Annotated in this window: 105 protein-coding genes, 3 tRNA genes and 1 riboswitch (2 of these 109 only partly in view); of the genes, 42 read left to right on the top strand and 66 right to left on the bottom strand. The window is 69.9% G+C overall.

Annotated features, from left to right (window positions below; translation table 11 throughout):
• Positions 1-548, top strand: the 3' portion of a protein-coding gene (locus ABZT04_RS14335; RefSeq protein ID WP_356056495.1) for an NAD(P)H-binding protein. 85 nt of this gene lie to the left of the window's left edge; 548 of the gene's 633 nt are visible here — the last part of the coding sequence; its start codon lies beyond the left edge, outside the window; the stop codon is at positions 546-548.
• Positions 549-574: 26 nt separating this feature from the next.
• Here the strand turns inward: ABZT04_RS14335 and ABZT04_RS14330 are convergent, their stop codons facing one another.
• The 3 genes from ABZT04_RS14330 to ABZT04_RS14320 form a co-directional block, all read right to left on the bottom strand.
• The gene (locus tag ABZT04_RS14330) at positions 575-1,636 is read right to left on the bottom strand and encodes a UDP-N-acetylmuramate dehydrogenase (protein ID WP_356056494.1); all 1,062 of its coding nucleotides are present in this window, start codon (positions 1,634-1,636) and stop codon (positions 575-577) included.
• A gap of 241 nt (positions 1,637-1,877) precedes the next feature.
• The gene (locus ABZT04_RS14325) at positions 1,878-3,341 is read right to left on the bottom strand and encodes an MFS transporter (protein WP_356056493.1); all 1,464 of its coding nucleotides are present in this window, start codon (positions 3,339-3,341) and stop codon (positions 1,878-1,880) included.
• Positions 3,342-3,443: 102 nt separating this feature from the next.
• On the bottom strand, positions 3,444-4,016 hold the full coding sequence (locus tag ABZT04_RS14320) for a TetR/AcrR family transcriptional regulator (RefSeq protein WP_356056492.1): 573 nt from the start codon (positions 4,014-4,016) through the stop codon (positions 3,444-3,446).
• 83 nt (positions 4,017-4,099) lie between these two features.
• Between ABZT04_RS14320 and ABZT04_RS14315 the strand changes: the two genes are divergently transcribed.
• Complete coding sequence (locus ABZT04_RS14315; protein WP_356056490.1) at positions 4,100-4,360, top strand: hypothetical protein; 261 nt, start codon at positions 4,100-4,102, stop codon at positions 4,358-4,360.
• Between the two features lie 64 nt (positions 4,361-4,424).
• On the opposite strand, the gene ABZT04_RS14310 is transcribed toward ABZT04_RS14315, so the two are convergent.
• The 5 genes from ABZT04_RS14310 to ABZT04_RS14290 all read right to left on the bottom strand — a co-directional run bounded on the left by ABZT04_RS14310 (position 4,425) and on the right by ABZT04_RS14290 (position 5,848).
• Complete coding sequence (locus ABZT04_RS14310) at positions 4,425-4,853, bottom strand: MaoC family dehydratase (RefSeq protein WP_356056489.1); 429 nt, start codon at positions 4,851-4,853, stop codon at positions 4,425-4,427.
• A 1-nt stretch (position 4,854) separates the two neighbouring features.
• Entirely contained in the window at positions 4,855-5,307 is a 453-nt protein-coding gene (locus tag ABZT04_RS14305; protein ID WP_356056487.1) for a MaoC family dehydratase N-terminal domain-containing protein, read from the bottom strand.
• 96 nt (positions 5,308-5,403) lie between these two features.
• A complete protein-coding gene (gene rpmG, locus ABZT04_RS14300) occupies positions 5,404-5,568 on the bottom strand; it encodes a 50S ribosomal protein L33 (RefSeq protein WP_003948671.1) in 165 nt (54 codons plus the stop codon).
• A gap of 88 nt (positions 5,569-5,656) precedes the next feature.
• Positions 5,657-5,729 (bottom strand) — tRNA-Met (locus tag ABZT04_RS14295).
• Between the two features lie 46 nt (positions 5,730-5,775).
• Positions 5,776-5,848, bottom strand: a tRNA-Thr gene (locus tag ABZT04_RS14290).
• 266 nt (positions 5,849-6,114) lie between these two features.
• Between ABZT04_RS14290 and ABZT04_RS14285 the strand changes: the two genes are divergently transcribed.
• Both ABZT04_RS14285 and ABZT04_RS14280 read left to right on the top strand, forming a co-directional pair.
• A complete protein-coding gene (locus ABZT04_RS14285) occupies positions 6,115-7,374 on the top strand; it encodes an amidohydrolase family protein (RefSeq protein WP_356056485.1) in 1,260 nt (419 codons plus the stop codon).
• A 143-nt stretch (positions 7,375-7,517) separates the two neighbouring features.
• Positions 7,518-8,174 carry an NAD(P)H-binding protein gene (locus ABZT04_RS14280; RefSeq protein WP_356056483.1) on the top strand — a complete coding sequence of 219 codons (657 nt, stop codon included), beginning with the start codon at positions 7,518-7,520 and terminating at the stop codon, positions 8,172-8,174.
• Positions 8,175-8,203: 29 nt separating this feature from the next.
• On the opposite strand, the gene ABZT04_RS14275 is transcribed toward ABZT04_RS14280, so the two are convergent.
• From ABZT04_RS14275 to ABZT04_RS14265, 3 genes are all read right to left on the bottom strand, one after another.
• Entirely contained in the window at positions 8,204-8,416 is a 213-nt protein-coding gene (locus ABZT04_RS14275; protein WP_356056482.1) for a hypothetical protein, read from the bottom strand.
• Between the two features lie 45 nt (positions 8,417-8,461).
• Complete coding sequence (locus tag ABZT04_RS14270; RefSeq protein ID WP_356056481.1) at positions 8,462-9,283, bottom strand: polysaccharide lyase family 7 protein; 822 nt, start codon at positions 9,281-9,283, stop codon at positions 8,462-8,464.
• A 227-nt stretch (positions 9,284-9,510) separates the two neighbouring features.
• A tRNA-Tyr gene (locus tag ABZT04_RS14265) sits at positions 9,511-9,592 on the bottom strand.
• Between the two features lie 233 nt (positions 9,593-9,825).
• Here ABZT04_RS14265 and ABZT04_RS14260 point away from each other — a divergent pair.
• Complete coding sequence (locus tag ABZT04_RS14260) at positions 9,826-10,314, top strand: YajQ family cyclic di-GMP-binding protein (RefSeq protein ID WP_043682730.1); 489 nt, start codon at positions 9,826-9,828, stop codon at positions 10,312-10,314.
• 96 nt (positions 10,315-10,410) lie between these two features.
• Here ABZT04_RS14260 and ABZT04_RS14255 read toward each other — a convergent pair whose 3' ends face one another.
• From ABZT04_RS14255 to ABZT04_RS14190, 14 genes are all read right to left on the bottom strand, one after another.
• Positions 10,411-10,677: a GlsB/YeaQ/YmgE family stress response membrane protein gene (locus tag ABZT04_RS14255; protein WP_019061143.1), complete on the bottom strand. Its 267-nt coding sequence runs from the start codon at positions 10,675-10,677 to the stop codon at positions 10,411-10,413.
• Positions 10,678-11,040: 363 nt separating this feature from the next.
• The gene (locus ABZT04_RS14250; RefSeq protein ID WP_356056480.1) at positions 11,041-12,198 is read right to left on the bottom strand and encodes a barstar family protein; all 1,158 of its coding nucleotides are present in this window, start codon (positions 12,196-12,198) and stop codon (positions 11,041-11,043) included.
• Positions 12,199-12,210: 12 nt separating this feature from the next.
• Entirely contained in the window at positions 12,211-12,603 is a 393-nt protein-coding gene (locus tag ABZT04_RS14245) for a YccF domain-containing protein (protein WP_356056479.1), read from the bottom strand.
• On the bottom strand, positions 12,600-13,463 hold the full coding sequence (htpX, locus tag ABZT04_RS14240; RefSeq protein WP_356056478.1) for a zinc metalloprotease HtpX: 864 nt from the start codon (positions 13,461-13,463) through the stop codon (positions 12,600-12,602). The genes ABZT04_RS14245 and htpX overlap by 4 nt, the downstream gene beginning before the upstream one ends.
• 190 nt (positions 13,464-13,653) lie before the next feature.
• Positions 13,654-15,177 (bottom strand): NADH-quinone oxidoreductase subunit N, encoded by a 1,524-nt coding sequence (locus ABZT04_RS14235; protein WP_356056477.1) that lies wholly within the window; start codon positions 15,175-15,177, stop codon positions 13,654-13,656.
• Positions 15,174-16,748 (bottom strand): NADH-quinone oxidoreductase subunit M, encoded by a 1,575-nt coding sequence (locus tag ABZT04_RS14230; protein WP_356056476.1) that lies wholly within the window; start codon positions 16,746-16,748, stop codon positions 15,174-15,176. Before ABZT04_RS14230 ends, ABZT04_RS14235 begins: the two co-directional genes overlap by 4 nt.
• A gap of 6 nt (positions 16,749-16,754) precedes the next feature.
• Positions 16,755-18,749, bottom strand: a complete 1,995-nt coding sequence (locus tag ABZT04_RS14225; RefSeq protein ID WP_356056473.1) for an NADH-quinone oxidoreductase subunit L — start codon at positions 18,747-18,749, stop codon at positions 16,755-16,757.
• On the bottom strand, positions 18,746-19,180 hold the full coding sequence (gene nuoK, locus ABZT04_RS14220) for an NADH-quinone oxidoreductase subunit NuoK (RefSeq protein ID WP_356056471.1): 435 nt from the start codon (positions 19,178-19,180) through the stop codon (positions 18,746-18,748). Before nuoK (ABZT04_RS14220) ends, ABZT04_RS14225 begins: the two co-directional genes overlap by 4 nt.
• Positions 19,180-19,884, bottom strand: coding sequence for an NADH-quinone oxidoreductase subunit J (locus ABZT04_RS14215; protein ID WP_356056469.1), 705 nt, complete (start codon positions 19,882-19,884; stop codon positions 19,180-19,182). The genes nuoK (ABZT04_RS14220) and ABZT04_RS14215 overlap by 1 nt, the downstream gene beginning before the upstream one ends.
• Entirely contained in the window at positions 19,881-20,492 is a 612-nt protein-coding gene (locus ABZT04_RS14210) for an NADH-quinone oxidoreductase subunit I (protein ID WP_356056467.1), read from the bottom strand. Before ABZT04_RS14210 ends, ABZT04_RS14215 begins: the two co-directional genes overlap by 4 nt.
• Positions 20,489-21,460, bottom strand: a complete 972-nt coding sequence (locus tag ABZT04_RS14205; RefSeq protein WP_355904966.1) for a complex I subunit 1 family protein — start codon at positions 21,458-21,460, stop codon at positions 20,489-20,491. Before ABZT04_RS14205 ends, ABZT04_RS14210 begins: the two co-directional genes overlap by 4 nt.
• Positions 21,457-22,656 carry an NADH-quinone oxidoreductase subunit C gene (locus tag ABZT04_RS14200; RefSeq protein WP_356056466.1) on the bottom strand — a complete coding sequence of 400 codons (1,200 nt, stop codon included), beginning with the start codon at positions 22,654-22,656 and terminating at the stop codon, positions 21,457-21,459. Before ABZT04_RS14200 ends, ABZT04_RS14205 begins: the two co-directional genes overlap by 4 nt.
• Positions 22,653-23,321, bottom strand: coding sequence for an NADH-quinone oxidoreductase subunit B family protein (locus ABZT04_RS14195; protein WP_356056465.1), 669 nt, complete (start codon positions 23,319-23,321; stop codon positions 22,653-22,655). The genes ABZT04_RS14200 and ABZT04_RS14195 overlap by 4 nt, the downstream gene beginning before the upstream one ends.
• Entirely contained in the window at positions 23,312-23,707 is a 396-nt protein-coding gene (locus ABZT04_RS14190) for an NADH-quinone oxidoreductase subunit A (RefSeq protein WP_356056464.1), read from the bottom strand. The genes ABZT04_RS14195 and ABZT04_RS14190 overlap by 10 nt, the downstream gene beginning before the upstream one ends.
• A 317-nt stretch (positions 23,708-24,024) precedes the next feature.
• Here ABZT04_RS14190 and ABZT04_RS14185 point away from each other — a divergent pair, with 317 nt between their 5' ends.
• The 5 genes from ABZT04_RS14185 (at position 24,025) to ABZT04_RS14165 (ending at position 31,522) form a co-directional block, all read left to right on the top strand.
• Entirely contained in the window at positions 24,025-25,245 is a 1,221-nt protein-coding gene (locus ABZT04_RS14185; RefSeq protein ID WP_356056463.1) for a sensor domain-containing protein, read from the top strand.
• Positions 25,246-25,854: 609 nt separating this feature from the next.
• Positions 25,855-27,198, top strand: a complete 1,344-nt coding sequence (locus tag ABZT04_RS14180) for a sensor domain-containing protein (protein WP_356056461.1) — start codon at positions 25,855-25,857, stop codon at positions 27,196-27,198.
• 332 nt (positions 27,199-27,530) lie between these two features.
• A complete protein-coding gene (locus ABZT04_RS14175; protein ID WP_356056559.1) occupies positions 27,531-28,190 on the top strand; it encodes a response regulator transcription factor in 660 nt (219 codons plus the stop codon).
• Positions 28,191-28,512: 322 nt separating this feature from the next.
• A complete protein-coding gene (locus ABZT04_RS14170; protein WP_356056460.1) occupies positions 28,513-30,450 on the top strand; it encodes a 2-oxoacid:acceptor oxidoreductase subunit alpha in 1,938 nt (645 codons plus the stop codon).
• The gene (locus ABZT04_RS14165) at positions 30,443-31,522 is read left to right on the top strand and encodes a 2-oxoacid:ferredoxin oxidoreductase subunit beta (protein ID WP_356056459.1); all 1,080 of its coding nucleotides are present in this window, start codon (positions 30,443-30,445) and stop codon (positions 31,520-31,522) included. Before ABZT04_RS14170 ends, ABZT04_RS14165 begins: the two co-directional genes overlap by 8 nt.
• Before the next feature lie 65 nt (positions 31,523-31,587).
• Here the strand turns inward: ABZT04_RS14165 and ABZT04_RS14160 are convergent, their stop codons facing one another.
• From ABZT04_RS14160 to ABZT04_RS14150, 3 genes are all read right to left on the bottom strand, one after another.
• Positions 31,588-31,776 carry a hypothetical protein gene (locus tag ABZT04_RS14160; protein WP_356056458.1) on the bottom strand — a complete coding sequence of 63 codons (189 nt, stop codon included), beginning with the start codon at positions 31,774-31,776 and terminating at the stop codon, positions 31,588-31,590.
• Between the two features lie 231 nt (positions 31,777-32,007).
• Positions 32,008-32,433 carry a DUF6082 family protein gene (locus tag ABZT04_RS14155; RefSeq protein WP_356056457.1) on the bottom strand — a complete coding sequence of 142 codons (426 nt, stop codon included), beginning with the start codon at positions 32,431-32,433 and terminating at the stop codon, positions 32,008-32,010.
• Positions 32,434-32,794: 361 nt separating this feature from the next.
• Positions 32,795-33,202, bottom strand: a complete 408-nt coding sequence (locus ABZT04_RS14150; RefSeq protein WP_356056456.1) for a helix-turn-helix domain-containing protein — start codon at positions 33,200-33,202, stop codon at positions 32,795-32,797.
• 89 nt (positions 33,203-33,291) lie between these two features.
• On the opposite strand from ABZT04_RS14150, the gene ABZT04_RS14145 reads away from it, so the two are divergent.
• From ABZT04_RS14145 to ABZT04_RS14125, 5 genes are all read left to right on the top strand, one after another.
• Positions 33,292-34,146 (top strand): NAD(P)H-binding protein, encoded by an 855-nt coding sequence (locus ABZT04_RS14145; RefSeq protein WP_356056455.1) that lies wholly within the window; start codon positions 33,292-33,294, stop codon positions 34,144-34,146.
• A gap of 140 nt (positions 34,147-34,286) precedes the next feature.
• The gene (gene rarD / locus ABZT04_RS14140) at positions 34,287-35,264 is read left to right on the top strand and encodes an EamA family transporter RarD (protein WP_356056454.1); all 978 of its coding nucleotides are present in this window, start codon (positions 34,287-34,289) and stop codon (positions 35,262-35,264) included.
• Positions 35,265-35,633: 369 nt separating this feature from the next.
• The gene (locus tag ABZT04_RS14135; RefSeq protein WP_356056453.1) at positions 35,634-36,374 is read left to right on the top strand and encodes a DUF3800 domain-containing protein; all 741 of its coding nucleotides are present in this window, start codon (positions 35,634-35,636) and stop codon (positions 36,372-36,374) included.
• Positions 36,375-36,545: 171 nt separating this feature from the next.
• On the top strand, positions 36,546-38,795 hold the full coding sequence (locus ABZT04_RS14130) for a hypothetical protein (RefSeq protein WP_356056452.1): 2,250 nt from the start codon (positions 36,546-36,548) through the stop codon (positions 38,793-38,795).
• A gap of 49 nt (positions 38,796-38,844) precedes the next feature.
• The gene (locus ABZT04_RS14125) at positions 38,845-39,342 is read left to right on the top strand and encodes a VOC family protein (protein ID WP_356056451.1); all 498 of its coding nucleotides are present in this window, start codon (positions 38,845-38,847) and stop codon (positions 39,340-39,342) included.
• 10 nt (positions 39,343-39,352) lie between these two features.
• On the opposite strand, the gene ABZT04_RS14120 is transcribed toward ABZT04_RS14125, so the two are convergent.
• A complete protein-coding gene (locus tag ABZT04_RS14120; protein ID WP_356056450.1) occupies positions 39,353-40,012 on the bottom strand; it encodes a hypothetical protein in 660 nt (219 codons plus the stop codon).
• Between the two features lie 1,790 nt (positions 40,013-41,802).
• Here ABZT04_RS14120 and ABZT04_RS14115 point away from each other — a divergent pair.
• Together ABZT04_RS14115 and ABZT04_RS14110 are read left to right on the top strand one after the other, a co-directional pair.
• A complete protein-coding gene (locus ABZT04_RS14115) occupies positions 41,803-42,312 on the top strand; it encodes a hypothetical protein (protein WP_356056449.1) in 510 nt (169 codons plus the stop codon).
• A gap of 109 nt (positions 42,313-42,421) precedes the next feature.
• Positions 42,422-43,012, top strand: coding sequence for an NAD(P)H-dependent oxidoreductase (locus ABZT04_RS14110; RefSeq protein WP_356056448.1), 591 nt, complete (start codon positions 42,422-42,424; stop codon positions 43,010-43,012).
• On the opposite strand, the gene ABZT04_RS14105 is transcribed toward ABZT04_RS14110, so the two are convergent.
• From ABZT04_RS14105 to ABZT04_RS14095, 3 genes are all read right to left on the bottom strand, one after another.
• Positions 43,002-43,877 (bottom strand): ABC transporter permease, encoded by an 876-nt coding sequence (locus ABZT04_RS14105; RefSeq protein WP_356056447.1) that lies wholly within the window; start codon positions 43,875-43,877, stop codon positions 43,002-43,004. The two genes, ABZT04_RS14110 and ABZT04_RS14105, sit on opposite strands and share 11 nt — an antisense overlap.
• Positions 43,864-44,847 (bottom strand): ABC transporter ATP-binding protein, encoded by a 984-nt coding sequence (locus tag ABZT04_RS14100; protein WP_356056446.1) that lies wholly within the window; start codon positions 44,845-44,847, stop codon positions 43,864-43,866. Before ABZT04_RS14100 ends, ABZT04_RS14105 begins: the two co-directional genes overlap by 14 nt.
• A gap of 79 nt (positions 44,848-44,926) precedes the next feature.
• Entirely contained in the window at positions 44,927-46,126 is a 1,200-nt protein-coding gene (locus ABZT04_RS14095) for a sigma-E factor regulatory protein RseB domain-containing protein (RefSeq protein ID WP_356056445.1), read from the bottom strand.
• A 298-nt stretch (positions 46,127-46,424) separates the two neighbouring features.
• Between ABZT04_RS14095 and ABZT04_RS14090 the strand changes: the two genes are divergently transcribed.
• Positions 46,425-46,943 carry a hypothetical protein gene (locus ABZT04_RS14090; RefSeq protein ID WP_356056444.1) on the top strand — a complete coding sequence of 173 codons (519 nt, stop codon included), beginning with the start codon at positions 46,425-46,427 and terminating at the stop codon, positions 46,941-46,943.
• Positions 46,944-46,949: 6 nt separating this feature from the next.
• Here the strand turns inward: ABZT04_RS14090 and ABZT04_RS14085 are convergent, their stop codons facing one another.
• Positions 46,950-47,960, bottom strand: coding sequence for a polyprenyl synthetase family protein (locus ABZT04_RS14085; protein WP_356056443.1), 1,011 nt, complete (start codon positions 47,958-47,960; stop codon positions 46,950-46,952).
• Between the two features lie 209 nt (positions 47,961-48,169).
• On the opposite strand from ABZT04_RS14085, the gene ABZT04_RS14080 reads away from it, so the two are divergent.
• From ABZT04_RS14080 to ABZT04_RS14070, 3 genes are all read left to right on the top strand, one after another.
• On the top strand, positions 48,170-49,672 hold the full coding sequence (locus ABZT04_RS14080) for a peptide MFS transporter (RefSeq protein ID WP_356056442.1): 1,503 nt from the start codon (positions 48,170-48,172) through the stop codon (positions 49,670-49,672).
• Between the two features lie 15 nt (positions 49,673-49,687).
• A complete protein-coding gene (locus ABZT04_RS14075) occupies positions 49,688-51,682 on the top strand; it encodes a CocE/NonD family hydrolase (protein WP_356056441.1) in 1,995 nt (664 codons plus the stop codon).
• A 231-nt stretch (positions 51,683-51,913) separates the two neighbouring features.
• Positions 51,914-52,117, top strand: a riboswitch (cyclic di-AMP (ydaO/yuaA leader).
• 3 nt (positions 52,118-52,120) lie between these two features.
• On the top strand, positions 52,121-52,588 hold the full coding sequence (locus tag ABZT04_RS14070) for a transglycosylase SLT domain-containing protein (RefSeq protein WP_356056440.1): 468 nt from the start codon (positions 52,121-52,123) through the stop codon (positions 52,586-52,588).
• Here ABZT04_RS14070 and ABZT04_RS14065 read toward each other — a convergent pair.
• The 5 genes from ABZT04_RS14065 to ABZT04_RS14045 all read right to left on the bottom strand — a co-directional run bounded on the left by ABZT04_RS14065 (position 52,585) and on the right by ABZT04_RS14045 (position 57,790).
• Positions 52,585-53,403: an HAD family hydrolase gene (locus tag ABZT04_RS14065; RefSeq protein WP_356056439.1), complete on the bottom strand. Its 819-nt coding sequence runs from the start codon at positions 53,401-53,403 to the stop codon at positions 52,585-52,587. The genes ABZT04_RS14070 and ABZT04_RS14065 overlap by 4 nt on opposite strands.
• Before the next feature lie 106 nt (positions 53,404-53,509).
• Positions 53,510-54,538 (bottom strand): LacI family DNA-binding transcriptional regulator, encoded by a 1,029-nt coding sequence (locus tag ABZT04_RS14060; RefSeq protein WP_356056438.1) that lies wholly within the window; start codon positions 54,536-54,538, stop codon positions 53,510-53,512.
• A 56-nt stretch (positions 54,539-54,594) separates the two neighbouring features.
• On the bottom strand, positions 54,595-55,476 hold the full coding sequence (locus ABZT04_RS14055) for a carbohydrate ABC transporter permease (RefSeq protein ID WP_356056437.1): 882 nt from the start codon (positions 55,474-55,476) through the stop codon (positions 54,595-54,597).
• Positions 55,473-56,459, bottom strand: a complete 987-nt coding sequence (locus tag ABZT04_RS14050) for a sugar ABC transporter permease (RefSeq protein ID WP_356056436.1) — start codon at positions 56,457-56,459, stop codon at positions 55,473-55,475. The genes ABZT04_RS14055 and ABZT04_RS14050 overlap by 4 nt, the downstream gene beginning before the upstream one ends.
• A complete protein-coding gene (locus ABZT04_RS14045; protein WP_356056435.1) occupies positions 56,456-57,790 on the bottom strand; it encodes an extracellular solute-binding protein in 1,335 nt (444 codons plus the stop codon). Before ABZT04_RS14045 ends, ABZT04_RS14050 begins: the two co-directional genes overlap by 4 nt.
• A 199-nt stretch (positions 57,791-57,989) precedes the next feature.
• Between ABZT04_RS14045 and ABZT04_RS14040 the strand changes: the two genes are divergently transcribed.
• Together ABZT04_RS14040 and ABZT04_RS14035 are read left to right on the top strand one after the other, a co-directional pair.
• On the top strand, positions 57,990-59,996 hold the full coding sequence (locus ABZT04_RS14040; RefSeq protein WP_356056434.1) for a beta-galactosidase: 2,007 nt from the start codon (positions 57,990-57,992) through the stop codon (positions 59,994-59,996).
• Positions 59,997-60,069: 73 nt separating this feature from the next.
• Positions 60,070-61,212, top strand: a complete 1,143-nt coding sequence (locus tag ABZT04_RS14035; protein WP_356056433.1) for a glycosyl hydrolase 53 family protein — start codon at positions 60,070-60,072, stop codon at positions 61,210-61,212.
• A gap of 181 nt (positions 61,213-61,393) precedes the next feature.
• Here ABZT04_RS14035 and ABZT04_RS14030 read toward each other — a convergent pair whose 3' ends face one another.
• Complete coding sequence (locus ABZT04_RS14030) at positions 61,394-62,302, bottom strand: aldo/keto reductase (RefSeq protein WP_356056432.1); 909 nt, start codon at positions 62,300-62,302, stop codon at positions 61,394-61,396.
• Between the two features lie 73 nt (positions 62,303-62,375).
• Between ABZT04_RS14030 and ABZT04_RS14025 the strand changes: the two genes are divergently transcribed.
• From ABZT04_RS14025 to ABZT04_RS14015, 3 genes are all read left to right on the top strand, one after another.
• Positions 62,376-63,362, top strand: a complete 987-nt coding sequence (locus tag ABZT04_RS14025) for a DUF5937 family protein (protein WP_356056431.1) — start codon at positions 62,376-62,378, stop codon at positions 63,360-63,362.
• Positions 63,363-63,534: 172 nt separating this feature from the next.
• Positions 63,535-64,269: a hypothetical protein gene (locus ABZT04_RS14020; RefSeq protein WP_356056430.1), complete on the top strand. Its 735-nt coding sequence runs from the start codon at positions 63,535-63,537 to the stop codon at positions 64,267-64,269.
• Positions 64,270-64,272: 3 nt separating this feature from the next.
• A complete protein-coding gene (locus ABZT04_RS14015; protein ID WP_356056429.1) occupies positions 64,273-64,944 on the top strand; it encodes a formylglycine-generating enzyme family protein in 672 nt (223 codons plus the stop codon).
• Positions 64,945-64,960: 16 nt separating this feature from the next.
• Here ABZT04_RS14015 and ABZT04_RS14010 read toward each other — a convergent pair whose 3' ends face one another.
• Entirely contained in the window at positions 64,961-66,163 is a 1,203-nt protein-coding gene (locus ABZT04_RS14010) for an NAD(P)-binding domain-containing protein (protein WP_356056428.1), read from the bottom strand.
• A gap of 27 nt (positions 66,164-66,190) precedes the next feature.
• Positions 66,191-67,474, bottom strand: coding sequence for an ATP-grasp domain-containing protein (locus ABZT04_RS14005; protein ID WP_356056426.1), 1,284 nt, complete (start codon positions 67,472-67,474; stop codon positions 66,191-66,193).
• Positions 67,475-67,712: 238 nt separating this feature from the next.
• On the opposite strand from ABZT04_RS14005, the gene fahA reads away from it, so the two are divergent.
• The 8 genes from fahA to ABZT04_RS13965 all read left to right on the top strand — a co-directional run bounded on the left by fahA (position 67,713) and on the right by ABZT04_RS13965 (position 77,521).
• Complete coding sequence (gene fahA / locus ABZT04_RS14000; RefSeq protein ID WP_356056425.1) at positions 67,713-68,927, top strand: fumarylacetoacetase; 1,215 nt, start codon at positions 67,713-67,715, stop codon at positions 68,925-68,927.
• Between the two features lie 165 nt (positions 68,928-69,092).
• Complete coding sequence (locus ABZT04_RS13995) at positions 69,093-70,031, top strand: M56 family metallopeptidase (protein WP_356056424.1); 939 nt, start codon at positions 69,093-69,095, stop codon at positions 70,029-70,031.
• A 393-nt stretch (positions 70,032-70,424) separates the two neighbouring features.
• Complete coding sequence (locus tag ABZT04_RS13990; RefSeq protein ID WP_356056423.1) at positions 70,425-71,213, top strand: GntR family transcriptional regulator; 789 nt, start codon at positions 70,425-70,427, stop codon at positions 71,211-71,213.
• Positions 71,214-71,249: 36 nt separating this feature from the next.
• A complete protein-coding gene (locus ABZT04_RS13985; protein ID WP_010986276.1) occupies positions 71,250-71,477 on the top strand; it encodes a ferredoxin family protein in 228 nt (75 codons plus the stop codon).
• A gap of 15 nt (positions 71,478-71,492) precedes the next feature.
• A complete protein-coding gene (locus ABZT04_RS13980; protein ID WP_356056422.1) occupies positions 71,493-72,839 on the top strand; it encodes an ABC transporter substrate-binding protein in 1,347 nt (448 codons plus the stop codon).
• Complete coding sequence (locus tag ABZT04_RS13975) at positions 72,836-73,687, top strand: ABC transporter permease (RefSeq protein WP_356056421.1); 852 nt, start codon at positions 72,836-72,838, stop codon at positions 73,685-73,687. Before ABZT04_RS13980 ends, ABZT04_RS13975 begins: the two co-directional genes overlap by 4 nt.
• The gene (locus ABZT04_RS13970; protein ID WP_356056420.1) at positions 73,671-74,621 is read left to right on the top strand and encodes an ABC transporter ATP-binding protein; all 951 of its coding nucleotides are present in this window, start codon (positions 73,671-73,673) and stop codon (positions 74,619-74,621) included. Before ABZT04_RS13975 ends, ABZT04_RS13970 begins: the two co-directional genes overlap by 17 nt.
• An 11-nt stretch (positions 74,622-74,632) precedes the next feature.
• Complete coding sequence (locus ABZT04_RS13965) at positions 74,633-77,521, top strand: fumarate reductase/succinate dehydrogenase flavoprotein subunit (protein WP_356056419.1); 2,889 nt, start codon at positions 74,633-74,635, stop codon at positions 77,519-77,521.
• Between the two features lie 23 nt (positions 77,522-77,544).
• Here the strand turns inward: ABZT04_RS13965 and recQ are convergent, their stop codons facing one another.
• A complete protein-coding gene (gene recQ / locus ABZT04_RS13960) occupies positions 77,545-79,557 on the bottom strand; it encodes a DNA helicase RecQ (protein ID WP_356056418.1) in 2,013 nt (670 codons plus the stop codon).
• A 267-nt stretch (positions 79,558-79,824) separates the two neighbouring features.
• Here recQ and ABZT04_RS13955 point away from each other — a divergent pair, with 267 nt between their 5' ends.
• Entirely contained in the window at positions 79,825-80,367 is a 543-nt protein-coding gene (locus tag ABZT04_RS13955) for a hypothetical protein (RefSeq protein ID WP_356056417.1), read from the top strand.
• A gap of 59 nt (positions 80,368-80,426) precedes the next feature.
• On the opposite strand, the gene nuoN is transcribed toward ABZT04_RS13955, so the two are convergent.
• Genes nuoN through ABZT04_RS13885 form a run of 14 tightly spaced genes read right to left on the bottom strand, consistent with a single transcriptional unit; the run spans position 80,427 to position 96,416 of the window.
• The gene (gene nuoN / locus ABZT04_RS13950) at positions 80,427-82,085 is read right to left on the bottom strand and encodes an NADH-quinone oxidoreductase subunit NuoN (RefSeq protein ID WP_356056416.1); all 1,659 of its coding nucleotides are present in this window, start codon (positions 82,083-82,085) and stop codon (positions 80,427-80,429) included.
• Positions 82,082-83,653: an NADH-quinone oxidoreductase subunit M gene (locus tag ABZT04_RS13945; RefSeq protein WP_356056415.1), complete on the bottom strand. Its 1,572-nt coding sequence runs from the start codon at positions 83,651-83,653 to the stop codon at positions 82,082-82,084. The genes nuoN and ABZT04_RS13945 overlap by 4 nt, the downstream gene beginning before the upstream one ends.
• A 5-nt stretch (positions 83,654-83,658) precedes the next feature.
• The gene (nuoL, locus tag ABZT04_RS13940) at positions 83,659-85,605 is read right to left on the bottom strand and encodes an NADH-quinone oxidoreductase subunit L (RefSeq protein ID WP_356056414.1); all 1,947 of its coding nucleotides are present in this window, start codon (positions 85,603-85,605) and stop codon (positions 83,659-83,661) included.
• Between the two features lie 14 nt (positions 85,606-85,619).
• Positions 85,620-85,919: an NADH-quinone oxidoreductase subunit NuoK gene (gene nuoK / locus ABZT04_RS13935; RefSeq protein WP_019074282.1), complete on the bottom strand. Its 300-nt coding sequence runs from the start codon at positions 85,917-85,919 to the stop codon at positions 85,620-85,622.
• Complete coding sequence (locus ABZT04_RS13930) at positions 85,916-86,761, bottom strand: NADH-quinone oxidoreductase subunit J (RefSeq protein ID WP_356056413.1); 846 nt, start codon at positions 86,759-86,761, stop codon at positions 85,916-85,918. Before ABZT04_RS13930 ends, nuoK (ABZT04_RS13935) begins: the two co-directional genes overlap by 4 nt.
• Positions 86,758-87,369, bottom strand: coding sequence for an NADH-quinone oxidoreductase subunit NuoI (gene nuoI / locus ABZT04_RS13925; RefSeq protein WP_356056412.1), 612 nt, complete (start codon positions 87,367-87,369; stop codon positions 86,758-86,760). The genes ABZT04_RS13930 and nuoI overlap by 4 nt, the downstream gene beginning before the upstream one ends.
• Entirely contained in the window at positions 87,362-88,732 is a 1,371-nt protein-coding gene (gene nuoH, locus ABZT04_RS13920) for an NADH-quinone oxidoreductase subunit NuoH (protein WP_356056411.1), read from the bottom strand. Before nuoH ends, nuoI begins: the two co-directional genes overlap by 8 nt.
• Positions 88,729-91,233, bottom strand: coding sequence for an NADH-quinone oxidoreductase subunit G (locus ABZT04_RS13915; RefSeq protein WP_356056410.1), 2,505 nt, complete (start codon positions 91,231-91,233; stop codon positions 88,729-88,731). Before ABZT04_RS13915 ends, nuoH begins: the two co-directional genes overlap by 4 nt.
• The gene (gene nuoF / locus ABZT04_RS13910) at positions 91,230-92,579 is read right to left on the bottom strand and encodes an NADH-quinone oxidoreductase subunit NuoF (protein WP_356056409.1); all 1,350 of its coding nucleotides are present in this window, start codon (positions 92,577-92,579) and stop codon (positions 91,230-91,232) included. Before nuoF ends, ABZT04_RS13915 begins: the two co-directional genes overlap by 4 nt.
• Positions 92,576-93,424 (bottom strand): NADH-quinone oxidoreductase subunit NuoE, encoded by an 849-nt coding sequence (nuoE, locus tag ABZT04_RS13905; protein WP_356056408.1) that lies wholly within the window; start codon positions 93,422-93,424, stop codon positions 92,576-92,578. The genes nuoF and nuoE overlap by 4 nt, the downstream gene beginning before the upstream one ends.
• Complete coding sequence (locus ABZT04_RS13900) at positions 93,421-94,752, bottom strand: NADH-quinone oxidoreductase subunit D (RefSeq protein ID WP_356056407.1); 1,332 nt, start codon at positions 94,750-94,752, stop codon at positions 93,421-93,423. Before ABZT04_RS13900 ends, nuoE begins: the two co-directional genes overlap by 4 nt.
• Positions 94,749-95,492, bottom strand: coding sequence for an NADH-quinone oxidoreductase subunit C (locus ABZT04_RS13895; protein ID WP_356056406.1), 744 nt, complete (start codon positions 95,490-95,492; stop codon positions 94,749-94,751). The genes ABZT04_RS13900 and ABZT04_RS13895 overlap by 4 nt, the downstream gene beginning before the upstream one ends.
• Positions 95,489-96,043 (bottom strand): NADH-quinone oxidoreductase subunit B, encoded by a 555-nt coding sequence (locus tag ABZT04_RS13890; RefSeq protein ID WP_007383964.1) that lies wholly within the window; start codon positions 96,041-96,043, stop codon positions 95,489-95,491. Before ABZT04_RS13890 ends, ABZT04_RS13895 begins: the two co-directional genes overlap by 4 nt.
• A 13-nt stretch (positions 96,044-96,056) precedes the next feature.
• Complete coding sequence (locus ABZT04_RS13885; RefSeq protein ID WP_007383963.1) at positions 96,057-96,416, bottom strand: NADH-quinone oxidoreductase subunit A; 360 nt, start codon at positions 96,414-96,416, stop codon at positions 96,057-96,059.
• A 757-nt stretch (positions 96,417-97,173) separates the two neighbouring features.
• Between ABZT04_RS13885 and ABZT04_RS13880 the strand changes: the two genes are divergently transcribed.
• Both ABZT04_RS13880 and def read left to right on the top strand, forming a co-directional pair.
• Complete coding sequence (locus tag ABZT04_RS13880) at positions 97,174-97,989, top strand: NlpC/P60 family protein (RefSeq protein WP_356056405.1); 816 nt, start codon at positions 97,174-97,176, stop codon at positions 97,987-97,989.
• A 165-nt stretch (positions 97,990-98,154) separates the two neighbouring features.
• Complete coding sequence (gene def, locus ABZT04_RS13875) at positions 98,155-98,784, top strand: peptide deformylase (protein WP_356056404.1); 630 nt, start codon at positions 98,155-98,157, stop codon at positions 98,782-98,784.
• A gap of 268 nt (positions 98,785-99,052) precedes the next feature.
• Here the strand turns inward: def and ABZT04_RS13870 are convergent, their stop codons facing one another.
• Positions 99,053-100,336: a geranylgeranyl reductase family protein gene (locus tag ABZT04_RS13870; RefSeq protein WP_356056403.1), complete on the bottom strand. Its 1,284-nt coding sequence runs from the start codon at positions 100,334-100,336 to the stop codon at positions 99,053-99,055.
• 98 nt (positions 100,337-100,434) lie between these two features.
• On the opposite strand from ABZT04_RS13870, the gene ABZT04_RS13865 reads away from it, so the two are divergent.
• A complete protein-coding gene (locus tag ABZT04_RS13865) occupies positions 100,435-100,941 on the top strand; it encodes a GNAT family N-acetyltransferase (RefSeq protein WP_356056402.1) in 507 nt (168 codons plus the stop codon).
• Between the two features lie 129 nt (positions 100,942-101,070).
• Positions 101,071-101,385, top strand: a complete 315-nt coding sequence (locus ABZT04_RS13860; protein WP_356056401.1) for a PASTA domain-containing protein — start codon at positions 101,071-101,073, stop codon at positions 101,383-101,385.
• Here the strand turns inward: ABZT04_RS13860 and ABZT04_RS13855 are convergent.
• From ABZT04_RS13855 to ABZT04_RS13840, 4 genes are all read right to left on the bottom strand, one after another.
• Positions 101,382-102,086 (bottom strand): demethylmenaquinone methyltransferase, encoded by a 705-nt coding sequence (locus ABZT04_RS13855; protein WP_356056400.1) that lies wholly within the window; start codon positions 102,084-102,086, stop codon positions 101,382-101,384. The genes ABZT04_RS13860 and ABZT04_RS13855 overlap by 4 nt on opposite strands.
• A gap of 73 nt (positions 102,087-102,159) precedes the next feature.
• Positions 102,160-103,503, bottom strand: a complete 1,344-nt coding sequence (locus tag ABZT04_RS13850; protein ID WP_356056399.1) for an acyltransferase — start codon at positions 103,501-103,503, stop codon at positions 102,160-102,162.
• Positions 103,503-105,893: a bifunctional polysaccharide deacetylase/glycosyltransferase family 2 protein gene (locus ABZT04_RS13845; RefSeq protein ID WP_356056398.1), complete on the bottom strand. Its 2,391-nt coding sequence runs from the start codon at positions 105,891-105,893 to the stop codon at positions 103,503-103,505. Before ABZT04_RS13845 ends, ABZT04_RS13850 begins: the two co-directional genes overlap by 1 nt.
• 19 nt (positions 105,894-105,912) lie before the next feature.
• A complete protein-coding gene (locus ABZT04_RS13840; RefSeq protein ID WP_356056397.1) occupies positions 105,913-106,305 on the bottom strand; it encodes a hypothetical protein in 393 nt (130 codons plus the stop codon).
• A gap of 317 nt (positions 106,306-106,622) precedes the next feature.
• On the opposite strand from ABZT04_RS13840, the gene ABZT04_RS13835 reads away from it, so the two are divergent.
• Entirely contained in the window at positions 106,623-107,660 is a 1,038-nt protein-coding gene (locus tag ABZT04_RS13835; RefSeq protein ID WP_356056396.1) for a chitinase, read from the top strand.
• 15 nt (positions 107,661-107,675) lie between these two features.
• On the opposite strand, the gene ABZT04_RS13830 is transcribed toward ABZT04_RS13835, so the two are convergent.
• From ABZT04_RS13830 to ABZT04_RS13810, 5 genes are all read right to left on the bottom strand, one after another.
• On the bottom strand, positions 107,676-108,083 hold the full coding sequence (locus ABZT04_RS13830; protein WP_356056395.1) for a hypothetical protein: 408 nt from the start codon (positions 108,081-108,083) through the stop codon (positions 107,676-107,678).
• 7 nt (positions 108,084-108,090) lie between these two features.
• Positions 108,091-109,290, bottom strand: coding sequence for a cyclic dehypoxanthinyl futalosine synthase (gene mqnC, locus ABZT04_RS13825; RefSeq protein WP_356056394.1), 1,200 nt, complete (start codon positions 109,288-109,290; stop codon positions 108,091-108,093).
• 72 nt (positions 109,291-109,362) lie between these two features.
• Positions 109,363-109,941 carry a hypothetical protein gene (locus ABZT04_RS13820; RefSeq protein ID WP_356056392.1) on the bottom strand — a complete coding sequence of 193 codons (579 nt, stop codon included), beginning with the start codon at positions 109,939-109,941 and terminating at the stop codon, positions 109,363-109,365.
• 7 nt (positions 109,942-109,948) lie between these two features.
• The gene (locus ABZT04_RS13815) at positions 109,949-111,658 is read right to left on the bottom strand and encodes a serine/threonine-protein kinase (RefSeq protein ID WP_356056390.1); all 1,710 of its coding nucleotides are present in this window, start codon (positions 111,656-111,658) and stop codon (positions 109,949-109,951) included.
• A 58-nt stretch (positions 111,659-111,716) separates the two neighbouring features.
• Complete coding sequence (locus ABZT04_RS13810) at positions 111,717-112,565, bottom strand: menaquinone biosynthesis protein (RefSeq protein ID WP_356056389.1); 849 nt, start codon at positions 112,563-112,565, stop codon at positions 111,717-111,719.
• Positions 112,566-112,851: 286 nt separating this feature from the next.
• On the opposite strand from ABZT04_RS13810, the gene ABZT04_RS13805 reads away from it, so the two are divergent.
• Both ABZT04_RS13805 and ABZT04_RS13800 read left to right on the top strand, forming a co-directional pair.
• Positions 112,852-113,055, top strand: coding sequence for a cold-shock protein (locus ABZT04_RS13805; RefSeq protein ID WP_003992177.1), 204 nt, complete (start codon positions 112,852-112,854; stop codon positions 113,053-113,055).
• Between the two features lie 151 nt (positions 113,056-113,206).
• Positions 113,207-113,274, top strand: partial view of a class I SAM-dependent methyltransferase gene (locus ABZT04_RS13800; protein WP_356056388.1) — the start only. It continues 517 nt past the right edge of the window; the window shows 68 of its 585 coding nt (coding positions 1-68); the start codon lies at positions 113,207-113,209; the stop codon falls past the right edge of the window.

Here is a 113,274-nt window from a genome sequence, read left to right as displayed (position 1 = left end):
CGGTCGTCCGGGATCCGGGGCGGCTGGCCATGGGAGGCGAGCGCCTGGAGGTGTTCCGCGCGGACCTCACCGACCCGGGGACGCTGCGCCCCGCCGTCGCGGGCCGGGACGCGGTCCTGTCCGGGCTCGGCCCCCGCAGTCGCAAGGACGCGGGGGTCGCGACCCGGCTCACGCGGACGGTGCTGGCCGCCATGGAGTCGGAAGACGTACGCCGGGTACTGGTGGTGAGCGCGGGCCCGGTCGGCCCGGAGCCGGAGGGTGCCGGGCGCCTCGACCGCACCGCGCGCGGGTTGATCTCGGCGCTCCTGAAGGACGTGTATGCCGACCTGCGCGAGATGGAGGCGGAACTGGCCCGCAGCACGACCGACTGGACCTCGGTCCGCCCACCGCGCCTGCTCAACAAGCCGCTGACCGGCACCTACCGCACGGTCGTGGGCGGCTTCCCGAGCAAGGGCCGTTTCATCGCCCGCGCCGATGTGGCACACGCGATGCTGGCGATGATCGACGACGCGGGGACGGTGAAGCAGGGGGTGGGGGTGGCCTACTAGGCCTGTCCGGCCTCAGCAGTCGGCGCTCAGCCGTCGAGGCTGACGCCGACCGTCACGGGTTCGTTGACGAGGGTGACGCCGAAGGTTTCGTGGACGCCGGCGACCACTTCGCGCGCCAGGGCGAGCAGGTCCGCCGTGGTCGCCTCGCCGCGGTTGGTGAGGGCGAGGGTGTGCTTGGTGGAGATTCGGGCCGGCCCGCTGCCGTACCCCTTGGTGAAGCCCGCCTTGTCGATCAGCCAGGCGGCGGAGGTCTTAGTGTGGCCGTCCCCCGCCGGATACGCGGGCGGCTCCACGCCCTCCCCGAGACGCTCCCGCACGCGCGCGTGGAACGCGGTGAACTGGGCGTCGGTGAGGATCGGGTTGGTGAAGAAGGAACCGGCCGACCAGGTGTCATGGTCCTCGGGATCCAGCACCATGCCCTTGCCGGCGCGCAGCGCGAGGACGGTCTCACGGGCCCGCGCGAGCGGCACCCGGTCACCGGGCTCGACACCGAGGACACGGGCCGTCTCGGCGTACTTGACCGGCGCCGACAGCCCGTCCGCGTCCTCCAGTTCGAAGCGGACGCGCAGCACGACATAGCGCTCGGGGTCGGCCTTGAAGCGGCTGTGCCGGTAAGAGAAGGCGCACTCCTCGTTCGTGAGGGTGACCGTCTCGCGGCTACGGCGGTCGTACGCGGTGACGTCCGTGATGGTGGCGGAGACCTCCTGGCCGTACGCCCCCACGTTCTGGATCGGGGTCGCGCCCGCCGATCCGGGGATCCCGGCGAGGCACTCGATCCCGGCGAGTCCGGCCTCCACGGTGCGGGCGACGGCGTCGGTCCACACCTCACCGGCCGCCAACTCCAGCCGTGTGCCGTCGAGCACGAACCCGCGCGTGGCGATACGCAGGGCGGTCCCCTCGAACCCCTTGTCCCCGATGACCAGGTTCGACCCACCCCCGATGAGCAACAACGGCGTCCCGGCGTCATCGGCCTCCCGGACAGCGTCGATCACCTCGGCATCGGTAACAGCGGTGATCAACCGAGCCGCGGGCCCACCCAACCGGAAGGTGGTCAGCGGGGCGAGGGGAGCGTCATGGAGTTCCAGCACGGGGCCAAGAGTACGAGACGGGACTGACAATGCCGGGGGGCGGTGGGGTGGGGGCTTGTGTGGCCTGCAGTGCGGGTGGGGTCGCATGGCCAGGAACGGTGCAGGTGGGGGGACGGAGCGACTCGGGCGTGCCGTCGCGGAGCGCACACCCCCGTAGAAACTCTCAACACCGGCCCCGCACACACGCGTGAGGCCCCACCAACATTGGCGGGACCCCACGCACGCGTACCGGATGTTCGGCTCACCGTCCGGCGGACTCCAACACCGACGCGGACTCGGACCCCGCAGCCGACTCAGAACCCGCGGACACCGCCTCAAGCTGCGCCGCGCGCCGCCGCGTCGGTATCAGCAGGGTCGCGACCCCGGCGAGGGCAACCACCGCCGCGCCGGTGACGAGCGCGGGCTTCAGGCCGTCGACGAAGGTCTGTGCGGTCTGGTAGCCGCCCTGGGACGAGAAGATGGATGCCATGACGGCGATGCCGAGCGCGCCGCCGACCTCGCGGAGCGCGTTGTTGGCGCCGGAGGCGATGCCCTGCTCCTGCGGGCGGACGCTGGACATCACCAGGTGCGAAGCCGGCGCGAAGAACAGGGCCATGCCGATGCCGCTGAGAATCAGGCCGGGCAGTTGGACGCCGTAGGACGCGTCGGTGGTGACGACGTAGGACATGTAGCCGAGGCCCGCGGCCTGGAGGAAGAGGCCCGCGGCGACGACCGGGCGGCCGCCGATGCGGTCGGACAGGATGCCGGCGACGGGGGCGACGAGCATCGGCATACCGGTCCAGGGCAGCATCCTGAGGCCCGCCTCGGTGGGCGAGTAGCCGAGGACGCCCTGCATGTACTGGCTGAGCAGGAAGATCGACCCGAACATCCCGAGGAACATCAACAGGCTCGCGGCGTTGATCCCTGAGAAGGCGCGGGAGCGGAACAGCCGCATGGGGAGCATGGGGTTCTTGGCGTTGACGCTGTAGACGATGAAGCCGACCAGCAGCGCGCCGCCCGCGAACAGTCCGGTGAGGACGAGTGAGCTGGTCCACCCGTCGGCGGGCCCGCGGACCAGGCCGTAGACGATGCCGAAGAGACCGCCGCTGGCGAGCAGCGTGCCGGGGAAGTCGAGCGGGGCGCCGGTGCCGTGGGACTCGGAGAGGCGCAGGCGGGCGAGCGGGAGCAGGGCGAGGCCGAGCGGGACGTTCAACCAGAAGATCCAGTGCCAGGACACGTGTTCGGTGAGACTGCCACCGATGAGCGGTCCGGAGGCCACGGCGAGTCCGTTCACGGCGCCCCAGATGCCGAACGCCATCCCGCGCTTGGCCGCGGGGACGGCCGCCGTCAGCAGGGTCAGTGTCAGCGGCATCATGATCGCCGCGCCGACACCCTGCACCGCGCGGGCGGCGATCAGGGACTCGATCCCGGTCGCCATGGCCGCGGCGGCGGAGGCGCCGGAGAAGATGGTGATGCCGATGAGGAAGAGCCGGCGGCGGCCGAACCGGTCGCCGAGCGCCGCGCCGAACATCAGCAGGACGGCGAAGGTGAGCGTGTAGGCGCTCACGGTCCACTCCAGGTCGCCGAGCGCGCCTCCGAGGTCCTTGCGGATGGACGGCAGGGCGGTGGTGACGACGAGGTTGTCCAGGGCCGCCATGAATCCCGCGACGCTGGTGATGACGAGGGCCCAGACCATTCCCCCGCGACGTGCGGTCTGCTGTGACATCGCTCCCCCAATGGGTGAGATCGCTACCGATGATTAGTTATCGATGACTAACTTCGATGGTCATGAAAAGACGCGGAATCTGCCCTTCCTTAACCGCTACCGCTACGACTTCTCCAGCCGCCCGGTGACCCGGGCCGACGGATACAGCCCCTCCCAGACCCGGTGCTGAGGCGGAAAACCCATGGCCGAAAGGGTGTTGATCAGCATTCCGTACGCCAGGAAGGTCGTGGTCTCGTCCACGTCCGCCCCCAGCGGCACATGTACGACATCCCAGAGCTTCATCCAGCCCCTGCGCACGGCCTCACCGAACTCGCGGTCACCCTCCGCCTCGGCGGCGGCCACCGCGATGTACGTCTGCATCTGCATCTGGAGCTTCTCGGGATGCTCCGTGATGAGCCGCACATAACCGTCGGCCATGGCATGCAGGGCCTCTTCGCCCTCCAGCCCCTTGGACGACTCCTCCAGGACCTGGCACACGTCCTCGACGCACCGGAGCGCGGCCGCCGCGAAGATCGCCTTCTTGCCGGGGAAGAGCCGGAAGAGATACGGCTGCGAGACACCGACCCGCTTGGCGATCGCCTCGGTGGAGGTCCCGTAGTACCCCCGCTGCGCGAACTCGGCGATCGCCGCGTGGACGACGCTCTCGCGCCTCTCCTCTGCGCTCATCCTGACCATGCGGCAAAGTTAGTACTCAATCACTAACCAAGTCAAGGGATGGCCTGGCGGAGTTCGCGGACGGCGGCCGGAATACTGCTCCGGTGCTGCTGACCTGGATCGCTGACATCCGGGACGAACCCCTGACACTGAACCCGGCCGCCCATGCATCGGAGTTGGCCACCAACACCTGGGCCCGGGGCCCGGAGCCGGACAACAGGCCGGCCCCTTCCGTCGCCACCGTGGTGACCGCCTTCGAGCACACGGCCGAAGCCCTCCGGTCCCGGGTCCGCGAACTGGGGTTCCCGGGAGTCGCGACGTCCAGGCGGGCCGACTCCGGTGCTGCTGACCTGGGTCGCACGTAAGGGGCACCCGCAATGGCAGACGCCCCTTACCTCGACCCATCCCGACCGGCCGGTGGCCGACCGTTCACGCCAGCCGTACCACCGCGCGTGACATCCCCAGGACCTTCTGCCCGGCGCTCATCGCCACCAGGTCCACGCGGACCGTGTTGTCGTCGAGCTTGGCCGCCACCTTGGCGCTGACCTCGAGGGTCGCGCCCTGGTCGTCGTTCGGGACGACGACGGGCTTGGTGAAACGGACGCCGTACTCGACGACCGCTCCCGGGTCGCCGGCCCAGTCGGTGACCACGCGGATCGCCTCGGCCATGGTGAACATGCCGTGCGCGATGACGTCCGGGAGTCCGACCTCCTTGGCGAACTTCTCGTTCCAGTGGATCGGGTTGAAGTCCCCGGAGGCGCCCGCGTACTGGACGAGGGTGGCACGGGTCACGGAGAAGGTCTGGGCCGGCAGCTCGGTGCCGACCTCGATGTCGTCGTAGGCGATCTTCGCGGTCATGTCAGCTCTCCTCCGCCGCACGGGCCACGAGCTTGGTCCAGGCGGTCACGACGTGCTCGCCCGCCTCGTCGTGGACCTCGCCTCGGATGTCCAGGATGTCGTTGCCCGCCATGGACTTGATCGCCTCGATCGTGGAGGTGACGGTGAGGCGGTCACCGGCGCGCACGGGGCGGACGTAGCGGAACTTCTGGTCGCCGTGCACGACCCGGCTGTAGTCGAGGCCGAGCTGCGGGTCCTGGATGACCTGGCCGGCCGCCTTGAACGTGATGGAGAAGACGAAGGTGGGCGGGGCGATCACCTCGGGGTGACCGAGCGCCTTGGCGGCCTCGGGGTCCGTGTATGCCGGGTTGGCGTCCCCCACCGCCTCCGCGAACTCACGGATCTTCTCCCGGCCCACCTCGTAGGGGTCGGTGGGCGGGTAGGACCGCCCCACGAAGGACTGGTCGAGCGCCATGACTCGGCACCTCCTGATGTTCCGCATGTCTCTGCTGACCAAACGACACGAGGCCGCCCCCCAACGTGCGGGGGCGGCCTCGTGTACGAGCCTGATTTATCGCGTTTCGCGGTGCGCGGTGTGCGCATTGCAACGCGGGCAGTGCTTCTTCATCTCCAGTCGGTCCGGGTTGTTACGCCGGTTCTTCTTGGTGATGTAGTTCCGCTCCTTGCACTCCACGCAGGCCAGCGTGATCTTCGGGCGGACGTCGGTGGCAGCCACAGGAGTGCTCCTTGACGAACGGATGGGACGATTAACGCATAGAAGAGTAACCGATCGAAGGACCGACCCCGCAATCGGCTACTGTCAGTAGCGGTGACCGGACTTGAACCGGTGACACAGCGATTATGAGCCGCTTGCTCTACCGACTGAGCTACACCGCTGTGATGCGATCCGTTCCCACCTCGCGGCGGGAACTTCTCACACCAGAGCCCCAATACGGAATCGAACCGTAGACCTTCTCCTTACCATGGAGACGCTCTACCGACTGAGCTATTGGGGCGAGCGATGAAGACATTACACGCTCGGTCGCCGTTCACCCAAATCCGTTTCGCGGCACCGCTCCAGCCACTTCCGCGGCCCTCACAGCGGCCTCTGGAGCCCCTCCCGTACGGCGGACCACACCGGTACGACTATTGCGCTCCTCCCCTCCGCGAGCGGATCACCGTCCTAGGCTCGACGCACTCTGCGTGATCTTGCGCCCCTTTGCGCAGCCCCAGTACCGAGCCCCGAAGCCGAGCCCGCGAAGCCCTGAGCCCCTGGAGCGCGATGCCCGACAGCCAGCCCCAGCCGTCCCACTCGTCATCGGGTTCGTCGGGACCGGCCGATCCGGCAGCGCTCCTGTTGTGCGGGGCCAGGCTGACCGACGGCAGGACGGTGGACGTACGGCTGGGCGGCGGGCGCATCGAGGCGGTGGGCACGGCCGGCAGCCTGGCGGCGGACGCCACGCGCGCGTGCGGCGCGCGCGTGGACCTCGGCGGCTACCTCCTCCTCCCGGCCCCGGCCGAGCCGCACACGCACAGTGACACCGCCCTGTCGGCCGAGAACGGCGGACCGGTCTGCTACGACCCCGAGGAGGTCCAGCGTCGCGCCACGGAGGCCGCGCTGCTGCAACTCGGGCACGGGGCCACGGCACAGCGGGCACACGTGCGCGTGGGGGACATCCAGGGCCTGGGCGCGCTGGCCGCCGTACTGCAGGCGCGGCGGGCGTTGCGCGGGCTGGCGGAGTTGACGGCGGTGGCGACGCCCCGGTTGCTGACCGGGGTGGCGGGGGCGGACGGGCTCGCGATGCTGCGGGACGCGCTGAAAATGGGTGCCTCCGTAGTGGGCGGTTGTCCAGATTTGGACCCCGATCCGACGGGGTACGTGGAGGCGGTCCTGGAGGTGGCGTCCGAGCACGGCTGTCCGGTCGACCTGCACACGGACGCCGCCGACCCGGCCCGGCTCGCGCGGCTGGCGGCGGTCGCGGGCGGCATGCGCCCCGGGGTGACGCTCGGTCCGTGCGGCGGCCTGGGGCGGCTGCCGGTGGACACGGTCACGCGGATCGCGGACCAACTGGCGTCGGCAGGCGTGACGGTGGTGTGCCTGCCGCAGGGCGGCTGCGGCGGCGTCGACCGCCGGGGCACGGCTCCCGTACGGCTGCTGCGGTCCGCCGGCGTGCGGGTGGCGGCGGGCAGCGGCGCCCTGCGTGACGTGTCCAACCCCGTGGGCCGAGGGGACCCGTTGGAGGCGGCCTACCTGCTGGCCTCGCGCCACGGGGTGCGGCCCGAGGACGCGTACGACACGGTGAGTTCCTCGGCACGCGCGGCGCTCGGCCTGCCCGAGGTACGGGTCGAGGCGGGATTTCCGGCCGAACTGCTCGCGGTGCGCGGCGACCGCCTCGCGGGCGCGCTGTCGCTGGCGTACAGCCGGATCGTGGTGCACCGGGGGCGCGTGGTGGCACGGACCAGCGCGGTGCGGGAGTACTGCAACTCGGCGGCGGGCGTGGAGTTGGGTCTGCCCCGGCAGGGACGGGGCGAGTTGTCGTGAGCCGCCACCGCCGCGCCGAGGCGTACGCCTGAGGCGCCAGGGTCCGTGTTCGCGCGCCCGGCGCGTGGGCCATGGGTGTGCGCCGCTGGGACGCGGCTGAAGTCATGCGGCGCGTGCGGCCGTCCAGGCGTACGGTCGAAGGCATGCGCATTGTCATCGCTGGAGGTCATGGTCAGATCGCGCTGCGGCTGGAGCGCCTGCTCGCCGCGCGCGGTGACGAGGTCGCGGGCATCATCCGCAACGCCGGACAGAGTGACGATCTACGGTCGGCAGGCGCCGAACCGCTTGTGCTCGACCTGGAGTCGGCCTCGGTCGAGGAGGTCGCGGCCCTGCTGCGGGGTGCGGACGCGGCGGTCTTCGCGGCGGGCGCGGGCCCGGGCAGCGGTACGGCCCGCAAGGACACGGTGGACCGGGGTTCGGCGGTGCTGTTCGCCGACGCGGCGGTCCTGGCCGGCGTACGACGTCATGTCGTCGTGTCCTCGATGGGCGCGGATCCCGCGCACCCCGGGGACGGCGTGTTCGACGTGTACCTGCGGGCCAAGGGCGAGGCCGACGCGTATGTACGCGGCCTGGACGCCCTGGACTGGACGATTCTGCGCCCCGGTTCGCTCACGAACGACGAGGGCACCGGCCTGGTCCGGCTGGAGGCCCACACCGGCCCCGGGTCGATCCCGCGCGACGATGTGGCCGCCGTGCTCGCGGAGTTGGTGGAGACCCCGGCCACGGCCGGCCTGACACTGGAACTGGTCCGCGGACACGCGCCCGTGTCGGTGGCGGTGAAGTCGGTGGCGGGGAACTGAGGCTCCCCGCCGGGCAGTTGACCCGCCGCCTAGAACAGCGGCATCTGGCCGGGAAACTCCGGTACCGCATACCCGTCCAACGCGGGCTGCGCCGCCCCGAGTTCCGCCTGCCGGCGGGACCCGGGGCAGGACACGAGTTCGCCGCTCTCGCGCGCGCCGGGCGGGTCGTGCCGCGCGAACCGCCCGGCCACGACGGCGATCTCACGACGGCACTCGGGGCAGCTCCTGCGACGTGACCACATGGACTCAGTCTGCCCGCCGCGGGCCGCACCGGCTGTCGGGGCTCGCTAGCTGTGGGAGACGGTGAGGCCGTAGAAGGCGACCCGGGCGCCCTTGGTGGTGCTGTCGGAGGACGACTGGTTGTACGAACCGGCCTTGAAGTACTGCTTGTAGGCGTTGAACGACGAGGGGATCGCGTAGTGCGTGGTGCTCCCGTTGACCGTCAGGTTGATGGTGTTTCCGCCCGAGACGCCGATCGTGTAGCTCCATGTCTTGCCGACCGGCACATTGCCCACGGTGTGCAGTGTCTGCCCTCCTGAGGGCGAGTTCTCCGTGCCGAGGACGATGTCGCCGCTCGACCGGTAGTACAGCTCCAGCAGCGGCTTGGTGGACGTGCCTCCCGTGCCGAGGTGGATCTGGCCGACGCAGACGTTCGACGTGACGGACACGACCCGCAGCGTCGCCTTCATCGTGTGCGTGCCGCTGAGCGACCAGTCGGCGGCGCTGCCGCTGCGGTTCATCTCGCGCAGTTCGGAACGGGCGTAGTTCGAGTTCGGTGTGGTGACGCCCTTCTCGGGCGCCCAGAAGGTCATCGCGCCGTCGCGGGTGTCCGTGTAGAAGTACGCGTCCTGGAACCCGTTGGCCCCCTGGAGCCGGGCCGACGAGATCGTCGTGGGCGAGCCGGGGGAACCCACCGGCTCCTGGAGCTGCCACACCGACAGATCGAAGTTCCCACCGGGTGCGACGGACGGATCCGCGAGGGGTGAGGCGACGGCGCGGGTGATGTGGGCAGCGCCCGTACTGCCCGACGCGGCGGGGGCCGCGAGGGCCAGCCCGCCGGTGACGGCGGTGACGGTGGCCAGGGAGGTGAGCAGCGTACGCATGCGCATGGGGGGTGCCTTCCTGTCTGCTCGGTGGACTCGGTTGGCGCACGCCCATGTGTTCACGTAGATGAACTTCGCGTTTCAACATGAACGCGGTGCCGCGACAGTAGGGCTGTGGCACGAGCACGTCAAGACTGGGGGACGGGCGGGGGAAGGCCGCGACAGAACACCTCAGGAACGCCGAAAGGGTCTGTGATCAGCATTGCTGCTGATCACAGACCCTTTCGATCACGTGGCGGCGCCAGGGTTCGAACCTGGGTAGGCTAAGCCGGCAGATTTACAGTCTGCTCCCTTTGGCCGCTCGGGCACACCGCCGGGGTTGCTGCCTCTCGAACCGCTTTTCGGCGGTGCTCCGTGGCAACGACGTAAACGATACCCGATGCACAGGGGTGCTTCGCCACCCGATAGATCGGCGCTCGGAGGGGAGGGGGTGGCTAGGCTTATGCGGATGCGGCCCGGGCCTACACCGGGCTCGGCGGCTGCCCCCACGTACGCCGATACGCAGTGACACGCATCGATACGCACCCCGATACAAGGAGCCACAGGACATGGCCGACTCCAGTTTCGACATCGTCTCGAAGGTCGAGCGGCAGGAGGTCGACAACGCCCTCAACCAGGCCGCCAAGGAGATCTCGCAGCGCTACGACTTCAAGGGCGTGGGTGCCTCGATCTCGTGGTCCGCCGAGAAGATCCTCATGGAGGCGAACTCCGAGGAGCGGGTCAAGGCGATCCTCGACGTCTTCCAGTCCAAGCTGATCAAGCGCGGCATCTCGCTGAAGGCGCTGGACGCCGGTGAGCCTCAGCTCTCCGGCAAGGAGTACAAGATCTTCGCGTCGATCGAGGAGGGCATCTCCCAGGACAACGCGAAGAAGGTGGCGAAGATCATTCGCGACGAGGGCCCCAAGGGCGTCAAGGCCCAGGTGCAGGGCGACGAGCTGCGGGTCAGCTCGAAGAGCCGCGACGACCTTCAGGCCGTGCAGGCGCTGCTCAAGGGCAAGGACTTCGACTTCGCGCTGCAGTTCGTGAACTACCGGTAGAACCGCGCTTCGCGCGTCCGCCACGCGCTGGTACGAGGAAGGGTGGGCACCCGCCGGTGCCCACCCTTCTCGCCTGCTGGCTGCGGCACGGGGCGCTCAGTTGCGCGAATTGCCGAACAGGATGCGGTAGGCGATCAGGAGAACGAGCGCGCCGCCTATCGCCGAGGCCCAGGTGGCACCGTCGTAGAAGTTCTTGGCGACCGGGTGGTCCAGCCAACGGGCCGATATCCAGCCGCCGATGAAGGCGCCGGCGACGCCGATGATCGTCGTACCGATGAAGCCACCGGGGTCGCGACCCGGCAGCAGAAACTTGGCGATGGCTCCGGCCAACAGTCCCAGGATGATCCAGCTAATGATGCCCATGCCGTGAACCTGCCCTTTCACGCTGTGCTTGCACTGAACCGGAGCTGTGAATTCCGCCCGGACAGGCTGTGTTCGCGAGTCCTTGCGCAGGACCCGTTGCTGCATGTTCCGCCGTGTCGATGAACAGGACGTCACGGACGCGTGTGGTGGTTGCAGGCATCGGCGGCGGGGTGCCGAGCAAGGGGCAACAGGCCGTACTCCGGGCCGCATCCGCCGTCTCCTCTCGTTCTCCTCTCGTTCTCGGTCATGGATTCATGGTGCAACGCGCCACTGACAGTCGGGCCGGCCTGTGGACAACCCGACGGTTGTGGAAAACCTGGCAGGCCTACGATCCGGCGGTGGGCGTCGCGCGGTGACGGGCGGTCAGGCCAGGCGGACGTCTACGTGCCTCTCCGTGAGGAACGCGAGGAGTTCGTCGAACGTCGGCGGGCACCGGCCGGCGTGCGGGGTGCCGTCGAGGTGGGTGCGGGCGACGGCTGTGGTGTGCCAGACGAGGGTGACGGGCGTGGTGGCTCCCCAGCGGCCGCGCAGGCAGTCGTTGAGGGCGTCCAGGTCCCGGCCGAAGTATCCGGCGGGGCCGTTCACCGCCTCGCCGAGAGCGCAGAAGAAGCCCGGCAGGTCGGTGATGTGGCTGCCGTCGAGGTGGTAGGTGGTGCCCGGCGGACGGTCCGGGTTTCCGTGGCTGTGGCGCGCCAGGGCCGTGTCCAACCAGTGTCGGCGGCCGTCGATGTCGCAGCCGGCCCAGCGGCCGGGCTCGGCGGGGCGGCCTTCGTCCCACAGGTCCCCCACCTCGCGGGCCGCGAGCGGCGGCCGTTCCGACCACGGGTCGAGGGCCAGGTCAACCAGGCCGGGGCCGCGTGCGGACGGGATCCAGGCCCGTAACTCGCCCTCGGTGGCGGGTGGGAGGGGCCGGCAGGACGAGTCGACGCGGACCACCAGGGCGTGGCCGAGATCCTCTTCCCCGACGTCCAGGGCCGCCCGCAGCGCACCGCGCGGGGAGCAGCCCAGCAGGCGGACAGGAGGCTCCAGCGGTTCGGGCCCGTCCTCCTGGACGTGGGCCAAGACCCGGCAGCCGCCCCATGGTTCGCCGTCCGCGCCCAGGAGCCGGTAGCCCGGGGACAGAGGTGGGCGCTGCGGCTGGCCGTAGAGGTTGTCGTCCGACGGGCGTCCCTCCACGGTGACGTCCCTCAACGACAGGTCATGTGCACAAGGGCGGTCGCCGACGACGCGTACGTCCTCCAGCCACCACTCCCCCTCTCCCCCGCCGCCCTTGTCGAGGGGCTCTAGGGCGAGACGTCCGAGCGGTGCCGAACCGTCGGCACGCGCGCGTGCGAGGGCCGCGCGCAGTTCGCCCTCGGGCGCGCAGCCGAGCAGTTCGTACCTCTCCGGCGTGGGTGGGGGCGGGTCGGCGAAGAGGTCGGTGGCGTCCTCACACAGGGCCCAGGTCCGCTCGTGGCCGTACTCGCCGATGGGCTCGGTCCCTTCGTCGTACGACAGCAGGACGTACTTCGGCGCCCCCACCCCCGTCCGCCGTCAGCGGGCGGCGAACGGCTGGTCCGTGGGCACGATTTCGCGGCCCAGGGGGAACAGCGAGACCGGGATCAGCTTGAAGTTGGCGATGCCGAACGGGATACCGATGATCGTGACGCACATGACGATGCCGGTGACGATGTGCGCGAGGGCCAGCCACCAGCCCGCGAGGATCAGCCACAGGATGTTGCCGATGAAGGAGGGGGCGCCCGCGTCACGGCGCTCGACCGTCGTGTACCCGAAGGGCCACAGGGCATAGACGCCGATACGGAAGGCGGCGATACCGAACGGGATGCCGATGATCGTGATGCACAGCAGCGCACCGGCGAACAGGTACCCGAGGAACAGCCAGAAGCCGCTCAGGACGAGCCAAATGACGTTCAGGATGGTTTTCACTGGGGACGACCTGCCATCTTTTCGAGCCGGGCGATGCGCTCCGCCATGGGCGGATGTGTCGAGAACATCTTGGAGAGTCCCTGTCCCGGACGGAAGGGGTTCGCGATCATCATGTGGCTCGCGGTCTCGATGCGGGGCTCCGGGGGCAGCGGGAGCTGCTTGGTGCCCGCGTCGAGCTTGCGCAGCGCGCTCGCGAGCGCGAGGGGGTCACCGGTGAGCTGGGCGCCGGACGCGTCGGCCTCGTACTCCCTGGAGCGGCTGATGGCCAACTGGATGAGGCTGGCGGCGAGAGGCCCCAGGATCATGATCATCAGCATGCCCAGGATGCCGGGCCCGTCGTCGTCGTTCGAGCGGCCGATCGGAATCAGCCAGGCGAAGTTGACCAGAAACATGATCACCGAGGCTAGGGCACCGGCGACCGACGAGATCAGGATGTCGCGGTTGTAGACATGGCTGAGTTCATGGCCGATGACTCCGCGCAGCTCGCGCTCGTCCAGGATGCGCATGATGCCCTCCGTGCAGCACACGGCGGCGTTGCGCGGATTGCGGCCCGTCGCGAAGGCGTTGGGGGCCTCCGTGGGCGAGATGTACAGGCGCGGCATGGGCTGGCGGGCCTGGGTGGAGAGCTCGCGGACCATCCGGTACAGGGCGGGGGCCTCGAACTCGCTCACCGGGCGGGCACGCATCGCGCGTAGCGCCAGTTTGTCGCTGTTCCAGTACGCGTACGCGTTCGTGCCCAGCGCGATCACGACCGCTACGACGAGCCCCACGCGGCCGAAGAAGCTGCCGATGACGATGATGAGTGCGGACAGTCCCCCGAGGAGAACTGCGGTCCTGAGCCCGTTGTGCCGGCGGTGCACGGTACGCCCTCCAAATCGTGCGGCGGGGGAACCCTTTGCTTGCTGATCTCTGATGCCCACCGGTGTCGTGGTGTCACGTCCAGTGGACCCTTCCGTACTGGTCAACGCCAGGCGGGGGGCTCTAGTTCCCTTGTGCGTGCGGCGGCGGGCGTGGGCCGTCCGGGTGAGGACGGTGGTATGTGCCGGTGGCTCAGAAGAGTCCAGTGGCGGCGAAGCGCAGGACCAACTGGGGTGCTCCGGAGAGGGCGATTCCGAGGGCTCCGGTGAGGGCGATCGCGGCGGTGAGGGGTGCGGGGACGCGGTGCCTGCCGTACTCGCCCTCAGGAGCGCGGAACAGCAGGGCTGTCCACTGGAGGTAGTAGAAGAGCGCGATCACCACGTTGACGGCCATGACGACGGCCAGCCAGCCCAGGCCCGCGTCGACGGCCGCCGAGAACACGGTGACCTTCGCGAAGAGACCGATGACACCCGGTGGCAGTCCGGCGAGGCACAGCAGGAAGAAGGCCAGGAGCAGGGCGGCCACGGGGTTCGACGCGTACAGGCCGCGGTAGTCGCTGATGCGGTTGAGGACTCTGCTACGGCCCACCAGCGCGGCCACCGCGAAGGCGCCGAGGTTCACGGCCGCGTACATGAGGGCGTAGGCGACGGTGGAACCGATCGACTTCTGGGCGTCGTCGCCGTACGCGGCGGCGGCGATCGGCACCAGGAGGTAGCCGGCCTGGCCGACGGAGGACCAGGCGAGCAGCCGTACCGCGCTGTACGCGCGCGTGGCCTGTTGGCGCAGGGCGCCCAGGTTGCCGACCGTCATGGTGAGGGCGGCCAGCGCGGCGAGCGCCGGGCCCCATACGTCGGCGTACGAGGGGAAGGCGACGACGGTGACGAGGATCAGGCCGGAGAAGCCGACCGCCTTGCCGACGACCGACAAGTAGGCGGCGATCGGGAGGGGCGCTCCCACGTAGGTGTCGGGTACCCAGAAGTGGAAGGGGACGGCGGCCGTCTTGAAGGCGAAGCCGACGAGGGTGAGGACGACGCCGGTCTGGGCGAGGGTGTGGAACTGGCCGTCGACGTGCTGGATGCGGTCGGCGATCCGGGTGAGGTACAGGGTGCCCGTGGTGGCGTACACGAAGCTGACGCCCATCAGGCTGACCGCGGTCGCGGTGACCGAGGACAGGAAGAACTTCAGGGCCGCTTCGGCGGACTTCTTGTCGCCGTGCCGGATGCCGACAAGGGCGAACGCGGGCAGGGAGGCGACCTCCAGGGCGACGATCAGGGTAGCGAGGTCGCGGGAGGCGGGCAGGAGGGCGGCGCCCGCGGCGGAGGACAACAGCAGGAACCAGTACTCCCCTTCGGGGAGTCCCCTGTTGGCGTCCTTCAGGGCGGTGACCGACAGGAGGGCCGCGAGGAGCGCGCCGCCGAGGACCAGGAGCTGGATGACCAGGGTGAAGCGATCCGCCGTATAGCTGCAGGCCGTCGCGTCGCCGGTCAGGCAGAAGGTGGCGCGGTCGCCGTCCAGGAGGGGCAGCAGCATCAGGGCGGAGGCGGCCAGGCCCGCGACCGACACCCAGCCCAGGAGCGCCTTTTTGGCGTCCTGGAGGAACAGGTCGGCGACGAGGACCACCAGGCCGACGACCGCCGTGATGGTGGGCGGTGCGATCGCGAGCCAGTCGACGGACTGGACCGCCGACTCCGCCAGGGGCTGGGCCAGGGGGCTCATCGGGTGCCTCCCGCGAGGAGTTGCTGCACGGCAGGGTCGGTCAGGCCAAGGAGCGCCTTCGGCCACAGGCCGGCGGCGACGGTGAGGACGACGAGCGGGGTCCAGGCCGCGAACTCGTACGTCTGCACGTCAGCGAGTTTTGGCGCTTCCTGCGCGACGGCGCCCATGCAGACGCGGCGGACCACGGCGAGCATGTAGGCGGCGGTCAGGAGGGTGCCGAAGGCCGCGATGGCCATGAAGGAGAGGAAGGCCGGGTGGCTGAGGTCGGCGGCGGGCTTGAACGCGCCGAACAGCGCCAGCATCTCGCCCCAGAATCCGGCGAGTCCGGGAAGTCCGAGCGAGGCGACGGCGGCGAACGCGAGCAGCCCGCCGAGGCGTGGGGCCTTGCCGTAGAGGGCCGCCCCGGTCTCCTCGGCCAGGGTGTCCAGGTCGGTCGTGCCCGTGCGGTCCTTGAGGGCGCCGACGAGGAAGAAGAGCAGGCCGGTGATGAGGCCGTGGGCGATGTTGGCGAACAGCGCGCCGTTCACGCCGGTCGGGGTCATCGTCGAGATGCCGAGCAGGACGAAGCCCATGTGGCCGACGGAGGAGTAGGCGATGAGGCGCTTGAGGTCGCCCTTCGCGCCCCGTTTGGCGAGGGCGAGGCAGGCCAGGGAGCCGTAGATGATCCCGACGACGGCGAAGGCGGCGAGATAGGGCGCGAAGGTGCGCATGCCGTCCGGCGCGACCGGCAGCAGGATGCGGACGAACCCGTACGTGCCCATCTTCAGCAGCACACCGGCCAGCAGGACCGAGCCGACGGTCGGCGCGGCGGTGTGGGCGTCGGGCAGCCAACTGTGCAGCGGCCACATCGGCGTCTTGACCGCGAGCCCGATCCCGATCGCCAGAACCGCGATGACCTGCACGGATGTGGTCAGCGACCGGCCGTTGTCAGTGGCGAGTGACACCATGTCGAATGTGCCCGCCTTGATTCCGATCAGGAGCAGGCCGAGCAGCATGACGACGGAGCCGAGCAGCGTGAAGAGGATGAACTTCCAGGCGGCCTGGGTCCGTTGGGCACCGCCCCAGCGGGCGATGAGGAAGTACATCGGGATGAGGACCGTCTCGAAGGCGAGGAAGAAGAGGATCAGGTCGAGGACGGCGAAGGTGGCGAGGGTGCCGGACTCCATGACGAGCAGCAGGGCGACGAAGGCCTTCGGAGACGGGCCCGCAGGCATTTTGAAGTAGGAGTAGAGCGCGCAGAGAAAGGTCAGCAGCGCGGTCAGGACCAGGAGGGGGAGGGAGATGCCGTCGATGCCGAGGTGGATGCGCACGTCAAGTGCGGGGATCCAACTGATGTCGGTCGTGGCCTGCATCTTCGACGGATGGTCGTGGTCGAAGCCGAGCGCGAGGACGATCGCGGCGATGAGGACCACGCCGGTCACGGTGACGCCGTGCCGCAGTACGGCCTGTTCGGGTGACTTCCCCTTCAGCCCGGGCGGGGCGGGCAGCAGGGCGGCGACGGCGCCGAGGAGCGGGCCGACGACGACGAACGCCAGAAGGACCTGCATCACGGACTCGTTGATATCGATCACGCCTGCTCACGCTCCCGTGGCGACGAGGAGGACGGCGACCGTCAGGACGACGGTGCCGGCGAGCAGCGCGCTCACATAGGTCTGCACATTGCCGGTCTGGGCGCGCCTGACGGCGGCTCCGAGGAGCCGGGGCAGGGTGCCCGCGCCGCGTACATAGGTGTCGACGACCTCGCGGTCGAGGAAGCGGACGAGACTTGCCGCCGCCGTCACCGGGCGGACGAACAGGGCCGCGTACACGGCGTCCAGATGGAAGCCGGTGGCCGCGTGGCGGTGCAGCGGGCCGAGCAGGAGGCGGCCCGGGTCCGCCGGGTCGGGTGCCGATGCGACGTCTCCGTAGGCGGGCGCGTGGCTTGCGATGGCCTCGGCCTCGACGAGTCCGGCGTCGCCCTCCGGGTGGGCCGCGACCGCACCCAGCGGTGCGCGGGCCGCTAGCGCGGTGGTCTGCCGCCAGGCGCCGTAGGTGACGATGCCGCCGACCAGGGCGACGCCGGTGCCCAGCACCGAGGTGGCGAGCGTCGGGGTGAGGTCGCGGCCGTCGAACCAGTCGGGGAGCACGCGGTAGGCGAGTCCGCCGAGGGCGAGGGACGGGACGGCGAGCACCCACAGCACGGCGTTCATCGCCACGGGCTGTCTGCCGTGGTCGGGGGCCTCGGCGCCCCGGCCGTGGAAGGCGAGCAGCCACAGGCGCATCGCGTAGGCGGCGGTGAGCAGGGCCGTGAGCAGGCCGGCGACGAGGACGATCCAGCCCGCGGCGCCGGGGATGTGCCCGCCGTGCTCGGTGGCGACGTGTTCGGCGGCGCCGAGGACGGACTCCTTGGAGAAGAAGCCGCTGAAGGGCGGGATCGCGGCGAGCGCGAGGAGCGCCACGGTCATCGTCCAGAAGGCGTCGGGGACGCGGGCGCGGAGGTTGCTCATACGGGACATGGCAGCCAGTGAGTTGGTGCCGGAGGCGTGGATGATCACGCCGGCCGCGAGGAAGAGCAGCGCCTTGAAGGCGCCGTGGGACAGGAGGTGGAAGACGGCGGCACCGCGGTCGCCGACGGCGAGAGCGCCGGTCATGTAGCCGAGTTGACCGATCGTCGAGTAGGCGAGGACGCGCTTGATGTCGTCCTGGGCGAGCGCGACGAGGCCCGAACCGGCCATCGTCACGGCGGCCATGACGGCGAGGACGACCATCGCGGCCGAGGAGGCCTCGAAGACCGGAAGGAGACGGGCGACGAAGTAGACACCGGCGGCGACCATCGTCGCGGCGTGGATCAGCGCGGAGACGGGGGTGGGGCCGGCCATCGCGTCGGGGAGCCAGGTGTGCAGCGGGAACTGCGCCGACTTGCCCGCCACCCCGGCCAGGAGCAGCAGCGCGATCAGCGTCGGGTGGTGCAGCCCGCCGCTCGCGACGGTGCCGAGGACCTTGGTGACGCGGAAGGACCCGGCGTCGGTGGCGAGCGCGAACAGGCCGATCAGGAAGGGGACATCGCCGAGTTTGGTGACGAGGAAGGCCTTGATGGAGGCGGCGCGGGCCTCCGGGGTCTCCCAGTAGTGGCCGACCAGGAAGTAGGAGCAGATGCCCATGACCTCCCAGCCGACCAGCAGCACGATCAGGTCGCCGGAGTAGACGACGAGGAGCATCGCGGAGGTGAAGAGGGAGACGAGGGCGGCATACGAGGGGTAGCGCGGGTCGTCGCGCAGGTAGCCCGTCGAGTAGATCTGCACACAGGTGGCGACGAAGCCGACCAGGACGGCCACGAGGGCGGCGAACCCGTCGATGTGCAGGGCGAGTTCGACGGGAACCGAGCCGGTGGGCGTGAGTTCGGTGGCGGAGTCGAGGGCCGCGTCACCGCCCTGGCGTACGGCGACCACGGCGGCCAGCGCAAGCGCGGCGAGCGTCGGCAGGACGGCGAGCGGGCGGATGAACCCGGGGGCGGTGCGGCCCAGGAGCAGGCCTGCCGCGGCGCCCAGGAGCGGAAGGAGGGGGACGAGGACGGCGAGGGTGGTCGTGGTCACGCGGTGGCCTCAGCCTTCTCGGCCGCGGGGGGCTCGGTGCCGTCGTTGTCGGAGCCGTCGGGGGCGTCGGGGGCGTCGGGGGCGTCGGTCCCGCCGGGACCGTCGGATTCGTGGCCCTCGGCGGTGTCGCGGAGCTTGTCGACGTCGGAGGTGCCGCGGCCCCGGTAGACGGCGAGGACGATCGCCAGGCCGATGCCGATCTCGGCGGCGGCGATGGCGATGGTGAACAGGGTCACGGCCTGTCCGGAGTGGAGCTTGTCGTCGGCGGCCCTGCTGAGCCAGACGTCGAAGGCGACCAGGTTCAGGTTGACGGCGTTGAGCATCAGCTCGACCGACATCAGCACGAGGATCGCGTTGCGGCGGGCGAGGACACCGTAGAGGCCCGTGCAGAAGAGGAGGGCGGCGAGCACGGCGGGATAGACGAGGTGCATCAGTGGGCTCCTTCCCGCTCGGTCGGATCGTTGCCTTGATTCGGGCCTTTTCGCCCGATCGTGTGATTACGGGAATCTGGTACGGATGGGGAACTACCGGTCGCGGCCCGGGAGTTCACAGGGGGAGAGCTCGACTCCGCCTTCGCTTTGCGGGACAGGACGATCGCGCCGACCAGGGCCGCGAGGAGAAGGACGGAGAGGGCCTCGAAGGGAAGGACCCAGTTCTGGAACAGGCTCGCGCCGGTCACCGCGGTCGAGCCGGCGGCCGGACCGTCCAGGTCCATCCAGGTCGCGCGGAAGGCGTCGACGACGACCCACACCAGGGCCGCCGCGGCGGCGACGGCCACGGCGAGGGCGACCCACCGGTTGCCCGAGTCGGCGTCCGGGGAGCGGCCGATGGGGGCCTTGGTGAGCATCAGACCGAAGAGAAGGAGGACGACGACGGAACCGACATAGATGAGGACCTGCACCCAGGCGATGAACTCGGCGGTGAGCAGGAGGTATTCGACGGCGAGACCCCCGAGGGTCACCACCAGCCACAGGGCGGCGTGCACCAACTGCCTGGTGGTGACGGTGACAAGAGCGGCGCCGAAGGTGACCAGGCCGACGAGGAGGAAGGCGATCTCCACGCCGGTCGGTGAGAGAAAGCCGTGAGTGTGGGCGGCGGCGACGATCGCCGCGGCGGTGGAGGCGGCGAGGGTCACGACTGTCCCTCCGGCGGCTCGGTGGGCTCGGGCTCGGCGGTTTCGGACTCGGGCTGTCCGACCTCCGCGGCCTGCGCGGCGGCCTGAGTCGCGGCCAGCTTCTCGGCGGCCTTGCGGGCGGCGGCGATCTCCTTGGGTTCCTCGGCGCCGGGGTCGAGGGCGGGTGGGGCCGGGACGGTCCACATCCACTCGCGGAGCTTGTCCCGTTCGTGGGTGAGTTCGCGGATGTCGGTCTCGGCGTACTCGAACTCCGGGGACCAGAAGAGGGCGTCGAAAGGACAGACCTCGATGCAGATACCGCAGTACATGCAGAGGGAGAAGTCGATGGCGAAGCGGTCGAGGACGTTGCGGCTGCGCTCGCGGCCACCGGGGGCCGCCGCCGGGACCGTCTCCTTGTGGGAGTCGATGTAGATGCACCAGTCGGGGCACTCGCGGGCGCAGAGCATGCAGACCGTGCAGTTCTCCTCGAACAGGCCGATGACTCCGCGGGTGCGGGGCGGGAGGTCGGGCTGGGTGTCCGGGTACTGCTCGGTGACGGTCTTCTTCGTCATCGTGCGCAGGGTGACGGCCAGGCCCTTGGCCAGGCCGGAGCCGGGGAACGGGGTCACTGGAGGAACACCACCTTCACGATGCCGGTCAGGGCGATCTGAGCGAGGGAGAGGGGGACGAGGAGGGTCCAGGAGAGCTTCTGGAGCTGGTCCTCGCGGAGGCGGGGATAGGTGACGCGGAGCCAGATGACGACGAAGGCGAGGAGCGCGGTCTTCAGCAGGGTCCACACCCAGCCGAGGCCGTCCGCACCCCACGGGCCGTGCCAGCCGCCCAGGAAGAGGACGGTGGTCAGGCCGCACAGGACGACGATTCCGGCGTACTCGGCGAGGAGGAAGAGAGCGAAGCGTAGACCGGTGTACTCGGTGTAGGCACCGAAGATGATCTCGGAGTCGGCGACGGGCATGTCGAAGGGTGGGCGCTGGAGTTCGGCCAGGCCGGCCACGAAGAACACGATCGCGCCGACGATCTGCCAGGGCAGCCACCACCAGTGGAAGGCGTCGAGGATGCCGGGGAGGGAGACCGTGCCGGCCGCCATCGCCACGGAGGCGGCGGTGAGCAGCATGGGGAGTTCGTAGGCGAGGAGTTGCGCGGCGGTGCGGAGGCCGCCGAGGAGGGAGAACTTGTTGGCGGAGGCCCAGCCGGCCATGAGGGAGCCGAGGACGCCCACGCCCATCACCGCGAGGACGAAGAAGATGCCCGCGTCCAGGACCTGGCCGACGGCGCCCTCGCTCGGGCCGATCGGGATGGCGAGGAGGACGAGCAGGTACGGGAGGAGGGCGACGGCGGGGGCGAGTTGGAAGATACGGCGGTCCGCGCCCGCCGGGACGATGTCTTCCTTCTGCGCGAACTTCACGCCGTCCGCGACGAGTTGGGCCCAGCCGTGGAAGCCACCGGCGTACATCGGGCCGAGGCGGCCCTGCATGTGGGCCATCACCTTGTGCTCGGTCTGGCCGACGATCAGGGGGAAGGTGAGGAAGACGACGAAGACGATCAGGAGTCGCAGGGCGACGTCGAGCGCGTCGTTCACTGCGAGCCTCCTGCGGGGGTGTCGGGGGTTGGGTCTTCGGGGGCCGGGTCTTCGCGGGCCGGTTTCTCGGGGGTTGAGTCGGCTTCGGATGACTCTCCGCCGGCCGGCCTCGTGGTGGAGTCCGGCTCCGGCTGAGGCGCCGGCTCGGACGCGGGCTCGTCGAAGGCCGGGCGGGCGTGGTGCCACGGTGCGTCCGCGCTGCGGGGCGGGGTGGGGGGCTGGGCCGGGGTGCCCTCCGGTGCTGGTGCCGGTGCCGGCGCGGACGCCGGGTCTGCTGGGGGTGCTGGTTCCGCGGCGGGCCCTGGTGCCGGGGTCGGTGCCTGTGCCGACACCGGTGCCTGTGCCAGTGCCGGTGGCTGTTGCGAAGCTGAACCCTCGCTCGCGCTGCGTGACCGGCGCGGCCTCGCGGGGGCGCCCTCGGTCGGCGGCACTTCACTGCCGGTCTGCGGCTGCGGCTGCGGCGCTTCGCCCCCGGCCGGTGGCGTCTGGCTCGCCGAGCCCTCCGATGCCGTGCGGGCGCGTCGTACCGGACGGTCCCCTGCGGCCGCTCGGGCCGGGCGGTCCCCTTCGACAGCTCGGGGTGGACGGCCGCCCGCCGCTCGGGTCGGGCGGGTCGGGGCCGGGGGGAGTTGGCCCTTCAGGGGGCCCCATTCGTTCGGGTCGGGGACGCCGGGTGGGAGCATCTGGCGGCGCTTGGGGCCGCCGTGGTCGGACTCGCCGGGTTCCTTGGCGCCGGGCCAGGCCTTGGCCACGCGGGCCGCCAGGACGAAGTCCTTGCGGAGGGGGTGGCCTTCGAAGGTCTCCGGGAGGAGGAGGTGGTCCAGTGCCGGGTGGCCCTCGAAGTCGACGCCGAACATTTCGTGTGTCTCGCGTTCGTGCCAGGCGGCGCCCGCGTAGACGTCCACGGCGGTGGGGAGTGCCGGGTTCTCGTGCGGGACTGTCGTCCGGACGAGGAGACGGCGTACCGGTGACAGCGCCACGACGTGGGCCGAGACGCGGAAGCCGGTGCCCGGTTCGTCGACCGCGCTCAGCCAGTCGAAGTAGGTGCAGCCGAGGTCGTCGCGGGCGGTGCGCAGGGCGGAGAGCCAGGTGGTGGGCGGTACGTCGACGGTGAGGAGTTCGTACGACTCCTCGGCCGTGGCCTCGGGGCCGAAGAGTTCCTCGGTGGGCGCGGGCAGCCAGCCGACGGCGGTCATCGGGCGTCCCCCGGATCCGAGTCCGAGTCCGTGGCTGTCTCGCCGGGCGTCGGTGTCGGCGCCGACACCGGTGCCGGTGCCGTCACCAGTCCGCTCTGCAGGGCCGCCGTAGAGGGACGCGCCCCCGTGGCCCCACCCGCGGCCCCGTACCCGTACCGCTCCCCCAGCGACTCGCGGGCGATCTTCTCCTGGAGTTTGAGGATGCCCTGGAGGAGGGCTTCGGGGCGGGGCGGGCAGCCGGGGACGTAGACGTCGACCGGGATGATCTGGTCGACGCCCTTGGTGACGGAGTAGGAGTCCCAGTAGGGGCCGCCGCAGTTGCTGCACGCGCCGAAGGAGATGACGTACTTCGGTTCGGGCATCTGCTCGTAGAGGCGTTTCACGGCGGGGGCCATCTTGTCCGTGACCGTGCCGGAGACGACCATCAGGTCGGCCTGGCGCGGGCCGGGCGCGAAGGGGATCACGCCGAGGCGGATGAAGTCGTGGCGGGCCATGGACGCGGCGATGAACTCGATGGCGCAGCAGGCGAGGCCGAAGTTGAAGACCCAGAGCGAGTAGCGGCGGCCCCAGTTGAGGACCACCTTCATCGGCTCGGGGGCGAGGCGGGCGAGGGTGCCCAGTCGTTTCGGCTCCGGCAGCAGCACGGGCTCGGGGTTCACGTCCATGTCAGGACGCCCTTCTTGTATGCGTACAGCAGGCCCACGGCGAGGAAGCCGAGGAAGATGAACATCTCGACGAGGGTCGTCGCGCCGTAGCCCGGCGCGGCGAAGACCGTGGCCCAGGGGAAGAGGAAGATCGAGTCGACGGCGAAGATGACGTAGAGGAACGCGTAGACGTAGTAGCGGACCTGGGTGTGGGCCCAGCCCTCGCCGACGGGGTCGACGCCGCACTCGTAGGTGAGGAGTTTTTCGGGGGTGGGGACGACCGGGCGCAGCAGGCGGCCGGCGCCGAAGGCAACGGCGACGAAGAGGACGCCGACGACGGCGAGCAGCCCCACGACGGAGTAGGACCGGAAGTAGTCAGCCGCGACGACCACGGTCGGTTCCCGCAAGCTCTCTCCGAGGCTCTCCGGCAAGGTCCCGTGCAACGTCTCCCGCAAGTCGGCCCCTCCTCTTCCGCACGGGTTCCCACGGCCCCGCTCCCGATGCCCGGTGCCCCGGTGACCCGTGTGAACTCTGTGTTCGACGATCCGTACGCACGGGAGTCTAGGCCCTGTTAAAGGGACCGTAAGCAGCCCGTCACGGCTTGAGATCCGCTCGGAATGATGGGAGGGAACGATGGGGCGGAGGCGGGGGTGGGGTTTTCCCCAGGAGACCGGGGCGGCATACCTCATGGCGCCGGGGCGCGCCGCGCGGCACGCTGGCCCATATGACCGTACGCATCCCCTACGCCGACCCGGCGGCCTTCGGCGGCGACAAGCTCGACGAGCCGTTGCCGCCGGCCCGCTTCGCCTACGACAGACACACCTGGAAGGAGATCGCGCATCTCCTGGCGAATCTGCCGATGGCGGTGTTCGGGTTCGTCTATGTGGTGACGGTGCTGTTCACCAGTGCCGCGCTGACGATCACCGTGGTCGGGTTTCCGCTGCTCGCGCTGGGGCTGATGGGTGCGCGGCTGATGGGGAAGTTCGAGCGGGGCCGGGCCCGGCGGCTGCTCGGGGTGCGGATCGAGGAGCCGAGCCCGTTGCCGTTGCGCAAGGGGGGCGGGTTGCTGCAGCGGGTGTGGATGGCGCTGAAGGATCCGGTGGGGTGGCGGACGGTGCTGTACGACGGGATGCGGTTGCCGTGGGGCATCGTCACCTTCACGATCACGCTGACCTCGTTGTTCGTGCTGTGGCCGGTGCTGCCGTTCATCGCGCGGGGGCTGGCGAACGCGGACCGGGCGATGGTGCGGGGTCTCCTCTCTCCGTCCGACGAGTTGGAGCGCCGTATCGCCGAGCTGGAGTCGGACCGGGGTGTCGTGGTCGACACAGCGGCGGCGGACCTGCGGCGCATCGAGCGGGACCTGCACGACGGGGCGCAGGCCCGACTGGTCAATCTGGCCATGGGCCTGGGCCTGGCCAAGGAGAAGCTGCTGGAGGGCCAGGCCGACGAGCATGTCGCCGCGATGGTCGACGAGGCGCACGGCGAGGTGAAGCTCGCGCTCCAGGAACTGCGCGACCTGGCGCGCGGTATTCATCCCGCCGTCCTCACGGACCGGGGTCTCGACGCGGCGCTCTCCTCCGTCGCCTCGCGCTGCACGGTCCCGGTGAAGGTGACGGCCGACCTGGGGGCGCGCCCGGCGGCGGCCATCGAGGGCATCGCGTACTTCACCGTCTCCGAGCTGCTGCAGAACATCAGCAAGCACAGCGGCGCCCGTTCCGCGTCGGTGGACGTGTGGCGGGCGGATGACCGGCTGCTCATCCAGGTATGGGACGACGGCCGCGGCGGCGCCCGCCTCGACGGCGGCACCGGCATGCGCGGCCTGGCCGACCGACTCGGCGCGGTGGACGGCCTGTTCGTCCTCGACTCCCCACCGGGCGGCCCTACGACGATCACGGCGGAGCTGCCTTGGCGGGAACGCGCGGCCGGTGCGGGTGGCCGGCAGTAGCGCAACCTCCCGAACACGCGTACCGGAAGGCGGCCTCACCGGCCAACTCGCCGCAGTAGATGGCCCGTTCGTCTCCGACCGCCGAACGGGCGGCCCTCAGCCGGGTACCGGGGGGGAGCTGCCTTGGCACGAACGCGCCTCCGATCCAGGCGGCTCGCAGTAGCGCAACCTCCCGACCACCCACACCGGAGACGCGGCCTCGCCGACCAACTCGCCACCGTGGACCACCCGTTCGTCTCCAACCACCAGGCGGGCACGGGGTGGGGAACTGCCCTGGCGAGAACGCGCTGCCGATCGGGGCGGCTCGCGGTAGCGCAACCTCCCGACCACCCACACCCGGGAAGCCCACCCCGCCCGCAACTCGCCATCGTGGAGGCCCTGTTCGTCCCTGCCCCCGCGCCCGGCGGCCCCACAACAGCCACCAACGAACCGCCCCGGCGCGACCGAACCATGCCCACCCGCGCAGCCAGAGGTGCAGCCAGAGGTAGGGAAAACCCCCCTTCAAGGACGCCGACGGACTCCATGGCTCCGGGACGTGGGACCGAGCAGTGTGGAGGTACGACAGCAACGCTGCGGGAGCAGGCGGACGATCAGGACAGGAAGACGCTGATGGCCACGGAGTACGGGCACGGGTACCGATCGCACGGGACGGTCGCCGGCGAGGAGCGGGCGCGGCGTCGGCTGCCGGCCGGGCTGCGCGCGCCGTTGGAGGGGCGTAGCTGGCGTGAGTTCGGCTATGTGCTGCTGAGCCTGCCGATCAGCGTCCTGCTCTTCACCTACGCGGTGACGATGGTGGCGCTCGGCGCGGGCCTGCTGATCACGTTCCTCGGAGTTCCGGTCCTGGCCGGTGCCCTGGCCGGCTGCCGCGGCTTCGGCGCGCTGGAGCGGGCGCGGGCCCGGCGGCTGCTCGACCTCGACGTCGCCGCCCCCGAGCCGCTGCGGATGAAGAAGAGCGGCCCGATGGCCTGGATGGGCGCCGTCCTCAAGTCCGGCGCGTCCTGGCGCCACCTGCTCTACGCGGTGCTCCACTTCCCCTGGGCGGTCTTCTCCTTCGTCGTCGCCCTCAACTTCTGGGCCTACGGCTGGGCGCTGCTGACGTATCCACTGTGGTTCTGGCTCTTCCCGATGTACGGCGGCCAGGGCGGCCTTCAGTTGTACGGCGACGGGCAGCACCGGATCTACCTCGACAACCCGTTCGAGATCACGGTCACCGCGCTGGTGGGACTGCTCTTCACGCTGGCCACGCCGTGGATCGTGCGGGCGCTCACGATGGTCGACCGGCTGATGGTGCACGGGCTGCTCGGGCCGTCGTCGCTGGCCACACGGGTCGTGGAGCTGGAGTCCGACCGGGGTGTCGTGGTCGACACAGCCGCGGCCGACCTGCGGCGCATCGAACGGGACCTGCACGACGGGGCGCAGGCCCGGCTGGTGGCGCTGGCCATGGATCTGGGGCTGGCGAAGGAGAAGCTCACGGAGGACCCAGAGGCCGCCGCGCGCATGGTGGGCGAGGCCCACGGCGAGGTGAAGACGGCCTTGCAGGAGCTGCGGGATCTGGCGCGCGGGATCCATCCGGCTGTGCTGACGGACCGGGGGCTGGACGCCGCCCTGTCCTCCGTCGCCTCGCGCTGCACGGTCCCGGTGCAGGTGGACGTGGACCTGCCGTCGCGGCCGGCCGCCGCCATCGAGGGGATCGCGTACTTCACCGTCTCCGAGCTGCTGCAGAACATCAGCAAGCACGCGAAGGCCACGTGGGCGGCGGTGGACGTGTGGCGGGTGGAGAACCGGCTGATGCTCCAGGTCGTGGACAACGGGGTGGGCGGAGCGGATGCCTCCGGCGGTTCGGGGTTGGCCGGTCTTGCCGGGCGGTTGGATGCGGTGGACGGGATTCTGGTGGTCGATTCGCCGGTGGGGGGGCCTACTCGGATCACGGCGGAGTTGCCGTGGCGGGGGTGAGGGTGAGGGAGTAAGCGGGGCCGCCGCCCTGGGCCCCCTGGGGCTGCGCCCCCAGACCCCCCTTCGGCCTGGACGGCCTCGTCCTCAAACGCCGGACGGGCTGATGACGCCGACCCCACCGAAAAGTGACCGCCGCAAGGCTGATGAACCCGGGCCACCGAAAAGCGGCCGCCGGACAGGCCGAAGACTCCGCCCCACCGAAAAGTGGCCGCCGGACAGGCCGAAGATGCCAGCCAACTGAAAAGTGACCCCGCACCCCGGTCCGAATACTGGAATGCTGGCCTGGTCGTGCCAGAACGGGCTATGGGGGGCCGAACATCGTGGAGGACAGGGTGCGGGTGGTCATCGCCGAGGATTCAGTGCTGCTCAGGGAGGGCCTGACCCGGTTGCTGACCGACCGCGGGCACGACGTGGTGGCCGGGGTGGGCGACGGGGACGCGCTGGTCAAGACCATCACCGAGCTGGCCGACCAGGGCGCGCTGCCGGACGTCGTCGTGGCGGACGTACGGATGCCGCCGACGCACACGGACGAGGGCGTGCGGGCGGCGGTGGAGCTGCGCAAGGCGCATCCGGGGCTCGGCGTCCTGGTGCTGTCGCAGTACGTGGAGGAGCGCTACGCCACCGAACTGCTGGCCGGTTCCACCCACGGCGTCGGCTATCTGCTGAAGGACCGGGTGGCGGAGGTGCGTGAGTTCGTCGACGCGGTGGTGCGGGTGGCCTCGGGGGGTACGGCGCTCGACCCGGAGGTGGTCGCGCAGTTGCTCGGGCGCAGCCGTAAGCAGGACGTGCTGGCGGGCCTCACCCCTCGGGAGCGCGAGGTGCTGGGGCTGATGGCCGAGGGGCGGACGAACTCCGCGATAGCCCGGCAGTTGGTGGTGAGCGACGGCGCGGTCGAGAAGCACGTCAGCAACATCTTCCTGAAGCTGGGGCTGTCACCCAGCGACGGGGATCACCGGCGTGTTCTGGCCGTCCTCACCTACCTCAACTCCTGACAAACTGACACTGTGTCAGCCATGGACGCGGTACCGGCCAGGAGTGCCGTTTCAGCCAGGCCGGTCGTCCGCTGGCTGGGACTGTCCGTGGTTCGTCGAGTCCGAGAACCGGACAATGCAAGGGGAGCGTCGCAAGCATCACCAAGGGGAAGCGTCGGGGGGCTAGAAATCATGACAAGTCAGGGCGTCCGGCCGTCTCAAAACAGCGTCCATCATGCGAACGGCCGAAGGAAGGCGACCCTTACGGACGTAGGGTTGATCCTGGGAGGGTCGGTGGTACGACCATGCCCGGACAGCGTCCTCGAAGAGGAGGTCCAGTTCAGTGACCAGCCAGGTCAGTAGCCCAGCGGAGCGGTCCGACAAAGCCGTCGTCGGAGAGCTAGGGGAACAACGCAAACCGGCGGGGGTGAAGGAAGTCCAACGCCTGGACCGGGTGATCATCCGGTTCGCCGGTGACTCGGGTGACGGTATGCAGCTCACCGGCGACCGCTTCACCTCGGAGACGGCGTCCTTCGGGAACGACCTCTCCACACTGCCGAACTTCCCGGCCGAGATCCGCGCCCCCGCAGGCACCCTGCCGGGGGTTTCGTCGTTCCAGCTCCATTTCGCCGACCACGACATCCTGACCCCGGGCGACGCGCCCAACGTGCTGGTCGCGATGAACCCGGCCGCGCTGAAGGCGAACATCGCCGATGTGCCGCGCGGTGCGGAGATCATCGTCAACACGGACGAGTTCACCAAACGCGCGCTGCAGAAGGTGGGTTACTCCGCCTCGCCCCTCGACGACGGTTCGCTGGACGGCTACAGCCTGCACCCCGTCCCGCTGACCACCCTCACCGTCGAGGCGCTGAAGGAGTTCGGCCTGACCCGCAAGGAGGCCGAGCGCAGCAAGAACATGTTCGCGCTGGGCCTGCTGTCGTGGATGTACCACCGGCCGACCGAGGGCACCGAGAAGTTCCTGAAGGCGAAGTTCGGCAAGAAGCCGGAGATCGCCGCCGCCAACATCGCCGCGTTCAGGGCGGGTTGGAACTTCGGCGAGACGACGGAGGACTTCGCGGTCTCCTACGAGGTCGCCCCGGCCGCGACGGCCTTCCCGACCGGCACCTACCGCAACATCTCCGGGAACCTGGCCCTGTCCTACGGTTTGATCGCCGCGTCCCAGCAGGCGGACCTGCCGCTGTTCCTGGGCTCGTACCCGATCACGCCCGCCTCCGACATCCTGCACGAGCTGAGCCGGCACAAGAACTTCGGCGTACGGACCTTCCAGGCCGAGGACGAGATCGCCGGCATCGGCGCCGCACTGGGCGCGGCCTTCGGCGGCTCGCTGGCCGTCACCACGACGTCCGGCCCGGGTGTGGCACTGAAGTCGGAAACGATCGGTCTCGCCGTCTCCCTCGAACTGCCGCTCCTCATCCTGGACATCCAGCGCGGCGGCCCGTCCACCGGTCTGCCGACCAAGACCGAGCAGGCGGACCTCCTCCAGGCGATGTTCGGGCGCAACGGCGAGGCGCCGGTCCCGATCGTCGCCCCGTGCACACCGGCCGACTGCTTCGACGCGGCGATCGAGGCGGCGCGGATCGCGCTCACCTACCGCACCCCGGTGATGCTGCTCTCGGACGGCTACCTGGCCAACGGCTCCGAGCCCTGGCGCATCCCCGAGATCGACGAACTCCCGGATCTCACCGTCCAGTTCGCCCAGGGCCCGAACCACACCCTGGACGACGGCACCGAGGTCTTCTGGCCCTACAAACGCGACCCGCAGACCCTCGCCCGCCCCTGGGCGATCCCCGGCACGCCCGGCCTGGAACACCGCATCGGCGGCATCGAGAAGCAGGACGGCTCGGGCAACATCTCCTACGACCCCGCCAACCACGACTTCATGGTCCGCACCCGCCAGGCCAAGATCGACGGCATCGACGTACCGGATCTGGAGGTCGACGACCCGCACGAGGCGCGCACGCTGGTCCTCGGCTGGGGTTCGACGTTCGGACCGATCACCGCGGCGGTACGTCGGCTGCGCGCCGCCGGCGAGTCCATCGCGCAGGCGCATCTCCGCCATCTCAATCCCTTCCCGCGGAACCTCGGCGCGGTCCTGAAGCGTTACGACAGGGTGGTGATCCCCGAGATGAACCTCGGTCAGCTCGCCACGCTGGTCCGGGCGAAGTACCTGGTGGACGCGGACTCGTACAACCAGGTGAACGGAATGCCGTTCAAGGCTGAGCAGCTCGCCACGGCTCTCAAGGAGGCCATCGATGGCTGAGACGTCCACGGAAGGCACGGGCACGATCGAGGCGCTTTCGCTCGTCCCCAAGGCCGAGGCCCGCCAGTCCATGAAGGACTTCAAGTCCGATCAGGAAGTGCGCTGGTGCCCCGGCTGCGGTGACTACGCGATCCTGGCCGCAGTCCAGGGCTTCATGCCCGAACTGGGCCTGGCCAAGGAGAACATCGTCTTCGTCTCGGGCATCGGCTGCTCGTCGCGTTTCCCGTACTACATGAACACGTACGGCATGCACTCCATCCACGGCCGCGCCCCCGCGATCGCGACCGGACTCGCCGCGTCCCGGCGGGACTTGAGCGTCTGGGTGGTGACGGGCGACGGCGACGCGCTGTCGATCGGCGGCAACCACCTGATCCACGCCCTGCGCCGCAACGTCAACCTGAAGATCCTCCTCTTCAACAACCGGATCTACGGCCTGACGAAGGGCCAGTACTCACCGACCTCCGAGGTCGGGAAGATCACCAAGTCGACGCCGATGGGTTCGCTGGACGCGCCCTTCAACCCGGTGTCGCTGGCGATCGGCGCGGAGGCGTCCTTCGTGGCGCGGACCGTGGACTCCGACCGCAAGCACCTGACGGAGGTGCTGCGCCAGGCCGCCGCCCACCCGGGCACCGCACTGGTGGAGATCTACCAGAACTGCAACATCTTCAACGACGGCGCCTTCGACGTCCTCAAGGACCGGCAGCAGGCCGAGGAGGCGGTGATCCGCCTGGAGCACGGGCAACCGATCCGTTTCGGCGCGGACGGTGCGCGCGGTGTGGTCCGCGACCCGGCGACGGGCGACCTGAAGGTGGTCGACGTGACCCCGGCCAACGAGTCCCAGATCCTGGTCCACGACGCCCATGCGGCCTCCCCGACCACCGCCTTCGCCCTCTCCCGCCTGGCCGACCCGGACACCCTGCACCACACGCCGATCGGTGTTCTGCGGTCCGTGGAGCGACCGGTGTACGACACCCAGATGGCCGACCAGCTCGATTCCGCGATCGTGCAGAACGGGAAGGGCGACCTGGCCGCGCTGTTGGCGGGTGGGGACACCTGGACGGTGGTGGGCTAGCGGGTTCCGCTCATGTGGAAGGGCCTGGGTGCGGTGCTCGCATCCAGGCCCTCCGTCGTTCGAGGTCATACGTCGGGGATGTCCCGCTTGGCTCTGAGGAGCGTGTCGCGGGTGATGACGACGATGCGCTCGTAGTCGGCACGGGCGGCGTCGGCGGGGAGGAGGGCGTCGAGCTCTTCGGTTCGGTCGGTGCCGATGACCGCGAAAGTGCCGTCACTCAGCTCGAACAGGTCCGGGCACGTTTCGCCATTCATACTCCCTCGCTGACGAGGGGAATCGCCGAGTCGGCGGACAACACTGACACGGGGAAAATCGATGTGCACGGAGACCCTGTTCTAGGGCCGGGCATGAAGAAGCCAGGCCCTCCGATGAGACGTAGCAGACGTCCGACGAAATTTAGCAGGCTTCGCACTAGACACGGATGAAAACCCCTTCCTCATGGACAAGGTTGAATGAGCTTCACCGCTTTGACACTTGACGCCACGTCAGGCGTCGTCCGCCGATCCCACGACCCACCACTCGTCGGGGTCCTCCGCAAGCTCCTCCATGATGAGGTCGACAGCCAGGCCCACTCTCGCTTCGTGCGACTCCCGCGGCAAACTCCGACGGTGTTCGGCGGTCATCCCCCAGTACTCCTTGAACACCTGGTTTCGCGCCAGAACCCGTAAGTATCCGATCATTTCGGCCCACCCGTAGGCGCCGATACGCTGCCCCAGCATGGTCGCGCTGTACTCACGATTGACGAAGAGTAATTGCTTTCGCTTGTTGTCCGACAAGCCGTCAAGCGTGCTCATCGCCGACGCCAGAGCCGGGTCCGCAATCGCGTGATCGACCTGTGCCGCGGTGACGCGATGCAACTGGATCAGATTGGCGTTGCGGATCTCATCGGCGAGGCGAGCGACTTCACCCAAGAGGCCCAAAGCAAGTTCCTCCTGGCGTCGACGCCAGGCCTGACGCGGAAAGGGGATGCGTTTCCGACCGACCCGCGACCGTCCTGCGGAATCGTTCCTTCGCGCATCCGGATTCTCTGTGGCCAATGCGAACCCCCGAGTCAGGCATCCGAACGTCGGCCTGTGGTCCCGTGGGCGGCACGGGAGACCGGCGCGCGGTTGGGCACAACGCCCCGCCCCAGCATGCCCGGCGGCTCAGGGCGGCGTGAGAGGCGGAGAGGGGGCGCATGGATGGACGTACCGCTCATGTCAACCGACGCCCTGACAAGTGTGTGCCCGGCGAGCGCCCGTCGCATGCCTTCGCCCGAGGTGTCGGCGCTGCTCAGCCCAGCCTTTTCGCCGCGTCATATGCCTCCCGCGCCTGCTCCACTTCCCCCATCCGCGCCTCGGTCCACAACGCGAGCCCCCGCACCTGTTCCGCCGCCTCGCGGCCCAGGCCGGTGAGGGAGTAGTCGACGCGGGGCGGGATCACCGGCTTGGCGTCGCGGTGGACGAGGCCGTCCCGCTCCAGGGTCTGCAGGGTCTGGATCAGCATCTTCTCGCTCACCGGCTTCACCCGGCCGACCGCCCGGCGCAGTTCGCTGAAGCGGTACGAGCGGTCGAGGAGTTCGATCAGCACCAGGACGCCCCAGCGGGACATGACGTGTTCCAGGAGCAGGCGGGACGGGCACATCGCCTCGTCCACGTCCCGGCGGGCCGGCATCTTCACTACCTCTGCACTTACCGTCATGCCAGTACCTTACTTCAAAGTGGGTACTTTCGCTGAGTTAGCGCACCTCCTAGGGTTAGCGCCATCGCACCCCACAAGGAGTTGTCATCATGAGCATCGTCGTCACCGGAGCCACCGGACATCTCGGCCGCCTGGTAGTGGAGCAGCTACTGGAGAAGGTTCCCGCAGATCAGGTCACCGCCGTCGTGCGCACCCCGGAGAAGGCCGCCGACTTCGCGGACCGCGGCGCGAAGATCGTGGTCGCGGACTACAACGCCCCGGAGACCTTCGACGGCGTCTTCGCCGCCGGCGACAAGGTGCTGCTGATCTCCGGCAACGAGTTCGACAAGGGCCGGGTCGAGCAGCACAAGGTCGTCATCGCGGCCGCCAAGGCCGCCGGCGTCGCCCTGCTCGCCTACACCAGCGCCCCCGGCAGTCTCACCGCCGCCCTGGCGGACGACCACCGCGGCACCGAGGAGGCGCTGCTGGCCTCCGGTCTGCCGTACGCCCTGCTCCGGAACGGCTGGTACAACGAGAACTACACCGAGCAACTGGCCCCCGTCCTGGAGCACAACGCCGTCGTGGCCGCCGCCGGTGACGGCCGGATCTCCTCCGCCGCGCGCGCCGACTACGCCGCCGCCGCCGTCGCCGTACTGACCGGCGAGGGCCATGAGAACCAGACGTACGAGCTGGGCGGTGACGAGGCGTGGAGCGTGGCCGAGTACGCGGCAGAGCTGAGCCGGCAGACCGGCAAGGAGATCGCCTACAACAACGTCCCCGGCGAGGTGCTCGTCGGCATCCTCACCGGCGCCGGAGTGCCCGAGCCGCTCGCCGTGATCCTCGCCGGAGTCGACGCGTCCATAGAGAAGGGCGAGTTGGTCATCGCCACCGGTGACCTGTCCCGTCTCTCGGGCCGCCCGACCACGCCGATCAGCGAGTCGATCGCGGTCGCTCTCAAGGGCTGACACCCCACCCCCCGCAGGGCCCCGCCCCGCCTGTCATGACCGTATGGCGATACGGGCATGACAGGCGGGGGCGCCCGGCGTTACCTTCGTGCTGGCCGCACAGCCGCGGCCAACGGGTGTGGCGCGCGAAGGAGGGGCCCGTGAGCGGGAAGCCGAAGGGTGAACAGCACCACATAGGACTGCTGAACGGCTTCGCGGCATACGGCATGTGGGGCCTGGTCCCACTGTTCTGGCCACTGCTCAAACCCGCGAGCGCAGCCGAGATCCTCGCCCACCGGATGGTGTGGTCGCTCGCCTTCGTCGCCGTGGCGCTGCTGGTGATCCGGCGCTGGGCCTGGGCCGGTGAACTGCTGCGGCAGCCGCGCAGGTTGGGGCTCGTCACGATCGCCGCGGCCGTCATCACCGTCAACTGGGGCGTCTACATCTGGGCCGTGAACAGCGGTCATGTCGTCGAGGCCTCGCTCGGCTACTTCATCAACCCGCTCGTCACCATCGCGATGGGCGTCCTGCTCCTGAAGGAACGGCTGCGCCCGGCGCAGTGGGCCGCGGTCGGCGTCGGCCTCGCCGCCGTGATCGTCCTGACCGTCGGCTACGGACAGCCCCCGTGGATCTCCCTCTGCCTCGCCTTCTCCTTCGCGACGTACGGCCTGGTCAAGAAGAAGGTCAACCTCGGCGGTATCGAGTCGCTGGCCGCGGAGACCGCGATCCAGTTCCTGCCCGCGCTCGGCTATCTGCTGTGGCTGAACTCCCACGGCAGCCTCACCTTCGCGACCGAAGGCGCCGGCCACGCCGCGCTCCTCGCCTCCACCGGCGTCGTCACCGCACTCCCCCTCGTCTGCTTCGGCGCGGCGGCGATCCGGGTGCCGTTGTCGACACTGGGCCTGCTCCAGTACCTGGCACCGGTCTTCCAGTTCCTGCTCGGCATCCTCTACTTCCACGAGTCGATGCCGCCCGCGCGCTGGGCGGGGTTCGGGCTGGTGTGGCTGGCGCTGGTCGTGCTGACGTGGGATGCGTGGCGTACGGCGCGGCGGGGGGCGCGGGCGGCTCAGGAACGGACGGTCGCGTCGAGTGCGGCCTCCGCCACGGTGAGCACGGAACCGGAGGGCTCGCGGAGCTGAGGCGGCACCTGCGGGTGGAGCGCTGAACTAGTCCTGCGCGCCGACGAATTGATGCTACGTCGGTTCCACGTGCCGCTATCCTTGCCGTGAACGCAATGTGCGGACACATCGTTGTATGGGGCCGGGAATAGTCCCGGAGGCCGTCATCGGGGAGTACCTCGGTCCGGCTACCGCCGACGGGAGTGGCGCTTCCCACGAAGCCTGATCTCCTGTGCGGTGGTGACCGCCGAGGATGCCCGGATGCGGCGTGCCGCGTGGTTGCTGAGGCACCCCACGCCCTGTTCCGGCGGCTTATCCGTACGGCAGGAAGGGACCGGCGATGGCGCCGGGAACAGCCCGGATGTGTCTGTATGCGGAGTTGGTCGAGTCGTGACCTTCACGTCCCCTACGTCCATAGCGATCAGCGCGTCTGGTGTCGCATCCGGGATAGACTCCGCCGCCCCGTTGCGGCTCTACTACATCGACGATTCGGGTGACTCCCGGTCCATCGCCGCGTTCGGTGCGTTGGGCGTCGACATGATCCACAGCAACGACGCAATGCGGCACTGGCTCGCCTTCCGTGCCGAACTCGCCGCAGACGCCCGTCTGTTGATCCCGCAGAGCGCTGCCCTGCATTCGCAGGAGCTGGCCGGTGCCCGGGGCCGTTTCGTGCACCGCTCACGCAGCAGCGACCCAGAACTGCACCGTCAGCACACGCGCGAGGTGATCCTGCGCGGGCTGTACACGGTCGCCCGGATTCCCGGCGCCCGGGTACGGACGGTGTACCGCGAGACGGATGACTACGGCCGCGACCGGCCCGCGCTCTACGCGGCCCTGCTGCAGGACATCAACGCGGATCTCGCGACGACCGGCCACTATGGCTTGCTGATCGTGGACGGCGACGGCACCGAGGCCGCCCTGCGCCGGGCCCATCAGCGCCTGCCGGAGCGGGGGCGCCGGGTCATCGGGGACCCACTATTCCTGCCGTCCCGCGACAGCCACCTGCTGCAGGCCGCCGACATGATCGCGTACGCCGCCTTCCAGTCCATCGCCAAGCGGGAGAGCCGCAGCTTCATGTGGAACTGGTTCGGCTCCGCCCTGCCCGGTGCCGACGGCCCTCGCGCCCTCTGAGCCGGCACAGCAGCCGACGCGGCGGCGGAACGGCAGCAATGCGGCGTAGCGGCGAAAAAGGGTGGGGCCCGGCACACCGCCGGGCCCCACCGGGCCGGACCTGGGTCCCGAAACCTCGGGCCAGGACCGCGTTTCCAGTGTTCCATACCAATCACCCACCACGGAGGGTCCATGTCCAAGCCCGCAAACCGTCCGGTCACAGTGGAGTGGGGCAAGGAGACTGTCGTCGTCTCCGACTTCCCACGCGAACTGCCGGGCGCCTCCAACGTCGACGACCGCATAAAGCTGGTGAACGCGGGAACCGCCAACCGGCTGACCGGTCTCACCGACGACGCCTGGCACGCGGTCGCACGCGCCAGTACGGTGCCCGCACTGGTCGCCCAGCAGCTGAGCAAGCCCGCGGACGACGGCGCGAGCCTCCTGCTGGAGGAACACGTCGACGGCGCCACCCTGCGCTCCGTCCACTCCCGGGTGTGGCTGAGCGAGCTGTTTCCGGGGATCCAGCCCCGGACAAGCCAGGAAAAGCTGGACGAGGACGATCCGAAGGTGATCGGCGAGGCCGACGGCGACCGTCCACTGGCGCTGCTGCACTACCGGTACCGCGACCGGGATCACCTCCGCGCCCACATCGAACAGACCATCTCGGTCACCCTGCACCGCAACTCATACGCCGAATCGATTCTGGCCAGGCGGGTGACCCGGGCACTCATCGTTCACCCCGTGATCTACGAGTTCGAGGACGGCACGGAGCCGGTGACGGCCCTGATCGCGCGCGACGGCATCACGCGGCTCGCGAGCGCGTGGAAGGTGTTCGTCGGCGCGGAGTTCTCCAACGAGAACGTCGCGACACTCGCGGCGGCGACCCTGCTGCACGAGCGCAGGCAGCCAGCGGGCGAACCCAGCAAGCCCCTCACACAGCGCCTGGCGCTGGGCCGCGAGGAGAGCCGCAAGACACTGCACACCTCGTTCACGCAGGAGATCACGGACGCCGCGAACGGCGGCGGCGAGGTCTCGGACCGCGCGGTCCGGATCGCTCAGACCTATCTCGTCCCAGCGCACATCGCCGTGGGCATTGAGGCCCACGAACGCAGCGCGCTGCGCACGGCAGATGTCTTCGACGACGCCCTGCGCTCGATCCTCGCTTCCGTGCACGTCGAGTTCAAACCGTGGGACGAGGCCGCGAAGAACGTGGAGGTGGCCACGCGCGCCCTCAAGCTCGTCGTTCAGACCCGGGCGGTCGAGTGGGGCCTTGAGCAACAGCTCCAGGGTGTGCACGCACTGGCCACAGGACGACTGGGGGAGAGCGAGGTACCGGCGGTCTTCGAGGACGCCACAATCCCTGGGACGGCACTGTGGCGGGCGATCTACCTCGTACACACGCTGACGAGGCCGCCACTCCACGAGGAGCTGAAGAACCGCGCCAAGGACATTAAGAACGACCGCCGAATGTCGACCAAAGGGTACGCCGGGCTGCTCGGCCCCGTTATCGACATGGCGTGGCGGGCAGAGAAGAGCTCGGCACTCGCGCAGGCACGCAACGCCTGGAACAACGGGGGTGTGCTGAGCGCCGACGTACTGTCCGACAACTGGGTCCCCGTGCCCACGGAAGACTTCACGAGCCTCGTCGAACCGGCTCTCCAGGGAGATACGAACGCCCGCTGCACCCTCGCGGTGGCAGGCGGCATCGCCCTGATCGCCGACAAACTCCTCACTCGTAATGTCGGTTCCGCCGTCTCCTCGGACCCGCAGGCGGGCAAGGTGCCGTTCCGCGCCGACGTGTCCGTCGTCATCGGCGGGCTCGCCAAGGAAGGCAACGCGCTGGGCCTATGGTTGCTGGCGCACGCGGCCCAGCGTTTCGAGGCGTCGACGATGCCGAGCAACACTAGCGCCCGTCCCCGGCTCGGCCTACCGCCCGGCGGCCCCCAGCCCTACCAACACGTCATGGTGGATCTCACCGCCCCGGACCGGGTGGCGCGGGATGGCGGCGCAGAGAAGGCGTTGAGCACGTGGGACGTCGTGTACGCGTCTGACGAGTCGCGCGCCAGGAAGCGAATGCCGGTCACGGGCACAGTGACGGCCTCCCCCTTGGCACCGGCCCCGGTCTTCCCCACGCCACTCCCGCCGACCGCGGGGACGCCGAATCTGCGCAAGCCCTCCACGGCCCAGCAGAAGGACGACCACCGCCGAGTGCTGGCAGGGCAGTTGGACGACGCCAAGGAGACCCTGCGCGCGCTGGAGGATCTGGGCCGGGGCACGACGTACCCACCCCTCCTGGGAGCCACCGAAGAGTGGTCGAAACTGCTGGAGGCGGCCGTCGACATCCTCACCACCATCAAGGAGCACAAGCCGAAAGAGGCCGAGGACAACGAGGAAGATGAAGAAGGCGAAGGAGGGGAAGACGACGAGGCCGCCTCGGCCTGAGCACACGGTTCCCGCCCGCTCACCCCGGCGGGCGCTATAAGTGGTTTCCATGACGCAGACGCCCGCACAGCCCGCCGCCGTCCCTGACCCAGGCCCCACCCCCGTGCACTGGAAACTGGTCGTCGACTGCGCGGATCCCCACGCGCAGGCGGACTTCTGGGCCGCCGCACTCCACTACGAGGCCGAGGACAACAGCGCGCTCGTCGAACGGTTGCTGGAGGTCGGCGCGCTGCCCGCCGCGGCGACCGTCAGCTTTCACGGCCGCCCGGCCTTCCGGGATCTGATGGCCGTACGGCATCCCGACGATCCGTACGACAAGGAGCGCGGCACCGGGCTGGGGCGGCGGCTGCTGTTCCAGCGCGTGCCGGAGGCGAAGTCGGTGAAGAACCGTCTGCATCTCGATCTGCATCCCGGTGAGGGGCGGCGGGAGGCCGAGGTGGAGCGGCTGACGGGGTTGGGGGCGAGCGTGCTGCGGCGGGTGTCGGAGCCCGCCGGAGCGTGGGTGGTGATGGCGGACCCCGAGGGGAACGAGTTCTGCGTGGCGTAGACGGGCGGGCTCAGCCGGTGTGCTTGCGGGCGCGTTCGGTGAGGCGGCCCATGCGGGCGCGGGCGGACTCCAGTTGCTCTATGTCGTCGACGGCGGGGCCGTCCTCGGTGGCGAGTTCGGTCCACAGGTCGATCAGGTCGCGGCCGAGTGCCAGGCCCTGCTCCGGGTCGCGTACGGCGCGCCAGGCGGTGGCGGCGCTCTGGACGTTGCCGTAGGCGGCCTCCGCGTCGTGCGCACGGTGGCGGATGCGGGCGAGATCGAGGGAGAGGTGGAAGGAACGGAGCGGGTCACCGGCCAAGTAGGCGATGTAGGCGGTGAGTTCGCGCAGCCGCAGCACCTCGGGGTGCTCCGGCCCGAGCCGGCCCGCCGCCTCGTCGACGGTCCGCTCCGCCAGCCCCGCCGCCTCCTCGATCCGCCCCGCCTTGACGGCCTCGTTGATCAGCCCCATCGGCTCCACGAGAAACGCGGCCCCGGCACCGTCGGTCACCAACGGTTCGTCCCCGAGCACGGCTTCGGCAACAGCGTCGAACCCACGCGCGGGCGTCGGCTTGGGGTCGGGCTCGGGCGCGGTCAGCGCGAGATCGGGGATGGGGATGGGCGCGGGCCGCTGAACACGCTCGGGGACATACGCCGCTCCGGACAGGTCGACTGCGGCGGGCCGCGCGTCCATGGGGGGCGGGACGTCGGCGAGGGGCCCAGCGCCGGCGACCCGCGAGGCGTCTACGGCTGGCGAAGCGCCCGCGACCGGCGGCGCGGCCCTGCCCGGTAGAGCACCTGCGGCCGGCGGGGCACCCACAGCCCGCGGAGCATCCACTACCGGCGAGGCACCCGCCCCTGGCGACGCATCCGCGCCCGGCCACGCGCCCGCCGGCGGAGCGCCCATGCCGGGCCGTGCGCCCGCAACCGGCGGAGCTTCCGTCACCGGCGGGACATCTGCGCCCGACGACGCACCCGTGACTGACCGAGAACCCATCACCGGCAGCGGTCCGCGGTCCGGCGACCCGCCCGCGCCCGGCGGTACATCCGGGGTCGGCGAAGCGCCTGCGACCGGCCAAGCGTCCATGGCTGACGAGGCGCCCACGGCCGGCGCTCCGCTCGCGACCGACGGGGCGCCCACAACCGGCCGAGCACCCAGAACCGGCGGGGCATCCGCACCCGGCACGGCATCCCTACGCGGTGGAGCATCCGACACCGGCCCTCCATCCCAACGCGGCGGGGCTCCCGCGCCGGGCGAAGTGCCCGCGGCCGGCAGTTCGGCCAGGCCTGGTAGGGCGCCCGCAACCGGCGGAGCGTCCGACACCGGCAACGCACCCGCGCCCCGCGGAGCACCCATGCCCGGCCGAGCTCCCGCAACCTGCGGAGCGTCCGACACCGGCGGGGCATCCGCGGCCCACGGAGCGTCCACTACCGGCGGGGCACCCGCACCCGGCGAAACATCCCCGCCCCGCGGAGCATCCGCACCCACACCCGGCGAAACATCCTCCCCCGGCACCGCATCCGCGCCCACCCCCGCCACCCCACCCATAACCGGCGGCGGCCCAAACGCCCCCGTCGGAGGCTGGACCAACCCAAGCGGCGTACCGCCCTGGGCCGCCGACTCCGGTACCGCGTGCAAGGGGAACGTCGGTGCCGACTCCCCCGCCGACTCGGGCACCGCCCGCAACGGGAACGTCGGTACCACCTCTCCCCCCGGCCCCTCCGCCACCGCCCGCAGCCGATGCGTCACCGGATCACCGCTCGGGCGACGGTCCTCGGGGTCCCCCTCCGCCCCGGAGTCCGATCCTGACCCCGATGCCGAGCCAGGTGCCGATCCCGAACCCACTGCCGGGCCCGGCACCGACGGGACCCCGGCCGCCCCCGGTGGAAGCGCGACCGGCGCTGCCGGGACCGACGGAACCACTCCCGGCGCAGGCGGAACCGCCCCCACCCCCGTCGCCCGCGGCTCCCCCGAGAAGTGGCTCGAGCCGTCCGGGTCGATCCTGAGCGGTACGACGTAGCCGATGCGGTCGTCGTGGATCGTCGCCTGGACGGAGTTGCCGGTGGCCGTGGCGATGCGGTGGAGGTGGCTGAGGACCGCCTGTTGGATCTCCTCGCCGGGGGGCACGGTGACCGGTACGCCACCGATCGACGCGGCGCCGTCCACGGGTACCCGTACCTCGAAGGGTGCCGAGCGTGCGGCTCGCTTCTGTTCCCGCTTCTTCTCGCGGCTGAGTCGAGTCATCGGTTCCCTCACTCGCATGCGTCGGGGAGTCGGTCGGAAGCGGCTACGGATCCCATGGTGCCCCCATGGAATCCTTCCCGCCGACGGGCCCACGCTCCCCAGCGTCAAGATCCGTTCGTACGCGTACTGTTGAGTCTCGCCGTTTCCTTCCGGTTCTCCGGTCACCGCGACGTCACAGCCTCGTCCCAGGAGTTCGCGGGCCCCTCGGATTCGGCGGGCCACGAAGGAGGAGTGCGGTCATGCAGACGGGTGGACGGCAGGGGCCGGAGATCTGGCTCCGCGGACCAGTGGACGACGCGCCCGAGCGCCCCTCCGGCAACCCCGCCACCGCGCGCCGCTTCTCCTGGGTCGCCACCCACGGCGGCGCCGGCGTCACCACCCTCACCGCTGTCTACGGCGGCCAGGACTGCGGACGCGACTGGCCCGGGCCGCAGGACCCGCCGTCGGTGCTGCTCGTCGCCCGCACCCACGCCTCCGGGCTGGCCTCCGTCTCCCGCGCCCTGGAGGTCTTCCGGCGCGGCGAGGCGCCCGCGGGGCTCGACCTCGACGCGGTCGTCCTCGTCGCGGACGCACCGGGGCGGCTGCCCCGACAACTCGCCCCTCACCTCAAGGCCATCGAGTCGGTGATCGACGTCTACCGCGTGCCGTGGGTACCGGCCTGGCGCGTCGGCGACCTCAGCGGTGCGCCGCCCCGCGAGGCGGAGACACTGGCCCGGCTCACGGGGACACCGGCCCGGCGCACTCGCTGACGTACAGCAGCAGTCCGTCAACCAACAAGCACCCCTTGGACAAGTGATTGCGTGCGCATATAATGCATGCAGATGTAATCGTCGCGCGCCCACTACCCCTGGGGGACCCATGACCCGCCGCTTCCTCTTCGTGCTGGGCAGCGCCCGCGCCGAGGGCAACACCGAACTGCTCGCCCGCCGGGCCGCCGAGCAACTGCCCCCGGACGTGGAGCGGCAGTGGATCGACCTCGCGGCACATCCACTGCCCGACTTCGAGGATCTCCGCCACGACACCGACCACGTGCGTCCGACGATCGGCAATACCGCTCGCCTGTTCGACGCAACGCTCGCGGCGACGGACATCGTGATCGTGTCGCCGTTGTACTGGTACTCGGTGTCCGCACAGGTCAAGCGATACCTCGACCACTGGTCGGGCTGGCTGCGCACACCGGACGTCGAGTTCAAGGCGACCATGGCGGGACGGACCCTCTGGGGTGTCACCGTGCTGGCGCACGAGGAGTTCGAGGTCGCCGACCCGCTGATCGGTACCCTCGCCAACTCGGCCGCGTACCTGGGGATGCGCTTCGGCGGGGTGCTGCTCGGCAACGGCAGCAAGCCCGGTGACGTGCTCAAGGACACCGATGCCCTCGCGCGCGCGAAGACGTTCTTCGCGCAGGAGGCCCCGCTGGCCCGGTTCCCCTACGAACAGCTCACGCCGTGATGTCCTTCGCCGTGAACCTCGCCCACGCCGCCGAGCCGAACACCGCCGCGTACAGGGCCTGGAGTCCGAGGTTCTTCACCAGGTCGTCCCAGTAGACCGGTTCACGCATGAGGTCGGCGAAGGACAGCCAGTAGTGGGAGAAGAAGTACGGCTGGAGCGCGTGCAGTTGGGGGATCTGGTCGAGGATCTGGACGGTGATCAGCAGGCCCACGGTCGTCGCCATCGCCGCGATGCCGCTGCTCGTCATCGTCGAGATGAACAGGCCCAGGGCCGCGATGCCGATGAGGGACGCGGCGACCACCAGCGCGATCAGCAACGCCCGGCCGAGGCCCTCGGCGAAGCTGATCTGGGTGCCGGAGATCGTCGTCAGGTCGCCGAGTGGGAAGAGCAATGCCCCGACGGTCAGTGCCGAGAGCGCCACCACCAAGGTCGCCACCAGGCAGAACGTCATCACCGTCACGTACTTGGTGAGCAGCAGGCGGGTGCGGCCGGCCGGGGCCACCAGGAGGTAACGCAGGGTGCCACCGCTCGCCTCGCCCGCGATGGCGTCGCCCGCGACGACTCCGATGGCCATGGGCAGGAAGAAGGGGAGGGTCGCGGCCAGGGCCGTGAACACCAGGAACAGGCCGTTGTTGGTGATCTGCGCGATGAACGCCGGTCCCCCGCCGCCGTCCCCGCGCCCGGGCGAGGACCCGTCCTGTGTCTCCAGCTTGACCGCGATACCGACCAGGATCGGCACGGCGGCCAGCACACCGAGCAGCGCGAGCGTGCGCCAGCGGCGGAAGGTGGTCACCAGCTCGCTGCGCAGCAGCCCGAAGGTCCATGTGAACTGGGGCGCCCGTACGGCGACTTCAGCCTGCGACATCGAAGCCCTCCCCCGTGAGCGCCACGAACGCGTCCTCCAGGGAAGCCCGTTCGACCCCGAAGCCGCGGACGCGGACCCCGGCGGTCACCAACGCCTTGTTCACCTCGGCGAGTTCACGCTCGGGCGGCTCGGCCGTCACCCGATCCTCCGCTACGACCACGTCCGCCAGCCCCTGTTCCTTCAGCACCCGTGCCGCGTCCCCGGCGTCAGGTGTCGTCACGAAGAGCCGGCCTCTGGTGCCCGCCGCCAGCTCGGCCACCGAGCCCTGGGTGATCAGCCTGCCCTGGGCCATGACGGCCGCGTGGGTGCAGACCTGCTCGATCTCGTCGAGGAGGTGGGAGGAGAGGAAGACGGTCGTGCTCTCCGAGGCCAACTCCCGGATCAGGGACCGGATTTCACGCATGCCCTGGGGGTCGAGGCCGTTGGTCGGCTCGTCCAGGACGAGCAGTTTGCGGGGCTGGAGCAGGGCGGAGGCGAGGCCCAGCCGCTGTTTCATGCCCAGGGAGTACGCCTTGGCCTTCTTGCCCGAGGCCGCCGTCAGGCCCACCCGGTCGAGGGCAGCGGCGACGCGGGTGCGCCGGGTGCGCGGGTCGGCGGTCGGGTCGGCGGCGTCGTAGCGCAGGAGGTTGTCGCGGCCGGAGAGGAAGCCGTACAGGGCGGGGCCCTCGATCAGGGCGCCGACGTGCGGCAGGACAGTGCGGACGGATCTCGGCATGGGGCGGCCCAGGACGCGGGCCGTGCCGGAGGTGGGTTCGATCAGGCCCATCAGCATGCGGATGGTGGTGGTCTTGCCCGAGCCGTTCGGGCCGAGGAAGCCGAAGACGCTGCCCGTCGGGACGGTCAGGTCGAGACCGTCCACGGCGAGCTGCCCGCCGCGGAAGCGCTTGGTGAGACCGCGGGTGGCGATGATGCCGTCACCCGCGTCCACCACCGGCGTTGATTCCGGCTCCGTGGCGGACCGTTCGTCCATCGGCTCCCTCAATTTCCCTGTCTCCGTACGGTAGTTGCTTACCTCCCGGGTTACTTCCCGGGCTCCGTACGGTAGTTGGCTACTTCGCCGCGTTCGCCGCCTTCACCAGCGCGCTCTTGTTCACCGCGCCGACGTACACCTTGCCGTCGTCGGTGACCAGGGCGTTGACCAGGCGGGTCGAGAAGACCGTGCCCGAGCCGAAGTCGCCCTTGACCTGGTCGCCGAGCGAACCGAGGAAGCCGCCGAGGTCGCCGCCGCCGGCCGAGGAGCCGGACGGGACGCCCTGGCCGCCGGTGTCGAAGGTGGCGATGGAGTTCCAGCCCTTGCCGAGGACCGTGAGGTCGTCGAGACCCTTGCCGAGGTCCTCGTCGGACTTGGCGGAGTGGTCCGGGGCCGCCTTCGTGGCGCTGTCCTCCGTGGTGACCTTCGCGCCCTTGGGCGTCTTGAAGTCGAAGGTCGACGCGGCCGGCTTGCTCAGGCTGAGCTGGGTGAAGCCGACGTCGACGACGGCCGCGCCGCCGCTCGCCGGGGTGAGCGTGAACTTGAGCGGCAGGCCCGTCTTCGAGTCCACCGCGATGCTGATCGCGCCCACCGTCGTGCCGGACTGCTTGGGCTTGATCAGCAGCTTGTAGGCGTCGCGACCCGCGACGTGCTCGGTGCCGTCGACCGTGACCGAGGTGGTGTCGTCGATCGACTTCAGCGCCTCGTCGGTGAGGCCCTTGGGCGTCGCCCTGGTCTCGTCGCTCTTCGAGGTGTCGTCGGCGGCCGTGCCGTGGAAGACCTCGTTCGACTGGCTGTCGTAGCCCCAGATGTCCTTGCCGTTGTGGATGAGGCTGTACTCCGCCGCGTTCTCCAGCAGGGAGACCTTCTGCTTGTCGGGGCCGTCGGCCGCGACGCGCAGGGTGTGGGTGCCGGTGGCCAGCTCGGTGAGCTTGCCCGTCGGGTCGGCGGAGGAGCCGTCGCCGGACTTCGTGGCGCCGGACATCACGCTGCTCTCCAGGCCGCCGAGGTCGGGCAGGCCCAGGTCCGTGCTGATCTTCACCGTGCCGGAGAGCTGCTGCACGTCCGACTTGGCGACCTTGTCGAGGAGTTGCTGAGCGGTGATCTTCGGCAGGTTCGGGTCGCCGGAGTCGGCGAGCGCCGGGACCAGTCCGATCGTCGCGGCCGCCACCCCCACCACGGTGACCGGGACGATGTACCGCGCCGCCCTGCGCCGCCCGGACCGGAGCTCGTCGGCCTCTCCGGTGTCCGTGCTGTCGTCGGTTTCGTACGGTGCCATGTCTGCCTTACCTCCGTCGTCGGCGGCGGCCTGCCCCCTGTACTGGTCCCACTCTCAGCCGCCATTCTCACCCGAATCGGTGAGGAGTGGTGTTTTCCGTGTTCTCCATCTGACCAAATCCGCCGGGGATAAGCGTCAGACCCGGGAGGCAACTCCGCGTACTCCTGCGGTATGACACACGGCTGCGGTGCCTCCCCGAAACCCCTAGGGGGAAGACGCCGCGCGGCACATCGAGTAACAAACAGCCCGAATACGTACCTATGGGTGGCACCGCCCACCATCGACCAAAGGGGTCGCCATGCACGCCACCCACCACCTCACCGGGTACGCGGCCACGGGCGCCGCGATCCTGACCCTCACACTCGCCGGCTGCGGAAGCGGCGGCGGGCACGGGTCCGCGGCCGGCACACCGGCCGCGGCCACCACGGCGACGACGCTCATGACCGCCAAGGTCGGCAAGGTGGGCACCGTCGTCACCGACGGCAAGGGGTACGTCCTCTACCGCTTCGACGCGGACTCGGTCCACCCGACCAAGGTCACCTGCTACGGCACCTGCGCGGCAGTCTGGCCGGCCGCGACCGTCAAGGGCTCCGTGACCGTCAAGGGCATCGACAAGAACCTCGTCTCCACGGTGAAGCGCTCCGGCGGGACCTCGCAGCTCACGCTGGCGGGCTGGCCCCTGTACCGGTACGCCGAGGACCACGGGCCCAAGGAAGCCCACGGCCAGGGCGTGGACGGCACCTGGTGGGCGGTGACACCCACCGGGGCGAAGGCCACGACCGCCACCACCTCCAGTACGGGAGGCGGCGGCTACTGAGCGGCCTCAGCCCGCCCGGTGCACCACCGCGTCGCACAGCTCCAGGAGGGCGACCTTCGCGTCGCACTCGGGGAGGGGGGCGAGGGCCGCGCGGGCGTCCTCGGCGTACCGGACGGTGTCCCGGCGGGCCTGCTCCAGGGCCGGGTGGGAACGGAGGCCGGAGAGGGCCTCGGCGAGGCGGGCGTCGTCCGTGAGGTCGGAGTCGAGCAGTTCGCACAGGGCGACGTCCTCGGCGAGGCCGAGGCGGTCGGCCCGCTCGCGGAGCCGGAGCACCGGCAGGGTGGGGATGCCCTCGCGCAGGTCCGTGCCCGGGGTCTTGCCGGACTCATGGCCGTCGGAGGCGATGTCCAGGACGTCGTCGGCGAGTTGGAAGGCGACACCGAGCCGCTCGCCGTACTGGGTGAGGACGTCCACGATCGTGTCGTCGCAGCCGGACATCATCGCGCCGAAGCGGCAGGCGACCGCGACGAGCGAACCGGTCTTGCCGGCCAGCACGTCGAGGTAGTGCTCGACCGGGTCGCGGCCGTCGGAGGGTCCGGCCGTCTCCAGGATCTGGCCGGTGACCAGGCGTTCGAACGCCTCGGCCTGCACCCGCACCGCCTCGGGGCCGAGGTCGGCCAGGGTGTGCGAGGCACGCGCGAAGAGGAAGTCGCCGGTGAGGACCGCTACCGAGTTGCCCCAGCGGGTGTTGGCGCTCTCCACTCCGCGCCGCACGGCCGCCTCGTCCATCACGTCGTCGTGGTAGAGCGTGGCGAGGTGGGTCAGCTCGACGACGACGGCCGAGGGCACGACACCCGGCGCGTACGGATCGCCGAACTGCGCGGCGAGCATCACGAGGAGCGGCCGGAACCGCTTCCCGCCCGCGCGCACGAGGTGCTGGGCGGCCTCCGTGATGAAGGGGACCTCGCTCTTGGTGGCTTCGAGCAGACCCTCCTCGACGGCCGTCATTCCGGCCTGGACATCGGCTTCCAGAGCCTGGTCCCGCACGCTCAGCCCGAACGGCCCGACGACGGTCACGAGGGGTCTCCTGTCTGCTGGTGTCCCTGGGCGGTCACACGGATTGTCGATAGGTCGCTGCCATCACTCAAGTCAGCGTATCCGGTCGGCTTTCGATCACAGGTGCCACCCACCCCAGTGCAGGGCGGGCGGTATCGGATCACGACCGGTATGTTTTTGATCATCTGATATGAACGGATAACTATAGATTTAGGTGGAAGCAGTGGACCGTGTCCCGCACCGCGCTTGAAGCTGAGCCCGACAGCCCGCCGCCACCCGGGGACGACCACGCCTTCTTCGGCCAGCCCAGGGGTCTGCTCACGCTCTCGGGCCTGGAGGTCTGGGAGCGCTTCTCGTTCCTGGGCATGCAGGCCATCCTCGTCCTCTACTTCGCGGATTCGATCGCGCACGGCGGCATGGGCATGTCGTCCGGAACGGCCGCGTCCGTATCCGCAGCCTACGGAACCCTGGTCTATCTCGTCTCGGTCGCGGGTGGTTGGCTCGCCGACCGCATCCTCGGCTCGTTCCGCGCGGTGCTGTGGGGCGGGGTCCTGATCGCCTGCGGGCACTACGCGATGGCCGTCCCGACGCCGACGACGACCTGGGCCGGCCTGGGTCTCATCAGCGCCGGCACCGGTCTGCTCAAGCCCAACGTGGCCACCATGGTCGGCAAGCTCTACCGCACCGACGACGAGCGCCGGGACGCCGGTTTCGCGCTGTACTACATGGCCATCAACATCGGCGCCTTCGCGGGCCCGCTGATCACGGGCTGGCTCGGCGACCACAAGGGCTGGCACTGGGGCTTCTCGGCCGCCGCGATCGGCATGACCTTCGGTCTGGTCCAGTACGTCGCCGGACGCCGTCACCTGGCTGGGCGCGGGAGCAGCGCGGAGTTCGCGCTCGCACCGGACGCGCTGCGCCGCGCGGTCCGGCTGATCGTGGTGGGGATCGCGGTCGCCGCCGTGCTCGCCGCGCTGCTGGCCTTCGCGGGCCGGCTGACCATGGGCCGCTTCGTCGACCTGCTCACCGTCGTCTCGGTCGTCGCCCCGGTCGTGTACTTCGCGGTGATGTTCATGAGCCCCCGGGTGACCGCCGAGGAACGCGGCAGGCTGCGCCCGTACATCGTGCTGTTCCTGGCCTCCACGGTCTTCAACTTCATCCTCTTCCAGGCCTATTCGACGATGATGCTGCTGGCCGCCTCGAACGCCGAGACGACCATCCTGGGCTTCGACTTCCCCGCGAGCTGGTACGCAAGCGCGCTCGGCGCCTTCGAGGTCGGGCTCGCGCCCGTGGTCGCCGCCCTCTGGGTCCGCATGGGCCGTAGCCAGCCGCACGCCTCCAACAAGATCGCGATCGGGGTCGTCCTGGGCGGCCTGTCGTTCCTGCTGATGGTCCTGCCGACCTCCGGGCACGCGAACAACGACTACCTGATGTCCGCCTGGTGGATCGTCGGTTCGTACTTCCTGCTCGGCCTCGGCGACATCCTGCTGGAGACCTCCGGCATGTCGGCCACCACCAAGCTCGCCCCGGCCGCCTTCTCCAGCCAGACCATGTCCCTCTGGTTCCTGTCCCTCGCTCTCGCCAACGGCATCCAGGCCCAGACGGTGAAGTTCTACGACGACGTCTCCAAGCCGGCCTACTTCGGCGTCAACGGCGCCATCGCGGTGGCCGCCGGCCTCGCGGTGACGGCCGCCGCGCCCTGGCTGCGCCGCACCATGCACCCGGTCCACTGAACCTGCGGGGTCCTCATGCGCATCCGTACGACCTTCCCCCACGAAAGCACCCACGAGGACCTCCGCATCCCCCTCCCGGACGGAACCCGCCTCTACGCACGCGTGTGGCGCCCGGTGACGGACGAGCCCGTGCCGGCCCTCCTCGAATACCTCCCGTACCGCCTGACCGACTGGACCGCGCCCCGCGACGCCCAGCGCCACCCCTGGTACGCGGGACACGGCTACGCCTCCGTCCGGGTCGACGTGCGCGGGCACGGCAACAGCGAGGGCATGCCCACGGACGAGTACTCGGCCGTCGAGCTGGCCGACGGGGTCGAGGTCGTCAACTGGCTTGCCGCGCAACCCTGGTGCACCGGCAAGGTCGGCATGTTCGGTATCTCCTGGGGTGGTTTCAACTCGCTCCAGATCGCGGCCCTCGCGCCGGAGCCGTTGAAGGCGATCGTCACGGTCTGCTCGACCGACGACCGCTACGACAACGACGTGCACTACATGGGAGGTTCGGCCCTCGCCGTCGACCTGCACGCCTGGGCGGCCACCATGCTCGCCTTCGTCGCGCGCCCGCCGGACCCCGCGTACGCGGGCCTCGTCTGGCGGGACATGTGGCTCGAACGCCTGGAACAGATCGACCCGTTCATCCACACCTGGCTGGCCCACCAGATCCGGGACGACTACTGGAAGCACGGCAGCGTCCGCGAGGACTACGGCGCGATCGGCGCGGCCGTCCTCGCGGTGGGCGGCTGGCACGACCCGTACCGGGACACCGTCCTACGGCTCGTCGAGCACCTCCCGCCCGACCGGGTGCGCGGCCTGATCGGACCCTGGTCCCACCAGTACCCCGACCGGGGCCTGCCGCCGGGACCCGCGATCGGCTTCCTCCAGGAGACCCTGCGCTGGTGGGACCACTGGCTCAAGGGCGAGGACACCGGCGTCACCACCGACCCGCTCCTGCGCGCCTACGTCAGCGACGCGCATCCCCCGGCCACGGTCTACGACACCCTGCCGGGCCGCTGGGTCGGCGAGCCGTCCTGGCCCTCGCCGCATGTGAAGACGACGACGTACGGTCTGCGCGGCGCGCCCGTGATCGTCCGCTCCCCCATGCACACCGGTGTGGACGCGGGCCGGTTCTTCCCCTTCGGGAACGACGCCGATCTGCCGCCGGACCAGCGGGACGAGGACGCGCGGTCGGCGTGCTTCGAGTTCGAGGTGCCGGACGAGACCTGGGTGCTGGGCCGGCCCAGGGTGCGGCTGCGGCTGACCTGCCCGGTGCCGCGCGGGCAGGTGATCGCCCGGCTGTGCGACGTCGCCCCGGACGGCTCCTCGACCCTGGTCACCCGGGGTGTGCTGAACCTGTCGGCGCGGCACGGCCGGGACCGGGCGGTGCCGTGGACGCCGGGTGCCACCGAGGACGTGGCCTTCGAGCTGAACGGCATCGGGTACGCCGTCCCGCCCGGTCATCGCATCCGGCTCGCGGTGTCCTCGGCGTACTGGCCGTGGATCTGGCCCCAGCCGGAGTCGGCGGCCGGCTTCACCCTGGACCCGGAGGGCAGCGCGCTCGAACTCCCGGTGCGGGAGCGGGAATTGACGGGTCATATTTCCTTCGAGGAGCCCGAGGAGGCCGAGCCGCTCGGAGTGAGCGAGCCGGTCACCCTCGACGAGCCACGCCCCGAGCGACTGGTCGTGCGGGATGTCGCGAAGGGCGAGTGGCGGCTGGAGGTGGACCCCCGGTACGGCGGGACGCGTGTGTATCCCGACGGGCTGGAGTTCACCGAGGACGCGCTGGAGACGTACACGATCGACGAGTCGGACCCGCTGTCGGCGCGCACCCGCTCGGACTGGTCGATCCGGCTGCACCGGCCGGAGTCGGCCTGGGACACGACCGTGCGCACGCGGTCGGAGATCACGTGCGACGAAACGGACTTTATTACCTCGAATGAGGTCATCTGCACCGAAGGCGGAGAGGTGATCTTTCACCGAACGTGGGAGAAAAGGATTCCGAGAACTGCTAGTTGAGGCCGAATGCCCGATTTGCCGTTCTTAATCCTCCCGTGAGTTGGGTCACGTATTTCTATGAATGACCTGTGTCCCACTCTGTCCGCGTTTCCCCTTGTGGCGTTTGACAGTTGACCCTTGGCTCACGCAAAGGATCAAGTGCCCCATACGCCTCAGACCAAGGTCAATAGGGGTTAGGTGTGATTCCGCCACTTGTTCCGGACATGTGCTCTCGCATACGTTCCCGCCCTGTCGAGCGGAACGCCGAATCCTGCCGCCGCCCGACATCCCAGTCACGAACATCTCGCACGGCAGGAGCGGGGGAACCAGGTAAGTCGCCGGACCGGTCAGCACGACCGGGACGGCTTGGGGTTAAGCCACGTCCGCAAGGACGCGGCCGGGCACCTCCCAGCCCGAACCCGACAGCTCACCTCGCAGGCGACGGAGAGGAACCTCGTCATGCCTGCAACCGCTCAGTCCCGCCGCGCCCGCCTGGTCCGCAACCTCGCCGTCCTCGGCACCGGTGCCGCGATCCTCGCCCTGCCGATCGTCGGCGCGACCACCGCCTCGGCCGCCACGACCACATCGACCACGGCCGCCGGCTACCCCAACAACCTCGACGGCTGGATCCGCGAGTCCCTCGCGATCATGGCGCAGAAGGGGATTCCGGGCACGTACAACGGCATCTACCGCAACGTGATCCGCGAGTCCTCCGGCAACCCGTGGGCCATCAACAACTGGGACTCCAACGCCGCCGCCGGTACGCCGTCGAAGGGCCTGCTCCAGGTCATCGACCCGACCTTCAACGCCTACCACGTGGCGGGAACCTCGTTCGACCCGTACGACCCAGTCGCGAACATCACCGCCGCCTGCAACTACGCGGCAGCGGTGTACGGCTCCATCGACAACGTGTACGGCGCCTACTAGAAACCGGCGTCCACCAGCAGTCTTTCGAGGACGACGGCGATGCCGTCGTCCTCGTTCGACGTCGTCACCTCGTCGGCCACCGCCTTGAGTTCGGGATGGGCGTTGGCCATCGCCACGCCATGGGCCGCCCAGTCGAACATCGGGATGTCGTTCGGCATATCGCCGAAAGCGATGGTGTCGGCGGGGGTCAGGCCCAGATGCCGGGCGGCGAGGGCGAGGCCGGTCGCCTTGGTGATGCCGAGTGGCTGGAGTTCGACGGTGCCGGGGCCCGACATGGTGACCGAGGCCAGCGAACCCACCACCGAACGCGCCGTGCACGCCAACTCGTCGTCCGCCAGGGCGGGATGACGCAGCAGCACCTTGCTGATCGGCTCGGCCCACAGGTCGTCCCGCCGCTCGACCCGTACGGCGGGGAGCGTGGGGTGCGGCATGAGGTAGCCGGGCTCGATGAGGGTGAGGCCGTCCACCCCGTCCTGGTCGACAGCCGCGTACACCTGGCCCACCTCGGCCTCGATCTTGCCGAGCGCGGTCTCCGCCAACTCCCGGTCCAGGGTGACCGACCAGAGCAGACGGTCCGCGCCGGCGTCGTACAACTGCGCGCCCTGTCCGCACACCGCGAGCCCCCTGGAGCCGAGGTCGTCGAGGAGCGGCCGCACTCTCGGGGCGGGCCGGCCGGTGACGACGAGATGCCGGGCACCGGCCGCCGCCACCCGCCGCAGCGCGGCGAGGGACCGGTCGGAGAGCGTGTCGTCGCCGCGCAGCAGCGTCCCGTCCAGGTCGGTGGCGATCAGTGCATATGCGAGGGGTGCGGCCATGATCAGAGAATACGGATGGAAAGCCCCACCGACTCGACACGAACCGGACGGCTGCTGCCTTCACATCCGTTGACCCGTGTTCCGGTTGGTTTGACAGACAAGGCCGTTATGCCGACTCCCGGACGACCAGTTCCGTCGGCAGGATGACGCCCGCCGTGTCCTCGCCGGCGATCTGGGCGAGCAGCATGCGGACCATCTCGGCGCTGATGCGGTCGTAGGGCTGGCGCATGGTGGTGAGGGCCGGGGTGATGGAGGTGGCCGCCGCCGAGTCGTCGAAGCCTCCGACAGCGATGTCATCGGGGACCGAACGGCCGGACTGCTGGAGGGTGTTGACGACTCCGAGGGCCATGAGGTCGGAGGCGACGAACACCGCGTCGATGTCGGGGGCCTGCGCCAGGAGGCGGCGGGCGGCCTCCTCACCGCCGGTGCGGCGGTAGTCGCCCTCGACCACGAGCGCGGGGTCGTGGGGCAGACCTGCTTCGGTGAGGACGTCTCGGTAGCCGGCGAGACGGTCGGGGCCGCCGGGGGCGTCGAGCGGTCCGGTGACCATGGCGATGCGGCGGCGGCCGCGGGCGATGAGATGGCGGACCATCTCCTGGGCGCCGTCACGGTCGGCGGCGGCCACATAGCTGTACTTGGAGGCGGTGCCGAGCGGCTTGCCGCAGGCCACCAACGGGATCCCGGCGTCCCGGAGTTCGGCCGCGACCGGGTCTCCGCTGTGGTTGGAGACCAGGAGTACGCCGTCGACGTGGCCCGAGGTGATGTACCGCGTGAGGCGGCGGCGCTCGTCGCGCGAGGAGGCCAGCATCAGCAGGAGGGGGATGTCGTGCCGGGCCAGGTGTTCGGTGCAACCCCGCAGCAGGACATTGAAGTTGGGGTCCTCGAAGAACTTCTCCTGCGGCTCGGTGAGGAGGAACGCCACCGAGTCCGAGCGTCCGGTGCTCAGGGAGCGGGCGTGCCGGTTGACGACGTAGCCCGTCTTCCTGATCGCCGTCTCCACCGCGTTGCGGGCGGCGGGCGAGACGTAGTGGCCGCCGTTCAGGAACCGGGAGACGGTGCCCCGGGAGACCCCTGCCTCCCGGGCCACGTCGTGGATGGTGGGCGGTTTGCGGCGTCCGTTCGGACTGGTGGTCATGGTCCTCGTTCTGCCCGTTCGGGTGCGGTGGGGGGAGGTTGGGCTCCGTACGTGCCTCAGGCCTTGACCGAGCCGCTCAGCAGGTCCAGGGACCAGAACCGCTGGATCACCAGGAACAGCGCGATCAGGGGCAGGATCGCCAGGAAGCAGCCCATGATGACCAGCGTGTAGAGGGCCGGTTGGGAGGCGCCCTGGGAGAGCAGGGTGTAAAGGCCCAGTGTGATCGGGAACTTGTTGTCGTCCGCGAGCATCACGTACGGCAGCAGGAAGTTGTTCCAGATGGCGACGAACTGGAACAGGAACACCGTGATGAGGCCCGGCATCATCATCGGCACCGCGATCCGGGAGAAGATCCGCCACTCGCTCGCGCCGTCCATGCGGGCCGCTTCGAGGAGTTCGGCGGGGACCGAGGCCGCCGCGTAGATCCGGACGAGGTAGACGCCGTAGGGCGAGAGGATCGACGGGAGCAGCATCGACCAGTACGAGTCGGCCAGGCCCAGCTTCGACAGCAGCAGGTACTGCGGGACGGTCAGCACGATGCTGGGGACCAGGACGCCGGCCAGCATCAGCTTGAAGAGGAACTCCCGTCCCCTGAAGGCGAACCGGCCGAGCGCGTAGCCGCCGGCGGCCGAGACCGCGGCGGAGAGCAGGGCGCCGCCGCCCGCGTACAGGAGGGAGTTGGCCATCCACTGCCAGTAGATGCCGTCCCGGTAGGAGCTGAGTTCCTTCAGGTTGTCGAGGAAGCCGGTGCCGGGGGCGAAGGTGAACGTGGAGAACAGTTCGCCGCGGCCCTTGCTCGCCGCGATGACCACCCAGACCACGGGGATCAGGCAGTACAGCGAGCCGAGGACCAGCACCAGGGTGGGCACCCAGGCGGTGCGCCTCGGCTTCGCGGGGCCCGGCCGGGTGTCGGTGGCGGTCAGGGTGAGGGGGGTCATGCCCGGTCCTCCCGGGTGTAGCGGTCGGAGACGCGCAGCAGCGCGAAGGAGACCACGAAGGTCGCCAGGGCCAGCACCACCGCGGTGGCGGAGGCGCCGTAGATGTCGGACCTGAGGAAGGCGCTGTCGTAGATGGACATCAGCGGACTCCAGGAGCTGGAGAGGCCGTTGGTCAGCGGCTGGAGCGCCATGGGCTCGGTGAAGACCTGGAGGGTGGCGATCACCGAGAAGAAGAAGGTGAGCACCAGCGAGGGCAGCACGATCGGGATCTTGATCCGCAGGGCGATCTTCAGGTCGGAGGCGCCGTCGATGCGGGCGGCCTCGTAGATCTCCTGCGGGATCGCGCGCAGCGCGGTGTAGATGACGATCATGTTGAAGCCGGTGCCGCCCCACACCGCGATGTTCGCGAAAGAGAGGTACAGGTTGCCGCCGTCGAACAGGTCGGGCTGCGGGAGGCCGAGTTCGCGCAGGATGTAGTAGAAGGGGCTGACCGTCGGCAGGTACAGGAAGCCCCACATCAGGGCGGCGATGATGCCGGGGACGGCGTACGGCAGGAAGATCGCCAGCCGGGCGAACTTGGCGCTGCGCGCCCGCGGGGTGTCCAGCATCAGCGCGAAGACCAGCGCCAGACCGAGCATCGTGGGGATGACGATCAGGCCGTAGCCGAAGGCCCGCAGGACGCTGTGGCCGAACTCGGAGTCGTTCAGGACGTCGGTGTAGTTGCCGATGCCGTTCCACACCTGCTGGCGGGCGCCCTTGCCGAGGCCGATGCCCTTGACCTGGACCTTGTGGAGACTGAGCCACACCGCGTACCCGACGGGCACGACGGTGAAGGCGGCGAACAGGAGCACGGCCGGTACGAGGAACCAGTACGGCGCGCTGCGGCCACGGCGACGGAGGCGGGGGCGGACGGAGGTGGCGGTGCCGTCCGCCAAGGGCCCGGCCGTCAGCCGGTCGGAGCCCTTGAGCGGAGTGCTGGTCATGCCTCGGTCACCTTGAAGCCCTGCTTCTTCATGTCGGCGAAGGTCGACGCCTGCATGGTGGCGAGCGCGGTGTCGAACTGGGCCGCCTTCTTGGCCTTGGTGGCCTTGCCGAACGCGTCGCTGAAGGTGTCGTAGGCGACCTGGACGTTCGGGCCCCAGGCGGAGGCGGCCGTGGTGGCGGCGATCTTCGAGGCGGTGTCGTAGAAGTCGGTCTGGTTCGGGAAGAACGCGGGGGTGGTGAGGACCGAGCCGGACTGGCCCTTGGTCGCCGCCGGGTAGATGCCGACCTCCTTGACCAGGGCCGCGAGGGCCTCCGGGTCGGTATTCAGCCAGTTGGCGAACTTGGTCGCGGCCTCGGCGTGCTTGGAGTCGGTGGAGACGCCGGTGGAGGAGCCGCCCCAACTGCCGGTGACGCTCTCGCCCGCGCTCCACTGCGGCAGCGGTGCCATCCGCCACTTGCCCTTGGTGTCGGGGGCGGAGCTGACCAGCACACCGGGCGCCCACACGGCGGAGACCCAGGCGAGGTGGGTGCCCTTGTTCAGGGCGTTGTTCCAGGCCGGCGTGTACATCGGCTGGTTGTCGATCGCGCCCTCCGCGACCAGGCCGCCCCAGAAGTCGGTGACCTTCTTGGTGGCCGCGTCGTCGATGCCGACGGTCCACTTGCCGCCGCTCTGCACGGTCCACCACTTGGCGCCGGCCTGCTGCGCCAACCCGGCGAACAGACCAGGGTCGTTGGACGAGAACGTCGTCAAGTAGGCGTTCGGCACGGCCTTCTTGGCGGCGCGGGCGGTCGCGGCGAACTCGTCCCAGGTGGTCGGGACGGTCAGCTTGTGCTGCTTGAACAGGTCCTCGCGGTAGAAGAACATCAGCGGCCCGGAGTCCTGCGGTATCGCGTACACGGCGTCGGTGCCGAGCGTGACCATGCCCCAAAGCCCCTCGGCGAACTGGGACTTGGCGGACTTCGCGTACTTCGAGATGTCCGCGAGGACGTCGTTCGACACCAGCGTCGGCAGCGACTGGTACTCGACCTGGATCAGGTCGGGGGCGTTGCCCGCCTTCTTCGCGGTGATCAGCTTGGAGACGATGTCCTTGCCGGCCGCCTGCTTGGAGACGGTGACCGTGATGTCCGGGTTCTTCTTGTTCCAGATCGCGGCGACCTTGTCCATGTTCGGCGCCCAGGCCCAGTAGGTCAGCTTGACCGGCCCGCTGCTCTTGCCGGAGTCGTCGTCGGAACCGCCGCAGGCGGCGAGGGTGCCCGTCAGGCCGACGGCTGCTGCCCCGGCAAGGATGCTGCGCCTGCTGAACTGGTGGCGGTGGATCGACATCTTCATCTCCCCTGACTGAGTGCGAGCCGGTCAGCGGCTCTGTGACCGTGCACAGTAGAGAATTGTTTCGGACCCTTGTCAATGGATGAAGCCTGGGGTTACCTACTTGTTGCTGACGGATGGCGGCTGTAACCATCCATGTGCACGATCACAGAAACAGCCGAGTTTCACCCGCCTCATTCGCCGATCACCCGGGAGTGAACCCATGCCGTCCCCCGCCCCGCACGACCGTCTGCCGCTCGCTTTCGGAGGTGACTACAACCCCGAGCAGTGGCCGCCGGAGGTCTGGGAGGAGGACGTACGGCTGATGCGGGAGGCCGGTGTCACGGCGGTCTCGCTCGGCGTCTTCTCCTGGGCCAGGCTGGAGCCGCGGCCGGGTGAGTACGACTGGGAGTGGCTGGACACGGTCGTCGAGCTGCTGCACACGGCCGGAATCTCCGTGAACCTCGGCACACCGACCGTGGTCCCGCCGGCGTGGTTCTACCGCGCCCACCCCGACGCCCTGCCCGTGACCCGCGACGGCGTCCGCCTCGCCTTCGGCTCACGCGGCGCGATCTGCCACTCCAACCCCGACTACCGGGCGGCCGCGGCCGGCATCACCCGGGCCCTCGCCGAGCGCTACGGCAGCCACCCCGCCGTCGTCCTGTGGCACGTCCACAACGAGTACGGCGCACCCGTCCTCGCCTGCTACTGCGACACCTGCGCGGCGGCCTTCCGGGGCTGGCTGCGGGACCGCCACGGCACGCTCGACGCGCTCAACGAGGCCTGGGGAACGGCCTTTTGGGGCCAGCAGTACGGCGACTGGGAGGAGATCACCCCGCCCCGCGCGACCCCGTCCGTGTGCAACCCCACCCAGCAGCTCGACTACCACCGCTTCGCCGACGCCCAGGCCCGCGCCAACTTCGTCGCCGAGCGGGACATCCTGCACCGGCTCTCCCCCGGCGTGCCCGTCACCACCAACTTCATGGTCGCGCCGAGCCAGGGGCAGACCGTCGACTACTGGGCCTGGGCGAAGGAGGTCGACCTCGTCACCAACGACCACTACCTGATGACGGACGGCCGTCGCACCCACGTAAATCTCGCGCTGGCCGCCGACTTGACGAGGTCGGTGGCGGGCGGCGCCCCCTGGCTCCTCCTGGAACACGCCACGTCCGGGGTCAACTGGCAGCCGTACAACCCGGCGAAGCGTCCCGGTGAGATGGCCCGCAACTCGCTCGGGCACGTGGCCCGGGGCTCCGAGGGCGCGATGTTCTTCCAGTGGCGGCAGTCGCGGTCCGGCGCGGAGAAGTTCCACACCGCGATGCTGGCGCACTCCGGGACGGACAACCGGGGGTGGCGCGAGGTGACCGAACTCGGCCGCCGTGTAGCGGACTTGAGCTTGTCGGGCCTGCGGGGCACGCGCACGCGCGCCGATGTGGCGATGGTGTGGTCCTGGGACTCCTGGTGGGCGCAGAGCCTGGAGTGGCGCCCGAGCCAGGATCTGGACGCGCGCGAGCGGCTGGACGCGTTCTACGAGACCTTGTACGACCGGCACCTGACGGTGGACTTCCTGCCGCCGACCGGCTTGGCCGACCTGGACCCGGAGCGGTATCCGCTGCTGGTGGTACCGCAGTTGTACGCGGCGCCGGTAGGGGTGGGCGCCAATCTGGAGCGGTACGTGTCGCGCGGCGGCACGCTCCTGGTCTCCTTCTTCTCCGGGATCGTCGACGAGAACGACACGCTGCATCCGGGCGCGTATCCGGGGGCGCTGCGGGACGTACTCGGCCTGACCGTCGAGGAGTTCGACCCGCTGCTACCGGGCGAGACGGTGTCGGTACGGGGTGCGGACGGCGCGCTGTACGAGGCCGATCTCTGGTCGGAGGTCGTGGTGCCGGGCGACGGTTGCGAGACGGTCGCGGTCTTCGCGGACGGGCGTACGGCGGGACGGGCGGCGCTGACCCGGCACGCGGTGGGGTCGGGATCGGCGTGGTACTTGGCCACACGTCTCGCCGGCGCCGACCTGGCCGCCGTCGTCGACCTCGCCCTCGCGGACGCCGGGATCACGCCGGTCGGTCTGCCGCGCGATGTCGAACTCGTCGTACGGGAGGGCGAGTCGGGGACCTTCCGCTTCGCGGTGAACCACACCGGGAGCGAGGTGAAGGTGGTGCTGCCGGACGGGAGCCGGGCGGCGGTGCCGGCGGGCGGGGTGGAGGTCTTCCGGGACCCGCGCTGATCCCCGCTCAACCTGCTTGTTTCTTCGGTCACTTGCTTGATTCTTTGGTCACTTGCTGAAGGGAAATTTCGCGATGCGCAGACGCAGTGTTCTCGCGGCGGCTGGTGCCGCCGCGCTCGCGGTACCGGCGCTGGGCGCGGCACCCGCGGTCGCCGCCGACCGGCGCCGCCTGGAGATCCGGGCCATGGACATCTCCTCGTTGCCGAAGGACGAGGCCTTCGGTGCCGTGTACCGCCGGGCGGACGGCCGCCGGGACGACCCGATCCGCATCCTCGCCGACGCGGGCATCACCCACGCCCGCCTCAAGGTCTGGGTGAACCCGGCCGACGGCTACAACGACAAGCGGCACATCCTGCCGCTGGCCAAGCGGCTGAAGCGGGCCGGCATCGGCATCTGGGTCGACTTCCACTACTCCGACACCTGGGCCGACCCGTCCCACCAGACCAAGCCGGCGGCCTGGGCCGACCTGGACGTGGCGGGCCTGACCAGAGCGGTCTACGACCACACGGCCGACGTCCTGGGCGCCCTGCGCCGCCAGGGCACCCCGGCCGACCTGGTGCAGATCGGCAACGAGATCAACGGCGGTGTCCTGTGGCCCACCGGCAAGAACTGGGGTGACGACGGCGGCGGTTGGGGCAACCTGACCACCTTCCTCAAGGCCGGCCTCACCGCGGCCCGCGACACCACGCCCCGCATCCGCACGATGCTCCACATCGCCTCGGGCGGCGACAACGGCACGTCCCGCTGGTGGTACGACAACGCCGTCTCCTACGGCCTCGACTTCGACATCATCGCCCAGTCGTACTACCCCTTCTGGCACGGCGCCCCGGCGGCAGCGGCGGCCAACCTGGCGGATCTCGCGGCGCGTTACGACAAGCCGGTGCTGATCGCCGAGACCGCGTACCCGTTCACGCTGGAGAGCGAGGACGCGACGAACGACATCATGTACGACGCCTCGCAGCTCACCGAGGGCTATCCGGCGACCCCGGCGGGCCAGGCGGCCTGGCTGCGCACGGTGGCCGACCTGATGGCGGACGTCCCCGGCGGCAAGGGCCTCGGCTACTGCTACTGGGAGGGCGTGTGGACCTACCGCAAGGGCGACGGCTGGGACCCGACCGACCCGGCGTCGGGCAACGCGTGGGAGAACCTGGCGCTGTTCGACTTCGCGGACCGGGAGTTGCCGGGGTTGCGGACGTTGGGGCGGTATCGGTCGTAGCGCCAGTTCGTCGGGTCGTCAGGTGAGGGGTGACCACTTCGTAGAGGTCGGGCCTGGCTCCCTCGACGAGGTTGGTCACCACGGCCCTGTGTCGTGTGCCGTGGATGCAGCGCTTCCAGCAGGCGGCCCGGCAGGCCCAGGCCGCCCTCTTCAACCGCGTGCGGGCGTCGGTGGGTCTCGGTCATGCCGCTTCGCCGTGGACGGAGTCCAGGGTGGCGAGTTCGTCCCCGGACAGGCGCAGGGCGCCGGCGTCGACGTTCTGGGCGAGGTGGTCGGGATTGCCGGTGCCGGGGATGGCCAGGACGTGGGGGCCCTGGTGCAGGGTCCACGCCAGCCGGACCTGCGCTGTGCTCACCGCGTGAGCGCGGGCGATGGCGTTCACCTCGTCACTGTCGCCAGTGCTCGCGCCGGCCGTGCGCCCGATGCCGGCGATCGAGTAGAACGGCACGAAGGCGACGCCCTGCTCACCGCAGCTGCGCAGGAACGTCTTCTGCTCGGCTGAGGCGCCGATGCCGTGCATGTTCTGCACGCACACCACCGGGGCGATGGCCTGGGCCTCGACGAGGTGGTGGGGCCGTATGTTGGACAGCCCCAGATGGCGGATGAGCCCGGCCTCGCGCAGCTCGGCCAGAGCGCCGAAGCGCTCGGCGATCGAATCGGTTCCCACGATGCGCAGGTTCACCACGTCCAGGTGGTCGCGGCCAAGCTGGCGCAGGTTCTCCTCCACCTGGCCGCGCAACTGCCGGGGGGTGGCGTGGGGCAGCCAGTGCCCCGAGGGGTCCCTTCCCGGTCCGACCTTGGTGACGATGACCAGCTCATCAGGGTAAGGGGCGAAAGCCTGGTTGATCAGTTCGTTGGCCGACCGCAGCGGCGAGAAGTAGAACGCGGCGGTGTCGATGTGGTTCACCCCGAGCTCGACCGCGTGCCGCAACACCGTGACCGCCCGCGCGCGGTCGCTCGGGACGGCGTCGGCGGCGAACGCCTCGCCGTTCTGCGTCAGGCGCATCGCGCCGAAGCCCATTCGGTTGACCACCAGGTCGCCGAGCGTCCAGGTCCCCGATGCCACCGCAGTGATCGTCTCCGCTGTCATGCCGGGATGATCCCCGCGCCGTGAGCCGATGCGCTATTGATTCAGATATGCCTGAATCTTTGGAGTGGATGTGATGGAAGGGCTGACGTTCTCGGCGGGCGACCTGGCGCAGATGCGATTCGCCGTCTCGCCGATGTGGGAGATCACGCCCAGCTTCCGGCTGCTGACCTCCGCCGCCAGGCATCCCGTGCACCACCCCTGGGTGGACCAGGTACGGCCACGGATGGCAGCCGCCGGGCTGGACCGGGGCTGGCTCGCCGAGCTGATCCCGCCCTCGGGCTACGTCCCGGACTTCCTCAACCCCGCCCCCGCCGGGCCGGCCCCCACGCTGACCTCGGAGTTGGCGGCGATCCGGGCCGCACCCTCCGACCGGATCCGGCGCGACCTCGACCACCTCGCCCGCCACCAGGGCCGACTCGGCCTCAGAACACGGGCCCTGTACGCCGATCCGCAGAGCCGTCTGCCGAAGGTCACCGAGGCGATCGAGACCTACTGGGAACTGGCACTCGCCCCCTACTGGGCCCGTATCCGCACCTTGCTCGACGCCGATATCCTCCACCGGGCCCGGCAAGTCGCCGAACGCGGCACAACCCACCTCTTCAACGACCTGCACACTTCAGTCAGTTGGGACGACAACGCGCTGCGGCTGGCCGGCCGCAAGCAACCCCTGTCCCGGCCGACCGCAGGCCCGGGACTGATACTGATCCCCTCCGCCTTCACCGGACCCGGACTGCGCAGCCGCACATCGCTGCCCGACCCGCCGCAGCTCGCCTATCCAGCCCGGGGCACCGGCCTGCTCTGGGAATCAAGGCCCACCACCAGGACCGGCGCCCTGGCCGCCGTACTCGGCCGCTCCCGCACCCTGCTTCTGACCGAACTGGACACCCCCGCTTCCACCACCGAATTGGCACACCGCACCGGTCTCTCCACAGCCGGCGTCTCCCAGTACCTGACGGCACTGCGCAACGCGGGCCTGGTCAGCGCCCACCGCGTCGGCCGCTCCGTCCTCTACGCCCGAACCACCGCCGCCGAAACCCTCCTCGAAGCCGCCTCCGGCTGAGACCCCGAAGTCACCCCCCGAAAGATTTCGACATCAGACCAGTTGGCTGACGATCTACCGCCGCTAGGTGTATTGACCCGCAGGATTGTTCACACGCTGATGGGTGGCCGACCTCCTCCTGAACGGCTTTGCCACCGCGCCACCCGCCCATCAACTCCCGGAGTGATCAAGCATGTTCACCCCCGAAGAACGCGACCACGTCCGCGACCACCTGCTCGCCCGCGCCGAGGCCGACGAGTCGATCGTCGGCCTCGCCTTCACCGGATCGCACGCCACCGGCACCGGCGACCGCTGGTCGGACACGGACCTCGTGCTCGCGGTACGGGGCACGGTCTCCGACACGGTGGACCGCTGGACCGCGTGGCTCTACGACGAGTTCGACGCCCGGCACCACTGGGACCTCGGCGTCGGTGGCGGGAGCGTCATCCGGGTGTTCCTGCTGCCGGGGTGGGTGGAGCTGGACATCACCTTCGCTCCGGAGGCGGAGTTCGGTGCGCGGGGCCCGCAGTGGCGGACGGTGTTCGGTAGCCCGCAGGCACTGGAACACTTTCCTCCGCCCGACCGCGACACCCTGATCGGCTTCGCCTGGCACCACGCCCCGCACGCCCGCATCTGTATCGAACGGGCCCGCCAGTGGCAGGCCGAACACTGGATCAGCGCCCTGCGCGACCAGGCGATCGCCCTCGCCTGCCTACGACTTGACCTCCCCACGGCGTACGCCAAGGGCGCCCATCTGCTGCCGGACGAGGTGACGGCCCCACTGGATGCGACACTGGTCCGCTCACTCACGGAAGGGGAACTCCGGCGTGCGCTGAGCGCGACACTCAGGGTCGTGGCGGCGGAACTGGACCGCTCCGACCCCGAACTCGCGGCCCGTCTGCGGCCGATGCTCACGGAGTTGACGTAACCCATGGCCATGACCGCGCACATCGAACTCGTCCCCGTCCCGTCCGGGCACGTCACCCTCTCCGACCGTCGCAGCCAACGCAGTTGGACGATCGAGCTCGCCCCGTTCGCACTCGCCCGGCTCCCGGTCACACAGGAGCAGTACGCCCGGGTCACCGGCGAGCGGCCCAGCGCCGCGCGGGGCGATCGGCTCCCCGTGGAGACCGTGTCCTGGCAGGACGCGGTGCTCTTCTGCAACGCCCTGTCACGGGAAGAGGGACTGACACCCGTGTACGGCGTCGACGGGGAGGCCGTCGTACGGGACACCGCCGCCGACGGTTTCCGCCTCCCGACCGAGGCCGAGTGGGAGTACGCGTGCCGGGCCGGGACGAGCGGCCCCCGGTACGGACCGCTCGACGACATCGCCTGGCACCGCGGCAACTCCGAGGAGCGGCCCCACGAACCGGGCGGCCGACTGCCCAACCCGTGGGGCCTGCACGACATGCTGGGCAATGTGTGGGAGTGGTGCTGGGACCTCTACGACCCCGAGGTCTACGGCACCTACCGGGTACTGCGCGGCGGTGGATGGTTCGACGAGCACTGGAGTTGCCGTGCTTCGGTGCGGCGCCGAAGCCATCCGACCTTCCGCGTCGACGACGTGGGCTTCCGTGTCGCCCGGTCGTCCATGACGAGTTGAGCGCCCTTCGCCCCAACTACCCGTGCGCCGCCGCCAGATGCTTCGCCAGTCGCGGTGAAGCGAACTCCGTGCCGCACACGAACCGCATCACTGGCCCGTACGACGACGCGGCCGGGAGACCGGTGAAGTAGACCCCCGGCACGGAGGACACATACCCGGCGCCGAGCTTCGGTGTGCCCCGGCTGACCGCGAGTCGGGTGCGGAGTTCGGGGCCCAGGAAGTCCATCGCGGCGATGTCGACGCGGTAGCCCGTGGCCGCGATGACGTGGTCGGCGGTGAGCCGCTGGGTGCCGCCGCCGGGGGTGGCGACGGTCAGCTCGGGGGTGCCGGTCGTCGCGTCGGCCCGTACGATCCGGTCGACCTCGCTGACCTGCACCTTGCCCTCGAACCGGTCCTTCAGCCACCACGCGCCGAGCGGGCCCAGCACCCGGCGGACCAGGTAGTGGCGGGTCTCGGCGGGCAGATAGCGGTACGGGTGGGGGTAGTAGCTGAGGGCCCAGAGCGACCAGGCCCGGCCGAACGGGGACTCGGGGCGCAGCTTGGGCTGGTCCCAGGGCGGTGCGCCGAACGCCACCCGGCCGCGTCCGCGCGAGACGACCCGGACCTGCGCACCCGCCTCCGCCGCCAGCGCCGCCGTCTCCAACGCGGACTGGCCGGCGCCGACGACGATCAGCTCCTTGCCCTTGAAGCCGCTGAGGTCGTGGTGCTGGGAGCTGTGCGAGAAGGGCCCGGTGGGCGCGGGGCCGTCGGCCGCCGCTGCCGCCAACTCGGGCGGGAGGTGGGCCAGGCCGTAGAGGCCGGTCGCGACCACGACCGCCCTTGCGGTGAACAACTCGCCCGAGTCCAGCTTGAGTTCGAAGCCGCCTCCCGTGTTGCGGTCCACGGACACCACCCGTACCCGCTCCAGCTCGGGCACCAGCTTCTGCTGGAACCACTCGCCGTAGCCGATGAAGGTCTCCACCGGGATGATGTCCTCGTCGGTGACCAGGCGGGGGATGCCGGCCGCGTCGCAGTAGTCGACGAGGTTGTGGCCGGGCTGCGGGGCGTCGAGGCTGGAGGCGACGGGGGTCGACTTCAGGAGCATCCCGGCGGGCATGTGGTCACGCCAACTGACCATGGGCTCGCCGAAGACACGGACCGGGATGCCGCGCGCCTTCAGATGCGCGGCGGTGGACAGGCCGAACGGCCCGGCGCCGATGACTGCTACCGGTTGAATCACGAAGTCCCTCCCCAGGACGTCAATTCGTCACTTCGTGCTGGAGCTGCTGCTTGAACTGTCGGAACTGCCGCGGCGGTTGGTACGCCACAGTTGGTACAGGTGCTTCACGCCCGGCCGCACGAAGCGGGCGAGCATCGTGAAGAACGGCCGCAGGTCGTCACCCGCGAGCCAGGCCAGCTCGGTCCCGCTCGCCTTCGCCGGCGCGTGCGGCGTCGTATAGCCGCTGCGACGGTAGGCGAGGAGGGCGGGCAGGTCGATGTTCTCCACGATGTACCGGTGGCCGGCGCGCTGTTCCCCCTCCGGGACGGAGCGGCCGGTCAGGTCGAGGTGCATGGCGCGGACGACGTCCACCCCCGACTCGTTCTCGAAGAGCCGGAACTGGGCGCCCATGCGGGGGTTGAAGTCGAGCAGCTTGTACCGGCCGTCGCGCCGGTCGAAGCGCAGGTCGAGATCGATGATTCCGGTGAAGCCGATCTGTTTGATGAAACGGGCGGCGATGTCCGCGAGTTCCGGATTGTCGACCACGTACGCGTTCGCCGTCATCCCCGCGTGCGGCGGCCAGGAGCGGACCTTGACGCCGGTGAACAGGGCGAGCGGGGTGGAGTCCTGGTCGAAGTAGGCGTGCACGATCCAGTCCTCGGCCTCCTCCCTCGGCAGGTACTCCTGGAGGATCACGCCCGGGTGCTCGCCCCAGTCGCGGGCGAGCGCGAGCAGCCCCTCGCGGGTCGCGATCCTGGTCGTGCCGTTCACCGCGGGCCGGGAGCGTCGTACGAACGCCTCCCTGTTCTTGGCCACGATCGGGAAGCGGGCCTTCTCGGCGAAGTCCACGATGTCGTCGTAGGACTGCGGGAAGGCGGCCGCGGGGCTGGGTATGCCGTGCTCCACGCAGAGTTCGTGCAGCCCCTGCTTGCTGGCGAGGTGACGGGGCAGCTTCGGTTCCACGCGCGGGAAGAGGAAGCGGTGGCCGAGCGCGTCCTGGTGCTCGGCGATCAGGACCGCGGCCTCCTCGTCGGTGGGTATGAGGACGGCGGGACGGCCGATGCGGCGCCCGATGCGCAGCAGGCCCTCCACCAGTCGCTCGGGTTCCTCGGTGCCGGTCGTCGGCCAGACGAACGCGCGCTCCAGATAGCGGGACGCGGCCGCCGGTGTGTAACGGTCCTCCGTGATCGCATACATCGGCACGCCGAGGCGGCCCAGACTGCGGATCGCGCCCACCCCGCCGTGATGCAGCGGATAGTCGCCGAATTTCACGATCAGGCCCGGCACCTCGCGATCGGCCTCGAAAGGCACACCGCTGGTGCTGTCGGCCACGGGTCCCCCCACGTGTCCCCCCTACGGACCGGACCCACCCCGTCCGTGTCCCCCAAAGGACGCTAAGCCGGAATTGCCGCCTCCGACAAGGCCTATTCGGACATTGCGAACTCTTTAGGCACTGTCGGTCACCGCTGATCACCGCTGATCACTGCCGGTCCGGGCAACGCCCCCGTAACGTGTGGCGCGGCCACATGCGAGTTCGCAGGAAAGCAGTCACGAGAGCGAGGCAGCACCCATGCCCCCCTTCGATCTTCCCGAGGGCGACCCCTTCGGTCCGCACAACCTTCCGTATGGCGTCTTCTCTCCCATCGGCTCGGACCGGCGGACCGTGGGCGTCCGGTTCGGCGACCAGGTGCTCGACGCGGGCGCGGCGGCACAGGCGCTCGGCTCGCCCTACGTCTCGCTCCTCGCGCACCCCACACTGGGCCCGCTGCTCGCCGCGGGCCGCACGGCCTGGTCGGACGTCCGGCGCGCGCTGACCGCGTGGGTGACGGTGCCCTCCCACCAGGAGACGATCGCCCCCCACCTCCACCCGCTCTCCGCGGTGACCCTGCATCTGCCCTTCGAGGTCGCGGACTACGTCGACTTCTACGCCTCCGAGAACCACGCCCGGAACGTCGGCCGCATCTTCCGCCCCGACGCGCCGGACTCCCTGACCCCCAACTGGAAGCACCTGCCGATCGGTTACCACGGCCGCTCCGGCACGGTCGTGGTCTCGGGCACGGATGTCGTACGACCGTCCGGGCAGCGCAAGTCCCCGGCCGACCCCGCGCCCGTCTTCGGCCCGTCCGTCCGCCTGGACATCGAGGCGGAGGTCGGCTTCGTGGTGGGAGTGCCGTCGAAGATGGGCGAGCCGGTGGGCCTCGCCGACTTCCGCGAGCACGTGTTCGGTCTCTGCCTCCTCAACGACTGGTCGGCACGGGACATCCAGGCCTGGGAGTACGTCCCCCTCGGCCCGTTCCTCGGGAAGTCCTTCGCCACGTCGGTGTCGGCGTGGATCACCCCGCTGGACGCGCTGGAGGAGGCGCGGGTGGCGCCGCCGGAGCGCACGGAGCCACTGCTCCCCTACCTGGACGACAGCGAGGACGAACCCGGCGGCTACGACCTCCGCATCACGGTCGCGATCAACGGTCACCCGGTGTCCGAGCCGCCCTTCTCCACCATGTACTGGACGGCCGCCCAGCAACTCGCCCAGATGACGGCCAACGGCGCCTCCCTGCGCACCGGCGACCTGTACGGCTCGGGCACGGTCAGCGGGCCGACGGAGCACGAGCGCGGCTCGCTGCTGGAGCTGACCTGGAACGGCCGGGACGCCCTCGAACTCCCGGACGGCAAGCGGACGTTCCTGGAGGACGGGGATGTCGTGACCCTGTCGGCGTGGGCACCGGGAGCGAACGGGACGCGGGTGGGTCTGGGCGAGGTCACCGGGCGGATCGTGGCCCGGGACTGAGGCGGCGGGCGCGGCGAGCGGGGCGGTTCGTCCGGTGCTCGCCGTACACCTGACTCCGGCCGCCCGTGCCGTCATACTGACGTCGGGCGGCACACAGGCCGTGGGCCGGCCCTCGGGTACAGCCGCACCCGCACCTTCTGTCGACCAGGATCCGGAGCCCGTGGCATGACTGTCTGCCTGCTCCTGCTGAGCGTCGTCGCCCTCGCGGCCGCCGTGCCGGCTCCGCGTGCGCTGACCCGTGCCGTGTGGCCCGAACGGGAACCCGTGGTCGGCCTGTGGGCGTGGCAGTGCCTGGTCGCGACGGTCCTGCTGTGCTGTCTGGCCGCCCTCGTGCTGGGCGCCGCGGCCGTCTTCCACACGGTCCGCGACCATGTCTTCGCCCCCGCTCCGCCCGCCGTCACCGCGGCCTACGACCTCTCCGCCGCCCCCGCCTGGGCCGTCGCGCTGACCCTGTCGCTGGCCTGCGGAGCCGCCTGGACGACCGCGATGCTGGCCCGCGAACTCGCCGAGGCCCGGCGCCGACGCGGCCAGGCCCGCGCGCATCTGCGGGAGCGCGCCCCCGACCTGCCCGCCGGGCTGCCCCCGGCGCGCGGTCCACTGCTGGTCCTGGAGGACGAGTACCCGGACGCCTGGTGGATGCCCGGCCATCCGCCCCAACTCGTCGTCACCACGGGCGCGTTGCACCGCCTCACCGGCCACCAGCTCGACGCGGTCCTCACCCACGAACGCGGTCATGCCCGCGCCCACCACGACTGGCTGCTGCATCTGTCGACCGCGCTGGCCTCCGGTTTTCCGCACGTCCCGCTGTTCGCCCACTTCTGCGACCAGACCCACCGCCTGGTGGAACTCGCCGCCGACGACGCCGCCTCCCGCCAATGCGGCCACCTGACCACGGCGTTGGCGCTGATCGAACTCAACAACCACCGAGGCGTCCTCTCCTGCGCCTCCAGCCACCGCCTCCTGGGCGAACGCGTCGACCGCCTCCTGACCCCCCGCCCCCGCCTGGACCGCCGCCGCCGCGCCCTGACGACAACGGTGGCGGCGCTGGTCCCCCTGCTTCCCCTGCTGATCGTGTTCGCACCGGGGTTGACGGCCCTGAGCTGAGGCCCGCGGCAGGCGGACCTGCGGGGCAAGGCGGAACGGCCCTCGGCTGACGCCCCTGGTCTGATCACCGTTGGCCGACGGCGGCCGGCCCGAGGGCACTTGGCAGTCCGCGCTCGGCAACCGCACTCGGCTTACGGCGTCGCCGCGACCACACCGCCCGGCAGCAGCCGACCACGCCCAGCCGGGCGCTCCTGCCACCCTCGGCCCACGCCCCGGATCGACTACTCCGCCCCCGCCCAACACCGCTCGCCCGGTCCCCCACCACCCCGAACCTGGCAGATGTCCCCCACCGCCCCACCATCCGCCCAGCTCAACCGCCCAACCGCCGGAGGCCCCGGTGGCGCAACACTCCCGCAACACCTCATTCCCTACCGGGTCGCTATGGTTCGAAACATGCCACCCACGGACCGCATCCGGGACCACGCAGGACAGGGCGCGACCACCGTCGCCGCTCACCGCGCGCGGCGGCGGCTGCGTGCCGATCAGGCCCGGCAGCTCGCCGACCTGCTGCGGCACGAGCTGCTCGCCGACCGTTTCGCGGACGGCGCGCTCCCGCACGAGACGACCCTCGCCACGGAGTACGGCGCCTCCCGCAACACGGTCCGCCAGGCGCTGGACCTGCTCCGCGCGGAAGGGCTCGTGGAGCGGCTCCCCGGTGTCGGGACGGTCGTCGTCGCGCGGAAGTACCCGCACGGCCTCGACCGGCTGATGGGCCTCGCGGAGACCCTGCGCGAACACGGCCAGGTCACCAACGAGGTCCGCACCCTGGGCCCCGCCCCGGCACCGGCTCCGGTCGCCGCCCGCCTCCGCGTCCAGCCCGGTGCCGACGTCCTGTACATCGAACGCCTGCGCCGCCTCAACGGCATCCCCCTCTCCCTCGACCTCACCTACCTCCCGCTCGACATCGGCACCGAGCTGCTCGACGCCGACCTGGAGAACACCGATGTGTTCCGTCTGCTGGAGTCCGTCACCGGGCAAGGGCTCGGCCACGCCGAGATCACCCTGGAGGCGGTGAACGCGGACGTCCACTCCGCCGCCGTACTCGAAGCCCCGCGCGGCACCGCCGTGCTGATGCTGGAACGCCTCACTCACCTCGCCGACGGCCGCCCGGTCGACCTGGAGTTCATCCGCTTCCGCGGTGACCGCATCACCATGAGCGGCCTGCTGCACCGCTCCCTCTGATCTCGCCCCCTTGCCTGTACCTCCCTGGAGACAGCCATGCCCTTGGCGCCCCAGCGGGCCGACGTGCCCGTGACCATCGACGAGTCGAAGTGCATCGACGGCTGCACCCTGTGTGTCGACATGTGCCCGCTGGACTCCCTGGCCATCGACGAGAGCAACGGCAAGGCCTACATGCACGTCGATGAGTGCTGGTACTGCGGTCCGTGCGCGGCCCGCTGTCCCACCGGAGCCGTCACGGTCAACATGCCCTATCTGCTCCGGTGAGAGGCCCGAACTCCCATGAAACGCACGGCAGTCGCCCTGTCCGCCCTCGCCCTGCTGCTGCCCCTGTCCGGCTGCGGCGGCAGCGCGGAGGCCGGTAGCGGCACCACGGTGACGATCACCGTGGGCTACCAGTCGAAGACCATCAACACCGTCACCGCGGGCACCCTCCTGCACTCCCTCGGCTACTTCGAGCAGCAGCTCGACGCCCTGCACGACGGCCACACCTACAAGGTCGACTGGCAGGACTACGCGACCGGCGCCCCCATCACCGCGCAGATGACCGCCGGGAAGATCGACATCGGCTCGATGGGCGACTTCCCGCTGCTTATCAACGCGGCCCGCGGCAAACAGCTCGGCCAGCCCACCCGGCTCGTCTCCGTCACCGGCTACAACCTCCGCGGCGGCCTCAACACCGTCGTCACCGCGCCGAGTTCGAAACTCACCTCCCTCAAGGACCTCAAGGGCAAGAAGGTCTCCACGAGCGTCGGCTCCGCCGCCGACGGCACCCTCGTCCGCGCCCTGCAACGCGCCGGCATCGACCCCGACAAGGGCATCGAGAAGCTCAACCAGCAGCCCGCGGTGGGCGCTTCGGCCCTCACGGCGGGCAGCGCCGACGCCCTCTCCCAGTTCGTCGCCTGGCCCGGCCTGCTCGCCTTCCAGGGCCGGGCGAAGGCCCTCTACGACGGTGCCCAACTGAACCTCCCCACCTTCCACGGCGTCACCGCCCGCGAGAACTTCGCGAAGCAACACCCCGCCGTACTCGACGCGTTCCTCAAGGCCCAGGCCCAGGCCACCGACTACCTCGACGCCCACCCGGTGACCGCCGCCGAGAAGGTCGCCAAGGCCACCGGCCTGCCCGCCGAGGTCGTGTACCTCTACAACGGCGCCCACGGCATCGCCACCTTCGACCCGGCGATCAAGCCCCAACTGGTCTCCGCCCTCAAGCAGGACGTCTCGGTCCTGAAGTCGGCGAAGCTCGTCGGAGACGTCGACGTCGACTCCTTCGTGGACGACCAGTACGTGAAGCGGGCCCTCGGCACCTCCGCCTACGCCGAGCGGCTCGCCGCGACACCCGCACCGGCCGCGAGCGAGGTCTGGCCCAAGGGATCCGAGAAGACAGTCGGCTTCAAGTCCCCCGCTCAGCTACTGAGTTACGTCGCCGCCCACCCCACCGGCATCCGCGCCGCCTACGTCCCCGACGCCACCACCGGCACCCTGTGGTTCGCCGACAAGGCGGTCTGGGTGACCGACGGCGACCAGCTCCTGCCGTTCGTCGCACCGGCGACCGCGCAGGCCTATGTCGCCGCCCACGGGGGCGCCCGGGTCGTCACATACGCCCAGGCTCTGGAGCGGGCGTCGTGACCCGGTACGCGCTGCGGATCGGCTCGCTGGCCGCCGCCCTCGGCCTCTGGCAGGTGCTGACCAGCCTGAACGTGGATCTGTGGCTGCGCTTCTCGCAGTTCCCCACGGTCGCCGACGTGGCCCGCGCCTTCGCCGACCGGGTCACCGGCGACGACTACTGGACGGACCTCACCGACAGCCTCACCCGCATCCTCACCGGCTTCGCCCTGGCGGCCGTCCTCGGTGTGGCGGTGGGCGTGCTCGTGGCCCGCTCCCGCCTCGCCGAGGACCTGCTCGGCCCGCTCGTCGAGGTGCTCCGCCCAATCCCCGCGATCGCCCTGGTGCCCGTCGCGATCCTCCTCTTCCCTTCGAACGAACAGGGCATCGTCTTCATCACCTGCACGGCCGCCTTCTTCCCCGTCCTGGTCTCCACCCGGCACGCGGTCCGCGCCCTGACTCCCGTGTGGGAGGAGGCGGTTCGCACCATGGGCGGGGGCCGGCGACGCGTCCTCTTCTCGGTGGTCCTGCCGGGCGCGCTGCCCGGCATCTTCGGCGGCCTCTCGGTCGGCATCGGCGTCTCGTGGATCTGTGTGATCTCCGCCGAGATGATCTCCGGCCAGTACGGCGTCGGCTACCGCACCTGGCAGGACTACACCGTCGTCGACTACCCGGGCGTCTTCGTCGGCATGGTCACCATCGGCCTGCTCGGCTGGCTCACCTCCACCGCCGTGGAGCTCCTCGGCCGCCGCCTGACCCACTGGCTCCCCCGCACGTCGTACGTCCCCACCGGCCGCGCCCCGCGCACCGCACCGGTGGCGGCGACGAGCCCCACACCCCAGGAGGACGTGCCCCATGAACAGCTCGTCTGAGGTCCGGTCGCCTTCCGGGGCCGACTCCGGAGGCGACTTGGGAGCAACTGCGGGAGCCACTACGAGGGCCAACGCCCGGTCCACCCCTGGAACCGACGGCCGGTCCACCCCGGGGACCGACGGCCGGACTGGCGCCCGGGCCGGCTCCGGAACCGACACCCCGACCACCCCACAGCAGCCGGGCTCCCGCGCCAACTCCCGTACCGGCGCGGCCCTGGCACTGCGGGCGGCCACCCTCGGCCGCCCCGGCGCACCCGTCCTGGACGGCGTCGACCTCGACGTGTCCTCCGGTGAGATCCTCACCGTCGTCGGCCCCTCGGGCTGCGGCAAGTCGACCCTGCTGCGCACGCTCGCCGGGTTGCTGTCCCCCCTCGCCGGCGAGGTCACCCAGGACGGCCGTCCGCTGACCGGCCCCAGCGCCGACCGCGCCCTGGTCTTCCAGGACGACGCCCTCCTGCCCTGGCGCACCCTGCGCGCCAACATCGAACTCCCGCTGGCCATCAAGGGGTTGCCGCGCGCCGAGCGCAGGACCCAGGCGGCCGCCTGGCTCGACCGGGTCGGACTCACCGCGCAGACCCGCCAGTTGCCCCACCGCGTCTCCGGCGGACAGCGCCAGCGCGCCCAACTGGCCCGGGCCCTCGCCGGAGCACCGCGCGCCGTCCTGATGGACGAACCCTTCGGCGCCCTCGACGCCCAGACCCGCGCCGGCATGCAGGACCTGCTGGTCGAGGTGTTGCTCGGCACGGGCGCGACGGTCGTCTTCGTCACCCACGACGTGGACGAGGCGCTGTACCTCGGCGACCGCGTGGCCCTGATCGGCGCCGACCGGCTCGTCGCCGTACGCGAGGTGCCGCACCCGCGGGACCGTGCCGCGCACGACGATCCCGCGCGCGTGGCGCTGCGTCGCGACGTCCTCTCCTCGCTCGGTACCTGAAAGGCCCCCTGGTGACCACCTCCGTGCCCACGCCCCTGGAGATCCCCTCGCTCGCCGAGGCCGAAGAGCTGACCTGCGACGTCCTGGTTATCGGCGGCGGCACGGCCGGCACCATGGCCGCCCTGACCGCCGCCGAGCACGGCGCGAACGTCCTCCTCCTGGAGAAGGCGCACGTCCGCCACTCCGGCGCGCTCGCCATGGGCATGGACGGCGTCAACAACGCGGTCATCCCCGGCCGCGCCGAGCCCGACGACTACGTCGCCGAGATCACCCGCGCCAACGACGGCATCGTCGACCAGTCCACCGTCCGCCAGACCGCCACCCGCGGCTTCGCCATGGTGCAACGGCTGGAGTCGTACGGCGTGAAGTTCGAGAAGGACGAGCACGGCGAGTACGCGGTCCGCCAGGTCCACCGCTCCGGCTCGTACGTGCTGCCGATGCCGGAGGGCAAGGACGTCAAGAAGGTCCTGTACCGGCAACTGCGGCGGCGCGAGATGCGCGAGCGGATCCGGATCGAGAACCGGGTGATGCCGGTGCGCGTACTCACCTCCGGGGGGCGCGCGGTGGGCGCGGCGGGCTTCAACACCCGTACCGGCGGCTTCGTCTCGGTCCGCGCGGGTGCCGTGATCCTCGCGACGGGAGCCTGCGGACGCCTCGGCCTGCCCGCCTCCGGCTACCTGTACGGCACGTACGAGAACCCGACGAACGCGGGCGACGGCTACGCGATGGCCTACCACGCGGGCGCCGAACTCACCGGCATCGAGTGCTTCCAGATCAACCCGCTGATCAAGGACTACAACGGCCCCGCCTGCGCCTACGTCGCCAACCCCTTCGGCGGCTACCAGGTCAACCGGCACGGCGAACGCTTCGTCGACTCCGACTACTGGTCCGGCCAGATGATGGCGGAGTTCGCGGCCGAGGTTGCATCGGACCGGGGCCCGGTGTACCTGAAACTGAGCCATCTCCCGGAGGAGTCGATCTCCGCCCTGGAGTCGATCCTGCACTCGACGGAGCGGCCCACCCGAGGGACCTTCCACGAAGGCCGGGGCCACGACTACCGCACCCATGACGTCGAGATGCACATCTCCGAGATCGGCCTGTGCGGCGGCCACTCGGCCTCGGGGGTACGGGTCGACGAGCACGCCCGCACGACGGTCCCCCGCCTCTACGCCGCTGGCGACCTCGCCTGCGTCCCGCACAACTACATGATCGGCGCGTTCGTCTTCGGCGACCTGGCGGGCGCGGACGCGGCCCAGTACCGGCCGTACGAGGGCGAGTTGCCCGCCGACCAACTGCGCGCCGCGCACGAGCTGGTCTACCGCCCGCTGCACAACCCGGAGGGCGCGCCGCAGCCCCAGGTCGAGTACAAGTTGCGCCGCTTCGTGAACGACTACGTGGCCCCGCCGAAGTCGGGCGCCCGGCTGTCGCTCGCCCTGGAGGCGTTCGAGCGGATGCGCACGGACATCGCCGAGATGGGCGCCCGCACCCCGCACGAACTGATGCGCTGCGCCGAGGTCACCTTCATCCGCGACTGCGCCGAAATGGCGGCCCGCGCCTCCCTGGCCCGCACGGAGTCCCGCTGGGGCCTCTATCACGACCGCCTCGACCACCCGGCCCGCGACGACGTCTCCTGGTTCCACCACCTCGACCTGCACAAGTCCCCCTCCGGTGCGATGGAGTTCACGGCCCGACCCGTGGCTCCCTACCTGGTCCCGATCGAGGACTTCACCCCGACCGGCGGTCCCTCCCGCCACCTGGGCGAGGTCCATCCCGAGAACGTCGCCACGGCGGGCTCGCGGGAACTCGCCCCGCTGGTCTCCCCCGCCGAACCGCAGCCGACGTCCACCCCCACTGCTCCCGCTCCCGCCCCCGCGCGGTCCTCCTCCCGGCTGCTCGAACTCGTCGCCCTCGCCGAGGAAGAACCCGACCTCGACGCCCTGCGCCCCTACCTCACCGACCCCACGCCGGCCGTCCGCCGCGAAGCCGTCACCGTCCTGACGGAGACCCTCCCGCCCGGGACGGGCCCCGTCCTCGCCGAGACCCTCCGCGACCCCGCCGCCGAGGTGCGCACCGCCGCCGCGGCCTCACTGCGCGAGCTGGTGGAGACGCTCCCGCCCTCGCCCGCCCTCCGCGACGGCCTCGCCGCCGCCCTGGCCGAGCCCGACCCCGTCGTCCGCGCCGCCGCCCTCGACGTCCTGCGCGCCCTGCGCCTCGGCGACGCCGGCCTCTTCGCCCGCTCTCTGACCGACTCCGACACCGGCGTCCGCATCGAGGCCGTCCGCGCCCTCGTCTCGGTCGACGCCACCGGCGAGTTGGCCCACGCGGCACCGTCCGACCCGTCCCGCGAGGTCCGCGTCACCTTCGCCAAGGCGCTGGGCACGGTGGGGACGGGGGGCGCGGGCGACACCGGCCGGGCGACCTCCGGCTCGAACCCGGGCTCCGGCTCCGGCTCCGGCTCCGGCTCCGGCTCCGGCTCCGGCTCCGGCTCCGGCAAGATCAGCACACCCCCCGCCGCCCCCGAGCAGGACAACCCGCTCCACCTGGCCCTCGGCGCTCTCGCCACCCTCACCGATGACCCGGACGCCCTGGTACGCGCCGCCGCCTACGCAGCCCTGGGCACGACCGGCTGCCCGGCGCCCCTCGCGGCCCGTGCCGTCGCCGCCCTGGCCGACCCGGCCTGGCAGGTCCGCGCCGGTGCCGCCACGGCGCTGTCCGCCGCCGACCCCGAAACAGCGGTCCCCGCCCTGGCCAAGACCCTGGCCGACCCCAACGCCGACGTCCGCAAGGCGGCGGTCCTCGCCCTGACCTGGCACCCCACCACCGACGCGCACGCGGCCCTCGCCACGGCGACCACCGACTCGGACGCGGACGTCAGGGCGTACGCGACCCGCGCGCTGTAGCGGGGGGCCTCAACCCCGACCGGCTATATCCAGTCCTCGGGCTCCGGCTCCTCATCCATCTCCGGCCAGTAGTCCGGGCCGGGATCACGGTCGTCCGCCGCCCGAGCCGGCGCGGGCACCGAACCCTGCGCCGAGCCCTCGCCGGGCGCCCCACCCAGCGAGGCCAGTACCCCGATCACACCCTCCCCGTACGTCGCCAGCTTCTTCTCGCCGACCCCGCTGATCTCCCCCAACTGCCCCACCGACGTGGGCCACACCGTCGCGATCTCCCGGAGCGTCGCGTCATGGAAGATGACGTACGCCGGGACACCCTGCTCACGGGCCTGTTCGGCGCGCCAGGCGCGCAGGGCCTCGAAGGCGGGGCGCAGCGACTCGGGCAGTTCGACCGCCGCGGCCTTCGCCTTGCGCTCGCCCCGGCCCGAGGAACCCGATCGCGAACTCGCCGGTTTCTTCGGCTCCTTGCGCAGCGGCACCTCCCGCTCGCGTCGCAGCACCGTCCCGCTGGCCTCGGTGAGCACCAGCGTGCCGTACTCCCCCTCGACCGCGAGCAGCCCCTGCGCGAGCAACTGCCGTACGACACCCCGCCATTCACCCTCGCCCAGGTCCTCGCCGATGCCGAACACGGAGAGCTGGTCGTGGTCGAACTGGATCACCTTGGCCGTCCGGCGTCCCATGAGGATGTCGACGATCTGCACCGCGCCGAACTTCTGGCCCCGCTCCCGCTGCAACCGCACCACCGTCGACAGCACCTTCTGCGCGGCGACCGTGCCGTCCCAGGTCTCCGGCGGGACCAGGCAGGTGTCGCAGTTGCCGCAGGCCGCCGCGTCCGGGTCCTGCCCGAAGTAGGCGAGCAGTTGACCGCGCCGGCACTGCGCCGTCTCGCACAGCGCGAGCATGGCCTCCAGGTGGGCGGCGGCCCGGCGGCGGAACGCCTCGTCGCCCTCGCTGGACTGGATCATCTTGCGCTGCTGTATGACGTCGTTGAGGCCGTACGCCATCCAGGCCGTGGAGGGCATTCCGTCGCGGCCCGCGCGGCCCGTCTCCTGGTAGTAGCCCTCGACGGACTTGGGCAGGTCGAGGTGGGCGACGAACCGTACGTCCGGCTTGTCGATGCCCATGCCGAAGGCGATGGTCGCCACGACGATCAGCCCGTCCTCGCGCAGGAACCGGGACTGGTGTGCCGCGCGCGTGCCCGAGTCGAGGCCCGCGTGGTACGGCACCGCCTCGATGCCGTTGCGCGACAAGAACTCGGCGGTCGCCTCGACGGACTTGCGGGACAGGCAGTACACGATGCCCGCGTCGCCCGCGTGCTCCTCGCGCAGGAAGCTGAGCAACTGCTTCTTGGGGTCGGCCTTCGGCACGATCCGGTACTGGATGTTGGGCCGGTCGAAGCTCGCCACGAAGTGCCGGGCGTCCGGCATCTTCAGCCGCTGGGTGATCTCCTGGTGCGTCGCGTCCGTGGCCGTCGCCGTGAGCGCGATCCGCGGGACGTCCGGCCAGCGCTCGCCCAGCAGGGAGAGGGACAGATAGTCGGGCCGGAAGTCGTGGCCCCACGAGGACACGCAGTGCGCCTCGTCGATCGCGAACACCGAGATCTTGCCGCGCGACAGCAGCTCCAGGGTGGAGTCGAGGCGCAGCCGCTCCGGCGCCAGATAGATCAGGTCCAGCTCGCCGGCCAGGAACTCGGCCTCGACCAGGCGCCGCTCCTCGAAGTCCTGCGTGGAGTTCATGAACCCGGCGCGCACGCCCAGCGCCCGCAGCGCGTCCACCTGGTCCTGCATCAGCGCGATCAGCGGGGAGACGACCACACCCGTACCGGCTCTGACCAGAGACGGGATCTGGTAGCACAACGACTTGCCGCCGCCGGTCGGCATGAGGACCACGGCGTCGCCGCCGGCCACCACATGCTCGATGACCTCCTCCTGCGCGCCGCGGAAGCTGTCGTATCCGAAGACGCGGTGGAGCGTGGCCAGCGCCTCGCTCTCGCCGTGTACCGCCGGCGTCCGTACTTCGGTCGTCACAACCGTCCCGCCCATCCCGTGCATCGCTCGTCCCCCGTACGTCGTCCCTCGACCACTGCGTCCACGATAGGCGTCCGGACTGACAGCGTCGGAGTTATCCACAGGCTGGTGGCGACGACCGGTCGGTGACCGGGTGTGGTCAGTCGAATGGCTCCCGTCACATGGCGCGACCGGTTCCGCCGGAACATGCTGCTCGGGCGGGACCGCGGAGGCCCGCCACGCCCCCGAAGGGTCGGCGCGCCGTGTGTGCGGACGCCTCCCGAAAGTCCAAGGAGCCCCACCATGTCCCCTCGGCCCCTGCAGAGCGCCGTCAAGGCCGCCGTCGCGGTGGCGACGGCCGCGGCCTTCGCGCTGACCGCCGCCCCGGCCCACGCCGCGTCCGACCCCGACCCGTCCGTGTGGACCACGCTGACCAAGACGTACCAGGCCACCTCGAAGTACGGGTACGAGGGGTTCGCCACGGGCGGCGGATACGTGCGCACGGACACCTGCGTCGCCGACCCGACCGAGGGCGGCATGGGCTACCGCTACGTCAACCCGGCGAACATCGGCTCACTCGATCCGACGAAGCCCGCGGCCCTGGTGTACGCGGACGGCTTCAAGAGCGAGTACGCGGACGGGTCCGAGTTCGTCGACCGGCGCAAGCTGGTCGCGGTGGAGTGGGTGGTGAAGGACACGGGACAGGCCGCGCCGACGCTGTTCGGGCAGACCTTCCGGAAGAACCAGTTCCCCGGCTACTTCACGCTGCGCGCCTGGATCTACGAGCCCAACTCCTCGGGTCTGTTCGCGGCCGGGAACCCCGAGGTGGTCTGCCCGACGGTCTGACCCCGCATACGCGAAGGCCCCGGCTCCCTTCAAAGGGAACCGGGGCCTTCACCGTGCGCTCAGCGGACGAAGATCCCCGCCTGGTTCGCCAGGTCCAGGAAGTACTGCGGTGCCACACCGAGGACGAGCGTGGCCGCCACGGCCACCCCGATCGTCGCCATGGTCAGCGGGGACGGCACCGCGACGGTGGGTCCGTCGGGCCTCGGCTCGCTGAAGAACATGAGCACGATCACGCGGATGTAGAAGAACGCCGCGATCGCCGAGGAGAGCACACCGACCACGACCAGCGGGGCCGCGCCGCCCGCCGCGGCCGCCTTGAACACGGCGAACTTCCCGGCGAAGCCGGCCGTCAGCGGGATGCCCGCGAAGGACAGCAGGAACACCGCGAAGACCGCCGCGACCAGCGGCGACCGCCGCCCGAGCCCCGCCCACTTGGACAGGTGCGTCGCCTCGCCGCCGGCGTCCCGTACGAGGGTGACGACCGCGAAGGCTCCGATCGTCACGAACGAGTACGCGCCCAGGTAGAAGAGCACGGACGAGACGCCGTCCCGGGTGGTCGCGATGACACCGGCGAGGATGAAGCCCGCGTGCGCGATCGACGAGTACGCAAGGAGCCGCTTGATGTCGGTCTGGGTGATCGCGACGATCGCGCCGCCCAGCATCGTGATGATGGCCACCGCCCACATGACGGGCCGCCAGTCCCAGCGCAGGCCCGGCAGCACGACGTAGAGGAGCCGGAGCAGCGCGCCGAAGGCGGCCACCTTGGTCGCGGCGGCCATGAAGCCGGTGACCGGGGTCGGCGCGCCCTGGTAGACGTCGGGCGTCCACATGTGGAACGGCACCGCGCCCACCTTGAACAGCAGCCCCATGACGATCATCGCGCCGCCGATGAGCAGCAGTGCGTCGTTGCCCATGGTGGACGCGAGGGCCGGGTCGACGTTGGTGATCGAGCCGTCGACGACCTGCGCGATCGTGCCGTACGACATCGAGCCCGCGTAGCCGTAGAGCAGTGCGATGCCGAACAGGGTGAACGCGGAGGCGAAGGCGCCGAGCAGGAAGTACTTGACCGCTGCCTCCTGCGACAGGAGCCGCTTGCGGCGGGCCAGGGCGCACAGCAGGTAGAGCGGGAGCGAGAAGACTTCCAGGGCCACGAACAGGGTCAACAGGTCGTTGGCCGACGGGAAGACCAGCATGCCGGAGACCGCGAAGAGCAGCAGCGGGAACACCTCGGTGGTGGTGAACCCGGCCTTGACGGCGGCCTTCTCGCTGTCGCTGCCGGGCACGGACGCGCCCTGTGCGGCGAAGGAGTCGACCCGGTTGCCGTGCGCCTCCGGGTCGAGCCGCCGCTCCGCGAAGGTGAACAGGCCGACCAGTCCGGACAGCAGGATCACGCCCTGGAGGAACAGGGACGGTCCGTCGACCGCGATCGCGCCCATCGCCGCGATGTGCGCCTTGGTGGTGCCGTACCCGTCCGCCGCGAGCGCCACGACCGCCGCGAAGGCGGCACACAGCGCTACGGCGGACACGAACACCTGGGCGTAGTAACGGGACTTGCGCGGGACGAACGCCTCGACCAGCACCCCGATGAGGGCCGCGCCGAGGATGATCAAGGTGGGCGACAATTGCCCGTACTCGATCTTCGGCGCGTCGATCTTCGAGATCGGGTCGGCCGCGGTTGCCGCCGTTGTCCACAGGCTGTGGACGGCTGTTGCGCTCACTTGGCCGCCTCCACCGAGGGCTTGGGATCCTTCTTGTGTACGTCGGACAGGGTCTGCTTGACCGACGGGTTCACGATGTCCGTGACGGGCTTCGGGTAGACGCCCAGGAAGATCAGCAGCACGATCAACGGGGCGACGACCAGGAGTTCACGCGGTCGCAGGTCCGGCATCGCGGCGACCTCGGGCTTCACCGGGCCGGTCATCGTCCGCTGGTAGAGGACGAGGGTGTAGAGGGCGGCGAGGACGATGCCGAAGGTGGCGATGATCCCGACCGCCGGGTAGCGCGCGAACGTGCCGACCAGGACCAGGAATTCACTCACGAAGGGCGCCAGGCCCGGCAGCGACAGGGTGGCCAGACCGCCGATCAGGAAGGTGCCGGCGAGCACCGGGGCAACTTTCTGCACCCCTCCGTAGTCGGCGATCAGACGCGAGCCGCGCCGCGAGATCAGGAATCCGGCGACCAGCATCAACGCGGCCGTGGAAATACCGTGGTTGACCATGTAGAGCGTCGCGCCGGACTGGCCCTGGCTGGTCATCGCGAAGATGCCCAGGATGATGAACCCGAAGTGCGAGATCGACGCGTACGCCACCAGCCGCTTGATGTCCCGCTGGCCGACCGCGAGCAACGCCCCGTAGATGATGCTGATCAGGGCGAGGACGAGGATGACGGGCGTCGCCCACTTGCTGGCCTCCGGGAAGAGTTGGAGGCAGAAGCGGAGCATCGCGAAGGTGCCCACCTTGTCGACGACCGCCGTGATGAGCACGGCGACCGGCGCGGTGGACTCCTGCATCGCGTTGGGCAGCCAGGTGTGCAGCGGCCACAGCGGCGCCTTCACCGCGAAGGCGAAGAAGAAGCCCAGGAACAGCCAGCGTTCGGTGTTGGTCGCCATGTGCAGCGAACCGTTGGCCCGCGCCTGCGCGATCTCCGCGAGCGAGAAGTTCCCGGCCACCACGTAGAGGCCGATCACGGCCGCCAGCATGATGAGGCCGCCGACCAGGTTGTAGAGCAGGAACTTGACGGCGGCGTACGACCGTTGGGTGGCCGCCGCCTCGTCACCGTGCTGGTGGGCCCGGTCCCCGAAGCCGCCGATGAGGAAGTACATCGGGATCAGCATGGCTTCGAAGAAGATGTAGAAGAGGAAGACGTCGGTGGCCTCGAAGGAGATGATCACCATCGCCTCCACCGCCAGGATGAGCGCGAAGAAGCCCTGGGTGGGCCGCCAGCGCTTGCTGCCGGTCTCCAGCGGGTCGGCGTCGTGCCAGCCGGCCAGGATCACGAACGGGATCAGCAGGGCGGTGAGCGCGATGAGCGCGACCGCGATGCCGTCCACGCCCAGTTCGTAGCGGACCCCGAAGGCCTTGATCCAGGCGTGGGACTCGGTGAGTTGATAGCGGTCGCCGCCGGGGTCGAAGCGCACCAGGACGGTGATGCCCAGCGCGAGCGTCGCCAGTGAGACGAGCAGCGCCAGCCATTTGGCGGCGGTGCGCCGCGCGGCCGGGACGGCGGCCGTGGCGACCGCCCCGAGCGCCGGGAGCGCCGCCGTCGCTGTCAGGAGAGGAAAGGACATCGGTATCAGACCGCCCTCATCAGCAGGGTCGCGGCGACGAGGATGGCCGCACCGCCGAACATCGAGACCGCGTACGACCGCGCGTAGCCGTTCTGCAGCTTGCGCAGCCTTCCGGAGAGGCCGCCCATGGAGGCCGCCGTGCCGTTGACGACGCCGTCGACCAGGGTGTGGTCGACGTAGACCAGGGAGCGGGTGAGGTGTTCTCCGCCGCGCACCAGGACGACGTGGTTGAAGTCGTCCTGGAGGAGGTCGCGGCGGGCGGCCCGGGTGAGCAGCGACCCGCGCGGGGCGACGGCCGGGACCGGGCGGCGGCCGTACTGCGCCCAGGCGATCGCGACGCCGACGACCAGGACCGCCATGGTGGCCAGGGTGACCGTCAGGGCGCTGACCGGGGAGTTGCCCTCCTCGTGGCCGGTGATCGGCTCCAGCCAGTGCAGGAAGCGGTTCCCGATCCCGAAGAAGGCGCCGGCGAAGACCGATCCGAAGGCGAGCACGATCATCGGGATCGTCATGGTCTTCGGCGACTCGTGCGGGTGGGGCTCCGCGTGCGCGCCCTGGTGCTCGGCGGCGGGCTCCACGCTCGGCTCGGCGGGCGACGCCGTCTCGGCGTGCCGCCAGCGCTCTTCTCCGAAGAACGTCATCAGCATCACGCGCGTCATGTAGTACGCCGTGATGGCCGCGCCCAGCAGGGCCGCGCCGCCGAGGATCCAGCCCTCGGTGCCGCCCTTGGCGAATGCCGCCTCGATGATCTTGTCCTTGGAGAAGAAGCCGGACAGGCCAGGGAAGCCGATGATGGCGAGGTAGCCGAGGCCGAAGGTGATGAAGGTGACCGGCATGTACTTCCTGAGGCCGCCGTACTTCCTCATGTCGACCTCGTCGTTCATCCCGTGCATGACCGAACCGGCGCCGAGGAAGAGCCCGGCCTTGAAGAAGCCGTGCGTCACCAGGTGCATGATCGCGAAGACGTAGCCGATGGGGCCGAGGCCGGCGGCGAGCACCATGTAGCCGATCTGCGACATGGTCGAGCCGGCCAGCGCCTTCTTGATGTCGTCCTTCGCGCAACCGACGATCGCACCGAACAGGAGCGTGACGGCGCCGACGACGGTGACGACCAGCTGTGCGTCCGGCGCCGCGTTGAAGATCGCTCCGGAGCGGACGATCAGGTACACGCCCGCGGTCACCATGGTCGCCGCGTGGATGAGGGCGGAGACCGGGGTCGGGCCCTCCATCGCGTCGCCGAGCCAGGACTGGAGCGGTACCTGGGCGGACTTGCCGCAGGCGGCGAGCAGCAGCATCAGGGCGATGCCGGTGAGCTTGCCCTCGGAGGCGTCACCGACGTGGCTGAGGACCGGGCCGAAGGCGAAGGTCCCGAACGTCGTGAACATCAGCATGATGGCGATCGACAGGCCCATGTCGCCGACCCGGTTGACCAGGAAGGCCTTCTTCGCGGCGGTCGCCGCGCTGGGCTTGTGCTGCCAGAAGCCGATCAGCAGGTAGGAGGCGAGACCGACGCCCTCCCAGCCGACGTACAGCAGAAGGTAGTTGTCGGCGAGGACGAGGATCAGCATCGCCGCGAGGAACAGGTTCAGATAGCCGAAGAAGCGGCGTCGGCGCTCGTCGTGCTCCATGTACCCGACCGAGTACAGGTGGATCAGCGAGCCGACGCCGGTGATCAGCAGGACGAAGGTCATCGACAGTTGGTCGAGGCGGAAGGTGACGTCCGCCTGGAAGCCCTCGACGGGGACCCAGGTCCACAGGTGCTGCATGAGCGTCCGGTGCTCGGCGTTCTTCCCCAGCAGGTCGGTGAAGAGGACGACACCGATGACGAAGGAGGCGGACGACAGAAGCGTGCCGATCCAGTGGCCGACGGCGTCGAGCCGCCGGCCGCCGCACAGCAGTACGGCCGCTCCGAGCAGAGGCGCCGCTACCAGCAGCGCAATCAGGTTCTCCACGATTCAGCGACCCCTCAGAGCTTCATCAGGCTGGCGTCGTCGACCGAGGCCGAGTGGCGGGAACGGAACAGCGACACGATGATCGCGAGCCCGACCACGACCTCCGCGGCGGCGACGACCATCGTGAAGAACGCGATGACCTGACCGTCGAGGTTGCCGTGCATCCGGGAGAAGGTGACGAACGCGAGGTTGCAGGCGTTGAGCATCAGCTCGACGCACATGAACACGACGATCGCGTTCCGCCTGATCAGTACGCCGGTGGCGCCGATCGTGAACAACAGGGCGGAGAGATAGAGGTAGTTGACGGGGTTCACTTCGACGCCTCCTCGGTCCGCTTGAGGTTCGCCGGTTCGATCTCGGTGCGCTCCAGGCGCTCCTCGGCGCGCTGCTCCAGGGCCCGCAGGTCGTTCAGCGCCTCGCTGGACACGTCACGGATCTGGCCGCGGTCGCGGAGCGTCTTGCTGACCGTCAGCTCGGACGGGGTGCCGTCCGGCAGCAGACCCTGGACGTCCACCGCGTTGTGCCGGGCGTAGACGCCGGGGGCCGGGAGCGGCGGGACGTGCTTGCCCTCGCGGACGCGCTGTTCGGACAGCTCGCGCTGCGTCCTGGCCCGCTCGGTGCGCTCGCGGTGGGTGAGCACCATGGCGCCGACGGCGGCCGTGATCAGCAGGGCGCCGGTGATCTCGAAGGCGAAGACGTACTTGGTGAAGATGAGGGCGGCCAGGCCCTCCACGTTGCCGTTCGCGTTGGCCGTACCCAGGCCGTCGAACTGGTTGAGGGAGGCGTTGCCGATGCCCGCGAAGAGCAGGATGCCGAAGCCGAGCCCGCAGAGAAGAGCCAGCCAGCGCTGCCCCTTGATGGTCTCCGTCAGGGAGTCCGCCGCCGTGACGCCGACCAGCATCACCACGAACAGGAAGAGCATCATGATCGCGCCGGTGTAGACGACGATCTGTACGACGCCCAGGAAGTAGGCGCCGTTGGCGAGGTAGAACACCGCCAGGATGATCATGGTCCCGGCGAGCGAGAGGGCGCTGTGCACAGCCCTCTTCATGAGGATGGTGGACAGGGCGCCGATCACCGCGACCGTGCCGAGGACCCAGAACTGGAAGGCCTCGCCGGTGGAGGTGGAGTAGGCGGCGGCGAACTGCGCGCTCATGCCTCCACCCCCTCTTCCTCAGGCTTCTCGCCCTTGGAGACGGCGACTTGGGGCACCGTGCCGGGTGCGGCCTCCGTCACCAGGCCCCGGTAGTAGTCCTGTTCGTCCATCCCCGGGTAGATGGCGTGCGGGGTGTCGACCATCGTGTCCTCGAGGCCGGCCAGCAACTGTTCCTTGGTGTAGATGAGGTTGGCGCGGCTGCTGTCGGCCAGCTCGAACTCGTTGGTCATCGTCAACGCGCGCGTGGGGCACGCCTCGATGCACAGGCCGCACAGAATGCAGCGGGCGTAGTTGATCTGGTAGACGCGGCCGTACCGCTCGCCCGGCGAGTAGCGCTCCTCGTCGGTGTTGTCGGCGCCCTCCACATAGATGGCGTCGGCGGGGCAGGCCCAGGCGCACAGCTCACAGCCGACGCACTTCTCCAGGCCGTCCGGATGACGGTTGAGCTGGTGCCGTCCGTGGAACCGGGGGGCGGTGGTCTTCTGCTGCTCCGGGTACTGCTCGGTCAGCCGCTTCTTGAACATGGCCTTGAAGGTCACGCCGAAGCCGGCCACTGGGTTCTGGAAGCCGGGCTTCGTCTGCCCGGTCTCCTTTGGCTCCTCAGCCATCGGACGCCTCCTTTCCATCCAGAGATCCGTCACTGCCAGTATCCGAGCCACCACTGACAATCAGCTCCCGCTCGCGTCGCGAGGGGCGCCGCGGCACCGGTGGCAACTCCTGTCCCGGCAGCGGCGGTACGGGGAATCCGCCCGCCATCGCGTCGAACCCGGCGGGTTCCTCGGCCGCCTGCGCGCTCTCGTTCGCCTTCTGGCGGAACATGTCCGCGACGAAGGACAGCAACAGCAGGACGAGCACACCGCCGACGACGTAGAGGGTGATGTCGGCGAAGTCGTAGTTCTCGTTCTTGAGGGTCCGTACGGTCGCGACGAGCATCAGCCAGACCACGGAGACCGGGATGAGGACCTTCCAGCCGAGCTTCATCAACTGGTCGTAGCGCACGCGCGGGAGTGTGCCGCGCAGCCAGATGAAGAAGAACAGCAGCAGCTGGACCTTGATGACGAACCAGAGCATCGGCCACCAGCCGTGGTTCGCGCCCTCCCAGAAGGAGCTGATCGGCCACGGAGCCCGCCAGCCGCCCAGGAAGAGCGTGGTCGACACCGCGGAGACCGTCACCATGTTCACGTACTCGGCAAGCATGAAGAGCGCGAACTTGATGGACGAGTACTCGGTGTTGAAGCCGCCGACCAGGTCGCCCTCGGACTCCGGCATGTCGAAGGGGGCGCGGTTGGTCTCGCCGACCATCGTGATGATGTAGATGATGAAGGAGACGGGCAGCAGGATGATGTACCAGCGGTCGTGCTGTTGTTCAACGATCGCCGACGTGGACATCGACCCGGAGTAGAGGAACACCGAGGCGAACGCGGCGCCCATGGCGATCTCGTAGGAGATCATCTGCGCGCAGGACCGCAGGCCGCCCAGCAGCGGGTAGGTGGATCCGGAGCTCCAGCCCGCCAGGACGATGCCGTAGATGCCGACCGAGGCGACCGCGAGGATGTAGAGCATCGCGATCGGCAGGTCGGTGAGCTGCATCGTGGTGCGGTGGCCGAAGATCGAGACCTCGTTGTCGGCCGGTCCGAAGGGAATGACCGCGATCGCCATGAAGGCCGGGATGGCCGCGACGACCGGCGCGAGGATGTAGACCACCTTGTCCGCGCGCTTGACGATCAAGTCTTCCTTGAGCATCAGTTTCACGCCGTCGGCGAGCGACTGGAGCATGCCCCAGGGGCCGTGCCGGTTGGGGCCGATGCGCAGTTGCATCCAGGCGACGACCTTGCGTTCCCAGACGATCGAGAACAGCACGGTGATCATCAGGAAGGCGAAGCAGAACACCGCCTTGACGACGACCAGCCACCAGGGGTCGCGGCCGAACATGGAGAGGTCTTCGGCAGCGAGGTACGGGTACGGGCTCATGCCTCCACCTCCTTGGGGGCCTCGCCCGCGGGCGAGGCCGGGCCGATGCGGACGAGTGCGCCGGGCAGCGCCCCGGTGTCGGAGGCGACGCCCCCGCCGGTGGAGTTCAGCGGGAGCCAGACCACGCGGTCGGGCATCTCGGTGATCAGCAGCGGGAGTTCGACGGTTCCGGAGGTGCCGGTCACGGCGAGGGCGTCGCCGTCCTTGACGCCCGCCTCGGCGGCCGTGGCGGGCGACACGCGCGCGTAGGCGGCGTGCCGGGTGCCGGCGAGTGCTTCGTCGCCCTCCTGGAGGGTGCCTTGGTCGAGCAGCAGCCGGTGCCCGGCGAGCACGGCCTCCCCGGCGGCCGGCCGGGGCAGCACGCCCGCGGTCTCCAGCGGTTCGGTGGCCCGCGGGCCGCTCCAGGCGCCCAGCCGGTCCAACTCCGCGCGCGCGGTGCGCAGGTCGGGCAGTCCCAGGTGGACGTCCATGGCGTCGGCCAGCATCTGCAGGACGCGCCCGTCGGTGGGCGCGAGGCGCCGGGTCATCTGGTCGGGCTTGAGCGCGGCGTCGAAGAAGCGGACCCTGCCCTCCCAGTTGAGGAAGGCGCCCGCCTTCTCGGCGACCGCCGCGACCGGGAGGACGACATCGGCGTGTTCGGTGATCTCGCTGGGCCGCAGTTCGAGCGACACCAGGAAGCCCACTTCGTGCAGTGCCGCACGCGTGCGTGCCGGATCGGGCAGGTCGCCCGGGTCCACCCCCGCGACGAGCAGCGCCCGCAACTCACCACCGGCGGCGGCCTCGACGATCTGGCCGGCGTCGCGGCCGTAGCGGTGCGGGAGTTCGGCGACGCCCCAGGCGGCGGCGACCTCCTCACGCGCGCGTGGATCGGTGGCCGGACGTCCGCCCGGCAGCAGCGACGGCAGCGCACCCGCCTCGATCGCGCCCCGCTCCCCGGCCCGGCGTGGGATCCACACCAGGTGGGCACCGGTCGCGGACGCGGCCCGTACGGCGGCGGTGAGGCCTCCGGAGACGGCGGCCAGCCGCTCGCCGACGACGATGACCGCGCCCTCGGCGCGCAGCGCCTCGGAGGCGCCGGCGCCGTCGCCTTCCAGGCCGAACCCGCTGGTGAGCGCGTCCAGCCATTCGGTCTCGGTGCCGGGAGCGGCCGGCAGCAGGACGCCGCCCGCCTTCTGCAGTCCGCGTGTGGCGTGGGTGGCGAGCGAGAACACCCGCTGCCCGTGTTTGCGCGAGGCCTTGCGCAGCCGCAGGAAGACGCCGGGCGCCTCCTCCTCGGACTCGAACCCGACCAGCAGGACGGCGGGCGCCTTCTCCAGGGAGGTGTAGGTGACTCCCTCGCCGTCGAGGTCCCGGCCGTGGCCGGCGACCCGGGCGGCCAGGAAGTCGGCCTCCTCGCTGCTGTGCACGCGCGCGCGGAAGTCGATGTCGTTCGTGTCGAGCGCCACGCGCGCGAACTTGCTGTACGCGTAGGCGTCCTCGATGGTGAGCCGGCCGCCGGTCAGGACACCGGTGCGGCCGCGCGAGGCGAGCAGTCCCTGCGCGGCGATCTGCAGCGCCTCCGGCCAGGAGGCCGGGACGAGCTCGCCCTCGGGGTTGCGGATCAGCGGCGTCTCCAGCCGGTCGCGCTGCTGCGCGTACCGGAAGGCGAAACGCCCCTTGTCGCAGATCCACTCCTCGTTGACCTCGGGGTCCACGGCCGCCAGGCGCCGCATGACCTTGCCGCGCCGGTGGTCGGTGCGGGTCGCGCAGCCACCGGAGCAGTGCTCGCACACGGAGGGCGTGGAGACCAGGTCGAAGGGGCGGGAGCGGAATCGGTACGCCGCCGAGGTCAGCGCGCCCACCGGGCAGATCTGGATGGTGTTCCCGGAGAAGTACGACTCGAAGGGGTCGCCCTCACCGGTGCCGACCTGTTGCAGCGCGCCCCGCTCCAGCAGCTCGATCATCGGGTCGCCCGCGATCTGGTTGGAGAACCGGGTGCAGCGCGCGCACAGCACGCACCGCTCGCGGTCGAGCAGCACCTGGGTGGAGATCGGGACGGGCTTCTCGTAGGTCCGCTTCTTTCCCTCGAAGCGGGACTCCGCCTGGCCGTGCGACATCGCCTGGTTCTGCAGCGGGCACTCGCCGCCCTTGTCGCAGACCGGGCAGTCCAGCGGGTGGTTGATCAGGAGCAGTTCCATCACACCGTGCTGGGCCTTCTCGGCCACGGGCGAGCTGAGCTGGGTCTTGACGACCATGCCGTCGGTGCACGTGATGGTGCAGGACGCCATCGGTTTGCGCTGTCCCTCGACCTCGACGATGCACTGCCGGCAGGCGCCGACCGGGTCGAGGAGGGGATGGTCGCAGAACCTGGGGATCTCGATGCCGAGTTGCTCGGCGGCGCGGATGACCAGGGTGCCCTTGGGCACGCTGATCTCGGCGCCGTCGATCGTCAGCGAGACGAGATCCTCCGGCGGGACCGCCGCCTCTCCCCCACCGGAGGGAGCGCTGGTGGTCACGGTCATGCGTTCACCTCCGTGCGGTCGGCCCAGGCCGTGGACTTGGCCGGGTCGAAGGGGCAGCCCCGGCCCGTGATGTGCTGCTCGTACTCCTCGCGGAAGTACTTGAGCGAGGAGAAGATCGGCGAGGCGGCGCCGTCGCCGAGGGCGCAGAAGGACTTGCCGTTGATGTTGTCGGCGATGTCGTTCAGCTTGTCGAGATCGGACATCGAGCCCTTGCCGGCCTCGATGTCGCGCAGCAACTGCACGAGCCAGTACGTCCCTTCACGGCACGGTGTGCACTTGCCGCAGGACTCGTGGGCGTAGAACTCGGTCCAGCGGGTGACGGCACGCACGACACAGGTCGTCTCGTCGAAACACTGCAGAGCTTTGGTGCCGAGCATGGAACCCGCGGCACCCACTCCTTCGTAGTCAAGAGGGACGTCGAGGTGCTCGTCGGTGAACATCGGCGTGGAGGACCCGCCCGGCGTCCAGAACTTGAGGCGATGCCCGGCGCGCATCCCGCCGCTCATGTCGAGCAGTTGGCGGAGTGTGATGCCGAGCGGTGCCTCGTACTGACCGGGACTGGTGACATGGCCACTGAGCGAGTAGAGCGTGAAGCCCGGGGACTTCTCGCTGCCCATCGACCTGAACCATTCCTTGCCCTTTTGCAGAATCGCGGGAACTGACGCGATCGACTCGACGTTATTGACAACAGTTGGGCACGCATAGAGGCCCGCGACAGCAGGGAAGGGGGGACGGAGCCGCGGTTGACCACGGCGGCCTTCGAGCGAGTCGAGCAGTGCGGTCTCCTCACCGCAGATGTACGCGCCCGCGCCCGCGTGCACGGTGAGTTGGAGGTCGAGTCCGCTGCCCAGGATGTTCTCGCCGAGGTAGCCCGCCGCGTAGGCCTCACGTACGGCCTCGTGCAACCGCCGCAGTACTGGGACGACTTCACCGCGCAGATAGATGAAGGCATGCGAAGACCTGATGGCATAACACGCGATGACAATGCCCTCGATGAGGCTGTGCGGGTTCGCGAAGAGGAGCGGGATGTCCTTACAGGTCCCGGGCTCCGATTCGTCGGCGTTGACAACTAGATAGTGCGGTTTTCCATCCCCTTGAGGAATGAATTGCCATTTCATTCCGGTGGGGAAGCCCGCGCCACCGCGACCGCGCAGACCGGAGTCCTTCACATACGCGATGAGGTCGTCCGGCGACATGGCGAGCGCCTTGCGCAGCCCCTCGTATCCCTCGTGCCTCCGGTAGACGTCGAGAGTCCAGGACTCGTCCTCGTCCCAGAAGGCCGACAGCACGGGTGCGAGCAGCTTCTCGGGGCTGTGGTCTTTCAGTTCGGGTGCCAAGGTCATCACTCCCCCTCCTCGGCTACGGGCCCCGCCGGGTGGGCGGGGTCGGAGGCCGACGTGTCCTGCGGCGCGTCGTGCGAACTGAGGTGTTCGGTCGGCGGCTCGTTCTGCGGTGCGCCGGAGCCGCGCGGATGGACCACGCGCGCGGGTGCGGCCTCTCCCCTGGCCAGGCGGAGGCCCACCAGCGATGCGGGTCCCGCACCGCCGCTCGCCTCGACGGCCCCGGGCCGCTCGTCGGGGAAGCCGGCCAGGATCCGCGCGGTCTCCTTGAAGGTGCACATCGGTGCCCCGCGGGTGGGTGCCACGGGTGTGCCCGCGCGCAGGTCGTCGACGAGACGCCGGGCGCCGGCCGGGGTCTGGTTGTCGAAGAACTCCCAGTTGACCATCACGACGGGCGCGAAGTCGCAGGCCGCGTTGCACTCGATGTGCTCCAGGGTGACCTTGCCGTCGTCGGTGGTCTCACCGTTGCCGACGCCCAGGTGCTCCTGGAGGGACTCGAAGATCGCGTCGCCGCCCATCACCGCGCACAGCGTGTTGGTGCAGACCCCGACCTGGTAGTCGCCGCTCGGCCGGCGCCGGTACATGGAGTAGAAGGTCGCCACGGCCGCGACCTCGGCGGTGGTCAGCTCCAGCAGGTCCGCGCAGAACTGCTGGCCGGTGCGCGTGACATGACCCTCCTCCGCCTGCACGAGATGCAGCAACGGCAGGAGGGCCGAGCGGGAGTCCGGGTAGCGGGCGATGATCTCCCGCCCGTCGGCCTCCAGCCGGGCTCGGACGTCGTCCGGGTAGGCGGGCGCGGGCAGTTGGGGCATGCCCAGACTGACGCCCTGCTCCGAAGAACTGGTGGTCACCGGTCGACGCCTCCCATCACGGGGTCGATGGACGCGACGGCGACGATGACGTCGGCGACCTGGCCGCCCTCGCACATCGCCGCCATGGCCTGAAGGTTGGTGAAGGACGGGTCCCTGAAGTGGACCCGGTAGGGGCGGGTGCCTCCGTCGGACACGGCGTGCACCCCGAGTTCGCCCTTGGGCGACTCGACCGCCGCGTACGCCTGTCCCGGCGGCACGCGGAAGCCTTCGGTCACCAGCTTGAAGTGATGGATCAGGGCCTCCATGGAAGTGCCCATGATCTTCTTGATGTGGTCGAGCGAGTTGCCCAACCCGTCCGGCCCGAGGGCGAGTTGGGCGGGCCAGGCGATCTTCTTGTCGGCGACCATGACCGGGCCGGGCTGGAGCCGGTCCAGGCACTGCTCGACGATCCTGAGCGACTGGCGCATCTCCTCCAGGCGGATGAGGAAGCGGCCGTAGGAGTCGCAGGAGTCGGCGGTCGGGACATCGAAGTCGTAGGTCTCGTAGTCGCAGTACGGCTGCGCCTTGCGCAGGTCGTGCGGCAGGCCGGTGGAGCGCAGGATCGGCCCGGTGGCGCCGAGGGCCATGCAGCCGGCCAGGTCGAGGTAACCGACGTCCTGCATACGGGCCTTGAAGATGGGGTTCCCGGTGGCGAGCTTGTCGTACTCCGGGAGGTTCTTCTTCATCTTCTTCACGAACTCGCGGATCTGGTCCACCGCGCCGGGCGGCAGGTCCTGGGCGAGTCCGCCGGGGCGGATGTACGCGTGGTTCATCCGCAGGCCGGTGACCAGCTCGTAGATGTCGAGAATCATTTCACGATCGCGGAATCCGTAGATCATGATCGTGGTGGCGCCGAGTTCCATACCGCCGGTGGCGATGCACACCAGGTGGGAGGACATCCGGTTCAGCTCCATCAGGAGCACCCGGATGATCTTCGTCCGCTCGGTGATCTGGTCCTCGATGCCGAGGAGTTTCTCGACGGCGAGACAGTAGGCCGTCTCGTTGAAGAAGGACGTCAGGTAGTCCATGCGCGTCACGAACGTGGTGCCCTGCGTCCACGTGCGGTATTCGAGGTTCTTCTCGATACCGGTGTGGAGGTAGCCGATGCCGCAGCGGGCCTCGGTGACCGTCTCGCCGTCGATCTCCAGGATCAGACGGAGCACCCCGTGCGTGGAGGGGTGCTGGGGACCCATGTTGACGACGATGCGCTCGTCGTCGGCCCGGGCCGCGGACTGGACGACCTCGTCCCAGTCGCCACCGGTGACCGTGTAGACGGTGCCCTCGGTGGTCTCACGGGCCGAAGCGGCGGATGCTGACTGCGTGCTCATGAGTACGACCTCCGCTGGTCCGGAGCCGGGATCTGGGCGCCCTTGTACTCGACGGGGATGCCGCCGAGGGGGTAGTCCTTGCGCTGCGGGTGGCCCTGCCAGTCGTCCGGCATCATGATCCGCGTCAGGGCCGGGTGACCGTCGAAGACGATCCCGAAGAAGTCGTAGGTCTCGCGTTCGTGCCAGTCGTTGGTCGGATAGACGGAGACCAGGGACGGGATGTGCGGGTCGGCGTCCGGGGCGCTGACCTCCAGGCGGATCAGCCGGTTGTGGGTGATCGAGCGCAGGTGGTAGACGGCGTGCAGCTCGCGGCCCTTGTCGTGCAGGTAGTGGACCGCGCTGACGCCGGTGCAGAGTTCGAAGCGCAGGGCCGGGTCGTCGCGCAGGGTGCGGGCGACGCGGAGCAGATGCTCGCGTTCGATGTGGAAGGTGAGTTCGTCGCGGTCGACGACCGTCTTCTCGATCGCGTTGCCGGGCAGCAGGCCCTGTTCCTCCAGGGCGCCCTCCAGTTCGTCGGCGACCTCGTCGAACCACCCGCCGTAGGGCCGGCTCGCCGCTCCCGGGAGGCGGACCGAGCGGACCAGGCCGCCGTAACCGGACGTGTCGCCGCCGTTGCTGGCGCCGAACATCCCGCGCTGGACGCGGATCTCCTCACCTCCGTCGCCGCGCTGGCCGGGCAGGTTGGAGGCACTCAGGTCCTTCTCCGGATTGGCTCCGTTGGTGCCGTTCGCGTCGCTCACCGCAGCAGCCCCTTCATCTCGATCGTGGGCAGGGCCTTGAGCGCCGCCTCCTCCGCCTCGCGGGCCGCCTCCTCGGCGTTCACACCGAGCTTGGAGGACTGGATCTTCTGGTGGAGCTTGAGAATCGCGTCCATCAGCATCTCGGGCCGTGGCGGGCAGCCGGGCAGATAGATGTCGACCGGGACGATGTGGTCGACGCCCTGCACGATCGCGTAGTTGTTGAACATGCCGCCCGACGAGGCACAGACCCCCATGGAGATCACCCACTTGGGGTTCGGCATCTGGTCATAGACCTGCCTGAGGACCGGCGCCATCTTCTGGCTGACCCGGCCCGCGACGATCATCAGGTCCGCCTGGCGGGGAGACCCGCGGAAGACCTCCATACCGAAGCGCGCCAGGTCGTAGCGGCCGGCGCCGGTCGTCATCATTTCGATGGCGCAGCAGGCGAGGCCGAACGTGGCCGGGAAGACGGACGCCTTGCGCACCCAGCCCGCGGCCTGCTCGACGGTGGTCAGCAGGAAGCCGCTCGGCAGTTTTTCTTCGAGTCCCATGGTCTAAGGCCCCTCAGTCCCATTCCAGGCCGCCGCGCCGCCATACGTACGCGTACGCGACGAAGACGGTGAGCACGAAGAGCAGCATCTCCACGAGCCCGAAAACACCCAGGGCGTCGAAGGTGACGGCCCAGGGGTAGAGGAAGACGATCTCGATGTCGAAGACGATGAAGAGCATCGCCGTCAGGTAGTACTTGATGGGGAAGCGCCCGCCGCCGGCCGGCGTGGGGGTCGGCTCGATGCCGCACTCGTACGCTTCGAGCTTGGCCCGGTTGTACCGCTTCGGACCGATCAGCGTGGCCATGACCACGGAGAAGATCGCAAAGCCTGCCCCGAGGGCTCCCAGTACGAGGATGGGCGCATATGCGTTCACCGCTCCTCGCTCCTCTCAGTCGGCACTGACTGCTGGCGATGGCGTCGGACTCACACCCACCTCACACACCCCACAACTCCCGCCCGTCCCGGCGAAGATCGCGAACATGTGAAGCAGGTCACAAGCCCAACCGCTCCGCATCTTATGCCCGTGGCTCTGTGATCTGCGACACGGGGTATTACACAAGCTTTGTGATCTCCACCACCCGGCGAAGGATCACGGCGTCGAGCAGGCCGTGATCTTCACACACGAAGCGCCCGAGCGATCACCAGAGGTGACATTTCCGCTCGTCACCACGGACGACGGGCGGCGTCTCAATATCAAGAGGGTTCCCTTGCATGCAAATTGGAGTTGGACGCGAGGGCTTGATAGTGGGAGCCCGTTCACACGCCAGAGGGAGTCGCGAGGAGAGGTGTGGACGCGTGCACGCGTTCACGAAGTCACCCGTCCGGCGACCCGCCCGCGGTACCCGCACGAGACGCACGCATTCCGGTAACCGTTCCGTGACCTCCGCCACACTCATGAGAGGCGGATGAGAACGGGGCTTGGCCACCTGTCCCAACAGGTGGTAGGCGGCGGGCAATTCGGGCGTACCGACGAAAGGCCGTGATCACGGGCCTGTTCGGTCGGGTCCGCAATGTCCGTTACGGCGTCAATAAGGAACGGCACAAGGGGGTTTCGTGGTGCCCGTTGAACAATTGTGGCGCACCACACGTTTCTTGAAGGTATGGAGGAGCCCCTGATACCGGTTGGTCTCATGTCCCACACCGCTCACATACGCAGCCACCGGAAACCCCGCCGCAGCGCGACGACGAACATCGCCGTGCGTGCCGGAGTTGCCGGTGGCGTTCTCAGCATGGCGGCGGCGGGCGCGGCATCGGCCAACGCGGCCGAGACGACGCAGACCCTGCAACTGCCCACCCTGACGGCCGATCTGTCCACCCAGGTCGCACAGTCCGCCGAGGCCACCCAACAGGCCGCGGCGAACTACCAACTGCGCGCCGAGCGCGACGCGGCCGCCGCGAACGCCGCAAAGCAGGCCAAGGCGGACCTCGCGGTCGCCAAGAAGAAGGCGGAGGCGAAGAAGAAGGCCCAGGAGGCCGCCCGCAAGGCCGCTGCCGCCCAGGCGGCGTCCCGCAGCGCGGAGCGGACCACCCTGTCCGCCTCGACGTCCACCAGCGCCTCCACGAGCACGACGACGAGCACGTCCACGGCCACCGGTTCGGCCGCCGCGATCGTCTCCTTCGTGAAGGCCCAGATCGGCAAGTCCTACGTCCTGGGCGCCACCGGCCCCAGCGCGTACGACTGTTCCGGTCTTGTGCAGGCCGCCTTCAAGCAGGTCGGCGTCAGTCTGCCGCGCGTCTCCCAGGACCAGTCGACCGCCGGTACTCAGGTCTCCCTGAGCAACCTGCAGGCGGGCGACATCCTCTACTGGGGCAGCGCCGGAAGCGCCTACCACGTGGCGGTGTACGTGGGCGACGGCATGTTCGTCGGCGCGCAGAACCCCTCCACCGGCATCGTGGAGAAGCCGCTGTCGTACGACCCGCCGACCGGCGCGGTGCGGGTGCTCTGAGCCCCCGTCCGACGCCGTGAGCATGGGGCCGCTGCCGCTCGGAGGCAGCGGTCCCCTCGGCGTTCCCTCTACCGGAGTCCGCGGCGCTCCTGACAGGGTCTCTTCTCAAGGTTCTCAAGTACGGCTAACCAGAAGGCCGGACACCAAACCCGAGGAGAGTCATCCATGCCACGTGTCTTCGTTCAGGGAAGTCCCGTCGACTCCTATCCGCGCCACGCACCCGAGGCCGGGCGCGGTTGCGTGCGCCGTGTCACCGAGGTCGGCGAAGAGGTCCTGCACAGGCCCAGCCGGGACGTCACCGAGTTCGGGCCCGATCTCACCGCGCTCATCGACGACATGTTCCTCACCATGTACGTCGCCGAAGGGGCCGGCCTCGCGGCCAATCAAGTGGGCGTGGATCTGCGTCTGTTCGTGTACGACTGCCCCGATGACGACGGTGTCCGACATGTCGGACACATCGTCAACCCGGTGCTGGACCCGCTCGACCCGGCCGGGCGCCGGCTGCTCGACGAGGGCGAGGGCTGTCTGTCGGTGCCGGGCGCGGTGATGGACGTACCGCGTCCGGACCGGGCCGTGGTGCGCGGGCTCGACAAGGACGGCCGGGCGCTGGTGATCGAGGGCACGGGGTACTTCGCGCGCTGCCTCGCCCACGAGACCGATCACGTCAACGGCCGGCTCTATCTGGACCGGCTCTCCAAGCGGGACCGCAAGGAAGCCCTGCGGCAGGTGGCGGACCGGCGGGACGAGGTGTTCGCCCGCCGGGCAGTCAAGGCCGCGGCGCTGACCGGGAGTTGACGGCCGCGCGTGGCGGGGCGTCACGGCAGGGGCACGTCGTGGTGCAGTTCGGCGCGCATCCGGTCCTGTGGGGTCAGGTTCTCGTCCCTGACGGGGACCACCCAGCCCAGTGATCGCCGACCGGGCAGTGCTGCCACCGGTACCAGCCGACCCGGATGGGCTTCAACGACGCCCCGGGGATCCAGATCGTCGTGCACGGATGCCGGTGTGCGACGCCCGCCTCGGCCGGGCCAGGGGCCGTGCGGCCCCTGGTCTCCGCTGCGCCCCGCTACGCCTTCGGCGCCACCTTGCTCAGCCCGTTGATGATGCGGTCCATCGCGTCGCCGCCCGTGGGGTCGGTGAGGTTGGCCAGCATCTTCAGGGTGAACTTCATCAGCAGGGGGTGGGTGAGGCCGCGCTGGGCCGCGATCTTCATGACCTTCGGGTTGCCGATGAGCTTCACGAAGGCGCGGCCCAGCGTGTAGTAGCCGCCGTAGGTGTCCTTGAGGACGCGCGGGTAGCGCTGGAGGGCGAGTTCGCGGCTCGCGGGGGTGGGGCGGGCGTGGGCCTGGACGATGACGTCGGCGGCGATCTGGCCGGACTCCATGGCGTAGGCGATGCCCTCGCCGTTGAAGGGGTTCACCAGGCCGCCGGCGTCGCCGACCAACAACAACCCCTTCGTGTAGTGGGGCTGGCGGTTGAAGGCCATGGGGAGGGCGGCGCCGCGGATCGGGCCGGTCATGTTCTCGGGGGTGTAGCCCCAGTCCTCGGGCATGGACGCGCACCAGGCCTTCAGCACCTCGCGCCAGTCCAGCTCCTTGAAGGAGTCGGAGGTGTTGAGCACGCCGAGGCCGACGTTGGAGGTGCCGTCGCCCATGCCGAAGATCCAGCCGTAGCCGGGCAGGAGGCGGTCCTCGGCGCCGCGGCGGTCCCACAGTTCCAGCCAGGACTCCAGGTAGTCGTCCTCGTGGCGGGGCGAAGTGAAGTACGTCCGTACCGCGACGCCCATCGGGCGGTCCTCGCGGCGGTGGAGGCCCATCGCGAGGGACAGGCGGGTGGAGTTGCCGTCGGCGGCGACCACCAGGGGGGCGTGGAAGGTGACTTCGCGTTTCTCCTCGCCGAGCTTGGCGTGCACGCCGGTGATACGGCCGGTGCGCTCGTCGGTGATCGGGGCTCCGACGTTGCAGCGCTCGTAGAGGCGGGCGCCCGCTTTCTGGGCGTTGCGGGCGAGCTGCTCGTCGAAGTCGTCGCGCTTACGGACGAGACCGTAGTCCGGGAAGGTGGCGAGTTCCGGCCAGTCCAACTGGAGGCGCACACCGCCGCCGATGATGCGCAGGCCCTTGTTGCGCAGCCAGCCGGCCTCCTCGGAGATGTCGATGCCCATGGCCACGAGCTGCTTGGTGGCACGCGGGGTGAGGCCGTCGCCGCAGACCTTCTCGCGCGGGAACTCGGTCTTCTCCAGGAGGAGGACGTCGAGTCCGGACTTGGCGAGGTGGTAGGCGGTGGCGGAGCCGGCTGGCCCCGCGCCGACGACGATCACATCGGCGGTGTTTTCGGAGAGGGGCTCGGTCACGGCGGGATCTCCCCAAGTTCGGAATCTGCGTGCCGACGGGCACTGGACATGGGCAGTCTATTCAGCGTCGCTGATCACCCGGCTGAAGGGCTGCCCCCGTGAACCGAGCACTCCCCGCAGTACGGCTGCGTGTCCCCACCGACGAGGACGCGATCGCCTGGCACCGGGTCTTCGACGACCCCGACGTCATGGAGTTCCACGGCGGCCGGTCCGCGGAGTTGTCCGTCTACGAGGAGTTGACCGCCCGCCAGCGCCGGCACGACGCGGAGCGCGGTTTCTGTCTGTGGACGATGCTCGACGAGAAGGACCGGGTCATCGGTTTCACCGGGGCCCAGCCGTGGCCGCAGGACTGGGGGCCCAAGGGCGAGATCGAGATCGGCTGGCGGCTGGGGCGGGAGTTCTGGGGCCAGGGGTATGCCACGGCGGCGGCCGAGACCACCCTGGAGCGGGTGCGGGCGGCGGGGGTGCCGAGCGTGGTGGCGATGGTGCTGGCCCGCAACGCGCGGTCGATCGCGGTGACCCGGCGGCTGGGCATGCACCTCGAAGAGGTCTTCACCACGCCCTCGCGCGAGGAGGAGGGCCACTGCTACCGGCTCACACTGTGACTCGGTAACTCAGAGTAACTATCGGCTACAGAACGACACTTGGCGCTTCCGGTCGGGACCGGACCGGGGTTACCCTTCCGGTACCGCTGGGGGGTGACATCTGTGCGCTTAACACCCAAAACACCCGAAGTGCGCGTGCCGCGGCTCGTCGGCCTGATGGCCGTGGACGCGCGCGAGACGGCCCAGTCACGCGGGCTGTTCATCAACTCGCCGGACCGGCCGGACTTCCATCTCGCCGTCGTCGACTACGTCGTACGGCAGTATCCGCAGCCCGATGCCGAGGTGCCGCGGGACTCCGTCGTCTACGTGTGGTTCGACTTCGGTGACGGGGACGGCGGGGGCGGGATGCGTGAGCCGCGCGTGCCGAAGCCGCCCAGTGGCGGGATGCAGCGCGAGCTGGACGAGCCGCCGGGCGACGCGTTCATCTCGACGGTGATCAGCTAGCAGCCCACGCGGTCCTTGAAGCCGCGGTGCAGGGCGACGATCCCGCCGCTGAGGTTGCGGTGGGCGACCTTGGACCAACCGGCCTTGCGCAGCCGCTCGGCCAGGGCGGGCTGGTCGGGCCAGGCGCGGATGGACTCGGCGAGGTAGACGTACGCGTCGGGGTTCGAGGAGACCGCGCGGGCGACCGGCGGCAGCGCGCGCATCAGGTACTCGGTGTAGACCGTGCGGAAGGGCGCCCAGGTCGGATGCGAGAACTCGCAGATGACGACCCGGCCGCCGGGCTTGGTCACCCGGTACAGCTCGCGCAGCGCGGTGTCCGTGTCCTGCACATTGCGCAGCCCGAAGGAGATGGTCACGGCGTCGAAGGTGTCGTCCTTGAACGGCAGCTTGGTGGCGTCGCCGGCCGTGAGCGGCAGCCAGGGGTGGCGCTTCTTGCCGACCTGGAGCATGCCGAGGGAGAAGTCGCAGGGGACGACATAGGCGCCGCTGCGGGCGAAGGGGAGCGAGGAGGTGGCCGTACCGGCGGCCAGGTCCAGGATCTTCTGCGCGGGGCGGGCGTCGACCGCCTTGGTGACCTCCTTGCGCCATCGGCGGTCCTGGCCGAGCGACAGCACGTCGTTGGTGAGGTCGTACCGTTCCGCCACGTCGTCGAACATCGAGGCGACTTCGTGCGGCTGCTTGTCCAGGGATGCGCGGGTCACGGGCCCATTGTGGCAGTACGGGCCGGGCAGCCCGAAGGCGCCCGGCCCGAAGCCCACGCGTCGAAAAGGAATCTCACGAGGGCAGCAGTCTCGGTTTCTTCTTCGCCGCCACGTCCTCCACCCAGCCGCAGAGCAGGATGAAGACGACGATGAGGATCCAGCCGATGCCGAACATGAACCACTGGCTCTCCAGCGGCAGCCACTTCTCGAACGCGGGCACGTTCCAGAACTGGTCGATCAGCGGCACCGCCAGGACCAGTGCGATCTCGTGCCAGAGATAGATCGTCACCGCCCGCGCGTTGAAGATCGTGACGGCCCGGTCCAGCTTCTTGAAGCGGGTCAGCCAGGCGAAGTCGATGTTGAAGTAGGCCTTGGCCCACATCAGCAGCATGACGTAGCCGGCCGACCAGTAGGTCTGGGCGAGCGGGTTCTCGTCCAGGTCGTAGGTGCCGGCCTCGGCCTGGTGGGTGAAGGCGTACCAGCCGCCGAAGCCGATCGCGGCGATCGAGAGCGTGACCACCAGGAAGGGCTTCAGTTTCTGGAGCACCCCGTCGCGGTGGGCGAAGCCGAGGATCCAGCAGAAGAGGTACGTCGACAGGTCCCAGAGCGCGTTGCCGAAGCGGTTGTCCGGCCCCGCCCACACGAACTTGAGGACCACGATCGGCACCAGGGTCAGCAGCAGCACCGGGATCGGCGCCTTGCGGAAGATCCACAGCAGGGCAGGCGAGAGCAGGACGAACCAGAGGTACGTCCGCAGGTACCAGAGGATCTCCCAGGCCTGCGTGCCCCAGGCGTTGCCCGGCGGATCGCCGACCGGCACCACCCAGAAGACGATCTGCCAGCCCGGCATCCAGTCGTGGACGAGCATCGCAAGGACCACGAAGAAGCCCCAGAACCAGAACGGCGGCAGCAGCCTCCGCATCCGGCTCTTGACCACCTTGAACGCGGGCCGCTCAAGGGACTTGGCCATCAGCGTCCCGGCCAGGCCGAACATGATCCCCATGGAGGGGAACACCATCCCGCACCAGGCCCACCCGAAGGTGTGGTAGGTCACGACCCGGATCAGCGCGATCGCCCGCAGGGTGTCGAAGTACCGGTCCCGGCCCGCCGGTTTGGGCGCGGGCGCGGACTCCCGCTCTGCTACGACCTCCTCGGCCACCGGCTCCGCTGCGGGCTCCGGCTCCGCGTCGATCGGGGGCAGCGTCGCCGTCTCGTCCACGGCGGCCGACGCCCCGTGTTGCTGCGGATACGGCGACTGCTGCTGGTACGGCTGCTGTTGATACGGCTGTTGCTGATACGGGTACGGCTGTGGGGGCTGGCCGTACGGCTGAGGCTGGCCGTACCCCTCGTAGCCGTACGGCTGTTGGGGCTGCTGGGGCTGCCCGTAGCCGCCGTACCCCTGCTGCTCCCAGGTCATCAGCTCGCTCCCGCCGGTGTGCCGACCTCACCGGTGCGCTTGAGTTTCTGCCAGCGCAGCCGGCCGCCCGTCAGGGCGGTGATGCAGGAGTGGATGAGGACGAGGTACATCATCTGGCGGTAGGCGAGCTGCTGGAGCGGCAGCATCATCAGATAGCGGTACTTCTCCCGGTCGAGCCGGAAGGCGTAGGCCGCGCAGAAGAGCTGGATGCCGAGCACCGCGAACCACATCGCGAGGGACGCCCAGAAGTCGACGAAGATCATCGAGTAGACGGTGAAGACGTCGATCAGCGGGGCGAAGACCGGCGTGATGATCTGGAAGATCACCACCAGGGGCATCCCGACCCGGCCGAAGCGGCCCGAAGGACCCTTGTCCGTAAGGGACTTGCGGTGCTTCCACAGGGCCTGCATGGTGCCGTAGGACCAGCGGTAGCGCTGCGACCAGAGCTGCTTCAGTGAGGCCGGGGCCTCGGTCCAGGCCCTGGCGTGCTCCTGGTAGACGACCCGCCAGCCCTCGCGGTGCAGGGCGATGGTGATGTCGGTGTCCTCGGCGAGGGTGTCCTCGCTCATGCCGCCGACGGCGAGCACCGCCTCGCGGCGGAACGCGCCGATCGCACCCGGGATGGTGGGCATGCAGCGCAGCAGGTCGTACATACGGCGGTCGAGGTTGAAGCCCATCACGTACTCGATGTGCTGCCAGGCGCCGATGACGGTGTTGCGGTTGCCGACCTTGGCGTTGCCCGCGACCGCGCCGACCTCGGGGTCGGCGAAGGGCTGCACCAGTTGGTGCACGGCGTCCGGCTCGAAGACGGTGTCGCCGTCCATCATGATGACGATGTCGTAACTGGCGTTGCGCACACCGTTGTTGAGGGCGGCCGGCTTGCCCGCGTTCTCCTGGCGGATGACCCGGACGTTGTTCATGCCGAACGAGCGGGCCGCCTCGCGGGCGATCTCGGAGGTGCCGTCCGAGGAGCCGTCGTCGACGACGATGATCTCGATCGGATGGGTGCTCTTCGCCAGCGACTCAAGGGTGTTGGCGATGCACTCCTTCTCGTTGTACGCCGGGACGATCACCGTCACCGGGCGGGTGACGGTCGCTCCCCAACTGAACCGGCGTTTGTTGCGCTGTCTGTAGTGGCGCCGGGCGAGGATCAGCATCATCCCGAACCGGCTCATGACGGCGACGCCGACGACGGTCAGGCCCGCCGCGAGTCCCGGCACCACCCACTCGGCGACTCTGACCGCCCAGATCAGCGACTTGCCCTCGTAGAGGGTCATGCCGGTGGCCTCGCGGTGGGCCGCCTGGAGGGCCGAGATCCGGCCGTTGCCGTTCCCGTTACTGTTCCCGCTGCCGCCGGCGGCCGAACCGACCGTCGTCTGGCCGCTGCCGGGCGCGGTGCCGGCGGGGGCACCGGCCGTGGGCGCGGCGGAGGGCTGCGCGCCGGCCGTGACCGTGCCGGTGCTGGTACCCGCTGCGGCGCCGGTGCTCGTGACGGGACGCTGGGTCGCGGCGTTCTTGGCGATGGCGCCGCTCACGGTGGTGAACGTGTAGCCCTTCGCCTTCATCTTCGCGATGTACGTGGGCAGCGCCTTCATGGTCTGCGAGCGCACCCCACCGGCGTCGTGGAAGAGCACCGAGGAGCCCGAAGTCCCGGACGGAGTCGCCCACTTGATGATCTTCGCGACGCCGGGCTGCTTCCAGTCGTCGCTGTCGGTGTCGACGAAGACACTGGTGTAGCCCTCGGCACCGAGCGTCTTGTAGACGGGGTAGCTGTAGTTGTCGATGGCATCCGTCTCCGAGGAGTACGGCGCGCGGAACAGCGTCGTGGTGATGCCGGCCGCGCCCGCCAGCGCGAGCTGCGTCTGTTCCATCTCCCGCTTGATACGGGCGTCGCTCTGGTAGGAGAGGTCGACGTGGGTGAAGGTGTGGATGCCCACCTCGTTCCCCTGCGAGACCATCTGCTTCACGATGTCCGGGTAGCGCGAGACCATCGAGCCCACCAGGAAGAACGTGGCGGGGACGTCGTACTTCTTGAGGATCTTCAGAACTGTCGGTGTGTAGGTGGGGTTCGGGCCGTCGTCGAAGGTGAGGACGATGGTCTTCTTCGGAATGGTCTGGGTGACCGGCTGACCATTGCGGAAGGTCAGGATCGGGCCGCCGTTGAGCACCTTGTCGGGGACCTTGCTGGCGCTCGCGCCGTCCCGGACGCGCTGGTCTCCGCCGACTTCCGCGCGCAGGTAGCCGTCGAGCAGCATCACGCAGGTGAGGCCGAGGAGAAGCAGCAGGGCGAGAATCACCCGGGGCCGTTGGAGGGCGGCGGCCTTGCCGGCCGCGCGCTCCATCCGGGTGGGGGCGCGGCGGCGCCCGCGCGAGGGAGTCGTCGTAGTCATGGCTGCGGTCGCGCTCCGGTTACTGTGCGGTGGCTGAGGCGGACGGGGCCGCGCCCGTGGGGGCGCCCGAGGGGATGTCGGTGGGCGCGCCGGTCGGAACACCGGAGGGCGCCACGCCGCCTCTGCCGCCGGCGGGGCCGTAGCCGCCGCCCGGAGCCGACCCGGCCTGGCCGCCGCCGAACGGCAGCAGCGAGGACGGGTTGACGGAGATGCCCCAGCCCATGAACGCCATGCCGAGTACGAACGCGTACCCCAGGCAGACGACACCCATGAGGAGGCCGATCCGGCGCAGCACCTTTGACCGGCGGCCGGAGTTGTCAACGAACACGGGGCCTTCTGCGGACCCGTTGCCGCGTTTACGGCGGCGACCCCGCTCGGAGGCGGGGTTTTCGATGGCGGACTCGGATTGCATTCCCCAGATATTAGGCGGGCTTTATGTGGCCAAAACTCGGAATCACTTGTGAGCCTGCCCAGAAAATCGACGCAACCTGTCTCTTCCCTTAGAGAAGCCAGGAAACGCCTTATGAACAGCCAGTGTCAGTAGTGTCCCCAATTATCCACTTCGTCGCCCGACTTGACCGTTTCGCGCATCGGTACCCGTGGGTTTCCTATGTTTTATCTGTCTTCGTAAGACACAGCCCCATGTGCTTCATTTAGGCTTCGGAAACCGACTCTGTTTCCATCCTGAGACAGAAATCACCGTCCCCACGCGGAAAGGGTGCATGCTCAATGAGGAGTTTCCTGAAACCGGCGGCCGGGCTCACCTGCTTGTTTGCCCTGACGGTCACCGGGTGCTCCTCAAGCTCCGACGACACGTCGGACGCGGCACCCGAAGCGACCCAGCAGACGAGTACGGCGCCCTCCGAAAGCGCCTCGTCGACACCGTCGTCGACCACGTCCTACGCCCCGTACGTCAGCGTCACCACCGCGGCCGACATGGACGACAGCGGGTCTCCGACGGCGTACAACCTCGCCTTCGCCATCGCCGACGGCAGCACCTGCACGCCGAAGTGGAACGGCACGACCGCCATCGACAACGCGGCCGTGAAATCCAGGATCGCGGCGCTGAAGACCTCCGGCGCCACCGTCCGCGTCTCCTTCGGCGGGGCCTCCGGCAAGGAGCTGGCCACGACCTGCACCAGCGCGACAGCGCTCGCGAAGGCCTACGGCGAAGCGCTGGACGCGGCCGGCTCGACCCAGGCCGACTTCGACATCGAGGGCGACACCCTGACCGACTCCACCTCGGTCGCCCTGCGCTCCAAGGCGATAGCCCTGCTTCAGAAGGAACGCACCGACCTCAAGGTCTCCTTCACGCTCCCGGTGATGCCCAGCGGCCTCGACTCCGACAGCCTGGCGCTGCTGGAGTCCGCCAACGACAACGCGGTCGCGGTCTCCACCGTCAACATCATGACGATGAACTACGGCGAGTCGTACACCGCCGACGTGGGCGACTACGCGATCACCTCGGCCACGGCCACACACACCCAGCTCAAGAAGGTCTTCGGCCTCTCGGACGCCGGCGCCTGGCAGGGCATGGCGCTCACCTCGATGATCGGCGTGAACGACGTGTCGGGCGAGACGTTCTCGCTCGCGGACGCGGCACAGGTGCGGACGTTCGCCGAGGAGAAGCAGATCGCCTGGGTGTCGATGTGGTCGACGTTCCGCGACCAGCAGTGCGAGAGCGGGAGTTCGAACGACGACGCGGCGACCGACTGCAGCGGGGTGACCCAGAGCTCGGGCGCCTTCGCGAAGGCCTTCGCGGGCTGAGGTCCCCTCCGGGGGTCAGCGGCGCCGGTGCACCAGCCGCCCCGCACACACCGTCGCGATGCACGTACCGGCCTCGTCGAACACGGCGAGGTCGGCTCGGCCGGACAGAACCGCGGGGCGTGGGGCGGCGAGGATCACCACATCGTTCCGCTCCGCCGCGGAACGGAGTTCGGGTGAGTCGACATGCTCCGCCAGGACAGCGGTCGCGCCCATCTTCAGTACGGCGTGGATCCGCTCACGCGGGCTCGGCGCGTCCGGAAGTGGGCCCTCGTGGACGCGGGCCGGACCCAGGACACCCGGCCAACTCCGCACCCGCGCACCCGGAAACCGCTCCTGGACCTCCGCCAGCGTCCCCACACCCGCGATCCGGGCGCCTTCGACAGCGACGGCCCCGCCCTTGTCCGCCGTGTGAATCGTCAGCACGGCGGCCCTAGTTGGCGGAGAGCAGCTTCAACTCGGGGTGAGCGGTGCCGCCTTCGATCGCCGTGGACGAGATGTGCGACATGACCCGCTCGTCGACGGGGTCGTTCGCCGGGTCGTCGTGGACGACGATGTGCTCGTACGTCGTGGTCCGCTGGGCCGGGACGCGCCCCGCCTTGCGGATGAGGTCGATGATCTCCATGCGGTTGGAGCGGTGCTTGGCACCGGCCGAGGAGACGACGTTCTCCTCCAGCATGATCGAGCCGAGGTCGTCCGCGCCGTAGTGCAGGGAGAGTTGGCCGACCTCCTTGCCGGTGGTGAGCCAACTGCCCTGGATATGGGCGATGTTGTCCATGAAGAGGCGCGCGATGGCGATCATCCGCAGGTACTCGAAGAGCGTGGCCTGCGTGCGGCCCTTGAGGTGGTTGTTCTCGGGCTGGTAGGTGTACGGGATGAAGGCGCGGAAGCCACCGGTCCGGTCCTGTACGTCTCGGATCATCCGGAGGTGCTCGATGCGCTCGGCGTTGGTCTCGCCGGTGCCCATGAGCATGGTCGACGTGGACTCGACGCCCAGGTTGTGCGCGGCCTCCATGATCTCCAGCCAGCGCTCGCCGGATTCCTTGAGCGGCGCGATGGCCTTGCGGGGGCGCGCGGGCAGCAACTCCGCGCCGGCACCCGCGAAGGAGTTGAGACCGGCCGCGTGGATACGGGTGATGGCCTCCTCGACCGACACCCCGCTGATCCGGGCCATGTGCTCGACCTCGGAGGCGCCGAGGGAGTGGATGACCAGTTGTGGGAAGGCGCCCTTGATCGCGGCGAAGTGCTTCTCGTAGTACTCGACGCCGTAGTCGGGGTGGTGCCCGCCCTGGAACATGATCTGGGTGCCGCCGAGTTCGACGGTCTCGGCGCAGCGCCGCAGAATGTCGTCGAGGTCACGCGTCCAGCCCTTGGCGGTGTCCTTGGGCGCGGCGTAGAAGGCACAGAACTTGCACGCCGTGACGCACACGTTCGTGTAGTTGATGTTCCGCTCGATGATGTACGTCGCGATGTGCTCGGTCCCCGCGTACCGACGCTTGCGTACGGCGTCGGCGGCGGCGCCGAGCGCGTGCAGCGGGGCGTCGCGGTAGAGGTCGAGGGCCTCTTCGGGGGTGATGCGCCCGCCCTCGGCGGCACGGTCGAGGACGGACTGAAGCTCGGCCTTCTCGGTCACCGGGGCGTCCCTTTCGTCAAGGGTTGTGGACGGACTCAGCCAGCCTACGCCAGCGCCTGTCGCGTCCCGACCTCAGGCCGTGAAGGCACCGACCAGCAGCCCGAGAAAGGCACCGGCGAGCAGAAACGGCCCGAATGGGACGGCACGCGCGCCCCTCCTGGCAAGGACACCCGCGTACAACGCCCGGAGCAGAAACCCCGCGAAGGCGCCCAGCATCACGGTCGGCCAGCCGTACCACCCGAGTACGACCCCCACCCCGACCGCGAGCCGCACCTCCCCCAGGCCCAGACCGCCACCGGGATCGAGACGGGACAGACCGAAGTAGCCCGCCCCCAGCACCGGGCCCCCGAGCAGCGCGTCCGTCCAGTGACCGGCGTGTTCGGGCAGGAAGAAGACGAGGCCGAGAAGGATGAGAGCGGCACCCGCGAGGGGAAGCGCCCGGTCGGCGGGGGCGGGCAGCAGGGCGGCCGGCGCGAGCAGCAGCCAGACCACCAGTTCGGGCCTGATCCCGGTGGCCACGGCGAGGGCGACGCACACCAGCGTGACGAGGAGCGCGGTACCGGCACCACGCCGGCCGACCCGCGCCACCACCGCCCCCGCGCCCGCGCCCCACACCCCCGCGAGGGCGATCAGCAGATGGTCGTAGTCCACCGCGCGACTACCCGACCTTGGACATCCGCGCGGTCGGCGAACCCTCGGCCGAACTGTCCGACGCGTAGGTGAGGTCGTCGCCGGTGGGGGTGAGGGTGACCGTGTGGGCGGCCTGGTTGCACACGTCACGGTTCGTCTTCGCGCCCGCGGCCGTGGCGACGAGCCGGGTCTTCGTCACCTGCTTCAGGGTCAGTACGTCGTCGCAGACACCGCCGAGCGTGTCGGTCTGCCGCAGAACGCCCAACTGCTGTCCTACGGCCGCCTTGCGCACCGTGAGCCGGAAGGTCCCGTCCGGGAGGGTGCCGCCGAGGGCGGTGCCGTCGCCCTGCCAGGTGCCGAGATAGGAGGCGGGGACGGTCCCGCCCGGCGTGGCCGCGGGCGCGCTCTGCGTACTGCTGCTGCTCGGCGTGCTCCCCGCCGTAGGTTCCTTCGCGGAGCCCGCGGAGGTGTCCGTACCCCCGTCGCCCGGCAGCATCCGGAACAGGAGGACCGACCCCACGGTCACCGCCGCGAGCGCCCCGGCGACGGCGAGCACGACCGAGCAACTGACCTTGCGCCCCCGCCCGTTGACCCCCGGAGCGGCCGTGGCGGCAAGGGAGACGGAGACCTTCCCCGGGCGCTGACCGGAATCAGGGGGAAGGGTGTCGTGCGGAGCCGCGTCACGCGGCTCGGGCACAAGACCGGGCGTGACGGTCGGAGTCATGGGTGCCATCGGCGCCACGGGCATCACCGGCGGCGGCCCGAACGCCCCCGCTCCCGACGAGGAGTTGCTGAAGCCCACCGGCCCGGAAGACCCCGACGGCACTCCCTCGGCCACCCCCGCCGCCTCAAGATTCAGCAGGTGTACGGCACTTCGGCTGACCTGCTCCACCAGCGCCCCCGGCAGCCACCCACCGGCCACCAGCCGGGCGGCACCCTCAGGGGCGAGCAGCCGGCCCACCTCACCGGGGCTGGGCCGAACGGCCGGGTCCTTCGCCAGACAGACACTCACCAGCTCCCGCAACTCACCACCCATCTCCCCCAGTTGGGGCTCCTCGTGGACGACCTTGTAGAGGAGGGCGGCCGAGGAGTCGCCGGGGAAGGGCGACTCGCCGGTGGCCGCGTAGGCGAGCACCGCCCCCAGGGAGAAGACGTCCGAGGCGCCGGTCGCGCCCTTCCCGAGGATCTGCTCGGGGGCCATGTAGCCGGGCGAGCCGACGGAGACGCCGGTGGAGGTGAGGGAGGTGGTGCCGTCCGTGGCGCGGGCGATCCCGAAGTCGATGAGGAGCGGACCGTCCAGGGTCAGCAGCACGTTGGACGGCTTCACGTCCCGGTGCACGAGCCCCAGTTCGTGGACGGCGACCAGCGCTTCGGCGAGGCCCGCGCCCAGCGCCCGTACGGAAGGAATCGGCAGCGGCCCGCCGTCCGCGACGGCGGCGGAGAGCGACGGACCGGCCGCGTACGCCGTGGCCACCCACGGCACCGCGGCCTCCGGGTCGGCGTCCAGGACGGGCGCGGTCCAGGCACCGCCCACCCGGCGCGCGGCGTCGACCTCACGGCGGAAGCGGGCCCGGAACTCCTCGTCGAGCGCGAAGTGCGGATGCACGATCTTGACCGCGACCGTACGGCCGCCCGCGCTGCGCCCGAGATAGACCCGGCCCATCCCGCCGGAGCCGAGCCGGCCGAGCAGCCGGTAGGGCCCCACGACCGCGGGTTCGTCGTCTCCGAGCGGCTGCATGCCGTCCACCCCTCCCCCGTACGACTTCCAGCAGGGTAGTGGAGCGCCCCTCCCGTGATTACGGCTGGAGCAGATCCACGTTCACGTCGGCCGGGAAGCCGGTCGTGGGTCCCACCCGGCGGGCGAACTCGGCGACCGCGGCGAGCTGGGGGCCGCCGAAGCGGAAGTCGAGGGTGGTGAAGTACCGCTCCAGGACCTCCTCGTCGAACTCCTCCCAGCGGGCGGCCTGTTCGGCGACCTTGCCGACCTCCTCAAGGGAGAGGTTGCGGGAGGCGAGGAAGGCCTCGTGGACCTTGCGGGTGATGACCGGTTCGCGCTCCAGGTAGTCGCGGCGGGCGGCCCAGACGGCGAAGACGAAGGGCAGCCCGGTCCACTCCTTCCAGAGCGAGCCGAGGTCGTGCACTTCGAGCCCGAAGCGGGGCCCGTCGAGGAGGTTGGCGCGCAGCGCGGTGTCACCGATGAGTACGGCCGCCTCCGCCTCCCGCATCATCAGGCTCAGGTCGGGCGGGCAGGTGTAGTAGTCGGGCTGGACGCCGTACCGCTCGGCGAGGAGGAGCTGGGCGAGCCGGACGGAGGTCCGCGAGGTCGAGCCGAGGGCGACGCGGCGGCCGTCGAGCTGGTCCAGCGGGACCTGCGAGACGATCACGCAGGACATCACCGGGCCGTCGCAGCCGACGGCGATGTCGGGGAAGGCGATCAGGTCGTCCGCGTTGCGGAGGAACTCGACGAGCGTGATGGGCCCGATGTCGAGGTCCCCCTGCACCAACTGCTCGCTGAGCTTCTCCGGGGTGTCCTTGGTGAGCTCGAAGTCGAGAAGCGTGCCTGTTCTCGCGAGCCCCCAGTACAGAGGCAGGCAGTTCAGGAACTGGATGTGGCCGACGCGCGGCCGGGTGCGAGAATTGTCCACAACGTGAGGCTAGACCTCATGAGGTACGCTCCATACTTCGGCCCCACAGTCAAGCCTTTGGCGATCTTCAAACGTCCGGGTGATGTGATCTTGGCCTCTATTGCTTTCGGCTGCCCACATGCTAGGCTCGCCGCAAGTTGCAGTTTGGTTTCCCTTGCAGTACAGAGCCTGCGGAGCATGTAACCGCAGGCTCTAGTCGTTTTCAGACGTATGCAGTAGTGCGGGACTTGTTTTCACACTTGCAGGGTTCTGGAGCAGGGCAACCCTTTGGGCCCAAGGAGGGCTTATGGCTACCGGAACCGTGAAGTGGTTCAACGCCGAAAAGGGCTTTGGCTTCATCGCCCAAGAAGGCGGCGGCCCCGACGTCTTCGTTCACTACTCCGCGATCAACGCGAGCGGCTTCCGTTCGCTGGAGGAGAACCAGCAGGTCTCCTTCGACGTGACCCAGGGCCCGAAGGGCCCGCAGGCGGAGAACGTAACCCCCGTCTGAGTCACTTGATCGATAGCAGTCATTCGGTCTCGGAGCCTGGTGCTTTGATCCGGAACAGATAGCAGTACCCAAGGAGCCCCGCGCCGCAAGGCGACGGGGCTCCTGCCTTTGCCTCCGGCGGTCGGGCGGGCTGTCGGTGGGGTCCCCGGCCATGACATCGAGGCCGCGCGACTGGACGGTGCAGGCCGCCTTCGCCGAGCTGGTGAACCGTGGCGGGGG

The organism is Streptomyces sp. NPDC005492, assembly GCF_040605995.1.
Lineage (GTDB): Bacteria > Actinomycetota > Actinomycetes > Streptomycetales > Streptomycetaceae > Streptomyces.
This window is presented reverse-complemented; position numbering and strand designations above follow the sequence as displayed.

Excerpts from the sequence above, each read along its gene's own strand:
- recQ (WP_356056418.1), bottom strand. The coding sequence starts at position 79,557 with ATGGGCGGGACGGTTGTGACGACCGAAGTACGGACGCCGGCGGTACAC.
- ABZT04_RS14130 (WP_356056452.1), top strand. The coding sequence starts at position 36,546 with ATGTCCAAGCCCGCAAACCGTCCGGTCACAGTGGAGTGGGGCAAGGAG.
- ABZT04_RS13840 (WP_356056397.1), bottom strand. The coding sequence starts at position 106,305 with ATGCAATCCGAGTCCGCCATCGAAAACCCCGCCTCCGAGCGGGGTCGC.
- ABZT04_RS14235 (WP_356056477.1), bottom strand. The coding sequence starts at position 15,177 with ATGAGCCCCCTGGCCCAGCCCCTGGCGGAGTCGGCGGTCCAGTCCGTC.
- def (WP_356056404.1), top strand. The coding sequence starts at position 98,155 with ATGCCACGTGTCTTCGTTCAGGGAAGTCCCGTCGACTCCTATCCGCGC.
- ABZT04_RS13980 (WP_356056422.1), top strand. The coding sequence starts at position 71,493 with ATGAAACGCACGGCAGTCGCCCTGTCCGCCCTCGCCCTGCTGCTGCCC.
- ABZT04_RS14160 (WP_356056458.1), bottom strand. The coding sequence starts at position 31,776 with ATGAATGGCGAAACGTGCCCGGACCTGTTCGAGCTGAGTGACGGCACT.
- ABZT04_RS14195 (WP_356056465.1), bottom strand. The coding sequence starts at position 23,321 with ATGGACGTGAACCCCGAGCCCGTGCTGCTGCCGGAGCCGAAACGACTG.
- ABZT04_RS14015 (WP_356056429.1), top strand. The coding sequence starts at position 64,273 with ATGGCCATGACCGCGCACATCGAACTCGTCCCCGTCCCGTCCGGGCAC.
- nuoK (WP_356056471.1), bottom strand. The coding sequence starts at position 19,180 with ATGCACCTCGTCTATCCCGCCGTGCTCGCCGCCCTCCTCTTCTGCACG.
- ABZT04_RS14035 (WP_356056433.1), top strand. The coding sequence starts at position 60,070 with ATGCGCAGACGCAGTGTTCTCGCGGCGGCTGGTGCCGCCGCGCTCGCG.
- ABZT04_RS14050 (WP_356056436.1), bottom strand. The coding sequence starts at position 56,459 with ATGACCAGCACTCCGCTCAAGGGCTCCGACCGGCTGACGGCCGGGCCC.
- ABZT04_RS13915 (WP_356056410.1), bottom strand. The coding sequence starts at position 91,233 with ATGACCGTGACCACCAGCGCTCCCTCCGGTGGGGGAGAGGCGGCGGTC.
- ABZT04_RS13805 (WP_003992177.1), top strand. The coding sequence starts at position 112,852 with ATGGCTACCGGAACCGTGAAGTGGTTCAACGCCGAAAAGGGCTTTGGC.
- ABZT04_RS14075 (WP_356056441.1), top strand. The coding sequence starts at position 49,688 with ATGCGCATCCGTACGACCTTCCCCCACGAAAGCACCCACGAGGACCTC.
- ABZT04_RS14110 (WP_356056448.1), top strand. The coding sequence starts at position 42,422 with ATGACCCGCCGCTTCCTCTTCGTGCTGGGCAGCGCCCGCGCCGAGGGC.
- ABZT04_RS13880 (WP_356056405.1), top strand. The coding sequence starts at position 97,174 with ATGTCCCACACCGCTCACATACGCAGCCACCGGAAACCCCGCCGCAGC.
- ABZT04_RS14070 (WP_356056440.1), top strand. The coding sequence starts at position 52,121 with ATGCCTGCAACCGCTCAGTCCCGCCGCGCCCGCCTGGTCCGCAACCTC.
- ABZT04_RS14055 (WP_356056437.1), bottom strand. The coding sequence starts at position 55,476 with ATGACCCCCCTCACCCTGACCGCCACCGACACCCGGCCGGGCCCCGCG.
- ABZT04_RS14125 (WP_356056451.1), top strand. The coding sequence starts at position 38,845 with ATGACGCAGACGCCCGCACAGCCCGCCGCCGTCCCTGACCCAGGCCCC.
- ABZT04_RS13835 (WP_356056396.1), top strand. The coding sequence starts at position 106,623 with ATGAGGAGTTTCCTGAAACCGGCGGCCGGGCTCACCTGCTTGTTTGCC.
- ABZT04_RS14025 (WP_356056431.1), top strand. The coding sequence starts at position 62,376 with ATGGAAGGGCTGACGTTCTCGGCGGGCGACCTGGCGCAGATGCGATTC.
- ABZT04_RS14285 (WP_356056485.1), top strand. The coding sequence starts at position 6,115 with ATGCCCGACAGCCAGCCCCAGCCGTCCCACTCGTCATCGGGTTCGTCG.
- ABZT04_RS14180 (WP_356056461.1), top strand. The coding sequence starts at position 25,855 with ATGGCCACGGAGTACGGGCACGGGTACCGATCGCACGGGACGGTCGCC.
- ABZT04_RS13995 (WP_356056424.1), top strand. The coding sequence starts at position 69,093 with ATGACTGTCTGCCTGCTCCTGCTGAGCGTCGTCGCCCTCGCGGCCGCC.
- ABZT04_RS14120 (WP_356056450.1), bottom strand. The coding sequence starts at position 40,012 with ATGGACGCGCGGCCCGCCGCAGTCGACCTGTCCGGAGCGGCGTATGTC.
- ABZT04_RS14060 (WP_356056438.1), bottom strand. The coding sequence starts at position 54,538 with ATGACCACCAGTCCGAACGGACGCCGCAAACCGCCCACCATCCACGAC.
- ABZT04_RS14255 (WP_019061143.1), bottom strand. The coding sequence starts at position 10,677 with ATGGGCATCATTAGCTGGATCATCCTGGGACTGTTGGCCGGAGCCATC.
- ABZT04_RS14040 (WP_356056434.1), top strand. The coding sequence starts at position 57,990 with ATGCCGTCCCCCGCCCCGCACGACCGTCTGCCGCTCGCTTTCGGAGGT.
- ABZT04_RS13815 (WP_356056390.1), bottom strand. The coding sequence starts at position 111,658 with ATGCAGCCGCTCGGAGACGACGAACCCGCGGTCGTGGGGCCCTACCGG.
- ABZT04_RS14260 (WP_043682730.1), top strand. The coding sequence starts at position 9,826 with ATGGCCGACTCCAGTTTCGACATCGTCTCGAAGGTCGAGCGGCAGGAG.
- nuoH (WP_356056411.1), bottom strand. The coding sequence starts at position 88,732 with ATGAGCCCGTACCCGTACCTCGCTGCCGAAGACCTCTCCATGTTCGGC.
- ABZT04_RS14305 (WP_356056487.1), bottom strand. The coding sequence starts at position 5,307 with ATGGCGCTCGACCAGTCCTTCGTGGGGCGGTCCTACCCGCCCACCGAC.
- ABZT04_RS13990 (WP_356056423.1), top strand. The coding sequence starts at position 70,425 with ATGCCACCCACGGACCGCATCCGGGACCACGCAGGACAGGGCGCGACC.
- ABZT04_RS14095 (WP_356056445.1), bottom strand. The coding sequence starts at position 46,126 with ATGGCACCGTACGAAACCGACGACAGCACGGACACCGGAGAGGCCGAC.
- ABZT04_RS14200 (WP_356056466.1), bottom strand. The coding sequence starts at position 22,656 with ATGACCGCCGTCGGCTGGCTGCCCGCGCCCACCGAGGAACTCTTCGGC.
- ABZT04_RS13930 (WP_356056413.1), bottom strand. The coding sequence starts at position 86,761 with ATGAGCGCGCAGTTCGCCGCCGCCTACTCCACCTCCACCGGCGAGGCC.
- ABZT04_RS13850 (WP_356056399.1), bottom strand. The coding sequence starts at position 103,503 with ATGACCTGGGAGCAGCAGGGGTACGGCGGCTACGGGCAGCCCCAGCAG.
- ABZT04_RS13945 (WP_356056415.1), bottom strand. The coding sequence starts at position 83,653 with ATGTCCTTTCCTCTCCTGACAGCGACGGCGGCGCTCCCGGCGCTCGGG.
- ABZT04_RS14100 (WP_356056446.1), bottom strand. The coding sequence starts at position 44,847 with ATGGACGAACGGTCCGCCACGGAGCCGGAATCAACGCCGGTGGTGGAC.
- ABZT04_RS14275 (WP_356056482.1), bottom strand. The coding sequence starts at position 8,416 with ATGTGGTCACGTCGCAGGAGCTGCCCCGAGTGCCGTCGTGAGATCGCC.
- ABZT04_RS14325 (WP_356056493.1), bottom strand. The coding sequence starts at position 3,341 with ATGTCACAGCAGACCGCACGTCGCGGGGGAATGGTCTGGGCCCTCGTC.
- ABZT04_RS14145 (WP_356056455.1), top strand. The coding sequence starts at position 33,292 with ATGAGCATCGTCGTCACCGGAGCCACCGGACATCTCGGCCGCCTGGTA.
- ABZT04_RS14270 (WP_356056481.1), bottom strand. The coding sequence starts at position 9,283 with ATGCGCATGCGTACGCTGCTCACCTCCCTGGCCACCGTCACCGCCGTC.
- ABZT04_RS13890 (WP_007383964.1), bottom strand. The coding sequence starts at position 96,043 with ATGGGACTCGAAGAAAAACTGCCGAGCGGCTTCCTGCTGACCACCGTC.
- ABZT04_RS13955 (WP_356056417.1), top strand. The coding sequence starts at position 79,825 with ATGTCCCCTCGGCCCCTGCAGAGCGCCGTCAAGGCCGCCGTCGCGGTG.
- ABZT04_RS14030 (WP_356056432.1), bottom strand. The coding sequence starts at position 62,302 with ATGACAGCGGAGACGATCACTGCGGTGGCATCGGGGACCTGGACGCTC.
- ABZT04_RS14310 (WP_356056489.1), bottom strand. The coding sequence starts at position 4,853 with ATGACCGCGAAGATCGCCTACGACGACATCGAGGTCGGCACCGAGCTG.
- ABZT04_RS13985 (WP_010986276.1), top strand. The coding sequence starts at position 71,250 with ATGCCCTTGGCGCCCCAGCGGGCCGACGTGCCCGTGACCATCGACGAG.
- ABZT04_RS14185 (WP_356056463.1), top strand. The coding sequence starts at position 24,025 with ATGACCGTACGCATCCCCTACGCCGACCCGGCGGCCTTCGGCGGCGAC.
- ABZT04_RS13900 (WP_356056407.1), bottom strand. The coding sequence starts at position 94,752 with ATGAGCACGCAGTCAGCATCCGCCGCTTCGGCCCGTGAGACCACCGAG.
- ABZT04_RS14065 (WP_356056439.1), bottom strand. The coding sequence starts at position 53,403 with ATGGCCGCACCCCTCGCATATGCACTGATCGCCACCGACCTGGACGGG.
- ABZT04_RS13970 (WP_356056420.1), top strand. The coding sequence starts at position 73,671 with ATGAACAGCTCGTCTGAGGTCCGGTCGCCTTCCGGGGCCGACTCCGGA.
- ABZT04_RS14115 (WP_356056449.1), top strand. The coding sequence starts at position 41,803 with ATGCAGACGGGTGGACGGCAGGGGCCGGAGATCTGGCTCCGCGGACCA.
- ABZT04_RS14020 (WP_356056430.1), top strand. The coding sequence starts at position 63,535 with ATGTTCACCCCCGAAGAACGCGACCACGTCCGCGACCACCTGCTCGCC.
- ABZT04_RS14320 (WP_356056492.1), bottom strand. The coding sequence starts at position 4,016 with ATGGTCAGGATGAGCGCAGAGGAGAGGCGCGAGAGCGTCGTCCACGCG.
- nuoI (WP_356056412.1), bottom strand. The coding sequence starts at position 87,369 with ATGGCTGAGGAGCCAAAGGAGACCGGGCAGACGAAGCCCGGCTTCCAG.
- ABZT04_RS14045 (WP_356056435.1), bottom strand. The coding sequence starts at position 57,790 with ATGAAGATGTCGATCCACCGCCACCAGTTCAGCAGGCGCAGCATCCTT.
- ABZT04_RS14105 (WP_356056447.1), bottom strand. The coding sequence starts at position 43,877 with ATGTCGCAGGCTGAAGTCGCCGTACGGGCGCCCCAGTTCACATGGACC.
- ABZT04_RS14090 (WP_356056444.1), top strand. The coding sequence starts at position 46,425 with ATGCACGCCACCCACCACCTCACCGGGTACGCGGCCACGGGCGCCGCG.
- fahA (WP_356056425.1), top strand. The coding sequence starts at position 67,713 with ATGCCCCCCTTCGATCTTCCCGAGGGCGACCCCTTCGGTCCGCACAAC.
- ABZT04_RS14150 (WP_356056456.1), bottom strand. The coding sequence starts at position 33,202 with ATGACGGTAAGTGCAGAGGTAGTGAAGATGCCGGCCCGCCGGGACGTG.
- ABZT04_RS13845 (WP_356056398.1), bottom strand. The coding sequence starts at position 105,893 with ATGACTACGACGACTCCCTCGCGCGGGCGCCGCCGCGCCCCCACCCGG.
- ABZT04_RS14165 (WP_356056459.1), top strand. The coding sequence starts at position 30,443 with ATGGCTGAGACGTCCACGGAAGGCACGGGCACGATCGAGGCGCTTTCG.
- ABZT04_RS14280 (WP_356056483.1), top strand. The coding sequence starts at position 7,518 with ATGCGCATTGTCATCGCTGGAGGTCATGGTCAGATCGCGCTGCGGCTG.